The organism is Trichocoleus sp. DQ-U1 (assembly GCF_039961925.1).
Classification (GTDB): domain Bacteria; phylum Cyanobacteriota; class Cyanobacteriia; order Cyanobacteriales; family FACHB-T130; genus FACHB-T130.
Map to the genome: position 1 here is coordinate 1 of NZ_JAMPKB010000011.1, position 115,343 is coordinate 115,343.

Annotated in this window: 81 protein-coding genes, 1 tRNA gene and 1 pseudogene (1 of these 83 running past the window's edge); 33 read left to right on the plus strand and 50 right to left on the minus strand. The window is 47.6% G+C overall.

The window, feature by feature from the left end; genetic code table 11:
* Positions 1-182: 182 nt before the first annotated feature.
* The 4 genes from NDI34_RS06780 to recQ all read right to left on the minus strand — a co-directional run bounded on the left by NDI34_RS06780 (position 183) and on the right by recQ (position 5,184).
* Positions 183-1,280: a DUF6602 domain-containing protein gene (locus tag NDI34_RS06780; RefSeq protein ID WP_348232233.1), complete on the minus strand. Its 1,098-nt coding sequence runs from the start codon at positions 1,278-1,280 to the stop codon at positions 183-185.
* A 360-nt stretch (positions 1,281-1,640) separates the two neighbouring features.
* Complete coding sequence (locus tag NDI34_RS06785) at positions 1,641-2,453, minus strand: hypothetical protein (protein WP_348232234.1); 813 nt, start codon at positions 2,451-2,453, stop codon at positions 1,641-1,643.
* A 192-nt stretch (positions 2,454-2,645) separates the two neighbouring features.
* On the minus strand, positions 2,646-2,786 hold the full coding sequence (locus NDI34_RS06790) for a hypothetical protein (protein ID WP_348232235.1): 141 nt from the start codon (positions 2,784-2,786) through the stop codon (positions 2,646-2,648).
* A 244-nt stretch (positions 2,787-3,030) separates the two neighbouring features.
* Positions 3,031-5,184, minus strand: a complete 2,154-nt coding sequence (gene recQ / locus NDI34_RS06795) for a DNA helicase RecQ (RefSeq protein ID WP_348232236.1) — start codon at positions 5,182-5,184, stop codon at positions 3,031-3,033.
* A 200-nt stretch (positions 5,185-5,384) separates the two neighbouring features.
* On the opposite strand from recQ, the gene NDI34_RS06800 reads away from it, so the two are divergent.
* The 4 genes from NDI34_RS06800 (at position 5,385) to NDI34_RS06815 (ending at position 9,664) form a co-directional block, all read left to right on the plus strand.
* Positions 5,385-5,669, plus strand: a complete 285-nt coding sequence (locus tag NDI34_RS06800; protein ID WP_190410277.1) for a DUF427 domain-containing protein — start codon at positions 5,385-5,387, stop codon at positions 5,667-5,669.
* 153 nt (positions 5,670-5,822) lie between these two features.
* On the plus strand, positions 5,823-6,605 hold the full coding sequence (locus NDI34_RS06805; protein ID WP_348232237.1) for an SDR family NAD(P)-dependent oxidoreductase: 783 nt from the start codon (positions 5,823-5,825) through the stop codon (positions 6,603-6,605).
* A 93-nt stretch (positions 6,606-6,698) separates the two neighbouring features.
* Positions 6,699-6,780: transfer RNA gene (locus NDI34_RS06810), tRNA-Leu, on the plus strand.
* Positions 6,781-6,979: 199 nt separating this feature from the next.
* A complete protein-coding gene (locus NDI34_RS06815; RefSeq protein WP_348232238.1) occupies positions 6,980-9,664 on the plus strand; it encodes a DNA methyltransferase in 2,685 nt (894 codons plus the stop codon).
* Between the two features lie 120 nt (positions 9,665-9,784).
* Here NDI34_RS06815 and NDI34_RS06820 read toward each other — a convergent pair whose 3' ends face one another.
* The 3 genes from NDI34_RS06820 to hetZ all read right to left on the minus strand — a co-directional run bounded on the left by NDI34_RS06820 (position 9,785) and on the right by hetZ (position 14,353).
* Positions 9,785-12,085, minus strand: a complete 2,301-nt coding sequence (locus NDI34_RS06820) for a DUF3488 and DUF4129 domain-containing transglutaminase family protein (protein WP_348232239.1) — start codon at positions 12,083-12,085, stop codon at positions 9,785-9,787.
* 80 nt (positions 12,086-12,165) lie between these two features.
* The gene (locus tag NDI34_RS06825; RefSeq protein WP_348232240.1) at positions 12,166-13,185 is read right to left on the minus strand and encodes a hypothetical protein; all 1,020 of its coding nucleotides are present in this window, start codon (positions 13,183-13,185) and stop codon (positions 12,166-12,168) included.
* Complete coding sequence (gene hetZ, locus NDI34_RS06830; protein ID WP_348232280.1) at positions 13,178-14,353, minus strand: heterocyst differentiation protein HetZ; 1,176 nt, start codon at positions 14,351-14,353, stop codon at positions 13,178-13,180. Before hetZ ends, NDI34_RS06825 begins: the two co-directional genes overlap by 8 nt.
* 65 nt (positions 14,354-14,418) lie before the next feature.
* Here hetZ and NDI34_RS06835 point away from each other — a divergent pair, with 65 nt between their 5' ends.
* Positions 14,419-14,904 (plus strand): hypothetical protein, encoded by a 486-nt coding sequence (locus tag NDI34_RS06835; RefSeq protein WP_348232241.1) that lies wholly within the window; start codon positions 14,419-14,421, stop codon positions 14,902-14,904.
* Positions 14,905-15,036: 132 nt separating this feature from the next.
* Here NDI34_RS06835 and NDI34_RS06840 read toward each other — a convergent pair whose 3' ends face one another.
* The 4 genes from NDI34_RS06840 to NDI34_RS06855 form a co-directional block, all read right to left on the minus strand.
* Complete coding sequence (locus NDI34_RS06840) at positions 15,037-15,462, minus strand: hypothetical protein (RefSeq protein WP_348232242.1); 426 nt, start codon at positions 15,460-15,462, stop codon at positions 15,037-15,039.
* Positions 15,463-15,488: 26 nt separating this feature from the next.
* A complete protein-coding gene (locus NDI34_RS06845; protein ID WP_348232243.1) occupies positions 15,489-15,797 on the minus strand; it encodes a hypothetical protein in 309 nt (102 codons plus the stop codon).
* Between the two features lie 199 nt (positions 15,798-15,996).
* Positions 15,997-18,009, minus strand: coding sequence for an FHA domain-containing protein (locus NDI34_RS06850; protein WP_348232244.1), 2,013 nt, complete (start codon positions 18,007-18,009; stop codon positions 15,997-15,999).
* Between the two features lie 6 nt (positions 18,010-18,015).
* Positions 18,016-18,567, minus strand: a complete 552-nt coding sequence (locus NDI34_RS06855; RefSeq protein WP_190429610.1) for an FHA domain-containing protein — start codon at positions 18,565-18,567, stop codon at positions 18,016-18,018.
* 586 nt (positions 18,568-19,153) lie between these two features.
* On the opposite strand from NDI34_RS06855, the gene NDI34_RS06860 reads away from it, so the two are divergent.
* Complete coding sequence (locus tag NDI34_RS06860) at positions 19,154-19,774, plus strand: serine acetyltransferase (RefSeq protein WP_348232245.1); 621 nt, start codon at positions 19,154-19,156, stop codon at positions 19,772-19,774.
* Between the two features lie 98 nt (positions 19,775-19,872).
* Here NDI34_RS06860 and nfi read toward each other — a convergent pair whose 3' ends face one another.
* Positions 19,873-20,535 (minus strand): deoxyribonuclease V, encoded by a 663-nt coding sequence (gene nfi / locus NDI34_RS06865; protein WP_190410292.1) that lies wholly within the window; start codon positions 20,533-20,535, stop codon positions 19,873-19,875.
* Positions 20,532-21,512: a glycosyltransferase gene (locus NDI34_RS06870; RefSeq protein ID WP_348232246.1), complete on the minus strand. Its 981-nt coding sequence runs from the start codon at positions 21,510-21,512 to the stop codon at positions 20,532-20,534. The genes nfi and NDI34_RS06870 overlap by 4 nt, the downstream gene beginning before the upstream one ends.
* Positions 21,513-22,002: 490 nt before the next feature.
* Here NDI34_RS06870 and NDI34_RS06875 point away from each other — a divergent pair, with 490 nt between their 5' ends.
* Together NDI34_RS06875 and NDI34_RS06880 are read left to right on the plus strand one after the other, a co-directional pair.
* Positions 22,003-22,797, plus strand: a complete 795-nt coding sequence (locus NDI34_RS06875) for a glycoside hydrolase family 16 protein (protein WP_190410294.1) — start codon at positions 22,003-22,005, stop codon at positions 22,795-22,797.
* 314 nt (positions 22,798-23,111) lie between these two features.
* Positions 23,112-23,555: a hypothetical protein gene (locus NDI34_RS06880; protein WP_348232247.1), complete on the plus strand. Its 444-nt coding sequence runs from the start codon at positions 23,112-23,114 to the stop codon at positions 23,553-23,555.
* Between the two features lie 2 nt (positions 23,556-23,557).
* On the opposite strand, the gene ispD is transcribed toward NDI34_RS06880, so the two are convergent.
* Positions 23,558-24,244, minus strand: a complete 687-nt coding sequence (ispD, locus tag NDI34_RS06885) for a 2-C-methyl-D-erythritol 4-phosphate cytidylyltransferase (protein WP_190435307.1) — start codon at positions 24,242-24,244, stop codon at positions 23,558-23,560.
* A 95-nt stretch (positions 24,245-24,339) separates the two neighbouring features.
* On the opposite strand from ispD, the gene NDI34_RS06890 reads away from it, so the two are divergent.
* Both NDI34_RS06890 and NDI34_RS06895 read left to right on the plus strand, forming a co-directional pair.
* Positions 24,340-25,299: a glycosyltransferase family 9 protein gene (locus tag NDI34_RS06890; protein WP_190410297.1), complete on the plus strand. Its 960-nt coding sequence runs from the start codon at positions 24,340-24,342 to the stop codon at positions 25,297-25,299.
* Between the two features lie 94 nt (positions 25,300-25,393).
* The gene (locus tag NDI34_RS06895) at positions 25,394-25,987 is read left to right on the plus strand and encodes an HAD family hydrolase (RefSeq protein ID WP_348232248.1); all 594 of its coding nucleotides are present in this window, start codon (positions 25,394-25,396) and stop codon (positions 25,985-25,987) included.
* Positions 25,988-26,008: 21 nt separating this feature from the next.
* Here the strand turns inward: NDI34_RS06895 and NDI34_RS06900 are convergent, their stop codons facing one another.
* Positions 26,009-26,914, minus strand: coding sequence for a sugar ABC transporter permease (locus NDI34_RS06900; RefSeq protein WP_348232249.1), 906 nt, complete (start codon positions 26,912-26,914; stop codon positions 26,009-26,011).
* Positions 26,915-27,109: 195 nt separating this feature from the next.
* On the opposite strand from NDI34_RS06900, the gene NDI34_RS06905 reads away from it, so the two are divergent.
* Both NDI34_RS06905 and NDI34_RS06910 read left to right on the plus strand, forming a co-directional pair.
* Positions 27,110-29,644 (plus strand): PAS domain-containing protein, encoded by a 2,535-nt coding sequence (locus tag NDI34_RS06905; RefSeq protein WP_348232250.1) that lies wholly within the window; start codon positions 27,110-27,112, stop codon positions 29,642-29,644.
* A gap of 389 nt (positions 29,645-30,033) precedes the next feature.
* Positions 30,034-32,697: an EAL domain-containing protein gene (locus NDI34_RS06910; RefSeq protein ID WP_348232251.1), complete on the plus strand. Its 2,664-nt coding sequence runs from the start codon at positions 30,034-30,036 to the stop codon at positions 32,695-32,697.
* A 102-nt stretch (positions 32,698-32,799) separates the two neighbouring features.
* Here the strand turns inward: NDI34_RS06910 and murQ are convergent, their stop codons facing one another.
* The 9 genes from murQ to yidD all read right to left on the minus strand — a co-directional run bounded on the left by murQ (position 32,800) and on the right by yidD (position 40,900).
* The gene (murQ, locus tag NDI34_RS06915; protein WP_190984690.1) at positions 32,800-33,729 is read right to left on the minus strand and encodes an N-acetylmuramic acid 6-phosphate etherase; all 930 of its coding nucleotides are present in this window, start codon (positions 33,727-33,729) and stop codon (positions 32,800-32,802) included.
* Positions 33,730-33,813: 84 nt separating this feature from the next.
* Positions 33,814-34,206 carry a DUF3110 domain-containing protein gene (locus tag NDI34_RS06920; protein WP_190410303.1) on the minus strand — a complete coding sequence of 131 codons (393 nt, stop codon included), beginning with the start codon at positions 34,204-34,206 and terminating at the stop codon, positions 33,814-33,816.
* Positions 34,207-34,434: 228 nt separating this feature from the next.
* Positions 34,435-35,142 carry a M15 family metallopeptidase gene (locus tag NDI34_RS06925; RefSeq protein WP_348232252.1) on the minus strand — a complete coding sequence of 236 codons (708 nt, stop codon included), beginning with the start codon at positions 35,140-35,142 and terminating at the stop codon, positions 34,435-34,437.
* 344 nt (positions 35,143-35,486) lie between these two features.
* Positions 35,487-35,822, minus strand: a complete 336-nt coding sequence (locus tag NDI34_RS06930) for a DUF6176 family protein (RefSeq protein ID WP_190687455.1) — start codon at positions 35,820-35,822, stop codon at positions 35,487-35,489.
* A gap of 35 nt (positions 35,823-35,857) precedes the next feature.
* A complete protein-coding gene (locus tag NDI34_RS06935) occupies positions 35,858-36,103 on the minus strand; it encodes a hypothetical protein (protein ID WP_190435322.1) in 246 nt (81 codons plus the stop codon).
* A gap of 360 nt (positions 36,104-36,463) precedes the next feature.
* The gene (locus NDI34_RS06940; protein WP_348232253.1) at positions 36,464-36,976 is read right to left on the minus strand and encodes a GNAT family N-acetyltransferase; all 513 of its coding nucleotides are present in this window, start codon (positions 36,974-36,976) and stop codon (positions 36,464-36,466) included.
* A 147-nt stretch (positions 36,977-37,123) separates the two neighbouring features.
* The gene (locus NDI34_RS06945; RefSeq protein WP_348232254.1) at positions 37,124-38,359 is read right to left on the minus strand and encodes a serine hydrolase domain-containing protein; all 1,236 of its coding nucleotides are present in this window, start codon (positions 38,357-38,359) and stop codon (positions 37,124-37,126) included.
* Between the two features lie 171 nt (positions 38,360-38,530).
* Positions 38,531-40,654, minus strand: coding sequence for an AAA family ATPase (locus tag NDI34_RS06950; protein WP_348232255.1), 2,124 nt, complete (start codon positions 40,652-40,654; stop codon positions 38,531-38,533).
* A complete protein-coding gene (gene yidD, locus NDI34_RS06955) occupies positions 40,655-40,900 on the minus strand; it encodes a membrane protein insertion efficiency factor YidD (RefSeq protein ID WP_190410310.1) in 246 nt (81 codons plus the stop codon).
* 57 nt (positions 40,901-40,957) lie between these two features.
* Between yidD and NDI34_RS06960 the strand changes: the two genes are divergently transcribed.
* Positions 40,958-41,665, plus strand: a complete 708-nt coding sequence (locus tag NDI34_RS06960; protein ID WP_348232256.1) for a diacylglycerol/polyprenol kinase family protein — start codon at positions 40,958-40,960, stop codon at positions 41,663-41,665.
* Between the two features lie 149 nt (positions 41,666-41,814).
* Positions 41,815-42,507 (plus strand): hypothetical protein, encoded by a 693-nt coding sequence (locus tag NDI34_RS06965; protein ID WP_190410312.1) that lies wholly within the window; start codon positions 41,815-41,817, stop codon positions 42,505-42,507.
* A gap of 61 nt (positions 42,508-42,568) precedes the next feature.
* On the opposite strand, the gene NDI34_RS06970 is transcribed toward NDI34_RS06965, so the two are convergent.
* Both NDI34_RS06970 and NDI34_RS06975 read right to left on the minus strand, forming a co-directional pair.
* Complete coding sequence (locus NDI34_RS06970; protein WP_277877453.1) at positions 42,569-42,703, minus strand: hypothetical protein; 135 nt, start codon at positions 42,701-42,703, stop codon at positions 42,569-42,571.
* 298 nt (positions 42,704-43,001) lie between these two features.
* The gene (locus NDI34_RS06975; RefSeq protein WP_190536052.1) at positions 43,002-43,154 is read right to left on the minus strand and encodes a hypothetical protein; all 153 of its coding nucleotides are present in this window, start codon (positions 43,152-43,154) and stop codon (positions 43,002-43,004) included.
* A 474-nt stretch (positions 43,155-43,628) separates the two neighbouring features.
* Between NDI34_RS06975 and NDI34_RS06980 the strand changes: the two genes are divergently transcribed.
* The 5 genes from NDI34_RS06980 to NDI34_RS07000 all read left to right on the plus strand — a co-directional run bounded on the left by NDI34_RS06980 (position 43,629) and on the right by NDI34_RS07000 (position 48,649).
* Positions 43,629-45,038 carry a nicotinate phosphoribosyltransferase gene (locus NDI34_RS06980; protein WP_348232257.1) on the plus strand — a complete coding sequence of 470 codons (1,410 nt, stop codon included), beginning with the start codon at positions 43,629-43,631 and terminating at the stop codon, positions 45,036-45,038.
* Between the two features lie 95 nt (positions 45,039-45,133).
* Entirely contained in the window at positions 45,134-45,721 is a 588-nt protein-coding gene (locus NDI34_RS06985; protein ID WP_348232258.1) for a nicotinate-nucleotide adenylyltransferase, read from the plus strand.
* Complete coding sequence (locus NDI34_RS06990; protein WP_190437823.1) at positions 45,694-46,440, plus strand: NUDIX domain-containing protein; 747 nt, start codon at positions 45,694-45,696, stop codon at positions 46,438-46,440. Before NDI34_RS06985 ends, NDI34_RS06990 begins: the two co-directional genes overlap by 28 nt.
* A gap of 163 nt (positions 46,441-46,603) precedes the next feature.
* Positions 46,604-46,900, plus strand: a complete 297-nt coding sequence (locus NDI34_RS06995; protein ID WP_190536051.1) for an isochorismate lyase — start codon at positions 46,604-46,606, stop codon at positions 46,898-46,900.
* 57 nt (positions 46,901-46,957) lie between these two features.
* The gene (locus NDI34_RS07000) at positions 46,958-48,649 is read left to right on the plus strand and encodes an NAD+ synthase (RefSeq protein WP_348232259.1); all 1,692 of its coding nucleotides are present in this window, start codon (positions 46,958-46,960) and stop codon (positions 48,647-48,649) included.
* Positions 48,650-48,688: 39 nt separating this feature from the next.
* Here the strand turns inward: NDI34_RS07000 and NDI34_RS07005 are convergent, their stop codons facing one another.
* Entirely contained in the window at positions 48,689-49,915 is a 1,227-nt protein-coding gene (locus NDI34_RS07005; RefSeq protein ID WP_348232260.1) for a WG repeat-containing protein, read from the minus strand.
* Positions 49,916-50,174: 259 nt separating this feature from the next.
* Between NDI34_RS07005 and NDI34_RS07010 the strand changes: the two genes are divergently transcribed.
* Positions 50,175-51,701, plus strand: coding sequence for a site-2 protease family protein (locus NDI34_RS07010; RefSeq protein ID WP_348232281.1), 1,527 nt, complete (start codon positions 50,175-50,177; stop codon positions 51,699-51,701).
* A 237-nt stretch (positions 51,702-51,938) separates the two neighbouring features.
* Positions 51,939-52,151, plus strand: coding sequence for a hypothetical protein (locus tag NDI34_RS07015; protein WP_190410320.1), 213 nt, complete (start codon positions 51,939-51,941; stop codon positions 52,149-52,151).
* Positions 52,152-52,369: 218 nt separating this feature from the next.
* Here NDI34_RS07015 and NDI34_RS07020 read toward each other — a convergent pair whose 3' ends face one another.
* The 3 genes from NDI34_RS07020 to NDI34_RS07030 all read right to left on the minus strand — a co-directional run bounded on the left by NDI34_RS07020 (position 52,370) and on the right by NDI34_RS07030 (position 56,367).
* Positions 52,370-53,509 (minus strand): GDSL-type esterase/lipase family protein, encoded by a 1,140-nt coding sequence (locus tag NDI34_RS07020; protein ID WP_348232261.1) that lies wholly within the window; start codon positions 53,507-53,509, stop codon positions 52,370-52,372.
* Positions 53,510-53,789: 280 nt separating this feature from the next.
* Positions 53,790-54,977 (minus strand): acyl-CoA dehydrogenase family protein, encoded by a 1,188-nt coding sequence (locus NDI34_RS07025; protein WP_348232262.1) that lies wholly within the window; start codon positions 54,975-54,977, stop codon positions 53,790-53,792.
* A 316-nt stretch (positions 54,978-55,293) separates the two neighbouring features.
* A complete protein-coding gene (locus NDI34_RS07030) occupies positions 55,294-56,367 on the minus strand; it encodes a class I SAM-dependent methyltransferase (RefSeq protein WP_190536046.1) in 1,074 nt (357 codons plus the stop codon).
* A 710-nt stretch (positions 56,368-57,077) separates the two neighbouring features.
* On the opposite strand from NDI34_RS07030, the gene NDI34_RS07035 reads away from it, so the two are divergent.
* Together NDI34_RS07035 and NDI34_RS07040 are read left to right on the plus strand one after the other, a co-directional pair.
* Positions 57,078-57,599 carry a hypothetical protein gene (locus NDI34_RS07035; RefSeq protein ID WP_348232263.1) on the plus strand — a complete coding sequence of 174 codons (522 nt, stop codon included), beginning with the start codon at positions 57,078-57,080 and terminating at the stop codon, positions 57,597-57,599.
* Between the two features lie 567 nt (positions 57,600-58,166).
* A complete protein-coding gene (locus NDI34_RS07040) occupies positions 58,167-58,490 on the plus strand; it encodes an FxLYD domain-containing protein (RefSeq protein ID WP_348232264.1) in 324 nt (107 codons plus the stop codon).
* A 608-nt stretch (positions 58,491-59,098) separates the two neighbouring features.
* Here the strand turns inward: NDI34_RS07040 and NDI34_RS07045 are convergent.
* Entirely contained in the window at positions 59,099-59,332 is a 234-nt protein-coding gene (locus NDI34_RS07045; RefSeq protein WP_348232265.1) for a hypothetical protein, read from the minus strand.
* Here NDI34_RS07045 and NDI34_RS07050 point away from each other — a divergent pair.
* Positions 59,331-66,815, plus strand: coding sequence for an AAA family ATPase (locus NDI34_RS07050; RefSeq protein WP_348232266.1), 7,485 nt, complete (start codon positions 59,331-59,333; stop codon positions 66,813-66,815). The two genes, NDI34_RS07045 and NDI34_RS07050, sit on opposite strands and share 2 nt — an antisense overlap.
* Here NDI34_RS07050 and NDI34_RS07055 read toward each other — a convergent pair whose 3' ends face one another.
* The 4 genes and pseudogenes from NDI34_RS07055 to NDI34_RS07070 all read right to left on the minus strand — a co-directional run bounded on the left by NDI34_RS07055 (position 66,816) and on the right by NDI34_RS07070 (position 76,205).
* On the minus strand, positions 66,816-67,106 hold the full coding sequence (locus tag NDI34_RS07055; protein WP_348232267.1) for a DUF4242 domain-containing protein: 291 nt from the start codon (positions 67,104-67,106) through the stop codon (positions 66,816-66,818). It lies immediately after the preceding gene.
* Between the two features lie 79 nt (positions 67,107-67,185).
* On the minus strand, positions 67,186-73,650 hold the full coding sequence (locus tag NDI34_RS07060; protein WP_348232268.1) for an AAA family ATPase: 6,465 nt from the start codon (positions 73,648-73,650) through the stop codon (positions 67,186-67,188).
* Positions 73,651-74,081: 431 nt separating this feature from the next.
* Positions 74,082-74,921: pseudogene (locus NDI34_RS07065) on the minus strand (2-isopropylmalate synthase).
* A gap of 33 nt (positions 74,922-74,954) precedes the next feature.
* Positions 74,955-76,205, minus strand: coding sequence for a GNAT family N-acetyltransferase (locus tag NDI34_RS07070; protein ID WP_348232269.1), 1,251 nt, complete (start codon positions 76,203-76,205; stop codon positions 74,955-74,957).
* Positions 76,206-76,354: 149 nt separating this feature from the next.
* Here NDI34_RS07070 and NDI34_RS07075 point away from each other — a divergent pair, with 149 nt between their 5' ends.
* Positions 76,355-77,950 (plus strand): BamA/TamA family outer membrane protein, encoded by a 1,596-nt coding sequence (locus tag NDI34_RS07075; protein ID WP_348232270.1) that lies wholly within the window; start codon positions 76,355-76,357, stop codon positions 77,948-77,950.
* An 85-nt stretch (positions 77,951-78,035) separates the two neighbouring features.
* Here the strand turns inward: NDI34_RS07075 and NDI34_RS07080 are convergent, their stop codons facing one another.
* The 3 genes from NDI34_RS07080 to psaA form a co-directional block, all read right to left on the minus strand.
* Positions 78,036-78,830 carry a class I SAM-dependent methyltransferase gene (locus NDI34_RS07080; RefSeq protein ID WP_348232271.1) on the minus strand — a complete coding sequence of 265 codons (795 nt, stop codon included), beginning with the start codon at positions 78,828-78,830 and terminating at the stop codon, positions 78,036-78,038.
* Positions 78,831-78,974: 144 nt separating this feature from the next.
* The gene (gene psaB, locus NDI34_RS07085) at positions 78,975-81,188 is read right to left on the minus strand and encodes a photosystem I core protein PsaB (RefSeq protein WP_190410332.1); all 2,214 of its coding nucleotides are present in this window, start codon (positions 81,186-81,188) and stop codon (positions 78,975-78,977) included.
* Between the two features lie 81 nt (positions 81,189-81,269).
* Positions 81,270-83,528: a photosystem I core protein PsaA gene (psaA, locus tag NDI34_RS07090; protein WP_190410333.1), complete on the minus strand. Its 2,259-nt coding sequence runs from the start codon at positions 83,526-83,528 to the stop codon at positions 81,270-81,272.
* Between the two features lie 471 nt (positions 83,529-83,999).
* Between psaA and NDI34_RS07095 the strand changes: the two genes are divergently transcribed.
* Together NDI34_RS07095 and NDI34_RS07100 are read left to right on the plus strand one after the other, a co-directional pair.
* Positions 84,000-85,790 (plus strand): hypothetical protein, encoded by a 1,791-nt coding sequence (locus NDI34_RS07095; protein ID WP_348232272.1) that lies wholly within the window; start codon positions 84,000-84,002, stop codon positions 85,788-85,790.
* Positions 85,791-86,038: 248 nt separating this feature from the next.
* The gene (locus NDI34_RS07100; protein WP_348232282.1) at positions 86,039-87,562 is read left to right on the plus strand and encodes a thioredoxin-like domain-containing protein; all 1,524 of its coding nucleotides are present in this window, start codon (positions 86,039-86,041) and stop codon (positions 87,560-87,562) included.
* A gap of 143 nt (positions 87,563-87,705) precedes the next feature.
* Here NDI34_RS07100 and NDI34_RS07105 read toward each other — a convergent pair whose 3' ends face one another.
* Both NDI34_RS07105 and NDI34_RS07110 read right to left on the minus strand, forming a co-directional pair.
* A complete protein-coding gene (locus tag NDI34_RS07105; protein ID WP_190437783.1) occupies positions 87,706-88,488 on the minus strand; it encodes a circadian clock KaiB family protein in 783 nt (260 codons plus the stop codon).
* A 30-nt stretch (positions 88,489-88,518) separates the two neighbouring features.
* Positions 88,519-89,910, minus strand: coding sequence for a type IV pilus twitching motility protein PilT (locus tag NDI34_RS07110; RefSeq protein ID WP_348232273.1), 1,392 nt, complete (start codon positions 89,908-89,910; stop codon positions 88,519-88,521).
* A 635-nt stretch (positions 89,911-90,545) separates the two neighbouring features.
* Here NDI34_RS07110 and NDI34_RS07115 point away from each other — a divergent pair.
* A complete protein-coding gene (locus NDI34_RS07115) occupies positions 90,546-90,920 on the plus strand; it encodes a hypothetical protein (RefSeq protein WP_190410337.1) in 375 nt (124 codons plus the stop codon).
* A 159-nt stretch (positions 90,921-91,079) separates the two neighbouring features.
* The gene (gene wecB / locus NDI34_RS07120) at positions 91,080-92,198 is read left to right on the plus strand and encodes a UDP-N-acetylglucosamine 2-epimerase (non-hydrolyzing) (RefSeq protein WP_190687408.1); all 1,119 of its coding nucleotides are present in this window, start codon (positions 91,080-91,082) and stop codon (positions 92,196-92,198) included.
* 14 nt (positions 92,199-92,212) lie between these two features.
* On the opposite strand, the gene NDI34_RS07125 is transcribed toward wecB, so the two are convergent.
* The 3 genes from NDI34_RS07125 to ilvN all read right to left on the minus strand — a co-directional run bounded on the left by NDI34_RS07125 (position 92,213) and on the right by ilvN (position 100,153).
* A complete protein-coding gene (locus tag NDI34_RS07125; RefSeq protein WP_190410340.1) occupies positions 92,213-93,358 on the minus strand; it encodes an ABC transporter ATP-binding protein in 1,146 nt (381 codons plus the stop codon).
* A gap of 229 nt (positions 93,359-93,587) precedes the next feature.
* Positions 93,588-98,702 carry a hypothetical protein gene (locus NDI34_RS07130; protein ID WP_348232274.1) on the minus strand — a complete coding sequence of 1,705 codons (5,115 nt, stop codon included), beginning with the start codon at positions 98,700-98,702 and terminating at the stop codon, positions 93,588-93,590.
* A gap of 932 nt (positions 98,703-99,634) precedes the next feature.
* The gene (gene ilvN, locus NDI34_RS07135; RefSeq protein WP_190410342.1) at positions 99,635-100,153 is read right to left on the minus strand and encodes an acetolactate synthase small subunit; all 519 of its coding nucleotides are present in this window, start codon (positions 100,151-100,153) and stop codon (positions 99,635-99,637) included.
* Between the two features lie 333 nt (positions 100,154-100,486).
* On the opposite strand from ilvN, the gene NDI34_RS07140 reads away from it, so the two are divergent.
* Positions 100,487-100,855 carry a BON domain-containing protein gene (locus tag NDI34_RS07140; protein ID WP_190410343.1) on the plus strand — a complete coding sequence of 123 codons (369 nt, stop codon included), beginning with the start codon at positions 100,487-100,489 and terminating at the stop codon, positions 100,853-100,855.
* Positions 100,856-100,932: 77 nt separating this feature from the next.
* On the opposite strand, the gene NDI34_RS07145 is transcribed toward NDI34_RS07140, so the two are convergent.
* Entirely contained in the window at positions 100,933-101,883 is a 951-nt protein-coding gene (locus tag NDI34_RS07145) for an alpha/beta fold hydrolase (RefSeq protein WP_348232275.1), read from the minus strand.
* A 450-nt stretch (positions 101,884-102,333) separates the two neighbouring features.
* On the opposite strand from NDI34_RS07145, the gene infC reads away from it, so the two are divergent.
* The 3 genes from infC to NDI34_RS07160 all read left to right on the plus strand — a co-directional run bounded on the left by infC (position 102,334) and on the right by NDI34_RS07160 (position 106,579).
* Complete coding sequence (gene infC, locus NDI34_RS07150; RefSeq protein ID WP_190410345.1) at positions 102,334-102,867, plus strand: translation initiation factor IF-3; 534 nt, start codon at positions 102,334-102,336, stop codon at positions 102,865-102,867.
* 124 nt (positions 102,868-102,991) lie between these two features.
* Positions 102,992-105,964: a HEAT repeat domain-containing protein gene (locus NDI34_RS07155; RefSeq protein ID WP_348232276.1), complete on the plus strand. Its 2,973-nt coding sequence runs from the start codon at positions 102,992-102,994 to the stop codon at positions 105,962-105,964.
* A gap of 135 nt (positions 105,965-106,099) precedes the next feature.
* Positions 106,100-106,579, plus strand: coding sequence for a Crp/Fnr family transcriptional regulator (locus NDI34_RS07160; RefSeq protein ID WP_190429295.1), 480 nt, complete (start codon positions 106,100-106,102; stop codon positions 106,577-106,579).
* Positions 106,580-106,647: 68 nt separating this feature from the next.
* Here NDI34_RS07160 and NDI34_RS07165 read toward each other — a convergent pair whose 3' ends face one another.
* From NDI34_RS07165 to fbp, 6 genes are all read right to left on the minus strand, one after another.
* A complete protein-coding gene (locus tag NDI34_RS07165) occupies positions 106,648-108,063 on the minus strand; it encodes a dynamin family protein (protein ID WP_348232277.1) in 1,416 nt (471 codons plus the stop codon).
* A 223-nt stretch (positions 108,064-108,286) separates the two neighbouring features.
* Positions 108,287-109,732 (minus strand): cobyrinate a,c-diamide synthase, encoded by a 1,446-nt coding sequence (locus tag NDI34_RS07170; RefSeq protein WP_348232278.1) that lies wholly within the window; start codon positions 109,730-109,732, stop codon positions 108,287-108,289.
* Between the two features lie 76 nt (positions 109,733-109,808).
* Positions 109,809-111,185 (minus strand): glucose-6-phosphate dehydrogenase assembly protein OpcA, encoded by a 1,377-nt coding sequence (gene opcA, locus NDI34_RS07175; protein WP_348232279.1) that lies wholly within the window; start codon positions 111,183-111,185, stop codon positions 109,809-109,811.
* Positions 111,186-111,374: 189 nt separating this feature from the next.
* A complete protein-coding gene (gene zwf, locus NDI34_RS07180; protein ID WP_190526116.1) occupies positions 111,375-112,904 on the minus strand; it encodes a glucose-6-phosphate dehydrogenase in 1,530 nt (509 codons plus the stop codon).
* 145 nt (positions 112,905-113,049) lie between these two features.
* Positions 113,050-114,195, minus strand: coding sequence for a transaldolase (gene tal, locus NDI34_RS07185; RefSeq protein WP_190410432.1), 1,146 nt, complete (start codon positions 114,193-114,195; stop codon positions 113,050-113,052).
* Between the two features lie 109 nt (positions 114,196-114,304).
* Positions 114,305-115,343 carry the 3' portion of a class 1 fructose-bisphosphatase gene (fbp, locus tag NDI34_RS07190; RefSeq protein WP_190410352.1) on the minus strand. 41 nt of this gene lie beyond the right edge of the window, so the window shows 1,039 of its 1,080 coding nt (coding positions 42-1,080); its start codon lies off the right edge, out of view; the stop codon is at positions 114,305-114,307.

Below are 115,343 nucleotides of genomic sequence, written 5' to 3' on the forward strand. Positions count from 1 at the left end.
TTTCTTGTTCGTATGCTTTGACTACTTTTTCTCGAAAGTCGATGGAGTAAGGTTTCATTCTACCTGTTCATGCACTGACCTCAATGTACTCTATATACCTGCAATCTGCTGTAAAGAGTGCGCTCGCTCAATCTTTGACGTGTTTCGCTACATTCCTATTTGGTTTAAAGGACATTGAATTACTAGCCGAAACCTCGTTTGCGCTTGTGGTTTTTAGGCTTTCTCTCAATAGAGGCGATACTTCCATTTTCATTTTTCACCCATTGTAGTTTTTCCATCCATTCAATGTCGGGTTCTAATGCTATCTCAGATGAAGTTGGGAACATCCCGGTCAATTCTTTGGAACCATAAGTTACTGCTATCTCTTCTGCGGCTAGCACAGACTGGTACAAGTGTAAAAGAAGATTTGATAATAAAGCATAGAGAGCGGACGGCGTTTTAGGAACCTTATGGTATGCAGGAAATATAGGAGCAAATATATCTTCCCTCATAAATAGAGCTGGTTTTATACAACCATCAGAATTTACAAACTGCCAAGTCACTGCACCATGCCCTAAAATACACAAACATCTAACAACTTCGAGTCTTTTTAATTTTTTATTGATATCGAAGAACCTCTCGACAATTTTGTTCATTTCAATTTCTTCTTTAAGAGATGTTGCAATAATCGCTGAGTAGAGAGGATTTTTTAATCCGTGAAAGCAGCCGTCAAGGTCATAATTTTCTACTAAACGATTAGCATTTGTCTTTGGTCGATCAAGTCTATTACAGACTACAAGCTTCTCCATCGCTTCATCAAGCACTTTATAGTCAATAGACTGTTTGACTTCGCAAATAGCGTAAACGCCCTCGATAGGAAAATGAACTCTTCTTGACTCTGGTGTTGCCCCTGCTTTAATTGCAGGAAACCATAGGTCATTGAATATGATGATGTCACAGTCTCCCGCGGTTCTACCCTGCCCGTCATTAATTACTCCTGACTGCACAGAGTATCGATTAGGAAGAAGGTAGCGCAACTCTTCACGCAAAATATCCTCTACACCTGGTCCAGAGTCGTAATTGTCGATGTTCATCTCCTTCTCTAACTGAACTCTAAGACGAATGGCTTTTTCTAGACCAATACAACGCTTGAGGAAAGATTTTTGAAGTGTTTCAACCCTATCTTCTCTCGGTTGCCATTTTGTTGTATCAGGCAGTTCTGGCATCTTATCATCTGCATTTTTGGGGCTTCTTGCTGGTGGAACTGCTTTTGCTCGTTGACTTTTATTATTTTTTGACATAATGTAATTTACTGGTGGTTCGTGTGTCGTCTATGCATAGAAATCAAAAGCTAAAAGGATTTTGATTTTCGGCTCCTGACTCCTTCAGCTAAAGCTTGCAATTTAAATCTCAGACGCTCGACGGCTACACCGCCTCAACCTATGCTTGAGTCTCTGTTGATTGATGCACGCGCTCCTGTAATCGTTCAGCTTTGGAGAAGTTGTTCTTTTGCACGTGTTTCATGGCTCGCTTGTGTGTAAATTTCCACTCCAAACATCGCTCGTGAAGCGCTTTTCTTGCTTCATCTTGTCGAAGAAACTGACGGCTTTGCGGTGTGACAGATTACTTTCTGTTAGGGCGATCGCGTTGTCATTACCTTTTTAATTTTGCGCCTGCTGAAACGCTTCTATCTTTTCCTTGCCCGCAGGAAGATCAGAGCCGACGACATAAAAATCTTGTGGATAAATCCAGTGGGTGCCTAGAGGCCCATGAATTTGAATTCCGGTCATGACGGCGTAGTTAAACACAGAGCGATCGAGACTATTTAAGAGGGCTTCGACATCGTCGGAAATAATTTTAGATGCCAACTTTGTAATCTCTATCAAATCGGGTTTGTCCCCATAGGTAAGGGCTGAAAGAATTTTCTGCCGGATAATTGTTTGTTCAATATCCTGCATATCCATTTCTAGTTTCAGATGACCAGATGCCAATTCTTTGACGACTGTTTCTAATGCTCCACAAGCATGGGAAACTTTTTGAACGCCATCTCGATAAACCTTACCAATATCACCATGTCTAGAAATAGCGATATGGGGCATCGCATAGAAGGTAAAACGACGGATACCATCAACGATAGGGGTATGGTCAGTCGCAGCGGCTAACCCCGTTTTCCCCATCATGACGAACCCGGCTAAGCTGCAACAATTAAAAGTTTTCCCCCAGTATCGAATTACTTCAATGAATAGGGGTTCGGCCACTTCATCCCGACAAATTGCTATCATTCCCATCGTGTTTTCGTCACAAAAACCGTAGGAACTCAAGCTTTGGAAAGTCTTTCTCATGTACTTGCTCATGGGAAGTGCCCCTGGAAAGTGAGTTTGCAGCGTTTCATGAAATGCTGGAAACACGTTAGGGTCATATCCATTGAGCGTTTGGGGGATAGTTTCGCCAAGCTGATTGACGTGATGGGTCATCTCTTAACTTCTCCTAAAGAGCTTGCAAAATCCGTCATTGCGTAGCTTAAACTTAACTTCACACCCGTCCTTGAGGATTCGGGCAATATTATTGGTTTTAACACTAGATGAGTGAGAAAGCTCTTGCCCTTGCCATTTCAAAGGTTGGCAAAGCCTCCGAACTCCCTCAGCTAAAGCGTTTAACCACAAATTTTAGACGCTCAACGGTTGCGTCGCCTTTTTAACCGATGCTTGACTATCAGACGAATGCTGCACCCGATTGAGCCAGCGTTCAGCTTGATAGTAGTTGCCTTTTTGTACCTGTTTGATAGCTTGATTGAAGTGCAACTGCACGCCCTAAACATTCTTAGGGAAGCGCTTTTCTTGCTTCATCTTGTCGAAGAACCCAACGGGCTTCAGGGAGGAACAGACTACCTTGTGTTATGGCGACACCAACATCCCTTTATACAGATTATTTACTATTGCACCATACGCCAAAAGTAGTATTTTTTGCTTGCTAACCACTTCAGGAAACGAGAGGTAAGCCCTTACCTTGCGTACCTTTGCGCTAACCTTTGCGTACCTTTGCGTTAAAAAATTAACCTTTGTTCTCTCGTTTCCACAGCCCTCGTACCAGTCGAATCTCATCAAAAGTATAGATTTCCCCTAGAGAATCTCGAATCTTTGAGAGTGAAGTAGCACCCACCTCTTGAATTGCTTTTAAAATGGGTTCTTGACGTTCTAGGGGCACTAATGAGTTTAAATCCACAGGCTGATTCATCGAAATCAGTTCCGCTAGATGATCTAAAATAGTGCCTATCCGCAAGTTACGTTTTAGAGCAATTTCCTCAATGCTCAAACCTTGCATATACAAATCCAGCGTCGCTAACTGGGTGTAGCTAGGGTGATTTTTTTGAGGAATTGCCGCAACAGAAGTGGACTTCAAAATTCCTTGTTCTTTACAATAAGTTTGGATTTCAGCAACAAATCGCTCACCGTATTGAGCTAATTTATAATCTCCAACACCGGAAATTTTGCCAAATTCCGGCAAGCTCTTAGGTTGCATTTGAGCCATCAGCTTTAGGGTAGAATCTGCAAAGACGACGTAGGGAGGCACGGATTGCTCATCAGCGAGTTGTTTGCGAAGCTGGCGCAATTGTTCATAGAGCATTTCTACTTCTACTGCCATTTGCGGTGATTCATCTATTGCGGTAACAATTGGAACGGCAATCTGCACCTGACGCTGACGCCGCAAGATTTCCCAGCTTAAAGTATTGAGCCTCAAGACGGAATAACCGTCAGTGGTTTGATCGACAAGTCCTTGATGTAAAAGCGATCGCCCTAACATCTTCCAATCTTCTACACTTTTATCAGTGCCGATGCCGTAGGTAGAAAGTTCCTGATGTCCATTCTGATAAATCTTCTGATTTTTTGAGCCGCGCAGCACATCGATAATGTAATTCATCCCGTATCTTTCTTTGCATCTAGCGACACAAGAAAGAAATTTCTGCGCTTCAATTGTCCAATCTTGCACGGGTTTAGGAAAACGGCAGTTGTCGCAGTTGCCGCAATTTCCCGCAAAACGTTCGCCAAAATAACCCAATTGTATTGTGCGGCGACAGTCTGTACCTTCCGCATAATCAATTACCTGCCGCAATTGTTGACGAGCAATTCTTTGCTCTTGCGGGTCAGTTTTTTGGTCAATAATATACTCAATCGTCTTCAAATCGCCGTAGCCAAAAAAGACCGTACAACGCGCAGGTTCTCCATCTCTTCCTGCCCTTCCAGCTTCTTGATAGTAACTTTCTAAATTGCGCGGTAAGTCGTAATGAATGACAAAGCGCACATCTGGCTTATTAATTCCCATGCCAAAGGCAATCGTTGCTACCATTATTCGCACGTCATCTCGAATAAAGCGAGTTTGATTGGAAGTCCGTTCTTCATCATCTAGTCCTGCATGATAAGGTAGCGCTGAGATGCCATCTTTTTGTAATCGAAAGGCAATTTCATCCACACGGCGACGACTGAGGCAATAAATAATCCCGGAACCTTCAGTTGTGCGAATTTGCTTTAAGAGTTGGGAGTAAGCTTGTTTTTCTTTTGGCTGAACTTCGTAGTAAAGATTGGGTCGATTAAAACTGGCAATGTGAATACTGGGTTGCCTGAGCGCCAGCTGTTGGATAATATCTTGACGGACGCGATCGGTAGCGGTGGCGGTAAGGGCTAAAAAGGGCACATTCGGATAGCGTTGGCGTAATTGTCGCAATTGCCGATATTCTGGGCGAAAATCATGTCCCCACTCAGAAACGCAGTGCGCTTCATCAATGGCAATCGAGTGAATTCCAATTTGGTGTTGCACCAAATCTAAAAAGGGCAAAAATTTTTCTCCCAAAAGTCTTTCTGGGGCAACGTAGAGTAGTTTGATGCGGCGATTGAGGATATCTTGTTCGCGCGATCGCACTTGTCCCCAACTGAGACTACTATTGAGAAACGTCGCGCCAATGCCGTTATCCCGTAACGCTTCCACTTGATCTTGCATCAAGGCAATCAACGGCGACACTACCACGGTTAAACCAGATTTCAGTAGGGCTGGTAGCTGAAAGCACAAAGATTTTCCTCCGCCTGTAGGCATCACAACCAGCAAATCCTGGTTTTGTAGCGCTTCTTCAATAATCTGACGTTGCCCTAGGCGAAAGCTGTCGTAACCAAAGAAATGTTTGAGTGCCTGTTCGAGAGAATGAAACTGGGGCATCTTCCGAAGGATGAAGGATGTTAGCAAAGCGGCGCATCCGCGCAGGATCAAAAGGATGAATGAAGAAATTCCGAATTCTCCGCAAGGGAGTTTCAGAGTGCTGTGGGCATCCAAAACTGCTGCCCGAAATTGGTTGCGCTAACGAGAGCCTGCTTTACGAATCATAATGATACTTGGAAAGTCTATTAGTAAATTAACCCATGCCGAAAGCAATCTGGAATGGTACGGTTTTAGCCCAAAGCGATCGCACCGAAGTCGTGGAAGGAAACCACTACTTCCCCGCTGATGCTATCAACCAGCAATATTTCAAAGATAGCGATACCCATACCAGCTGTCCTTGGAAGGGTAAAGCCAGTTATTATTCCATCGAAGTCGATGGGCAAGTCAACAAAGATGCGGCTTGGTACTATCCCCAAGCCAAGGACGCCGCCAAGAACATTGAAGGATACATTGCCTTCTGGAAAGGCGTCAAAGTCGAAGCATAAGCCAGTAGAGGCACGGCAATGCCGTGCCCTTCGCCTGGAAGGAATGACCTATCACCTGGCACGATTCCAAACTACGTCTTCCAGAAGACGGATGTAGTGTCCCTTCCTTTGTTCAACCATCAATAGTAAACGGGTCAAAGTAGAGGAGGGGCGATGCAACTTGGTGACAAAGTAGCACTGATTACAGGTGCGGGTTCGGGCATCGGAAAAGCAGCAGCAGTGCTGTTGGCGAAAGAAGGTGCAAAAATCGCAGCCCTAGGGCGGACTGAAGACGAACTCAACGAAGTCGTTGCCCAAATCCAACAAGCCGGTGGAGAAGCCATGCCGGTACTCGCCGATATCTCCGAAACAGAGGAGATGCAACAAGCGGTACAACAAGTAATCAATCAATGGGGACGCCTTGACATTGTATTTGCGAATGCTGGAATTAATGGCGTCTGGGCACCGATAGAAGAGCTAGAGCCTGAAGAGTGGGACAAAACGATTAAAGTCAATTTAAAAGGCACGTTCCTCACCGTTAAATACGCCGTGCCTCATCTCAAGAAACAAGGCGGTTCTGTCATCATCACCTCCTCCGTCAATGGCACGCGGATGTTCAGCAACAGCGGTGCGACAGCTTATTCCTGCACCAAAGCGGCTCAAGTCGCATTCACCAAAATGGTGGCGCTAGAACTAGCCAAACACCGCATCCGCGTCAATGTGATTTGTCCGGGTGCGATAGAAACCAATATTAATGAAAGCACCGAACGACGGGACTTGGAACAAGCTCGTGAACCCGTGGAGTATCCGGCAGGAAAAATCCCGCTAACGGATGGTAAACCTGGCTCCTCTGAGCAAGTTGCCAACCTGGTGCTATTTTTAGCTTCAGACGCCTCCAACCTGATTAGCGGGACGGAAATGTGGATTGATGGTGCCGAATCCTTACTTGCTGGCTAAAACATCCCAGCCCCCTTGATCGGGAGGGCAAGAACAAATCTCAGAAAATGCTGGTATTTGCGATAGTTTCTGCTATGATAGTAAACGCCATGAGCGGATGTGGCGGAATTGGCAGACGCGCTAGATTTAGGTTCTAGTTTCGCAAGAAGTGAAGGTTCAAGTCCTTTCATCCGCATGAGTGACGATCGATAACTCCGTAACTAACCGAGGCTAAAAGCCTCGGTTTTGTTTTGAGTGGGTTGCGATCGCTGTGATTCTATCGAACCACTCCAGGATGCTGAGGGGAAGAGGAAGACAGAGGAGCGATCGCTTGACGTGCATCTAGACGAAAAAATGGGCATCCTAAGATTACGAGTATCTAGGATTGTGACATTATGGCAGCTACGCCTGAGAGTCTCCAGACGTTTGTTAGTTTCTGCAAGCAGCACATCAAAGGACATGAGAAGAAGGAAGCTCAAACGTTTCTAGATCGCTTTTTCCGAGCGTTTGGGCATGAGGGGGCAATGGAAGCGGGGGCGACTTACGAGGAAGCGATTAAACAAGGCAGCAAGAAGGGTAAAACAGGCTTTGCTGACTTGGTATGGAAACCTCGCGTGTTGATTGAGATGAAAAAGCGCGGGGAAGACTTGAGTAAACATTATGCTCAAGCGTTTGATTATTGGACTCGCTTAGTGCCAGATCGTCCTCGGTATGTGTTGCTGTGCAATTTTGATGAGTTTTGGATTTTTGATTTTGATACGCAACTGGATACACCTGTAGACAAAATCTCGCTAGAGCAACTGCCAGAACGGGCAGGAGCTTTTGCATTTATGGAGTTTGGCAACAAAACTCCTGTTTTTAGAAATAACCAGGTACAGGTGACGGAACGCGCTGCCCGTCGCCTAGGAGAATTGTTACTAGAACTAGAAAAACGCGGCATTGAAAAGTTAGTGGCTCAGCGGTTTATCCTTCAGTGCGTGCTGGCGATGTTTGCCGAAGATCGCCAATTGTTACCCCGAGATATGTTCATTTCTTGCGTTCAAGATTGCATGAATGGGGCAAGTTCTTATGATGTACTGGGGGGGTTATTTCAGCAAATGAATTTGAAGGGAATTACCCCAGCGGGACGTTATCAGGGTGTGGACTATTTTAATGGAGGATTATTTGCCACTATTCATCCGATTGAGTTGACGCGGGAAGAACTAAATTTTCTCGATGTGTGCGCTAGAGAAGATTGGAGTAAGGTTCGTCCAGCTATTTTTGGCAGCTTATTTGAAGGGACGGTTGATAAAAAAGAGCGTCACGCCAAAGGAATTCACTACACCTCAGAAGCGGACATTATGAAGATTGTTCGCCCAACTATTAGCCGCTATTGGGAGGAGAAAATCGAAGCGGCAAATACAATTGGGGAACTTTCAGCATTGCAATTGGAATTACAAAGTTATCGCGTACTCGATCCGGCTTGCGGTTCGGGTAATTTCCTCTATATGGCGTATCAAGAACTGAAAAGGATTGAGTTGTTGTTGCTAGATAAAATTGCCGAACGTCGCAAATCTCCCCGCGAACAGTTGCAAATGGGTTTTGTGACGCCACAGCAATTTTACGGCATCGATACGAATCCTTTTGCAGTGGAATTAGCGCGGGTGACGCTGATGATTGCCCGTAAAATTGCGATTGATAATTTTGGTTTGTTTGAGCCTGCTTTACCTTTGGATAGTCTGGATAATAATATTGTTTGTCAGGATGCGCTATTTACACAATGGCCTAAAGCTGATGCAATTATTGGAAATCCTCCGTTTTTGGGTGGCAAACACATGAGGATAGTATTAGGGGATGAATATATAGATAAAGTTTTTAATCGATTTCCAGACGTTAAAGATTCAGTAGATTTTTGTTCTTATTGGTTTCGTTTAGCTCACAACCACATTGGGCAAAAAGGTAGGGCGGGTTTAGTTGCTACTAATTCAATTAGTCAAGGAAAGAGTAGAATTGCTGCTTTAGACTATATTGCTCAAAATGGTGGCTATATTCATGAGGCAATTTCTACTCAAGTTTGGTCAGGAGAAGCGAAAGTTCACGTTAGTCTGGTTAATTGGAGTAAGGAAAAACCGCAAATTTATTATATAGATAATCAGGTTGTTTCAATATTAAATTCTTCCCTGACCGCGACTATTGATGTTTCACAAGCTGTTCGATTAAAAGCCAATCTCGATAAATGCTTTCAAGGTGTCATTCCTGTTGGCACGGGCTTTATTATTACGGAACAGCAGGTAAAAGACTGGATTAAAGCTGATCCCAAGAATCAAGAAGTCTTGAAGCTTTTCTCAATGGGTGCAAATCTAGCTCAAAATCCAAATGGCAAGCCTGAACGTTGGATTATTGACTTCAGTAATAAGTCTATTGAAGAAGCCAGTAATTATGAATTACCTTTTCAACACGTTCGGCTTAATGTTAAGCCTGAACGAGAACAAAACCGCGAACTTGTTATGAGGGAGAAATGGTGGAGGTTCAAGCGTACTAATGAGGGAATGAGAAACGCGATCGCTTTTCTCTCTCACTACTTCACTGTTCCCAGAGTTTCCAAGTGGGCTGTATTCATTCCTGCACCTCTAAACTGGCTACCAGGGGATTTAAACACTGTGGTTGCTTCAGAAGATTTTTATATCCTTGGCATTTTATCATCTAAAGCTCATCGTTTCTGGGTTAAAGCTCAAAGCTCAACTCTAAAAGGTGATACTCGCTACACTCACAATACTTGCTTTGAAACCTTCCCGTTCCCCCAAAAGCCTGATGCTAAATTAGTTAATAAAATTCGCGCCAAAGTTACGGAACTCCATCAATATCGCACGCAACAGATGGAGGCGAAACAGTGGGGAATCACCACACTTTATAATAAATTTTTTGATGAGCCAAGCAGCCAACTTTATCAACTTCACGCACAACTCGATCAACTGGTGATGCAAGCTTACGGATTTAATCCCAGCGACGACATCTTAGAGAAATTGCTGCAATTAAACTTAGAACTAGCAGAAAAAGAAAAACAAGGTGAAACGATTATAGGGCCGTGGGCACCGAATTGAAAATAGGCGCAATATGCAGGAAAGTATATGCTACGTGATCGCGATTTCCCCAAGCAGCACCAAAATGCGATCGCGATTTCCCCAAGCAGCAGCAAAGCGCGATCGCAACCAGAAATAAAATTATTGAGTCTTCAGCTTTAAATCTTGGCGCTGCTGCCAACGCTTCTTCAACTGAGATTTTTTCAACTCTCGCAGCCGCAGCCGCAACTGATTGACATTGGGATTCTGTTTACCATAGCGCCAACTGACATAAGCTTGGGTAATCTCGTCAATTGCCTTAGCAGATTCCGGTGGCTGGTGTTGATACGCCAGATAAGCATACTCCAGCGGCGTCTGGGCTGGATGCTTCGCGTATCCCTGAGTGCGTAAATTTGCCAACATTTCCTGGTAAAGACTTTCCATCGGGGGCAGCTTCGCTAACCATCGACGGTACAGCCATACACGTACACCATTCCAAGCCAGCCAGCCCAAGAAACCTAGGCAAATGGCTAAGATGAGACCGGCGAATAAGCCCACCCAACCCCTGGATAACAGTGCCCACAGCCAGATGATTCCCCCAATCAGCCAGGTAGCGATCGCACCGAACACGTTATTCAGCCAACTGGTGAGTGGCGAAGGCAACCAACCAGCAACCCACTTCCAGAATTGGCGCAACACGCTAAAAGTTTGGTCTTCTTCAATTGAAGGGGGAATGAGTGGATGCGTGGGAATCGGATCGAAAGCAAACCAACCGTTACTCGGAAAATACACCTCCGTCATCATATAGGCATCAGTGTTGCGGACGATGTATAAGCCAGTGAAGGGGTTGAACTCGCCAGGGGAAAAACCCCCCACCAGTCGCGCTGGGATACCAATCGAACGCAACATGATCGTGAGGACGCTGGAAAAGTGGTCTGGATAGCCGCCTTTGTACTTGAAAAGAAACGCCTCGACTAAGTCTTCATTTTCACCCAAAAATGGCAAGCTATTGGGATCGGATGGAATTGTGTAGTTTTGTTTGAGATATTGAGCCAAGTAGAGGGCTTTTTCGTAAGGCGAGGTGATGGGTTTTCTCGACTTCGCTAAGATTTCTTCCGTTAGCTGCCGCACTTTGTCCGCAATTTGCGGGGGAACTTGCAGATAGTAATTTCGGATAGGTTTGGAATAGTCCGTGGACGCCTGCCCCAAGCGAGTGCGATCGCGGTAAGGGACTTCTGAAACTACCGTGTAGGTGAGTCCCTCCTGCAACAGTGCAGGCGATCGCACGCTGCCTTCTGTATCCAGTGCCACTCTCGGCGTGGGGTAGTAGAGTTCCTTGGGAAACGCCAGGGCTGGCAGCAGATTCGCCATCTCAGACACCACTGTATAGGTCTGAATCACCTCCCTGGTTTTCCCAGTAATGAACTGTCTGGGGATAAAAAATCGGTATGACCAAGGTGGACGCTCTACCGTCTGCGTTTGATTGTCGCGGGAAATCTCCCACCCTTGACCCGTGTAGCGGTCGAACCCCAGCACCCGCCAAAATCCCTCTGACTGGGAGCGTACCCGCATTAACACCTTGGGCTTCATCCCTCCCCGTAGGTTCTGGTTAATCTTGCTGTTAAAGCCGTAGTAAAAGGTATCATCTACTTTGCCAGGGCCAGTGTCTTGGTTTGACCCACCACCAGAACCTTCCTTGCCCTGTTTACCAGGGTTAACAATGCCACGGTTATTGTCGGGAAAATCCTTTTGGGCGAGATTGCTGGGGGCACTGACGGGAAATGTCTGTAGCTGATAGCTAGGAAACCGAGGCATCAGGGCAAAAATGGTCAGCCCCAGTCCTACAATCGCTAAAAAGTTGATACTGAAAAATTTCCAATTAAAAATTGGGGAATTCCCCTTTTTTAATTTTTCATTTTTCATTTTTAAGTGTTCCAAACCGAGCCGCGAACGGTAATCTAGCACCAACACCGGCAGCCCGATGCCTAAGAATAAGAGCAATATGGGTGCAAAAGCAAACGTCTGGCTCACCGTCCCAGCAACACCCAACAAAATCAGCCCGATCACCATCGAATAGCCCAAGTCCTTGCGACGAGGTAGATCGAAGCTGTGCAGCACTTGCAGATGAATTAACAACTCTGCCAGCACCAGCCGGGTATCGTTCAGTTGCCCAAACAGATTTTTCAAGAAAACTGCCAGTGCCACCAACATTCCAATCGCCAGTAAGAACTTCACTGGCACATTGCGATCGCGTCGTCGATACCAACTCCACGTCGCTCCGGCAATGCTGAGCGGCACAGCCCACAAGCTAATCTGCGTCTCGGCTGCCACATCTGTCGCAATGATTCCTACCACCACGAGCGCCTGCACCAGCACCCGCAACAGAATGGATTCTTCCGTTTCGGGCATCGGCATCGCCGCTAGCCGCTGCCTAAACTGATTAAAAACTGGTAGACGCCGCATACTGGTGATTAGTCAATCGCTAATTGCTCATTGCTAATTGTTCTATCACAGTTAGCCATTCGCCATTCGCCATTCGCCATTTAGTTACCGACCGCGATCGCAAAAATCAGCGGTTGCCGATCGAGTTCCTGAAACTGAATCTCCAGAGGATAAGTCTGGTTGGCTTCCAAATCAAAGGATTCTACACTCAAATAGCCCGGATAAGTGCGCTGTGCCGTTGCCGAGCCTTGCGGGGTTCGTAAGGTTAACCTACCGCCGCGAGGCAAGCGCGTCTCAATCCGGCATCTGGGAACCCGCCCCTCTAACTGATATTCCGCCCTGAGAGTCATCAGTCCAACTGTCGTCTGCCACTGCCGCTCTACCGGCTGCCGATCCGGCGATACAGGCAGCGTCAGCGCATTGATGATTTCTCTAGCCGCCAATAAGGACAGCGCCATTTGTTGGCTGTCTGTCGCCTCTTCATAACGATTTGTAAACAGTTGCTGCTCTTGAGGAGAACGGGTCGGATAGAGCAGCACCAATCCTGCTAACTGGTTCAGTGCCTGGGGTTGCCCTGGAAATAAGGCACTGGCAGCACGCACCATTTTTGCCCCCTGTTGCAGCGGCGACTGCATCGCCTCCTGGCAAGAGTTTAGCAGTTGTGTTAAAACCGTTTCGGGTAGGGTGACTGGCAGACTAAAGTTAGAAAGCTGCGGTGTCCATAGGGGAACCCAGCTGTTTGCTTGGCTGTCTGAATAGTCAGGTTCATAATTACGAATTTCCGTCTCCCAGGGAAACAGGGGCGGATTCCGTTCAATTTCTGTTTGTAGTTTGCGCTTCAAAAGCGCATGGAAACGATTTTGCACAGTCGGTATTTCTCCTCCCAAGTTGAGTGGTTGACAGCCTTGGGTCGCTTCACCGAAGTGGTCGGTCACTACGCTCAAGTCTTCTGAATCCAGTGGGTCTAACGCATCCAATTCCAGCTCTGCCGCCACCAAGTCGTCTGTAGGAGCAGGCGGCTGTTGGGGTGGTGGCGTTGCTAAAGGATCGCCATCCTCTAGCAGACTTGCCAGAAAGCGGTTTTCTATCGCTTCGGAATTGTTGTCTAGGTCACTATTCATCTTGAGATGCACTTGCTCCGGATACTGAACGATTGCGAATTTCCCAGGCAATCTCTAGCAGCTTGAACCACCGCTTCTCAACCTGGGAAACCGTACAACCCATAGTTTGAGCGATCGCTGCATTTGGGAATCCCTGTTGCTTTAATCGTAGTAATTCCGCCTGCTCTTGGCTCAGCATTCCTTGAAATGTTTGCCACTGTTGCGGCGTCAAACCCAAATTCCGTTCTAAATCCGCTTCCAACCACTGATGCACCAGTTCCCAGCGCTGGGAAAGAGCAAATCGAATCAAATGATATTTGAAGCGTTGCTGCAAATAATCCCTTTGGCGCGGCGTCAAACCTAAAATTGCTTCAATTTCCCCGGCGGATAAATCTTTCAGACGCAAAGTAAAATAATCGGCGCATTCAGTTTGCTGGCGCTCTTTCAGATAAGCCAGCAACTCCTTAATCACCGTCTGGCGCAGGCTTTTTTCCAGGGGTTCGGATTCGTGAGCGACCATCGCCTCCCGCACCTGCTGCACCGTCGCTTCATTCCAAACCGAGTCGGAATCAGTGGCAGATCCCTCTGCCGCTTGCTCCATATCTACGGAAGTTTCCGGGGGTTGTTGTTGCGAAAAAGTTTGCGCCCGCAGGATGATTAATTGCTGAGTGCGATGACCGGGCAAAGGAATGCGCCGCTTGCCGTAGCGCTCAGCAAAAGCCATATACTCTGCCAGTTCTAACAAAGTATGAGGACGATACGCCGGACCCATTCCGCTTTCTCGTCGAAATGCATTTAAGGACTCAGCATAAAATCCCTGTAAGAAATCTTCTATCAGAGTCAGCCGCGCCTGGTAGCTCGTAGGCACCTGCGACGGTGTAATGTAGCGATAGATAATAGCACTGAGGGTGCTGTGTAATTCTACTCGTCCCCGGTGTGCCCCCATTTGGTAATAATGAAGACATTGTTTCAGGCGAAGACGAGCCAGTGTTGTTGCCCAGGTTTCGATGTCTCCTGAGTCCTGGATGCGCTTACTCTCAGTGCAAATCCGGGCGACTTCGCTAGAGATGCGCGCCGCAACCTCACGACAGTTCTGCTCCGACGCCTTGGATGACTCTCGGAGTTCGTTAAATAGTAGTTGAAAGATTGCATCCACCACTCTCTGGTAGATTTCCCCACAATGGCTGATTGTTGTCAAAACCCTAGCATACCCAACTACGACACGTTAACGGCAGAAGACCCCAAATAGTCCTTATGAACTTAGACCAACAAATTCAAGCTTTGATTGATAAAGCGCCCCTCTATCGCATCCCACCTAAGTGGATTACGGAAATTGCACCCGTTCTCGTAGACTATGCGACTGAGCTGCAACATTCCGAGTATTACATTCTCCAGAGTCAGGAAGATGGTTGGCTGTTGACGACCCTTAGCAATCGCGCCCAAGTCAATCTCGAAAAAAATGTGATACACGCCTTTTCAACTTTAGAAGACGCCAACCTTTTCTCTTCCGTGCCAGATCCGGAAATTATTGCCTTGCCAGAACCTGTAACTCACATTTTGTTTGAAATGGTTGGCAGAGATATTGTTGATAGCACGATTTTCTTTGAAACTCCCGGTAATCGTACCACCGGGGCTGAAATTTTTCGGGAAAATTTGCTGAACCGGATTAAAGAACACCGGCAACAACACTGGCCTTCCTTCAACTCTAATCCCAGAAATTTGCCCCCCGATATCGCTTGAGTCATGGGCTTTTTGTAGGGTGGTGTTGTCCGCCCTACGAATCATTATGATTCTTTGAGCGTGTAACGCCGAATAAACCCTACTAATTTTTAGATTTTTTAATAAACCGGATTCGATACGCTGCAACGTCCGTTAGATTAACTGACCTCCGTGGAAACGCCAACGCGGAAACAAAATTCGCATGATGGTATGCGACGCCAGATAGACGCTCAGCCACACGAGACTGTAGTGCAGCACAAACCCTTGCAATGGCAGATCCCGTCCTACACCCGGTAAGCTAAATATTTTTACCAGCAACCCGATAAATACTGCTTCCCAAATACCGGCAAGCAACTGTAAAGCTCCAGGCCAATCTCGATCCCAACGGAATTTCTGGATATAGTCATATAGGAGATCCCAGCCGAGTCCAAAAACCGCAACATACCCTAGTATCCAGAAAAAAAGCAAGTCGGCACCGGGACCAATAACGCCCAAAGCAAAGGGCAACGTTACCAACGTGCCCACTGTTGCGAGTAGAAATAATCGGGTTTGCCAACGACCAAAGAGCGTCGGAGTCATGGTAAATTTTTAATCCACTTACCGCATCAGTTTTCAAGCTTCAGTTCGGGCAGTCCGGACGTTTCTTTTTTGCGTAAATGACCTTCATAGACTGTTCCGACTTCTAGCTTAGATGGGCATTTCACCCACACAGAATTTCCAACAATTGGCAGCCCTGTCGTTTCAGACATGACATTGGCTTCTTCGGGGTCGGAGATACAGCCAAAACCCATGTAGTCAGCGATTTCCTTCATTGTCAAATCTTCTAGAAGGTAGCTGCTGCTCATCTCGACTTCCTTACACTTGAACAGCCTGACTTCAGGTAAAACTTCGTTAAAAATTTTGAGTTTTCGCACTTTATGGCCTCCATTCCGATAAGTGCAATGGACTCTCATATTTTTGGCTCGCTCAGGGCTATGACAGCAGTTATTGATGGAGTCAACTTTCTTTCAGTATCTATCTATATTTTCTGCTTGCCCGCTTCTAGATGAATCAGCAATATTGCTGAAATATACTCTGACAATCCGTTGAGTGCCCAGAGCAAATTTAGTAAATTTACGGTGCTTGGTTCGCGACCCATTTCAGCCATTGCCCAAAAGAACTCAAAAAGTTCAATCGATGGATTCCGGGGGCACGAGCTGCTGCCAGACTATCAACTACTGCACAAAGTGCTGCATATTGCAACCCTAAGAAGCTATCAACAGCGGCGTAAGGCCCACCGAGGGTCATGGCACCAGCAGCATACATCCGACCCTGCGGCGATCGCATTTCGACAAGTTCAAAATTGTTGGCAACAGCTATCCGCCCATTTTCATGGAGGGGGAGTTTGTAATGGGTGACAAGGTCGTTCAGGAGGGGATTCGCTTTGACTTTGGCATCGAGTCCGGTGGCGTCAATGATAAAGTCAGCTTCGAGGCGAATTTGTCCTTTTAATCCCTTTTCTTGAATATAGGTAACGGTGCGCTCAATTCCTGACGAGTGAGGGTTTCGTTCGACTCGTTCCACTTCCCCAAAGGTAATTTGATACCAGCCTTGACGGATGCCTTCTTCAACCATGCGTCGCCAATCCTGACGGTCAGCTGTGGTGGTGCCGCCCCAATCTGCGAGTAGGCGCTTTCGCTGTTCGGGTGCTGCTTTTTCAAGCATGATTCGCAATTCACCGCCCCAAGTGGCTTTAGGCCAGTTAAAGGGTTGAAATTCGTAATGATTTTCGACAGCCCGCTGCGATCGCCCAAATTTGTTACCTTGGGGTTTAGGCGATCGCATCAAGTGTAGCAGGGAGATATTTGGGTTTTTTGCCCTCGCTTCATAAATTCGCTGTACGATCCGCGAAGCGACAATCCCCCGCCCCCGAATCATCACGGTACCGCCAAATTTCTCTAAATGCTCGTAGACGTGGTTATGTTCTTCGTAGGCATTGACGACGGACTTAAAATCATTGGTTTTTTCCCGGTAGGCTTGCAAATCCGGGAGAAACTGAATCGCCGCGTAGCCGGTGGCGAGTTGGACATTGCGGGCAATTAAGAAAGCATGGTCGCGCTGGTTGGCACTGGTACGAGAATAAGCGATCGCATATCGTCCATCCTCAGTTTTCCGAATCGAACGGACGCTGGCGTAACGAAACATCTGTTCCCAACCAATCCGTTTTGCTTCCCTATCAATGGCGTCAAAGACATTACCCGCACGAGGGGTATAAGTTTGGGCAAAAGCCGGTTCGGCAAATACCTGCCACAAATACCCAAATGCTGTTCCTAAACTTCCCTTGAGCAAATCATGCCCAGCTTCCCGCAGGGCATAACTAGGCCAACCCCAAATATTATCGGGACAAGAATCTGAATTTGACCGCAAGCGTTCGTGCAGAGGTATTTGCGAATTCATGCACAACCGCTTGTAACGGGCATACGGTTGGGGTTCCATTCCCAAAGCTGCAATCTGGCTGCTTTTTACCCCGTAAATTCTTAATAAATCTACCCAGACAAAGCTGCCCAAACCGCCCCCAACGGCGGCATAGTCCACTTCATCGACTCGCAATCCAGTGGCATGAAGGTCTTGCACAACGACTTGCTGCGCCTGAAAAGCCGGTGGAGGAAACGCTGCCGTTCCCCCTGGTTGCGCGGGGGAAGCAAGCGGAGGCAGGGGTGCCGGATGACTAATCCTGGGGTCAGGGAGATCCGTGTCTGGGTGGAAGAAAATCTGGGAATTTCCAGACGGGGGCGATGCAGGTGGATTGGCAGCGAAGGTAACGCTGATGTAATAAGGGCCAATTTGCAACGAGTCGCCATTTCCTAGAACACTGCGCGTCTGACGTTGCCCATTAATCAAGGTGCCGTTGCTGCTGTTTTGGTCAATAACCACCAACCCGCCAGCGTCCATATCAATCAGGGCGTGGAAGCGGGAAACCTCTAGACTATTGAGGGTTAATCGGGAGACGCGATGCCCATTCATTTCCCCTGGCATCTGATTAAATTCCCGTCCCAGTGCGATTGGAACTGCCAGCGTCGGTTCTTTGCGTTCTCCCGTTCCTGGATCGTCCCAGCTGAGGCGAAGGCGCATGGGTGCTGGATTCATGGTTGATTAGTTGCTGCTAGGAGTGACTAAAACGCTCAATGCTGCTGCTAGGGATGTGCCACACCACGGACACCCCAAATTCATTAAGTTATACGGTGAAACGCGATGGCAACTGGAACATTCCAAACCATAGGTTACAGCCGCTGGGTTAGGTGCGGTGGGGGCGGGTTTGCCTGCTACAGGTGATGGCGGTGACAACAAAACGGTCGGAGGAACGCCCACCACTGCCAAGGAAACCTTTGTCACCTGGATTTCTATCTGTCCTAAACAGATCGTGCTACCCTGACTCAGAGGCACTTCACCTTGGATGAGGGTGTGACCATCCACTAGCGGCGGATTACTTTCTCGCAGGTTCCGCAAGTAAAAGCTTTGCTGCTGTGGGTTAAAAAATATTTCGACGTGCAGCCCAGATACCGTGGGATCTGTCAAAACGATATCGCATCGAGCTGGGTCACGACCGATCCGGATAGTACCGGGATGTTTAGCGATTTGTCGATCGTGAATTGTTTGGGTTTGTCCCCGACCGGCTTCTTGCCACTCTAAAGTTAATTCATTCATATTGCTTAGCCTTTATATATTGTTTCTTTCTTTAAACTGCTTCAAGTCTTAATGTCCTGATTTCTAACATGACCTGGAAGAAAAATCTGAAATTGTGTAGGAAGTTTAAAAAAACGAAAATCTACGGGAAATGACGATGAGCCGCTATCTTTGCTCAACTTTACTTCAGGAGAAGGCGTTACTTATGGGCAAACTTTGTCTATGTTCCCGATGTCGTTCTCGTATAATTCGTTTAACTTTGGGCATTCATGGTGGCACCAACCACCTCGCTTGCACAGTTTAATAATTTTGTCAACGGAAACAAAATATAAAATTATAGCTGGCGTTGATACCAATTAGCGCTCGCTTGCTCTTTTAGTTGCAAGATTGGAAAACTGAAAACGGCAACTCCTGCCCTGTTGATGATTTCTGACTCCTCACCGCCTAGATTAAACCTAAAAAAAGTAGTTGCATTGTTGATAATATGACTGCAATCTAGTTGGAGTCAGCATTATCCCCGGATTGGAAACACCTCTTAATAAACTATGGTATGTCGTAAAAACCTTTGCTATGATTTACGCTAACTAAGATTTCCTCTCTAACACCCATGAAAGATTTTTTTAGAAAAACTTTATACAACCTAGGAATAATTTTGGTTTCTCCTTTGTTAATTCCTTTCTTTTTAACCAGTGAAAAAGAAATTATTGATGCCGATGTAAAGCGTTGGGTGAACGTATTTGGCTGGAAAGGCGAATCAAATTTAGGAAATTTACTTTCTTTGCTGGATCGTCAAAAAGAATTTAGGAACTTGTATTATCATCGATTATTTAAAGGAAACTTATCTGCCAGGATATTTATGTATTTATTCAGTTATTTTTATAAATCTTGTCCTTACCTTTTTATCGATACATCTTCTAATTTTGGACCTGGGCTGTTTATCCAGCATGGCTTCAGCACAATCATTATGGCAGACATGGGCGAAAATTGCTGGATTAATCAACAGGTGACAATTGGTTATAGAGATAAAACCAGTCGTCCGAAAATCGGGGATAATGTCCGCATTACTGCCGGTGCTAAAGTAATTGGCGGAGTAACGATAGGGAACAATGTTACGGTTGGAGCTAACGCAGTTGTCGTTAAAAATGTTCCTGATAATTGTGTGGTTGTCGGCGTTCCCGCTTATATTGTGAAAAAGAATGGCATCAAGGTAAAAGAAGAATTGGTTTAAGTTAGGAATTGAATTCAAGGCTTATATTGAGACGCTCTATGAAGCGATCGCCCTTGGCAACCAATCTGTACGACGATCGCATCCCTCTCAAGCTTGCATTATCGATTTGACGCCAATTTATCAGCAATGCGAGTTGTCTCTGGTAAGCGATATTTCGTAGTGCAACGCATCACATAATCAATCGCTGTTTCTAGACTTACCCGATGTCCGCTAGAAACATAAACGGGTTTTACACCCGTGCGCGTCCGCAATACTGCACCAATGATTTCGCGGCGATACCGCAACGGTTGCCATGCGCCTTTTTCAACTGGCAACTCATCATGCTTACCAACGAGCAAAGATTTGGCAACGCCAATCGTGGGAAGGTCGATTAGAACTCCGAGATGGGAGGCGATGCCAAATCGGCGGGGATGGGCGATCCCCTGACCATCACAGAGGATTAAGTCAGGCGTGATGCTGACTTTTTCTAAGGCGTCTAGCACGGCTGGAATTTCTCGGAAGGAGAGGAATCCGGGAATGTAGGGAAACGTAGTGGGACGGAAGGCGATCGCTTGCTCTTGTAACTGTAAATCTGGAAAACTCAGAACAGCAACGGCTGCTCTGCTAATGGTACCTGACTCCTCAAAACCCATATCGACCCCGGCGACATACTGCACCGATTCCAACTGGTCTGAAGTAATCACTTCTTTGCTCAGTTGTTGCTGGATAGCGATCGCTTCCTCAGCGGTATCAGGCCATGCGTGACGTTGGTGGATTTTCATGGATTTACTTCCACATCCTGGGGTTTTTCCAGCCACTCAATTACTTTGGCTGCTTCTGGAAGCCTAGCTTCATTTTGCCCTGCGGCTCTCGCGCGGACATTGATCAAATTAATCGGGGTCCTTAACAAGTCTACAAGCGCGGCTTTCCCCGCGATCGCTTTCACACCTGTCACCGGTACTTCCTTGACCAACCACCGGCTGAATCGATATAGATATTCCTTTGCACTCAAGTTTGCTGTCAGCTTAACACCATGCAGTTCGTGCAAGTATCGATTTGAGCGACCATAGCGACGCAATTGACTTTGAAGTTCCTGGAACGTGGAGCGGTGACGGTGGCGGACAATAGCAGTTGGGGCAAAATGCAATTGCCAGTCACTTTCGCGTTGGATGCGCCAACAGATGTCAGCATCGCCGCCAGTGGTTAGATAAGGGCGAAACAAACCTACCTGTTCTAAAGCTTTCCGACGAATTGCTAAGTTAGCCGTTTGACCATAAGGACAGAACGGATTTGCTAAAGAATGTTTTTGAGACAAAACATTTTCTCGGTCAGCGTACTGTTCTAACAGGGTGTTCCCTGGCAATGCCATAATTTCACCGACGACGATGCCAATCGTTGGATTGGCAAACGGCTCAATCAAGTCTGCCAACCAGTGCGGTTGAGGACGACAATCGGCGTCGGTAAAGGCAAAAATTTCAGCCGTTGATGCCCGAATTCCGGCGTTTCGAGCCGCGTAAGAGCTTTGGATTTGGTTTTCCGCAATCGGGCGAATGGTTAAGCCGTCAGCGGCGGCTGAGGCGGCGGCTGACTGGAGAAGGGTGGCAGTGCGATCGCTACTATTATTATCGACCAGCAAATATTCGACAGACTCAGCAGAGTAAGTTTGCGATCGCAAGCAGTCGATTAAGTCTGGCAAGTCCCCCTCACCATTGTAGATGGGGACAATTACGGAAACCCTGGGCAGAAAGGGCTGTGTCATAGGGTGGGAGTTCATATTTACCTGAAATCACCATAGCAAGCCTGCGAACGCCAAAGCAGGGTGCTGTATAACCGCTTCTGAGTCGTGTTTAGTTATCAACATGGCTTTGTTGCCATTAAAAAGAACGTCATTTCAACTGAAATTTAGCAGCTATGAAATTTAATTTGGGTCTTTATCTTGCTGATTTTCTTAGCTAGATACTCTAGCTGCTCTCTGGGGCTGCTTCAACCAACAAATTATTGAGCGATTAATCGAAGTATTTCTACTTAATTTGTTTAAATATTACTACATTTCTATCAAGTATTTACGGAAGCTTCCTGAGAGTGAAATCTAGTTACTACTCGTAAACAACAATATATTCCTTGACAGTTAGCATTACCCAGACAAGCAGGCGGTTCCTGATAGTGTCCGGTGCGATCGCAACAAGTCAGAAGAGTAAATAGGCTGATCCCCTGCAAGGAACAGCCATGAACAATTCGTTACGATCGAAATGAAAAGAATTCTTGTGTTTTTGTTCCTGTTTGTGCTACCGCTCGTGCCAATATTGAGCCTGAGCCAAACAGGTTCTGCAATCACTGCCACGACCGGAAGCGCTCCGAATATTCCGGGTTGGACTCTTACCTTCGCAGATGAGTTCAACTCAACTTCTCTCGATAAAGCGAATTACGTTCGATACTGGGGTAAACCGAGTACAGCAGGAGCAGTTTCCTGGTGGAATGGAAACTCAGCACTGATTGTACAAAACGGACTCTTGCGCCTCAAAATTGCCAAGGAAACCATCACTAAGGATGGAGTCACGTTTCCTTATACCGCAGGCGGGTTTACCCAACTTACGGCTCAAACTTACGGGCGTTGGGTAGTTCGGGCGCGTTTTCAAAAGGGAGAAGGTACCCAAGGTTACATTTCGCTGTGGCGACAGGACTTTAAATGGCCTCCAGAAATCGACTTTGCTGAACTTAGGGGAAACATCCCTAACGAAAATATTTTTACGCAGCACTATTTGCTGGATGGTAAAAAGAAGTCAGAAGTTTCCAAACTGTACGAAACTAACTACACCGACGACTTTCACGAATACACTGTAATTTGGGAACCCGGACGCTTGACATGGCTTGTCGATGGCGTGCAAAAGTTTACCACTACGCAAAAGTTTGATGCTTTTCCAATGGTTCTGGCGGTGGGCAATCTCGTGGGTAGCTGCAACAGCTTTGCGGGATGTCCTCTCACCACCACCCCATTTCCGACTTACTTGGATGTTGACTATATCCGCATCTATAAAAAGGCTTAATAGATGTTTTCTCGTCAATCCAATTCACTTTTTGGGTTCAATAAAAACGCCTGACAACTAAAGTCGCGACTACACAAACGAATACCATTTGGGTTGTGAGGCGCTACATTATTGATTCCCCCAACCCCCCAATAAATTGGGGGGTTAAGAAGTCCATCGATTGCAAACAAGAAACAACAACGATCTTAAGCTCTCGTGAAAAACTAATCCAAATCGTGGATGTGTAGGCTGGGGAGCCACCTCTGGGCGCGGGGTGCATGGCGATTGAGTTGCGCGTTACCCAGCACTAGGGCAGTTTACCCTGCTACTCTCCCTTGAAAGCTCAAGCCTTACGGCACGAACACACCTACGTTTACGCTCTACCCGACCTCCGATTGTGCAAGGGTTTCAGAGTTTTAGACGTGGTTGAAACCGCCGACTTAAAAATGGTACAAGATACGGAGATATTTACTTTGGCTTCCTCCGCAAGACGGAGTGGACTGTTCCGTATCACAAGTTACATTAATTTACAAGACAGGTTAAAAAAAATTTGTGAAGGGGGGCGAATGCAAGCTGTGGCTGACAGAGAACAGAAAAAAGTAAAAAATACGATTATTCATTGGCGCAATATTGACTTTCAGACGGTTAAGCAAAGAATTAATCAAATTACTAAGCAGCTGGAAGAAGTTCAAAAGAAATATGAACCCAGCAGTCAATTGAACTCCGATCCGCAAGAGAGCGCTCACAGCGATCGCGCACCAGAGTCACGCCGTTATTAATATCATCCTGTTGGTAAGCGATCGCGCAGGATAAACTCTGCTACGCTCAAATCCACCGGCGTAGTCACCTTCAGATTCGTCTCTTCTCCCTGGACAATCCGGACTTTCAAATTGCACTTTTCAAATAAAGCCGCATCGTCGGTAACTTCCCAATTTTGGCGTCGGGCTTCCGTATGACACTGTTGCAACAAATCAACTTTAAAACCTTGGGGCGTTTGAGCCGCCCATAGATGCTGTCGATCGGGTGTACTTTCAATGAACCCAGCCGCATCCACGACTTTAATCGTATCTTTCACCGGCACCGCTGCAATTAAGCCGGGACAATTCATCAGTTCCTCAGCACACCGATCCAGTAATTGCGGTGTCGCCAGACACCGAGCACCATCATGAATTAAGACGTGGTGGGCGGATGGGAGCGCCTGCAAGCCGTTGTAGACCGACTCTTGACGGGTTGACCCACCAACGATCAATTGCACGGGCTTAGTGAGGGAGAGGTCAGCGAGAATCTCCTTGAAGTCAGAAAAGTCATCTGGATGAGCAATTAACCCGATCCAACTGATGTGACGGGAAGCTTCAACCGCCTGGAGAGTCCAGTGAATCAAGGGTTTACCGAGCAACGTCAAAAGGAGTTTATTTCGCTCGCTCCCCATCCGACGCCCCATCCCTGCTGCTGGAATCAATAAATGCACACGCTTCCTCTTTTGCTGACCGCTTTGTTAATCCTTGTTGCGCTCAGTATATCTTCCCCTAAAATGAAGCTGATAAGTAACCTCAATCAACAGTAATGCGAATACTTGCCCTTGTCCCCGGCGGGATTGGCGACCAAATTCTGTTCTTCCCTACCCTGGATGACCTGAAGCGGTATTACCCGGAAGCTCAGATTGATGTCATTGTAGAACCCAGGGCAAAGGGTGCCTACCGGGTTTGCAAGTCGGTTAATGAAATCCTCACCTATGACTTCAAAGACCGTACCGGACCAGCAGACTGGGGAAATTTACTGGGTATAATCCGCGATCGCGAGTATGATATCGCCCTATCTCTGGGGCGCAGGTGGAGTGTAGGGCTGCTGCTGTGGCTGACCGGCATTCCCACTCGAATTAGCTATAACGGGCCAGGAAACTGGTTTCTCACCAACCCAGTTCCGCTAAAAACCGAGCAGTATGCCGCTGATATGTATCACGATTTGCTGCAAGGTTTAGGAATAAATTCTCCTTGTCCACCGCTGGCGGTCAATGTACCTAAACCAGATATTGAGTGGGCAGAAAAAGAACAAAAACAACTGGGTGTTCAGGAAACTGGCTACATTCTGATTCATGGCGGTTCTAGCGCCTTGGCTCAGGCGAAAGGGATTGATAAAATCTATCCGGTCAAGAAATGGCAGCAGATTATTCAAGAAACTCAACAGCGACAGCCTGATTTACCGATTGTCCTCCTCAAAGGGCCTGAGGATAAGGCGTTTGTTAGCGAATTGATGCAGTCCTCGCCTAACTTAAAGGTGACTTCGCCTGGAGATATCGGGAAGTTGGCGGCAATGATTGCTGGTGCCAACTTGATGCTGTGTACGGATAGTGCGCCCATGCACTTAGCCGTCGCCGTTGGGACTTACACGATTGCACTGTTTGGCCCGACAGAAGCGAAAAAATTGCTACCGAGTAGCGATCGCGTTCGCGGTTTGCAATCCCCCTCTCGTTCGATAGCCGACATTCCCCCAGCAGACGTTCTCCAGCAAATCTGGGGCGGTTAAATCCTGAAAAATTAAAAATTAAAAATGCAAAATTGCCAAATTTTTAATTTTTAATTTTCCCGCCCCTCTAAACTATTCTCTGTTGATTCAATCCATGCCTAAAACTGCCAAACCAGCAGTATTTCTTGACCGGGATGGCGTCCTCAATGTCGAAGCCGGTTATATCCATCAAGTTGAGGATTTACACCTGATACCGGGGGTGGCTCAGGCGGTACGGCTGCTCAACGACCAGCAGATGTTTTGCTGTCTCGTTTCCAATCAATCTGGCCCCGCACGAGGCTACTATCCGGCTAGCCATGTGGATGCTCTGCATCTGCGCCTCTGCCACCTCTTGCAAGCTGAAGCAGGGGCGCGTTTAGATGCTTTGTATTACTGCCCTTATCTCAGTCCCCCGGAAGGAGGGACAAATCCAGAATTCAGCCGCTGGAGTACCTGGCGCAAGCCGAATACGGGAATGCTGGTGGCGGCTGCTTGGGAACACGATCTGGATCTGTCGCGCAGTTTTATGGTGGGGGACAAAGCCACCGATATCGACATGGCACACAATGCCGGTTGTACCGGGATTTTAGTGCAGACTGGATTTGGCGATCGCGTCTTGGGTGGCGAGTATCAGCACCACACTCGCCCGGATTTCATCGCGGCGGATTTAGTCGCTGCGGTTGAGTGGATTTGCCAGCAGAATAATTAAAAATTATTTTTAATTTTATTTCTAATTTTTAATTGAGTTTGATAGCTTTAAATTCAAGATTGATAGCCCTAGGATTGCCAAAAACAACACCAATCCAATTGTGCAAGCATAACTCATCTCTAAATTTTGGAAAGCTTGCTCATAGAGATAATAAACAATCGTTTTAGAACTGTTTCGCGGCCCTCCTTGGGTCATAATATAAACCTCTTCAAATACTTTCGTGGCAGAAATCGCAGAAATCACCGCCACTAGCACTAAATACGGTTTCATCAATGGGATCGTAATGTCCCAATGCTTAGCAATCCCATCCGATCCATCAATTGCCGCCGCTTCATAGACATCAGCTGGGATTGATTGCAAGCCAGCTAAATAAATCACCATGTAGTAGCCTAATCCCTTCCAAACCGTCACCACCATCACGCTAAAAAGTGCAAAGCGCGGGCTAGTCAGCCAGGGGACGCCATTTTGGAGAAATGGGATAATTTTTGTATTTACTAACACCTGATTCAACAGACCGTTTTCTGCATAAAGCCAGTTCCACGCAATCCCAGCCACCACCATTGAAATGACTACAGGTGTGTAATAAGCTGCCCGAAGCCAGCTAATTCCACGTAGCTTTTGGTTGACCAGAATCGCTAGTCCTAGCGATGCCACAACCAAAATCGGCACGACACAAATCAGGTAAAGCAGAGTATTCCACAGCGTCTGCCAAAACACCGTATCGGTCCACAAACGCCGAAAATTCTTAAAACCCACCCATTCTGGCGCTTGACCAATCAGAGTATATTCCGTAAAAGAAAGGTAAAACGCTTGTAAGGCAGGCCAAAAAACGGTTAATCCCAAAAGGAACAAAGCAGGCAGCAAAAACAGATAAGGCGTTAATCTTTGCTTAGCGAAAATTCTATCTTTCGGCATCCAATGCTGCATATTAAAAACTATTAGCAATTAGTAATTAGAAATGTTTCAATTAGCGATTCGAGTGTAGTCTATTTTACTGTTGTTGGAAACTTCAGGGTAGTTTAATATACACTAACCATCCTGAAAGGAGCAGCGAATCGCTGCCTCGCCGCAGCTGACGAGCTTTCTCCCAGCTTTACATTATTTCTGTAGGAGACGCCGAGAGTGGAGCGGTTAGAACCAGTTGATCTCGTTGATCTCAAGGAAAACATCAGGGGACTGGGAACACCGTTTGAAATGACTTATACGTTGCAGACAGAAGATGCATTACAAGAGTGCCCTGTTTCAACGGGACAATCTCTATCCGGAGTTCGTCCCCTTTCAACCCTGATGAGTAACTTACCTGGCATGGCCTACCGTTGCCGCAACGACCAGAGCTGGACAATGGAAGCGGTCAGCGAGGGCTGCTATCAGCTCACTGGTTACTCTCCGTTTGAACTCATTGGCAACCGAGAAATCTGCTATGCCCAACTGATTCATCCCGACGACCGAGAGCAGGTGTGGAACGCCATACAAGCCGCCGTGCAAGAATATAGACCCTTCCAGCTTGTCTACCGCATCATCACAGCGGCGGGAGAAGAGAAATTTGTCTGGGAACAGGGTTGTGGAGTTTTCTCCCAATCGGGAGAACTGCTGGCGCTGGAGGGCTTGATCATGATTTCAATCCCTAATCGGGATTTAGACCCCCGCCCCGCTAACACTCTACACCCCTTTGCGAATACGTCTATTGACGTATCCGAGCGCCAGCGGGCTGAAGAAGAAATTAAACTGTTGCAAATCCTAACCCAGGCAATTAGTGCTGCGCCTGATTTTCATACGGCACTTTCAGTCGCGCTACGTCAAGTGTGTGAAACGACCGGCTGGAATTTTGGTGAAGCTTGGATACCCAGCTCAGACGGTACGGTTTTAGAATGCACTCCCGCATGGTACAGCAGCACTTTAGAGCTACAGGTTGAAAGTTTACAAGCGTTAGAGGTTGAAAGGTTGATGAAAGGTTTAAATCAACTTCAAGCGACTAACCTGCCATCAGAACTGCCCCTAACCCTGAGCGAGTTCCGGCGGCAGAGCGAAATGTTGAAGTTTTCACCGGGAATTGGGCTACCGGGACGAGTTTGGTTATCCAAGCAGCCAGAGTGGATTCCTGATGCTTCGATTGAGCCGCCCCCATTTTTTATCCGGACTCAGTTCGCAAGAAATTGTGGACTCAAAGCGGGATTTGCCGTGCCGATTCTCTCTAAAGATCGGGTAGTGGCAATTCTCACTTTCTTCCTGTTTGAATCTCGCCCTAAGGACAAGCGACTGGTTGAGCTGGTGTCAGCAGTGGCAGCGCATCTAGGAACCGTGATGCAGCAAAAACAAGCGGAAGCTGCCCTGAGGGAAAGCCAGCGCCGTCTGGCAAGTTTGATTGACTCCTTGCCAGGGATTGTGTTTTCTTGTGGAAATGACCCAGCGTGGTCGATGACTTACATTAGTGAAGGTTGCTTTAAGCTGACTGGGTATCACAGTGAAGAATTGATTGGCGATCGCGCGGTGTCTTATGATTCCATTACTCATCCTGAGGATTTACCCAAGGTTTTAGAGGCGATCGCTACGGGCATCACGCTTCTAAAACCCTATGTTGTGGAATATCGTATTCTGACCAAATCAGGTGTGGAAAAATGGGTTTGGGAAAAAGGCGCGGCGGTTTGTGACAACACTGGTAAAGTCCTGGGACTTGAAGGCTTCATCACCGATATTACCGAGCGCAAGCGGACAGAAGAGGCTCTACAGCAAGCGGAAGCAAAGTATCGCAGTATCTTTGAGAATGCAATTGAAGGGATTTTCCAGACAACGCCCGACGGACAGTATATTAGTGCCAATCCCGCTCTCGCACGCATCTATGGATATGAGTCTCCGACAGAACTGATGGCGCGTCTGACGGATATTAAGCAGCAACTATACGTTGATCCGAACCGGCGTGCTGAGTTTACGCGCCTGTTGCAAGAACACGATGCAGTTTCAGAGTTTGAATCCGCAGTCTCCCGTCAAGATGGCAGCATCATTTGGATTTCGGAAAATGCCCGTGCGGTGCGCGATTGTGAAGGTAAGCTGCTTTACTACGAAGGCACGGTGGAAGATATTACCGAGCGCAAACGGGCAAAGGAGCATCTGCGGGAGCGGGCGTTTTATGATATCTTAACCGGCTTGCCCAACCGAGCTTTGTTCATGGAGCGCCTCAGTCAAGCGGTGGAGCGAGCCAAACAGTGTCAAGATTTTCAGTTTGCGCTGCTGTTTGTAGATTTGGATGGCTTCAAAAAAGTGAACGACAGTTTGGGGCATCTGGTTGGGGATAAATTATTGGTGGCGTTAGCGGAGCGGCTGCTTCGCTGCGTCGCTCGCCGTCTCGAAACCTGCGTGCGTGCTGAAGACATCGTCGCTCGTTTGGGGGGAGATGAATTTACCCTGCTTTTGGAAGCTATTGACGACCTGAGTCACGCCACCAGCATCGCCGAACGAATCAACCGAGAACTGATACCGCCTTTCTATCTCGACGGACACGAAGTTTTTACTGCCGCAAGTATTGGCATTGTTCTCAGCACCGGATACGATCGACCTGAAGACCTCCTGCGCGATGCCGATACAGCCTTGTATCGTGCCAAAGCGCTAGGAAAGGGACGGTATGAGGTGTTTGACCAAACGATGCACTCAAGTGCCCGGTGAAAGGAAATGATTCCCGGTCTTCCCGTCCCCAGCGGAGGGGGGTGGGGGGATAGAAGTGGTTCCCGAGAAATTTTTATAATTGAGGCGCTGCTGTTGCAGTTGAGCGCAATTACAAATTGGGGTATCCATTTAACAAAACCTTTTAGAAAATTTGGGATGGTAGATTTCGGATTGAGGTTGAATTCGCAAGGGAATAGCTAAAGGCGATCGCGTACAGCCCTTTGGGCATGAAAACAGCGAAGCGAGGCGTTAGCCTAGCGCTGAAAGAGTCAGTTCGCGTCTCTACCAAATTGAGAGTTGGAAAAAATTAAACCTAGCAGCATTAAGCAAAATTGTTATAAACGGTCGCATCAACGCTGTTGCGACTCCTTTGGGAAAACAGCAGATGTATGAACTGGCAATTCCCTGAAAAGTCCAAAATTCAAAGTTTAAAAGTAGAAGAAAAAGAAAAAAAATCCTTTATTGCTAATTTTGCTTTTTTCTTTTTTCCTTCTTTAATCGTTGCAAGTGGTTTGGTGCTAGGGATTTGGCAACCACTGGAACAGCTTGCTTATCGGGGTTTATTCCGCCTCCGGGGAACGATGCCTTGGGATGAGCGGGTGGTGTTGATTGACATTGATGATGCCAGTTTAAAGGAACTGGGTCGTTTTCCTTGGCCTCGCAAGCAATACACCCAGTTGCTGAATCAACTATCCGCAGCAGAGCCTAGTGTGGTGGTATTGGACGTGCTGATGCCCGAAAGTAGTCCGGAAGACGGACAGATGGCGGCGGCGATGGAAAAAGTGGGTCAGGTGGTGTTGGCGCAGGGGTGGGATCGGACAAATAACCCTTTGCGTCCTACTCCAGAATTGAGCAAAAGCGCGATCGCAATCGGACATATTGCCAACCACGAGGATAGCGATGGTTTAACTCGCCAAGTTGTACCGCAACTTGAAGGCGTGCCTCTTTTAAGCATCGCGGCTTCCCAGGTTTATTCACTGGTGAAAGAGCCGGTAAAACTCCCACCGATGAATCAACCGCTGCTCGTGAACTGGCCCGGTGAGGTGCTTCAGGCACCGCACTATTCCTTTGTTTCAGTCCTTCAGGGGAAAGTGCCTGCCTCGGCATTCAAGGGAAAAATTGTGATGGTGGGCGTCACAGCCGCCGCTCTCGATCCTCTAAACACTCCGTTTGAAGGTCATCCACCCGCGAGTGGAATTCACCTGCACGCTACCGTTCTGAATAATCTCTTACAACAAAACTTTCTGAAAACCCCAGACCCCAAGTGGCTGCTAGTTTTCCTGTTGTTGGGCGGGCCAATTCTTGGCTTCACGCTCAACCGCTATCGGGCCAGACACCAGCTGATTGCAGTCGTTAGTCTTTGTAGCGGCTGGGTCATTGTCAGTGTAGTGCTTTTGCGGGTGGGTTACTTGATGCCGGTCGTGTCACCCGTGGGATTATTTTGTTTAACGGCAGCGAGCTTGAGCATCCAAGAGCGTCTGCGAATGAAAGCGCAGCTTCAACACATTGAGCAACAGCAGCAACAAAGGCAACTTTATGACTCGCTGACGGGTTTGCCTAATCGAACCTTATTTATGGAGCGGTTGGAGGTTGCCCTAGAACGTACCTATCAGTTTGAAAATTATCTATTTGCGGTACTATTTGTGGATCTCGACCGATTTAAGGTGATTAACGACAGCTTGGGGCATACGGTCGGAGATAAACTACTCGTCGCGATCGCGCATCGGCTTTGTACCCTGATGCGCCCCAGAGATACGGTGGCACGTCTTGGCGGAGACGAGTTCACGATCCTGCTGGAGGAGATTCAGCAACTGGGTGACGCGACCCGCGTTGCCGAGTCAATCCACGAAGCCCTCGCATCCCCTTTTTACCTTGATGGACATGAAGTATTCGCCGCCGCCAGTATTGGCATTGCCCTGAGCCGGAGAGCCGGAGAGCCGGAGACTCGGAGAGTGGGACAGGATGGTAAGACAATTCCTTTCCTCACACCTTCAACTCTTCCTTCACCCAACACTCAAAAGGGGCAAGAACCCGTACTTAACCCGGAGTGGGACTTGCTGCGCGATGCCGACATTGCCCTATCTCAGGCAAAAATAATGGGAAAAGGGCGTTATGCAGTCTTCCACACGACTTTACATGCACGCGCGATCGCACTTTTACAATTAGAAACCGACCTGCGTCTGGCAATTGGAGCTTTATCTAAGGAAGGTTTTGAGTTCTCCGTTTTGAGTTCTCCTTTACAAGATGAAAATTCAAAACTCAAAACTCCAAACTTCAAACTTTTACCTAACTCTGAGTTTCGGGTTTACTACCAGCCTATTATCTCCCTCTCAACCGGCAAAATTACTGCCTTTGAGGCACTCGTGCGCTGGCAGCACCCTAAGAGAGGGTTAGTTTCTCCGCTTGAGTTTATTCCCGTTGCAGAAGAAACTGGGCTGATGGCGCAACTGGATTGGTGGGTATTGCGCGAAGCCTGCTGCCAGATGCGGGCTTGGCAAGAAAGATTCGTTCAGAATAGTGAACCCTCAACATCCAACTATGAACAATTAACAATTGGCGTAAATCTTTCTGCGATGCAGTTTGCCCAATCTGACATGGTTCAGCAGATCGATCGAATTGTTCGGGAGACTGGTTTGGAAACTCGCAGTTTAAAGCTAGAGATTACTGAAACTTGCTTGCTAGAAGATGCCGATGCCGTAACCGCTATGCTTGAGCAGCTCAGAGCCTTGGGAGTGAAAGTGGGAATTGACGACTTTGGCACCGGCTATTCTTCCTTGGGGCGTCTGCATTGCCTACCAATTGATACCTTGAAAATTGACCGCTCCTTTATTAGCGGCATGGGGGATGAGGAAAATCGCTGGGAAATTGTCCAGACAATTATGACGCTGGCTCACAATTTGGGGATGGATGTGGTTGCCGAAGGTATCGAAACCGCAGAGCAGATGCTTCAGCTCAAGCGGCTGCAATGTGAATACGGACAGGGATACTTTTTTTCTAAGCCCGTAGATGCACCGGCAGCTGAGGCGTTATTGGCAGCACAGCCCCAGTGGTGATAAAAATCAAAAATTGCCTCAAATCGGCAAGGCAATATCAGCCGTTGAAACTGGGAAAAATTTGAGAGTTGAAATAGAATTCCAACATCTCAAATCTCAAATTTAGGGTGAGTCGCTGGGGTGGTTGTAGCTGGAAACAGCTGCTCTGAGATTACCTTTGTGTTCTGCAAGGAGGCGATCGCCTTCTTGCTTCTCCAAACCCGTCCAATGCATCAACAACGCTAACTTGACAGAACGCCCACTTTGCTCCAGCAAATATCCAGCGTCTTCTCGATTTAAATCCGTGAGGTCTTGCAGCATTCGCAGGGCGCGATCGTGCAATTTTTTATTAGTAACGGCGACATCTACCATGCGATTGCCGTAGACTTTGCCCAGCTTCACCATCACGCCGGTGGAGAGGATATTTAAAGCCATTTTGGTAACGGTTCCGGATTTCAGTCGCGTTGAACCTGCCACCACTTCTGGCCCTACGATTAGGCGAATATCTAAATCTGCATCGATGGTGACTTGTTCGGCTGGGACACAAGCAATCAAAATTGTGGTTGCACCCCGCTGACGTGCCGCTTGGATTGCACCGTGGACAAACGGTGTTGTTCCCCCAGCAGTGATACCGACAACAACATCGAGATGGGTAATCTGCCGAGTTGCGATCGCAGATGCCCCGTCTTCATGTTTGTCTTCCAAATCTTCTGAGCTGCGGATTAACGCTCCCGCACCCCCGGCGATAATCCCTTGTACCAGTTCTGGCGGCGTACAAAAGGTGGGCGGACACTCCGCTGCATCCAACACGCCCAAACGCCCGCTCGTGCCAGCTCCCACATAAAACAGGCGTCCCCCATGACGTAACGCCTCAGCCGTCTTATCGATTGCTTCAGCGAGCTGAGTTCTGGCGATTGCGATCGCTGCTAGCGTCTGAGCATCTTCCTGATTGAACAAATCTACCAATTCCAGAGAACTCATCTGGTCTAGATTCTGGCTATTGGGATTAACCTGTTCTGTTAAAAGATGTCCCCGCTCCTCCAGATTCTTCATCCTCGATCCTTCATTTTTTTTATCGTTCATCCTGCCAAGAAAGCGCCGCTATGGGTTACGCGATCGCTAACATCCTCGATCCTTTCATAACAGTCCTTCTAATTGACGGCGAATTCTGTCTAGATCGGAAACTTCCGCTTGCGGAGCATCTGGTTTCCAGTCTGTTTCCTCCAGATTCGTTTCTGGCGGAACCAGAAAAAGACGTTCCGCATCTCCTTCGGGAACAAATCCCTCCGGAATTAGCTTGCACTCGTAACCTGCACCCTCGCAAAATGCCTCGACTTCCTCTGCATCGATGGCTTCAACACTGGGACTGAGAAAATCTTGTGCTTCTAGCAGCATTGCATAGCGAGTCGCATCGTCTTCTGATTCAAACATGAGTATCCAGTTGCGATCGCCAATCTGAATCGAGTGAATCCCCTCGTTGTCAGTCCGAGGATTAAATATTAAAACGAATACGCGCCTAGATGTAGTCATCGTTTTTTATCCATTCTTAACTTAGGATATCTAACTGGCTTCCCTGATATCACGTCTAGTTGCTCTTCCTTTGCTAGCTAGCGATGCGGAGCAATAAAGACAGAGGGAAAGAGAAATTCAAGAGAGAAGATTCAAATGAAATTGCGAGGAAATCAGCAAAAAAGCTAAATTACCCCCAACCAATAGATGTTAAGACATTTCAGATCGCCATAGATATCCTTTCCTAGCTCAAGCAACTCTACCGTAACGGGCAGTCACAGGATGATGGGGATTTTCTTGATTGCATAACCACGCCCACATCTGATCGCCCAAGCAGAAATGCCACCACTCGTTGGGATGACGGCGAAACCCAGCTTGGAGCATGACATCATTTAATAGCTGCCGGTGAAAATGATACTGCTGTTCGACTGCCTGGGTGCTATTGGCATAATAATCGGGATGCGATCGCGCTGATATTTCATCAATTTCTCCCCCCATATCTATCGTCTTGCCAGTATTGTCTACTAAGGTGATATCCACCGCAGCCCCCGTACTGTGAGGCGGTGGCGTTGCTGGATCGAGGTTGGGGGGTGCCCAAAATTGATAAACTATCTCCCAAATTGCTTGACGCTGAGCTTCTGTTAACTCAATCAAGTTTAAACCTTGAGCCTGAACCACTTCAGCAAAGGTGTAATCTACCATGAATTGCTGGACTTCCACGGGTCGAAAGGCATCAAAGAGATCGATCCGCCAATCTGGATTCGTGACAGCTAACTGGTGTTGGGCGGCAATTAGGGATTCGAGGACACCCTGACGGAGATAATAAGGTGAGCGATCGCCATAAGTCGCACCCAATTTTTCATAAGGATGGGGAGAGACAACCGCAAATTGTTCCAAAGGAATGGCAGTGAGCGGCTCACCACACTCTACAATTACAATCTGCTGATAAGGTTTCATATTCCGTTCTTTCAGACTGACCCTATTTTGCCGTCTGGCGTGAAATATTCAAAATATGCAGTATTTTTATCAGTAGTTTTAGACAAGTTTAATCGACGCTTCAAAATAACGAGATAAAAAGATTTAAAAGCTAAATATCTATATCAAACTTAGAAAATAATTATTAATAAAAAATTAACAGTGCTAGAATCCACAATAACAATCTTAATTCATCCCTTAAAATCTTCTTTCTTTTCTTTCTTCGCGCCCTAAGCGCTAACGCGCAGGCTACGCCAACGCGACTTCGCGGTTCATCAAAAAATTGCTGTATCTAGCGTAATCTTGATAGTTGATTTCCGCAATACCTAAACTTCTGTCATCCCCTCTAAGTCGATGACTAATTCTAGGGGCTGGATGTCTCCCCATGTTTCGCTAATGAATTTCTGAGTAGCCAAGGCGAGTGGAGAGCTAGATTCATGGAATGTTTCGCTAGCTTTGCTTAAATCTTTTGCCTTTTGATACAAAATTAAATAGTCCCCATCTTGGCTGCGTTCGAGAAAGATGGATTCTATAATAACTCCTTCGTTCCTCAGCAATTCCCGCACTTCATCCAATTGATTGTTCAAGTTCTTGAGCCAACCAATTACAGGGAGGGTCAATCCTGGCTTAATCCGAATTTTTAAGCATTGGGTGTCCGCCATTAACTTGCCCTTTATGGATGGATAAAATTGAAAAATTACCGAATTGCGTATTGCGTGTTAGGTTGCTTATTCGTTTTACAGAAAGTTTGCTGTAAACCTCTTAATTCCCGCGATTCTTGCTTCACCTGACCAGACATTGCAGCTGTCTGTAAAGCCATGAAAGCGTTGAAGTCTTCCAGACCATACTTAGTTCTTAAAAGCTGTCGCAGTTGATTTTCTGCTGCAATGGTTAAATAACCTGTTGCCAGAGCCTGTTGTACAAGGTCGCGGATCAGAGACATATTCACCCCTCAAAAATTTTTATATTAACAATATGACCCGGAAAACTAAGTAGTTATCAGTTCGCGCCAGCCAGAAAAATTCAGTGTTTTCAACCGTTCTTTTAATAAACTTGGGCGATCGCAGCTTTATGTATTTCTGGTTTTGCGAATGCTAATAGCAATGAATTATTAGCCGTTAGCGATTCAGAAATGGCTGGCTGTTCAACCGGCTTTTAGATGGGTCATCCTGTTAATCTGCCACACTAGGTAGGAAACTTTTACTCCCCGAAGGGCTATAGAAGTTTCCTACCTAGTGTAAAAGAAGCGGTTCTAGTAAACCTCATCCTATGGACTCACCCGATCGGGTGATTTTCTCAATCGCTAGCATGGTTCGTGCGTTTTGGTCAGCGGTAGCACGTAACGCCAATACCGAAGACCAAACATAGGTGGGAGTTCGATGTCCTGCTGAAATCCCATTTGCTCATACATTTTTCTGGCAACCGTCATCAACTCGCTCGTATGCACTCCAATTTCGCAGGCACCGTCTGCTTTTGCACGCTGAATACACTCCTGGGTGAGCAGTCGTCCGGCTCCCTTTCCGCGATGGGAAGGGGATACTGCCAGCAAGCGAATGGATGCCCACTGGGGCGGAAACAGCCTGCCGTCTGATTTACCAGGAGCAAAGTACGCCACTGTCCCGACGAGGTGACAATCCTCCTGTGCCACGATTAACTGAGCTACCTCGGCTCTCTTTGCGACTTGGGACAAATTCCCCTGAATCACCTCCCAGCCACCGGGCGCTAGGGCGCGTGCGTACTCCTGGTAGGCTGCAACCGAGATTTGCTCGATTTGGGTGAAATCCTGTGACAGGGCGTTCCGAATCGCGATCGCCATATTTTATGTTTGCCTGTCTGATTTGAACTCTACGAAGTTTTCTTGGTTTCACTGATTCGGCGCTGGCGCGGAGCTAAGAACCCAGCACTGAGTATCATCAATCCTGCTAGGATGCTGGGTTTAGGTACGAAAGTGCGATCGCCTTGCTTACGGTTTCCCCAGCACTAACTCTAAAGTGGCATTGCGGATAGAGGTAAAATACTGTCCGACTTCTTGGTTTGACAAAGACACTACAGTAAGCCCTCGATTAGGCAAGTACCACAGCGCAGCAGCAGTCCCGATGCCACTCCCGCTGATTCGCCATGCTTTTCCCCAAGGGGTATCGTTAGACCAAATCCCCAGCCCATATCCGAAACCGCTTCCCAAGTCGATAAAGGTAAGCATTTCCTTGAGGGTGCGAGGCTTCAACAATTTACCCCGGAAAAGTTTATCGCCAAAGCGAATCAGGTCTTGCGTATTGGAAACCATTGTGCCAGCAGCCCATGCTACTGACATATTTACAAATGTAAGATCCTCATCAATTCCATCCTGAGGGTAGATATCCCAATATGCATGAACGATTCCCCCCGGAACGCTATCGGTTCTAGCAGTAAAAAAGGTATTTTTCAGCCCTAAGGGTTTAATAATTCGATTTTCTATTTGACTAGCTAGGCTGGAATTTGTCGCCTTTTCAACGATCATCCCTAGCAAGATAAAACCAGTGTTGGGATAGACCCACTTCCCAATCGTTGGTTGTCGTCCGTAAATGTAGGAAACAAGCTCCTCTGGCTTCCAGTCTCTGTATGGATTCTGAAGGATATCCTGCCAAATCGCGCTGTCGTCGGCTAAGTAATCGTAGATGCCGCTGGTGCCGTTCAAGAGTTGGCGAATTGTAATTTTGTTACTGTTCGGAATATTTTTGGCAATTGAAGGAAGCCATTTGTCTAAAGTATCGTCTAATTTGAGCTTTCCTTCATCCACCAGTTGCAGCACAACGGTTGCCGTAAATGTCTTAGTGGCGCTCCCGATGCGGAATTGATCCTGTGGAGCCACAGAGGTTCCCGTTGCCAGGTCAGCTACACCACTAGACCCAAACCATTGTCCCTCGTCGCGGCTGGCGATCGCTAAAGTTGCACCAGCTACTCCTCCTTTACCTGGAACTCCCGCTGCCAAGCGGGTTTTGTCCAGTGTTACTTGGAGTTGGCGAGCGAGTTTGTCAGATACAGTGTTTGTCGGTGAGTTGCTGTGTTTTTGAGCCGTTAGCAATGAAATAAGATTCGAGCTGCCTGCCTTTGGTGCTGTCGTGCTTGACACTGCTTTACTAGCAATAGCGGTGCTGCCTGAGATACCAAGAACCACGGTTGCGGCAACAGCGACTGATGCAGCTATTTGAGAAAAGTACATATTCGCCATTCCTTGTCAAGTACAATTTTTGCTTGGGTTAGTTTTAGTTTGGCGAAAGAAAGCTATACAATTCCAGATCGAAACTCGATCGAAAAGCGATCAATTTCTAATGGCTAATAGTCACTCTTGTATTAGCCATTGGCTTGTCTTCAAAAAGCGACACGCTTGATATTAGTTTTCCAGTCGGTCGATTTCTTGATGCCACAAAATCTCTGTGACTCGCACAATTCCTGCTTTCAAATGACGGCGAAAGGTGCCGATAGATATATCTAATATTTCTGCGGCTCGTTCCTGGGATGGAGCGGGGTGCAGGTAGGCGCGATCCAAAGCGCGATAAAATTTGGCTTCGCGGGGCGATCGCTGTAACGATTCAACCGCTTCTTGCAACAGCGCTTGTAAGGCGGCAATTCGTTCTGCTGCACGAGTATTGGTGCCTGCACGTTCGATAACCAGATGCGATCGCGCTAAAGGATTATGTAATAGTGCCTCCGGTCGCACGAAATCCCGCAAAGCTTGATGCACCGCAGAGGCAAATTCAGATTGGCTTAAAGGGGAATTGGGAAGTGGTAATGAGGAATGGGGGATTGGTATTCCCTTCCCTTGCCTGATCTCCCCCTCTCCTGGTGGAGCGATCGCGATCGCCCAAGCTGGCAGTTCCAACAAATCATTGAATACGGGAGAAACTCGATAATTGTGCGCGGATACACCATAACGCCGTCCACCCACTTCAAAAGATGTTTCTGGCAGCAACGGCATATTGGCTGCCGTACAAAACAATTCCCAGAAATCCGGTTGAGCGATCGCTGTAAAAATAAAAGCTAAGCCGGGAGTCGTGACGCAGTGCCGAAAAATTTTGATAAAGATGAGGCTTTGAATTTGGGAAACAGCTTGATAAGTATCAGCAGCCATCCAAAAGCGGCAGAACGTAGCCTTCTCACCAAGTTGTAATGCTCCCTGCTGCTGGATATAATTCCACACCGCCTGAGTAGCGGGGTCAACTTGTAAATCTTCTAAACTAGCTTCATCCAAAGTCAGCATCATCATAAAGCCTAGAGGAGTTCCCTCCTCCGACTGGCGAAACACCAACACTCCTTGAGGCTGTCGCGCCAACCAATGTGCTAAAAGCTGGGCAGAAGCTTCCCCCTCGTGAGTCGCCACCATCTCCATCAGCACCGAGCGATCGCTCTCACGCAGCGTGTCGGTCAGCAAGTTGTTGTCTTGCCATATCAAAAATTGTCGTACTTGCGGACTTTTGAAAACATAATCAAATAGGGCGCGTTCTAGTTCCAAACCCTGAGTTTGCAGGATACGTTTGCAGTAATAACCACGGGCACGACCGAACAGTTCGGCATAGCGTTCGGGATTTCGCCAGCGCAAGTCAGCGGAAATTGCTTCCCGTGCTAAGTCGTGGGGAAAGATACCTTGTAATCTCGATTCTATAAACGAAAGTCCTCGCAGCCAGTTGAACAACTCATAAGCATCGGGAATCGCGAGAGTTTCACACAGCAGTGCTTCGGTAGTTAAACGCACTAAAGCACAAACTTCTAATGCTGCCCGATGCAACGGGCTGGGGACTTCTTGCACAAATTGTTCTAATAAAGTTTTCACCACATCCGGCGCAGCTTCTGGTCGAAAATCAATATTGCCGTGCTGGGCAAAAACATCCGCAACTAGGGACATTGCCAGAGGATGACCGCGAGTAAAGTTCAAAACAGAGGAATGCTGTTCGACAGGAATCTGACGTTTTGTCAGATACGTCCGACTTTCTTCTGGATTCAGGTTATCTAAGGATATTAAACGCATCAACGCCTGCCACCCCGGATCGGCACGCCAAGCAGATGACGGGGGTTGACGACCCGCGAGAACGACGAGGGCATTTTCCGGCAACTGGGGTAAGAAAAATTCCCGCAGCCAGTCTTCTAGTGGCGTTAAGGTTTGGTAGGTATCGATCAGAAGGACACAGTGACCAGGTTGGGAAGCAAACCACTCCCAAGGCTGGTTTTGATGCCCCAGACCGATAACCATCTGGAGGGCGCTGAAAAAAGAGTCGGGTGAAGGTTCGACATTACGGGTATCCAGGTAGACGACTGGTGTTTTCGCTTGTTCGCAGATGTAGGCAAACTCGCGCAGCAAAGTCGTCTTGCCAACACCACCCGAACCATGAATATAGAGGAGATGCCAAGGTAATTGCGCCTCGTCCAGCGCCGACTGAAATAGAGTTTGTTCGCGATCGCGTCCTACAAACCGACTACGACGCAACTCCTCTAGACGATCTGATACCCGCGATGACTTCATTTACTCTTTTGTTTGTTTAACCGCCCCAGAAGCGGCGGGTGGCACCGGATCGTAACCGCCAGGATGGAAGGGATGGCAGCGCAAGATGCGCCGAATCGCCATCCAGCCGCCGCGCCAAGGGCCAAATCTCTCTACCGCCTCTAAAGCATATTTGGAACAAGTCGGCTGAAACCGACACGCTGGGGGAAAAAGGGGAGAAATTAGCACTCGGTATCCCCGAATTAGCCAAATTAGTAATATTTTCATTACTGTGCCCTGGATCTAATAGATTGGTAAGGAGAGCTTTTTTTTATAATTCAATCTTTGCGTAAATCCGTGTTGTGGTTAGAATCAATTCCGGATCTATGGCTCCACATTGGGTTAGTTGGGGCTTGCCTGGGCATTCTTGTGTTACTGGCAGAAGGGCTGCATCGCTACACTTCTACCGAACCGGAAAAGGTGCGGAAGGTGGTTCACATTGGCACGGGCAATGTGATTTTGCTTGCCTGGTGGCTGAACCTTCCCGCTTGGGTGGGGATTACGGCTTCAATTTTCGCGAGTGCAGTGGCTCTTTTGTCATACAAATTTCCGATCCTCCCAGGCATTAACAGCGTTGGGCGCAAGAGCTGGGGGACATTTTGCTATGCCCTCAGTATTGGCATTTTAATCGGTTGGTTCTGGCCTCTAAACCAACCCCAATATGCAGCACTGGGAATTTTGGTGATGACTTGGGGGGATGGCTTAGCTGCTCTCATTGGTCAACGATTTGGTAAGCATCGCTATGAATTTTGGGACATCCGTAAAAGTTGGGAAGGCTCGCTGACGATGTTCCTGGTTAGCTATGGGGTTAGTAGCTTAATTTTCCTAGGAGTCCAGGGCAATATCTGGCAAACGTGGGTAGTGCCGATTTTCGTTGCTTTCTTCGCGACTGTCTTAGAAGCGTTCTCCTGGTTCGGCATCGACAATCTGACGGTTCCTGTAGGCAGTGCCGCGATCGCTTTTTTCTTGACTCAGCTGCTTTTACTCACTTAACACTTTTGATAACTAGCAAACAGTTAGTTTGGTTGTAATATCCGTAGAATCCCAGATTACAAATTTTCTGCTTCCATTAAGATAGTTGAAGAAGCCTACCTAGGGACATACTCCCGCTTTATTCAATTTATCTCCAAAGATGGATGTCAATGACTTTTTTTAATCCTGCCGAACCGCTTGTCCGTAGCAAACAGGAAGCCCTTGATTTTCAGGATCGTCAGGGGCTTTTACGTATTCACTTGCAAGTTGGAAATAAAACGCTGATTTCGAGCTTTTATTCTCGAATCGATCAGGCGTTTATTGTTTGGGGTTGGATTACCGCTGCAATTTTTATCAATGCTCAGTTTTTACCTGTTAGCTGGTACGTGCAAGCGATGTTTTGGTCAGCACTTACCTTAGTCGGTACGGTGGGGATGGTGGTGTTGACTCACTTTTGGGTGAAAGTAGAACGCCTGCGCTGGCTGCTTTATAGCTGGGTTGCACTGATGTTATTCGGGATGGTGCTAACTGACTTGGGTATTTTTCTGGGTTGGGGGTTGGTGCTGATGAACCTGTGTCAGTTTTGGCTGGGTCTAAGTACCATTGGCTACTTTTTTACGGGGATGGGAATGCGATCGCGTACTTTCCTGATTAACGGGTTCGTTCATCTATTGGGCATTGGGATCTTGCCTTATGTCGGAGGCTGGCAATTTCTCACCACGGGTCTTGTAATGGCGGGGACTTTACTGCTATTGGCAGGAGTGCAGTGGGATATGCGATCGCCCATTGATTATGACGTATTAACCCCCGAACAAAAGCAGTTTAACCAGGAACAACATCAGCTACGTCAAATGAGTATTTAGAACTTTAAATAAGCTCTAACTTTTGTATTAAATTCCGTACAATTTTATAGAACGCTTGTCACTATAGAACTAGGCAATATTCGGTGCGTGAATTTTCCTCATCCACCGAATATTGCCCGACCATAGCAGGCGTTTTGCTGTTTGTCCTGCGAATTGCCCCACTTAGGAGAACGGCGTCTAGGCGGCGAGTGGTCATTCATTGCCCATTCTCAGGATATGGGCTAACCAAGCCAGTTGAGCGCCAGTTGAGCGTTAAGTAGTGGTACAGGGTTTTTGTCGTTTCCCCTGCTTTGCAGCCACCAAAGGGATGTTAAACCATCCAACAGAGCAGTCTGAGGTGACTGACACATTAAAAGGCGTTCTGGTGGGACTTTTTAGCCATATCAGAATAATTTTTAAAATCATTTCATAAAATTTGGTGGAGAAAGAGCCTCTTTCTCCACCAAATTTCTTATTTTTGACTCCAACAATATAGAAAAAAGCATTCAGGCTGACTACCAATCTTCTTTGCGACGTGCGCTAAACGGTTCCCCTGTAAAGGGCTGCACGCCAGTCACAGGATACGCATCGTCACTTAGTCCAAAGATGCGAGCGATCGCGCCAGAAAAATATTGGATGATATTGTCAAACGTTCGGGTAAGACTCATATCTTTACTCTCCAGATTCCTTTGGGGATTCGATGAAATGTATATTAGTCTTTGATACTTTTATTATGAATATGGCTGGATAGTTTGAGGTAATTTGCAATACTTGTTTGATTAGGTTTGCAATACTTTGCTTAGACTTAAGTCGGCGGTTAGTTTACTTAAGATTTCTACATACTTTTAAATTCATTTAGATTTTGCACAATTAACGCTAGAAACTGATGGTTGGTGGTTAATGGCGAATGGGCAACGCCGCCACGCTCTCTCCTGTGTCTTTTTGGCATCAACTGCCCTTTTCTGTAGCTTTTGAGTCAAAATACTATTAAGAATAATGTATATAACCTAAGAATGACCTGAAGAGGGCAATAAAGCTCTCTTCAGAAACCCTCTTCTTGAAGAACTCATCAAAATGCCTTGACACTATTATGGTGAATATCACTATAATTAGAGAGCCCACACTTGCTAGGAAGCAAGACTATGAGAACTTCCGTGGACGGACTTGTAAAGCATCCTGCTAACCTGCTTCAGGAGCCGGTTAGGGTAGAAGATCGGGAACTCGCGATCGCTTCTGAAGATTACAGCCTCTTAACCGACCTGTATCAGCTGACAATGGCAGCTTGCTACACCGGCGAAGGTTTAGATCAATCACGGGCAAGCTTTGAGCTATTTGCGCGGCGTTTACCCGCTGGCTTTGGCTATTTGATTGCGATGGGGTTGGAACAGGCGCTGGACTATCTGGAGAAATTCCGCTTCAGCCCCAGCCAGATAGCGGCTTTGCAGGCGACCGGAATTTTCGATCGGGCACCAGAGCGTTTTTGGTCGCTTTTAGCAGATGCTCGGTTCACCGGCGACGTTTGGGCAGTTCCAGAAGGAACCGCCGTATTCGCTAACGAACCGCTGCTACGGGTGGAAGCGCCGCTTTGGCAAGCTCAACTGGTGGAAACCTACCTGCTGAATACGATTAATTATCAAACTTTGGTTGCCACGCGGGCGGCGCGGATACGGGATGTCGCGGGGCCAGAAGCGACGCTGCTGGAATTTGGCACCCGACGCGCTTTTAGCCCCCAAGCGTCTCTGTGGGCAGCCAGGGCGGCATTGGCGGCTGGATTGGACGCGACTTCTAATGTACTGGCAGCGATCAAGTTGGGTCAAAAGCCCAGCGGGACGATGGCTCATGCTTTGGTGATGGCGCTGACAGCAACTCCTGGGAGTGAGGGAGAGGCTTTTACCGCCTTCCATCGATATTTTCCGGGTGCGCCGTTGTTGATTGATACCTACGATACAGTTGCCGCTGCCCAAATGCTGGCAGAAAAGATCGATGCAGGAGAAATGCAATTGTCTGGGGTGCGGCTAGATTCTGGCGATTTGGTAGGGTTATCCAAACAAGTGCGATCGCTCTTACCGGATGTTCCCATCTTTGCGAGTGGCGATTTGGATGAATGGGAAATTGCCCGATTGCAAGCAGAGGGTGCTTGCCTTGACGGTTATGGATTGGGAACTCGATTGGTTACGGGAACTCCAGTCAATGGAGTGTATAAACTGGTTGAAATTGATGGCATTCCTGTAATGAAACAGTCGAGTGGCAAGGTAACTTATCCCGGTCGCAAGCAGATTTTTCGCTGCTTTGATGGCAATTTGATGAAAGCTGATCGATTGGGATTGGTGACGGAAAGTCCGCAGTTTGAGCAACCGTTGTTGCAGCCGATGTTTAAGCAAGGCGAACGGGTGTTTCTACCAGAATCTTTAACCCAAATTCGAGAACGGACTGCGATTTCGGTCGCGAGTTTACCAGCGGAGACTCGTCAATTGGATTCGCCTGTTTCGCCGTCGGTGGAGGTTTCAGATGCACTGCTGGAGTTGACGCAAAAAACTTGTCGCGCTGCTTAGGGGAGTTGAGAACGAACCGCGTTGGCGGAGCCTGCGCCTTAGCGCTTAGACGCAAAGGACACGAAGAAAGAGGAAGAAGAGGAATTAGGAAGATAATGAGAATTGCTTTGTTTGGTACGAGTGCTGACCCGCCAACTTCTGGGCATCAAGCGATTTTGAAATGGCTGTCGCAACACTATGATTGGGTGGCGGTTTGGGCTTCCAATAATCCGTTTAAATCGCATCAAACGCCGCTAGAACATCGCTCAACAATGCTACGGTTGCTGATTGAGGAAATTCATCCGAGTTGCCACAATATCGGGCTGTATCCGGAATTCAGTAGCCCTCGAACTCTGGAGACGGTGCAGAAGGCTAGGCAATGCTGGGGGATATCGGCAGATTTTACCGTCGTCATTGGTTCGGATTTAGTAAACCAGATGCCGCGTTGGTATAGAGTTGAAGATTTATTGCAGCAAGTGCATCTACTTGTGGTGCCTAGACCAGGATATGCGATAGATGACTCTGATTTGGAAGCGCTGAGACAACTAGGGGCGCAGATTGCGATCGCTGACATCAAACCACCGGCGGTTTCTTCCACAGCTTATCGTGAGAATGGCAACAGACAAGCCTTGACGACGACCGTTGAGGATTATATTCACAGAGAACGTTTATACGAATGCGAGGACGCAGCTCGAAAAAGATAGGAGATTCGGTAAAAAAACCGGCATTAGCGGATTTTAAAGTCGGAGTCGATAACGTGATTTTCTCAGTCGATACGGCGCAAAACCGACTATTAGTTTTGTTAGTAATGCGGCAGGACGAACCTTTTTCCGATCGGTGGAGTTTGCCCGGTACTTTAGTGCGGCAAGGGGAATCTTTAGAAGATGCCGCCTATCGGATTTTGGCTGAAAAGATTCGCGTGAAAAATCTGTATTTAGAGCAGTTATACACCTTTGGCGGGCCTGGACGAGATCCGAGGGAATGCGAAGAAAGCTACGCAGTTCGTTATCTGTCGGTCAGTTATTTTGCTTTAGTGCGATTTGAAGAAGCTGAATTAATTGCCGATGGGGTTAGTGGAATTGCCTGGTATCCTTTAGAGCAAGTGCCACAATTAGCCTTTGACCATCATAAAATCTTAGAGTATGGTCATCGGCGTCTGCGAAATAAATTGGAATATAGCCCAGTCGCCTTTGAAGTGTTGCCGGAGTTGTTTACTTTGAGTGACTTGTATCAGCTTTACACGACCGTTTTAGGTGAAAATTTCTCGGATTATTCCAATTTTCGCGCCCGACTCTTGAAGCTGGGTTTTCTTTACGATACCAAAGTCAAAGTCTCGCGGGGGGCAGGGCGTCCGGCGAGTTTGTATCGATTTGATGCTGAAGCGTTTGCTCCGTTTAAGGATAAACCGTTGGTATTTATTTAAACGCAAAGGTAGCGCTGTCGCGCTGCTTCGCTAACGCAAAGGTTCGCGCAAAAGTTCGCTAAGTTAAAAAAACAATTTAATTTTATCTTCCTTTGCGTTACTCTGCGTTACCCTTTGCGAACCTTTGCGTTAATCATAAAAAATCAGATAAGGAAAGCCAATTATGAAACAAACCAAAGATTGTTCAAATATTGAAGAAATTCGTCAGGAGATTGATGAAATTGACCGCCAAATTATCGCAGCTTTTGGTAAACGATTTGAATATGTAAAAGCGGCAGCAAAGTTTAAAACAAACGAAACCAGTGTAAAAGCTCCGGAAAGGGTTCAGTCGATGTTGCAGCAAAGACGTCTTTGGGCTGAAGAACAAGGTTTAAATCCAGATGTAATTGAAAAGCTATATCAAGATTTGATTAATTATTTTATGAATGAAGAATTAAAACATTGGCAATCTAAATCCTAATTGCTGCGATTGAAAAATTAGTTTAAATAATCAGAACGACGCAGGTGATAACTGAATATGAAAATTGCGATCGCTCAACTCAACCCCACAATTGGCAACCTCACCAGCAATGCCCAACACATTCTGGAGGCGGCAAGACAGGCAACTCAGCAAGGTGCCCGTTTGTTGCTGACGCCGGAACTCTCTTTGTGCGGCTATCCGCCACGAGATTTGCTGCTGAATCCCGGCTTCGTCGAGTCTATGGCAACGGTGTTGCAGCAGCTAGCAGAGGATTTGCCACCCAATTTAGCGGTGTTGGTGGGTACGGTAGACCCAAATCCGGAGGCGCACGCCGCTGGAGGTAAACCGTTATTTAATAGTATTGCCTGCTTAGAACAGGGCAAAATACAGCAAATTTTTCACAAGCGACTGTTGCCCAGCTACGATGTTTTTGACGAATATCGATATTTTGAACCGGGACTTCAGCCAAATTCTTTTACGCTCGATAATCTCCGCATTGGCGTCACAATCTGCGAAGATTTGTGGAACGATGAGGAATTTTGGGGAAAGCGTAGCTATGCAGTGAATCCGATTGCTGACTTAGCTCAATTGGGTGTAGATTTGGTGGTGAATTTGTCAGCTTCTCCCTATAGTGTTGGCAAGCATCACTTGCGAGAAGCAATGTTGCGTCATAGTACTGTCCGTTACCGCCAACCAAGCATTTACATCAATCAGGTTGGAGGAAATGATGACTTAATTTTTGATGGTAGCAGTTTCGCTTTGAATCACGCCGGGGAAGTGGTGTGTCGTGCCCTTCGTTTTGAGACGGATTTGGTACTGCTGGAATTTGATGAGGAAAAGCGGGATTTGATCTCCCCTTCACTAACCAAGGATAACGGGGAAGTCGCACCGCTTGCGGCAAGTGAAGACGAGGAAATTTGGGCAGCATTGGTGTTGGGAGTGCGAGACTATGCCCGCAAGTGTGGCTTTTCCAAAGTTACGCTTGGCTTGAGTGGTGGAGTAGATTCGGCGTTGGTAGCAGCGATCGCATCCGCCGCTTTAGGGGCAGAAAATGTATTCGGCGTCCTGATGCCTTCGCCCTACAGTTCCGATCATTCTGTCGAAGATGCGCTGAAATTAGCCCAAAAACTGGGTATTGCTACTCAAACTTTAGCGATTGGGCAACTGATGCAGGGTTACGACCAAACGTTAGAACCTCTGTTTGCTGGAACCGCTTTTGGACTTGCGGAAGAGAATATTCAATCGCGGATTCGAGGCAATTTATTAATGGCGATCGCGAACAAGTTTGGCTATCTCCTCCTTTCTACGGGTAACAAGTCAGAAATGGCGGTTGGTTACTGTACGCTTTATGGCGATATGAATGGGGGATTAGCGGTGATTGCTGATGTACCGAAAACTCGCGTTTATTCTCTATGCAATTGGCTGAATCGTAACGGTGAAATTATTCCGACGAATATCCTCACGAAACCGCCAAGTGCCGAACTAAAACCCGGTCAAGTCGATCAAGATTCTCTACCCTCTTATGACATTCTGGATGATATTTTGCAGCGATTAATTCACGAACATCAATCAACTGCTCAAATTATCGAAGCTGGTCACGATCCAGTCGTTGTCAATAAAGTGATGCAATTAGTGGCGCGTGCCGAATTTAAGCGGCGACAAGCACCGCCTGGACTGAAAATTACCGATCGGGCTTTTGGCACCGGCTGGCGAATGCCGATTGCGAGTCGTTGGAGTGCGATCGCATGACGTGGAGTGGATTTTTAGAAACGGCAATGTTGGCTCGTTTTAGCGGCTGATATAGCCCCACTGACTGCCAATTCTTACGGGTGCCAGCCCCTCTTGAAAGGAACCAGCCGCATCAAATTGTGGCTGAATAACTGTTTTGCCAGTCTTGTCCATATATCCATACTTCCCACCAATTTCTACCGCGATTAGCCCTTCGGAAAAACCACCGCGATCGCGTACTTCATTAAACTGCGGCGGAATCACAATTTTTCCGGTTTTGTCCATATAGCCATATTTACCGCCCCTTGAGATGAGTGCCACTCCATCCTCGAAACTGCCTGCATAATGAGACTGCGGCGGGAGAACTAACTTCCCAGTTTTATCGATATAGCCAGTCTTTTTGTCAATCGTTACCGCTGCTAGGTCTTCGTTTGGGTAAAAGGGAGAAGCATACTCAAATTGCGGTTGGATAACCACCTTCCCAGTTTTGTCAATATAACCCCAACGCTGAGGAATTTTACTGCCGATGGCGATGGGTGCTAGCCCTTGGGAAAAACCATCATTTGTCCCATCAAATTGGGGTTTGATGACTAGATTTCCAGTTGTGTCAATAAAGCCTATCTTTAAATTATTATCAAATACCACTGCCCGCCCTTCTTTAAAGGGATAAGCTTGTTTATACTGCGGTTTAATAACTATCTTGCCCGTCTTGTCAATATAGCCTTCTTGATTGCCAATTCTGACGGATGCCAACCCTTCTGAAAACTTATGAGCAGCGGCAAACTGCGGTTTAATAACCAGATTGCGGTTCGTGTCGATATAGCCCCACTTGCCGCCAATACTGGTTGGCGCAAGTCCTTCTGAAAATTGTAAAACTTGCTCAAATGGTGGATTGATAATGACCATTTTTCCAGTCTTATCAATATAGCCGAACTGATTGCCGATTTTTGCGGCTGCCATCCCTTGTTCAAATTTTTCAGCAAAATCAAACTGCGGCTTAATGACAATATTGCCAGTCTTATCGATATAACCTTTTTTTCCGTTACTCGTGACGACTGCTAGACCTTCTGAGAAGTTTTCAGCAGCCTCAAATTGCGGCTTAATAACGCGATCGCCTGTTTTGTCATTTTGGGGCGCTAAAGACGGTGAAGAAGCTTGAGAGGATTGCTGGGTGGATTTTAGGGAACTGACACAGGCGGTAAGAGGAACGATGCCCAAGGCGATCGCGATTAATCCCAGTCTAATTAACTGACTAAAATTCTTATCTTCTAACTTTTTAAATAGCATAGGGTTTCTAGTAGGTAAATATTGGCGTTAATCTCAACCAAGTTTATTTGGTATTTATTTGGTACTCAAGAAATTTAAGCTGAGTACGGCTCGCTCGAATATGGCGCTGGATTTAGGGGAGTGTGGAGATGGCTGGATGAATCTCTCGCAGAGATTGAAATCATTTCCCGACCGAGAGCCAAGAGTAACCTTGAATCCTTATCAGAAATTGAAATACAGTAGACTGGTTGGCTATAGCTGCTACGGCTCCTCATCAAAAATGTTTACTGGATCGGAAACTACGGCGACAGTTTTAATTGTGCTGGTGGCTTTAGGCATCCTGGGTTGGGGCTTCTACCGTGCCAAGTCATTCGGCAAACTCGGCATCTTAGCTTGGTTGCAGTCAGTGGTGTTGATGTCTCCCTGGCTGTTGTTTTTTGGATTGTTCGCAGCGGGGATTTATCTCAACCTGGTGAGCATCTTGTTTATGTTGATAGCCTCCGCTGGGTTGTACATCTTCATCGGAAATAAACTGCGAGCAGCCGGTCAGGATGCCATACTGCGGGAGCGGGTCTTGAAAATGGTGCAAGAATCCAAGCCGATAGAAGATACTGCTGAGGAAAATGGGGGAGAGACAGCGGCGGCGACGCCAAAAGAGGCGAAAAATGCCGTTACCCAAGAAGTGGTTCCCATTCCGGATGAAGACTTGAAAAACATCCAAGGAATTTTTGGCATCGATACCTTCTTTGCCACCGAAAGCATTCCTTATCAGGAAGGAGCCATCTTCAAGGGCAATCTGCGGGGAGAACCTGCGGCGGTTCATTCCCGCTTGTCTGCGAGTTTGCACGAGAGATTGGGCGATCGCTATCGGCTATTTTTAGTAGAAAATCCGGAAGAGAAGCCGGTGGTGATTGTTCTCCCCAGCACCAACGATCCGAAACCAGCAACCTTACCGCAGAACATCTTGGCAGGCGTTCTCGTCGTGGCGACCATTGCCGCTAGCTTAGAGACGGCGGGAATTTTCCTCGGTTTTGATTTCTTCAGCAACCCAAGCCGCTTTGGAGAAGTTCTGCCCATCAGTGCCGGAATCTGGGTGATTTTAGTGACTCACGAACTCGGTCACTGGTTCCTCGCTCGTCGTCACAATATTCGCCTAAGTTTTCCTTTTTTCATCCCATCCGCACAGATTGGCTCGTTTGGGGCGATTACTCGATTTGAATCGCTATTACCCAATCGCACAGTGCTGTTTGATATCGCTTTAGCTGGTCCTGCTGCCGGTGGTATTGTTTCCCTATTGATGCTAATCGTCGGTTTAATTCTTTCCCACGAAGGCAGTCTATTTAAGGTGCCATCGGAGTTCTTCCAAGGGTCAATTTTGGTAGGTACTCTGGCACGGGTTGTCCTTGGTTCTAGTCTCCAGGCAACCCTGGTTGATGTCCACCCGCTGACGATTATCGGTTGGCTGGGTTTGGTGGTAACAGCGTTCAATTTGATGCCAGCGGGAATGCTCGATGGGGGTCGAATCGTCCAGGCAATCTACGGACGCCAAATCGCTCGACGCGCTACCGTTGCCACGTTAGTTTTGCTAGGAATTGTCTCTCTAGTAAATCCGACGAATCCTTTGCTGCTGTACTGGGCGATTGTAATTCTGTTCTTGCAACGGGGTCTAGAACGCCCTAGCTTGAATGAGATTTCCGAACCCGATGATGCGAGAGCTGCTTTGGGGTTGTTGGCTCTGTTTTTAACCGTGGCAACTCTCCTCCCTCTCACTCCAGGCTTAGCAGGACGCTTGGGCATTGGGGGATAGGCATTGGGAATGAGCGAATGGGGAATTGGGAATGGGGGAATATTCTCTCCTCACCTATTCCCTGTCTCCCACTCAGTCCTATCTGGAGGAATGCAAAGAAGTTTAAACAGTCCTAGAGGGGATTTAACATTTCTTAAAGAATTTCCCTAAAAACGATTAAACTTCATTGCAAAATTAGAAGAGACTAGGAACGGTGTGATAACTTCGTTAAGGTTGACAAACGGCTGAGAGATAACGATGGAGAACACAATAAACGTGCCTTTACAGCAATCCTCAACTCCTTCATTTCGTGAAGATTTTAGTGAGTACGTGGCGCATCTACAGCTTCACATGGCGTTACAAGCGCGCAACCTAGTTCCCACTCTCACCAAGGCTGTTGATAGCCGCGAGCAGCTATTGCAGCAAACTCAGGCGGATATTGAAAAGCTGATTTCTCGTCAAGGCATCTAATTCGGCTAATTTTGATTGATTGGCTGATAAATTGATAGCCGCGCAATTATTTCTAACAATTTTTTGAAACTCCACTGAACTTAGTTTGACAATCAGAGCTTTATCGCTCTGATTTTTTTATGGATTGAATTGCTAAGTAGAGGCATGGCAGGCATGATAGGTATGCCTTTAGGGGCGTGTTTGTGCCATACCCCTACAAAACGTAAATTTTTTACCAGTTAATTTAATCCAGATAAATCAGAGAGACGCGATCGCTTTACTGAGTTGTCAGCACGCACATTATTCCGATTGAGTGCAATTACCGATTCTGCCTGTTGGAGTGCCGATTGCCAAACTTCATATCCTCGACCGCTCAAATGTAGCCCATCCGTCGTTAAGTCCAGACGCAAATTTCCTTCAACATCGCTAAAGCGAGAGTGAATATCTAGATAGCCTGCACCCTGTTGTTGAGCAAGGATAGCAAGTTGTTGGTTAAGGTTACGAATTCGACGGTTTGGGATGGTGTTGATCCGGGTGGGAAGAATGGATTGCACAATGACTGAGCTGCGAGGATGCTCTTGTCGTAAGCGGCGAACAATTTGGCGAAGATTATCGAGAATTGTTTCATCCGTTGCACCTTGGCGCAAATCGTTGATGCCAGCTAAAACGTAAATAACATCGGGACGAGTTTGGGAAAAAGCAGACAATCTTTTCAAGATGCCACGGGAATTATCCCCAGAAATTCCCTGATTCAGCCACAAACTCCCCCCAGGAAGACGTTCTTGGGGAAACCACAATGAGAGAGAATCTCCCACTAATACGGAAAGACGGTTGGAACCTTGACCTTGAGAAACTGCTCTCGCTTCCTTTGCCAGTAGGCGTTTCCACTGTTCATAGCTAGGTTTTTGTAAAGCCAGTGCTTTCGTGCCTGCTTGGTTCGCCCAGTATGACTGAAAGCTATCAACAGGTAGACGAGTATAAATCTTGCCTGCTTTCAGAGCAGCTAATCTTTGGTAAAAAAGTTGACTGCCAGATGCCGGTTTTGTCGTTGCTGTATCCGGTTTCAGCTTCGCTTGTAGGGAGGGTTTCAGTTCTATCGCGGCTTGAGCTGCTGTTGGTGCTAAGGCTGTAGTAATGGTTAGTGTGTCAGTCTCCTGGAAAGGATTCGTCTGCGAACTCAACTGCTGGCTGAATTCAGGAGAGGTGATTTCAATTGTCGGGACGATTTTCTGCGCCACCAGTGGTCCAAAGTCACTCGACTCACTGGAATGCCATAACGCTAACAGGTTGTCAGGCTGTGGGGGCAGTACGGGCGGGGGCGGAGCTGAGATTTGCCCGCCGCTTAACAAACTTACCGCCAACAGATAAGGATCGCCCATTGTGTCTCTACTCCTATCACTCTTTCCTTCCTTTCCCTTTGACAAGGATTATTGGTTGGAGTCAGGAATTTTTAGGAGAAGCGATCGCTTTCTGTTGGCAAGACGCAGGAGCGATCGCGTTTAAACTCCTCTAAAGTGACGGCATACACGAGTCATTTGTCAAGCGCATTCAAAAATAAGCCAAAAAAATAAGTCAAAAGTCGATTTGTGCGCCCTAGGAATCGACTTTTGACTATCTACTTGCAAGCAAGCCAGACTAGGGAATGCGATCGCATTCTGGTTAGGAATACTGCGATATCATTGGCAGTTCCTGATTGAGAACCCAATTGCCAATATCCCGTAGCTTGTAGTCCACTGGGTCGTGCAGGGTAAACGTCCGCAGATCGCGCCAGTAGCGGTCGAAGCCGTATTTCGCAGCAGTGGAACGAGCGCCCATGACTTCAAAGATGCGGGTGGTGATATCCAAGCCAACTTTAGTGGTAAAAGCTTTAGCAGTATAAACAGCGATCGCAACTTCACCCCGTTCCTCATGAGTGAGCGCCAGTCCCTTTTCCCACGCTTTCTGTACCTGCTGCGCTGTCTGACGGCACAGCGCGATCGCTGCCTTTAGCTCAGCCCATAGCTCACCATAGTGCTGCAAAATGTAGGGATCTTTCGATGCCCGATCGACGCCTGAGGTCATCCAGGGTCGAGTCATCGTCGTCGTGTAATCCCTTGCCGCTTCCAAGGCACCCTCGGCAATTCCTAGATAGACATGGGTTTTCGCCAACTGATTCACCACGAATAGCAAGGTGGAAAAGGCACCCTCTGGAGATGGCGACGGGCCGAGAATTTCATCCGGGTTCACCAGGACATTGTGGAAGGTGAAACTACCGCTAGCAGTGCAGCGTTGTCCCATATTGTCCCAGTCGTTGTTGTAGACAATACCTTCTCGATCCTTGGGAAGGATGAAGACAATTGGATGATCGACCCCGTCTTGCACCGCGGCGAATACACGGATATCCGCTGCTGCCACTCCGGTGCCAAAAGTCTTAGTTCCATTTACCCGGAAGCGATCGCCTTCTGGCTCAATTTTGAGGCGAGTGTCCCGCGTGTTAAATGCATTTCCCCAAAACAAGTGATGTTGGGCAGTAGCTCGATAGTAGCGTTCTGCTTGAGCGGGGGTGCCGCTCACCTGACCCACCACTGATAAGATTAGCTGATTGCAGTAGAGTTGCCCCGTAGAACCATCTGCTTTAGCAATTTCCTGAAGAACCTTGTAAGCTTCTACCCAGGTTGCGCCAATACCGCCATATTCTCGCGGTACAACCAGAGGTAACAGTCCTGCTTCTCGGAGTCGTCGTACTTCTTCATGGGGGATACCTGCTTGGCGATCGCGCTCAACGGCACTCGCTGCCAATTCTTGGGAGAGAGCAGACGCGATCGCTGCATAATCTTTCAATTCGATGCGGTTTAGTAATGTAGTCATGGTTTTTTCTCCTTTTTACTTGTCTTTTGTAGTAGATAATTTCTGAACTGGTTGCGAGGCTTGATTTAAAACAACCAGTGAAGAGAACTGTTTCGTAGTTAGCAATAGCGAGTCACTGCTACCGGGTTTTTGGTAACGCCAAGCAAATGCACAGAGTTTGCACATAGGATTTTCTAGCTTTCAATGGTTTTCAGAATTGAAGGTTGGTGTTACATATTTTTTTAGCGATTCACTTTCTTGCCGCTACATTTGTGATTTTTTCTGTATCCCCCCAATTGATGGCAGGGATTTAATCCAGACAATTCGTAAAACGGGTTTAATTCTTCCGCACAATGTAGTAATTGTTTTGAAAATCATGAGCGAGTTGCTTGATTTCCACGCTAGTGAAACCGGCATCTTCCAGCATTTCCAATGCTTTCTCCTGACCCCACATGGCACCAAGCCCCATGCCTCCTGCGGCAAGCGATACAGTCATACAGTGCATACAAGAAATGGTGTAAAGTAACGGCCCTGCCGGATGATCGAGATTGCCATCAACATAACCGGAGGCACGAATATCCTGCATCAAATAAATGCCATCCGGACGCAGTGCTTGGGCAATTCCTCGCAACACTAGATCGGGCTGAGCTTGGTCGTGAATGGCGTCAAAGGTAGCAATGAAATCGTAGTTTTCAACTTCATCCAGGGTGGCAGCATCTTTTACTTGAAAGCGGATATTTGCAAGATTGAGGCGTTGGACTTCGGTTTGCGCGATCGCGATCGCTTCTTCTGAGAAGTCGTAGCCTGTAAACCGACTATTCGGAAATTCCTTCGCCATTTTGGTGATAGCACGACCGCTACCACACCCCACATCCAGCACCTTAATTCCCGCCTTAAGTGCCTCAATCAGTCCGGGAATTAAGGGCAAAATGTGGTCATTCAGCGCCGCAACGACCGTTTGACCGCTATCTTCCGCCATCACTTGATGAAAACGCTTGAAAGCAGAATAGGGAACCCCACCACCCTTGTAAAAGCAGTCGATGATTTGCTCCTCAACACTTCCTAACAAAGGGATGTATTGGGAAAATGCCGCAATGTTGTCAGGACTGGAAGCCCGCGTTAAGAATGCGGCGTGTTCTAGAGGCAAATCGTAGGTATTCTTAGCTGGATTGTATTCCACAAAGCCACCCGTAACCATTGCTCCCAACCATTCGCGCACGTACCGCTCATTCAACCCCGCTGCGTCTGCAATCTGTTGGCTTGTAGAAGGCGGTAGTTCAGCCATCCTGTCAAATAGCCCAGTTCTGTGACCGATAGACGTTATCAGAGCGATCGCGCCACTGTTGAGAATGTTAAGCATCCGTTCGGCAAATGCTTCTGCTTTGGTTTGGTCTAGGGTAAGTGTTGTCATAAAATCCTCGTCATGATTTTCAAGTTTGAATGTGTTATTCAGAGTGCGATCGCAAAAACTTAGATTTCTGTTGCACTCTTAAGCGGAGTTAGAGGAGCTGATAGGTAGCATTCTGAAGAGAAATAGATATCAGAAAAACGGAGGGTATTCGCAGGAATTCAACCCAAGCTGTGTGTCCCTTCAGGATTTATTCGGTATCCTCTATGAATGTTTTTTGATATATGAACAAGCTATCAAGGCAAGCGTTCCGATAGCGTTCTGGAAGCGTTCGCTCCCCCAAAACCTTACCCTAGGCTATGTATGCATATAACCACTGTGAAATTGATGCGATCGCGTACAGCCCTTTGGGTATGAAAACAGCGTCAGCGTAGCGAAGGCTAACACTACTAGGTAGTTGTTCGTTCGTCGTTCCTGATAACTGATTGCGGCTCGTATACACTGCTTGAGACGGTTAATACAAGACCGGAAAAATAGACTTATGCTGTTGCTTGCTGCACAATCCTAGAAAAATTTATATAGAATTTGCGAGTTACCAAAAAGATTGTTATCGGGTATCTTCTCTTTAACACGAGCGCCAGTGATTTGAGTCACAAAAATGTAAGTTTCCGATCGCATTTAATTGAACGCTTCGCGAACGCTGCTTTGAATAACTTGGTATTTAGGTGAAGCAATTCACTAATTAACAACGCAAATACCAAGGAGCAACTTCTATGATGTCCAACATAAAACGTGTAAAAGTAGCGATCGCATTTTCTGCCACTTTAATATCCACTGCTGCCATTCCCACCGCAGCATTAGCTGGAGATAATAAAGTCTACGCTGGAAGTATGTGTCAGCCTGAGACTTCCGCTTCTAATCAGCAATTTAGTCGTGCAGCTGGACAGTTTTCAGTTCAAGGTACCACATCCATTAACCTACATTGTCCTGTTGTTCGGGACATTACATCAGGGACTGAAAATGGCAGCGCAGGGCCTCTTGCTTTTGTGCATGTATTCAGCAGAAACGCTCAGTCTACAACCCTACAGTGCGAGCTGCGGGCTAACCAGCCGAACTCTCTAAGTTTTCAATTCCAGAAATTAACAATCGCACTTAGCGGTGGTGCTACAGGTACTCCGAAGAAGCATGTGTTCAACTTCACGGGACCTGTAGCTCAAACTGCTAACGGAGCTTATGAGGTTGTTTGCTCACTACCACCAGGTACGGGAGTTGCAAGTTACTCCATTGCTGAGTAACTGGGTACATTTGCGAGTCGATTTCCAATGCTCTAATACCATTCTGTTTTTTGCTTGCAACATATAGACTTCTTAGCCCCCCAATTTATTGAGGGGCTGGGGAGATCCTTAATGTATCGCCACACAATCTAAATGGTATGGCTAGCAAACTGGTTGATTAAGGTATTGGAATTTTCTCAGCTACTCTAGCCTAGAGATTACTTTTTATTCCCTCTTTATGGCTACGGTTTAAACGCCGGACGATCCAATACTTGGTATTTGTAAAAAATGCCCAATACTCAAACTAAAAAGTTAGAACTTTGCCTTAAATACTGCCTTAAATTAAATTCGTGTTCATAGCTTAAATCTCTTGAATTTGAAACGAGTTGAAATTTGGTTGGTTATTTCAGCCTTTTCAGGCTAATAAATTTTCATTACTTATTGCCAGCTATTATCACCATGCAAAAACCAATTTATCTAACAACCTTCCTTTGGATTGCTTCAATTTTGTTCGGCAACTATCACCCCTCAAGCAATTCATGGATTCCAATTTTTCAAGCTGTGAGGGCGTCAGCTTCTGAGATTGATATGCCCTTTTGCTATATGCAGACATCGGATGGCAGAACTTTAGACCTCACCCAACTATGCGGTGAGAAACCTCAAGTCATCATCGCAGACCAAACATCTGATGGGGATATTCTGACGGGTCGCATCATCAACGAAACCCAAAAAACAGTTCATTCGATTGAAGTCACCTATAACGTTGTTGGATTAGATGGCAAGGTGATTAAAAGTAGTTCTGTCAATGCAGAACCCTCCACGCTAAATCCAGGACAAAGCGGCTCTTTCAAAGTTCACACGATTATCGGTGATGGCAAATTGAGAGCGACATCTGTTAATTGGAAAGAGTAACAAGAATGGTGGTGGGCAAATGAAACCACGCAGTTATTTAGCCTCAGCGATTGATTGGGTTGAAAACAACAATGCAGGCAAAACTCAGAAATCAGAAAATTTCTGATAGGTTGGCTCTAAAAGTAGTCAATAAGCAAGGGATAGTAAAACTAAATGGTCTGGACGCAGATATCAGCGATCGCTTTTTCGGGTATTCTCTGAATCCAAGACTTTACTTCTACTGATTCCGTTGTTGCTGTGGTGCAACTGTTACTAAGAGGGCAGTCCAGTTGCACTTTCTTCCCTAAGCCATCAAAGAGTTAAGCGATCGCATAAGCACCACCAATATCAGAAGACTCTCTAGGAGGTAGGGTAAACCTACGGAATGGAGGGTCTTATCGTTATCTCCTAGTGGTTGTCTAAATGGGGATGACTGTTATTGTGCATTCTGTAGCTCAGAACTAGGAAAATCTCTCGTAGTCAGTACTTAAGCTTGTCGCAGATAGCGTCAGGAGGCTGGTCTTGTCAAGAGAGCCGAAATGATGACTAAATACTTACAGGAGAATGGTCAGTAGTTTGTCAGCTTTCAAGCATCGAATTTTTCAATTTTTTATGCCATCTTGGGGTAATTACAGATGAGCTAACCGATAGGTCGGCGCTAGGCTAACGCCTCGCTTCGCTGTTTTCATGCCCAAAGGGCTGTACGCGATCGCAGCAGGATTCCATCTGCATATTGCCAAGCCTGGAGAATCGGAAAAACTGGTTGAAGCGATTGCTACTCTAGTTAAATCTAGCAGATAAGTCTGAAGCACCATTGGCCTCTGACTATTCTGACGAAGCACGGCTATAGGATCTGTTGACATGACCTTGAAGTTACCCGGATTTACGATTGTCACTTTGCTCAAAGAAGGGATAAAAGCCGTCCTATACCGTGGAATCAGAGTCGAAGATCGGCGTCCGGTGATTATTAAAGGGCTACGTCCAGAGTGCTGTACGCCCAACAATATTGAGCAACTCAGACATGAGTATGCGATCGCCCAACGGTTGAACACCCCCGGAGCAGTTAAAACCTACGCCTTAGAGGTGCATCGGGGCATTCCTTATCTGATTTTGGAGGATTTTGGCGGGCGATCGCTCGATCGGCTTTTAGAAGACTTTCGGGAGCCGATTCCGTTTTTAAAAATTGCCATTCAAATCAGCAATGCGATCGCCCAAATTCATAACCATAGCATTGTCCATAAAAATATTAAGCCGCAGAACATTCTCATTAATCTGGAAACGCATCAGGTCAAAATCGCTGACTTCGGGATTGCTGCTTTTATCCCCTACGAACAGCAAATGGTCAGCAGTTCCAGCCAGATTGCAGGCAGTTTGGCTTATCTGTCGCCAGAGCAAACTGGGCGAATGAATCGCGGGATTGACCATCGCAGCGATTTATATTCCTTGGGAGTCACCTTCTATGAAATGCTGACCCGTCAGCTACCGTTTCAGGGCAAAGACCCTTTAGAGTGGGTGCATTGTCATATTGCCCAATCGCCGCCACCACTCACAAAGGTAAGACCGGAGATTGGGCGATCGCTATCTGACATCATCATGAAACTGCTCTCAAAGGTTGCAGAAGATCGCTACCAGAGTGCTTTGGGTTTGCAGTTCGATCTGGAACGATGCCTAAAACAGTTGGAGACAATTGGACAAATTCAATCTTTCCCTTTAGGCGAACAAGATATCTCAGAGCGGTTTCAAATTCCCCAAAAATTGTATGGGCGAGAGCGAGAAATTACACAGCTTTTACAAGCATTTGAGCGAGTTGTTAGCCAAGGTACGCCAGAACTTATATTCGTCGCTGGATATGCTGGGATTGGTAAATCTTCTCTCGTGAACGAGATCCAAAAACCCATCGTAAGAGAACGTGGGATTTTTATCTCTGGTAAGTTCGATCAGTACAAACGAGATATTCCTTATTCCACCCTTGTTCAAGCTTTTCAGACGCTCGTTCGGCAAATTTTGACGGAACCTGAAGATAAACTTGCCACTTGGAGAAAGCGAATCCAAGCCGCATTCGGGAATAATGGCAGACTGATTACCGATGTGATTCCAGAAGTTGAACTCATCGTCGGCGAACAACCTCCTGTACCAGACTTGGGACCCGCTGAATCCCAAAATCGATTCAATCTGGTGTTTCAAAACTTTATCAGTATCTTTGCTCAAAAAGAGCATCCACTGGCTGTCTTTTTGGATGATATGCAGTGGGCAGATAGCGCCACTTTGAATTTGATTCAAACCATCGTCACGAGATCAAGTCTCCAGCATCTTTGCTTTATTCTGGCTTTTCGAGATAACGAGGTCGATCTCCTCCATCCCTTCAGTTTGATGATGGAGCAGATTCGTCAAGGTGGGGCAAAAATAACCGAAATTGTTCTCACTCCTCTCAACCTTACTTATGTGAATCAGCTCATTGCTGAAACCCTACATTGTGAGCCGGGACGGTCAGAATCTCTTGCAAAATTAATCATTCAGAAAACTGATGGCAATCCTTTTTTTGTCAACGAGTTTCTCAAAACGCTGTACCAAGAAAATCTGCTGACGTTCGATCGCAACCATCGCGTCTGGCAATGGGATCAAGCCCAGATTGAAGCCCAAGGCATTACGGATAATATTGTCAATCTGATGATTGGGCGGATGCAAAAACTGCCGCCCGAAACTCAACAGTTGCTCAAGTTAGCTTCCTGTATCGGGAATCGTTTTGATTTAGAAGTTTTAGCAATCGTCGGTGAAATATCTCCTCAGCAAACAGCCAACACACTTTTGGAAGCGGTTCTGAGAGGATTCATCATCCCAACAGAGGCAACTGAAAGCATTGAGAAAAGCTATCGCTTTTACCACGATCGCATTCAACAAGCTGCCTATGCCTTGATTGATGATGAACAAAAGCAAGCAGTTCACCTTACGATTGGGCGACTTTTACTTAAAAGTTTCAATTCTGCTCAACTGGAAGAACAGATTTTTGATTTAGTGAATCAACTTAATCTAGCTGTTGGTTTGATTACTGAGCGGACAGAAAAAGACGAATTAATTCGCCTAAATCTAATTGCTGCTAAGAAGGCAAAAGCCTCCACTGCGTACACACCTGCGAAAAGAATGCTTGCTGTCGCTGCAAATCTTTTAAATGAAGATTCTTGGCTTGACCATTATGAACAAACATTTACTATAGTTAAAGAACGAGCTGAATGCGAATTTTTAACGGGTAATTTAGAGGAGGCGGAAGCTCTATTTAAGCTTCTATTTATCAAAGCCAAATCTTATATAGACAAAGCGAATATTTATATACTTCAGCTCAGACTTTATCAAGTTGCAGGTAGGTATGAGGAGGCACTAGCACTCGGATTAGAAGCTTTAAAAATTTTTGGGGTGACTTTCCCGGATTCAGAGGAGCAAGTGCAGGTTGCGATCGCTATCGAAAAAAGCCAGGTATTGGCAAATTTAGGTGACAGACAAGTCTCCGATCTACTCAACGCCCCAACGCTCCAAGATCCAAATCTTAAGACACTCATCGGTCTGCTGACAACTGTAGGGCCGCCTGCTTATCTCGGCAGACCAAGTATTTTTCCTCTAGTTGTACTCAAAGCAGTCAATTATTCGCTGACGTATGGCAATACGGAAGACTCCTGTTTTGCTTATAGTATGTATGCGATGTTGTTGGTTTCTATATTCCGTGATATTCCGACAGGCTACGCATTTTCCGAGATGACGATTCAACTAAATGAGAAGTTGAATGACCCGAAACTCAGAGGAACAGTTCTACACATTCATGGCAGTCATATCAACGTTTGGCGGAACCATATTGCTACCGATATTCCATTTTTAGAGCGAGGATTTATCGGCTGTGTGGAAGCAGGCGATGTGACGATGGCTAACTACAACGGCTATCAAGGCTCTTGGCAGATTATTCAGGTAGGAAGTCCACTTCCCGAAACGTACAATTTAATTCAAAAGTACGTTAACTTTGCCCAGCAATCTAAGCATGAGGCGGCCTATCAGACGATTAGATTGCAGCAGCAGTTTCTCATAAATTTACGCGGATTTACCTACCACAAGCTGACCCTAAGTGATGATAGTTTAGATGAATCGCACGCCTTTTCCATCCTTACGGATGCAGGCTTCGTCAGTGGAATTATCTTTTATCACATCATCAAATTAATTGTGTTTTTCACCTACGAACAGTATGAGGAGGCGCTGAATTCTGCCTTACAAGTGTCCGTGTTTCCAGTTACAACCCTGGCATTACCAATCGAAACCGATTATGTTCTGTATCACTCGCTGACCTTGGCGGCTCTTTATCCAACTGCATCTTGTGAAGAGCAGGAAGGGTTTTTAGAAACCTTAGAAATCCATCAGCGACAATTACAGGATTGGGCGAGCCACTGCCCTGCTAACTTCTTACATAAGTCTCAATTAGTGGGGGCGGAGATAGCTCGAATTGAGGGTCGGGACATGGAAGCAATGCGCCTGTATGAGCAATCAATTCGCTGTGCCCGCGAGCAGAAATTTGTGCATTATGAAGCCTTGGCGTATGAGTTAGCAGCTAAGTTTTACTTAGATCGGGAGTTTGAAGCGATCGCTAAAACCTATCTGCAAGAAGCCAGGAATGCCTATCGGCGCTGGGAGGCGCTCGGCAAGGTCAAGCAGCTTGAGCAGCTCTATCCGACCTTATTGCCGCAACCGTTGCCGCAACAGCCCCCTGCCTCCAACGAAACGTTTTTAAGCACGGGGGAGCAACTTGACTTTCTATCGGTTGTTAAGGCGTCTCAAACTATTTCTAGCGAAATTGTCTTCTCTCGACTTTTGAAGACATTGATGCAGATTGCGCTTGAGCAAGCAGGAGCCGAACTGGGTTATTTGCTGCTTTTTCACGAGCAGAATCTAGTGATAGAAGTCGAAGCGAAAATAAATTCCCAAGCAGAAAAATTTAATGTTTTTCGACCTGAATTGGCGGGTGAAATTGCATTGCCTCAGTCAGTGCTGAATTATGTGCAGCGAACTCAATCAACTGTGATTTTGCCCGATGCCACAGAGCAGAATCTATTTTCGGAAGACGAGTATGTGATTCAAAAGCAACCGAAGTCTGTACTTTGCTTACCGCTTGCCCGTCAGTCAAACTTGCTGGGAATTTTATATTTAGAAAACAACTTTATCCCAGGCGCTTTTACACACGACAAGCTTTCCGTGCTGGAAATTTTAGCAGCTCAAATTGCCATTTCCCTGGAGAATGCTCGTCTCTATCAAGGGTTAGCACAAAGTCAAGAACAACTTAACCTAGCGTTGAAATCCGCCCAAATCGGTGTTTGGAGTTGGGACATTCTCAACGATCGGTTTGACTGGGATGAGCAGGTTTATCAACTATTTGGAGTCACTCCTGCAACGTTTGTTGCCACCTCAGAAGCCGTGTTGGCTCGCCTGCACCCAGAGGATCGGGAATCGCTCGCCCAATCTTTGAGCCGAGCGATTCACGAAGGCGTGGAACACGATCTGGAATATCGAATTATCCGGGATGACGGCAGCATTCGCTACGCTGCTTGCCGGGGAAGAGCCTTTTTCAACGAAGCGGGCACAGCGACTCGCATGAGTGGTGTTGTAATTGACATCACGGAGCGCAAACAAGCTGAAGAATCTCTGCTGATTTCTAAGGCTGCTTTGGAGCAAATGCCCGATGCTGTTGTGTTAACCGATCTGGAGGGAAATATTCAACGCTGGCTGGGCAACGCGGAGCAGATTTTCGGCTATACGGCGTCCGAAGCGATCGCTAAACCCCTGAATTTCTTACATCACCCTGACATTGCAGCAACGATGACCGCCCAAATCATCCAGTCGATTCAGGAAACAGGAGGATTTTGTGGTGAAGTTCCCTGTGTGAGAAAAGATGGGTCGAAAGTGTTGATTGAAACAACATCAAAGCTTGTTTACGACAAGGCTGGCAAGCCGCTCTTTTTTGTGGGCATCAACAAAGATATTAGCGATCGCAAACAGGCTGAAGCGGAACGTGCCCAATTGTATGAAGAGCAAACCGCCCGCCAGGAAGCAGAAGCCGACCGGCAGCGAGCCGCGTTTTTAGCTCAAGTCAGTGCCACCCTCGCCTCTTCCCTCGATTATGAAAGCACGCTTGCCAGCGTGGCAAGCTTGGTTGTGCCCTACTTCGCCGACTGGTGCGGCGTAGACCTTCTGCAAGACAACCAATCGATTCATCGAGTCGCCGTTGCCCACCGAGATCCGGAGAAAGTGAAACTCGGCTGGGAACTCCACCAGCGTTATCCCAGACCGTTGGATGCACCGACAGGTGTGCCAAAGGTGTTGCGTACCGGACAAACAGAAATGGTGGCTGAAATTTCCGATGCAGCCTTGGCAGAAGCGGTCAAAGATGCAGAGTATCTGCGAATTCTGCGCGAACTGGGTTTAAAGTCCGGTATTATCTCGCCGTTGATAGCACGGGGACGGATTCTCGGTGCCATTACATTTATCACCGCTGAATCCGTTCGTCGTTTTAGCACCGCCGATATCTTATTGGCGGAAGATATTGCTCATCGGGCAGCGATCGCCATCGACAATGCCCGCCTCTATCGGGAAGCGCAGCAGGCGCAACAAACGGCGGAGCGAGCAGCAGAGCGAATTGCCGGCCTTCAGTCCATCACCGCTGCCCTTTCAGAATCGCTCACACCCGCCCAAGTGTCTGAAGTGATCGTCGATCGGGGCATGGCGGCTTTGGGTGCTAACTATGCTCTGGTGGCATTGCTCAATGAAAGGGGTACGGAACTAGAAATTGTGCAAGCGGTTGGCTATGAAGTGAATCAAATCAATGGCTGGCAACGTTTTTCCATCGACGCAGCAGCCCCTCTGGCAGAGGCGGTACGGACTGGGCAACCTGTTTGGGGTGAAACGTCACAAAAACGAGCAGCCCGTTACCCTCATTTGGCTGAAGCCTATACTCAACTTAACTTTGGGACTTGGGTTTCGATTCCGCTGATGGTAGAGGGTCGGGCAGTGGGAGGGCTGTCTCTGGGCTTTACTGAGCCGCAAGAACTTAACGAGGATGACCAAGCTTTTATCTTGGCACTTGCCCAACAATGCGCCCAAGCGATCGCTCGTTCCCATCTCTACGAAGCAGAACGAACCGCGCGAAGTGCGGCGGAAGCGGCAAACCGGATCAAAGATGAATTTTTAGCCGTTCTCTCTCACGAACTGAGAACGCCGCTTAACCCGATTCTGGGTTGGGCAAAACTCCTGCGGAGCCGCAAGTTCGATCCGGCAACCAGCGATCGCGCCTTAGAAACTATTGAGCGCAACGCTAAGTTACAAACCCAATTAATTGAAGATTTGCTCGATGTCTCCCGCATCCTGCAAGGGAAGCTGAGCCTCAACGTCTACCCGGTTGACTTGGTATCGACGATTGAAGCCGCAATCGAGACGGTGCGTTTAGCAGCCGAAGCCAAATCTATCCAGATTCAGACCATCCTCGAACCGGGCGTCGGGCAGGTTTCCGGCGATGCCAATCGATTGCAGCAAGTCGTTTGGAATCTCCTTGCCAATGCGGTTAAGTTTACTCCGGCTGGGGGACAGGTCGCGATCGCATTAGAGCAGGTCGAAGCGCAGGCTCAAATCCGCGTAACTGACACAGGCAAGGGGATTGCACCTGAGTTCTTACCCTATGTCTTTGATTATTTCCGTCAGGAAGATGGTACCACCACCCGAACCTTTGGGGGATTGGGTCTAGGGCTGGCAATCGTCCGCCATCTCGTAGAACTTCACGGCGGCACTGTAAGTGTATCAAGTCCGGGTGAAGGACAAGGTGCAACTTTCCTAATTAAGCTTCCCTGTTTGCAGAATGATAGAGAAAGGCAGTCGGATGAAAAAGACAACTTCTCAGTTCTGACTTTTGACTCCTTACCTTTGTCTGGCTTACAAATTCTCGTGGTGGATGATGATGCAGATATGCGAGAGTTTTTGTGCTTCCTGTTGGAGCAATATGGTGCAACTGTGACCTCCGTAGCCTCAGCCGTTGCAGCGCTGACAACACTAAGCCAATCCCAGCCAAATGTCATCATCAGCGATATTGGAATGCCAGAAATAAATGGCTATATGTTGATGCGACAGGTGAGGAGTCTGAAACCAGATCAAGGAGGAAACATTCCAGCGATCGCTCTGACTGCCTATGCTGCCGAGATGGATTACCAACAAGCGATCGCCGCAGGATTTCAACAGCACATTTCTAAGCCTGTGGAACCAGAGGCATTGGTGAAGGCGATCGCATCATTACTGTTTCTTCAACCTGACAGTGAGACTACAAAGGTTTTTTGATTAAGAGCAATTAGACAGGTTTGATACATTTGATCCAACAGATGGTTCCAAAATATCAACTGTCCAGATCCGGGCGAAGGGTAAGCCAGCTTTCCGAAAGGACTTCCGCACAGTCTCAGCATCAGGTGCCTCAAATTCGCAAATTACTTTAGCGCGATCGCGTGCCATCATTGAGCGAATCCAATGAACATTGTGTGCCCGGTGACAAGGTATTCCGATTTCAAGATCGTGGTTCCACTTCTGTTCGGTGATCGGTGGCTCAAATATCTTTTCTACAAGGACACGAACCATATTTTCCTCCTGATTGATTGAGCAATTTAGGTTTTTAAATACAGGACTTACGCACTGAAAACTTGAAGCCTAGATTCCCCTAACCCCCCGATAAATTGGGAGGAACTGGAAAAGTCTCCTTTTTTAAGGGGGACGCAAGGGGGATCTCTGCGTTAGTCCTCAGCTCCTGCGGTAAGCGATTGATGGCAGTTTGGGCACGAACGCTCAAGACGCGAGGGTCAATTTGGTGCTGTAAGCTTTGAAATAGCTCTGCTGCACGCTTATGTTCGCCTAAAGCTAACTTTCCCCGAATGAGTGCAGCCCAAGCTAGGGCAATTTCACTGGGATGATCTACAATTTGCGCGGCATGAAGTGCTTCTTGAGCGCGGGAGATCGCTAATTCAACGCGACCCCTTTCCAAATCCCTTGCCGCTGCAAAGCTCAGGATATAAGCTAGCATTCGGTTCGCATCGATCCGACGCAGGGTGGATAATGCTGGCTCAAGTGCTTCTTCAGCGCCCATTTCTCCGATAACATAACGGGCGAGCGAACTCAGGGCAACGGCGAATGGGCCTTCGCTGCCTTCACCACTAATTTTTGTGGCAACTGCTGCCAGTTCCTCGGAGTAAGCGATCGCCTCTGTCGGATTGCCCGCTTCCAACTCGGTCATCGCCAGATAAGTCAAACAAGCACACTCTCGCCAGCGATCCTGTTCCGCTTGCGCCATTCGCCATGCTTGTTCCAAAAGAGAACGCGCCGCCGGGAAATCCGCTGCATGACGGCGCACGCATCCCAGACCACAGGGAATATCGATAATTTCTAGCCCCACTCTCGCTGCAAGCGGCTGTGCTTCTAGCAACAGCGCCTCAGCACGGGGCATCTCGCGTTCGGTTTCGGCGAGGCACCAACCACTGTGAGCCAGCATCCGGGCGGTAGTTGCCGGACTTGCCAATCGTCCTCGTTCCACGGCTTGGAGCGAGTGTTCGCGGACGCCCATGAGATTTCCGCGATCGTAGTTCAGCACGATTAAGGCTTCTAGAGCGATCGCTTCTTCATCCTTCAAACCAAGGGCGCTGGCTTCGGTAATCAGTTGATGCAGGTTATTTTCGAGTTGGGGGATTTGATTTCTGGTAACTCCTGCCAGAACGTAGACTTTTAGCAGCCCGATGTGAAGTCGAACCCGTAAAGTCTTTTCAAGGTTCCGGCAATGCTGAATTCCCCGTTGAGCCAGTTCCGATGCTTCTGAGTAGGCGAACTGGCGCAAGCAACGTTCGGCAGCTGCCTGGAAAGCTGAGGCGGCTAAGGAATCATGACCGCCCAATGATGCATGATGCGCGACATCGCTGGCTAGGGCGTTGTCAGGAACCGAGAGACGATTCAAAGCCTGGGCAATCTGCAAATGCACTAATTTACGGCGGGGTTCTGACAACTGGTGATAAGCGACTTTCCGCACAACATCATGAGCAAAGTCATAGCCAGTTTCGTTATTTAATAAAGCTCCTGGACGGATAATCCCCTGCCGCTCCAGTTCTTCCACGGCTAAAAGTAATTTAGAGAGCGGATAGTCGGCAACCCGTGCCACGATTGTCGGATTGAAACTTCGTCCCAATGCAGCTGCCCAAGGTAAAAGTTCTCGCGCCGGTTCGTCGAGTTGCCGCAATCGGTCTTGAATCAAGGCTTCCAGATTGTCGGAGTAAGCCGTGTCATGCTGGGCTAGGGCACGAGCCACTTCTAGAGCGAATAGGGGATTCCCGCCACTATCTACAAAGACGCGGTTTCCATCCACATCGGTATTAATCGAGCGAGTCAGCTGAACCACTTGCGCTTGATTCAATAGTGGCAGTGAGATGGTTTGCACCCGCTCCTCCCGCCGCAGCGCTTGCACCAGCTTACACACAGGCACATTATCTGATAACTCGCGTTGACGAGCAGAGAGGGCAAACCAAACGGAGGAATGACCCAGCAGGCGGATTGCATAATGCAGGAGTGCCGTAGATGCCTCGTCCAGCCACTGAATATCATCTAGGATAATGACGGTTCGTTTGCCATTACTCGAAAGTTGGGACAGTAGGTTGACTACTGCATCGAATAGCTGAGAGCGATCGCCCGGATCTCTTCTTCCCTCCATTTCTGGAAATAGGGAACTCAGTTCTGCTGGCAATTGCGATCCTGAATCACGAGCGATCGCCCGCAGTGCATCAATCCAAACTCCATAAGGTCGCAGCATTTCCGCCTCAAACCCGCGTCCCCAGAGTACGCGACCGTTGCTCGTGACAACGGAAGCAAGTTCTTCCAGCAGGCGCGTCTTCCCAATTCCCGATTCGCCAACCAGTAAAAGGATTTCTGAAACGACCATCCGGGTATCGGATGCCATCCAATTACAGATTGTCGCCCATTCCCGCTCTCGCCCGATTAGGGGAGCCAAGAATCGGGGCTGATTCTCTCCTTGGCTCCCCTTTTCCACTGCTCCCAGCGCCTTCAAAGCAGCCTTTTGGGCTTCTGTTAATCCGGTCACTCCGGTGATGTTCATTCCCTCATAAGGTCGATCCGCCCTTAAGGTTTTTACACACTCACCCGTCTGCACATCCCAAAGCTTAATCGTTTCATCCTGGCTGCCACTCGCGACCCTGCGGCTATCCTGGCTGAAGATAACTGACCAGACTAAATTGGTGTGTCCCTGCAAGGTATGAAGACAAGAACCGTTTTGGACATCCCAAAGCTTTACTGTCTGGTCGCTACTGGCACTAGCAAGGATTTGACCATCTGGACTAAAGGCAACTGACCACACTCGGCTGGTATGTCCTGCCAAGGTGCGTCGGCACTCTCCTGTCCGCACGTTCCATAACTTAATACTGTGGTCGCCACTCCCACTCGCTAAGGTTTGTCCATTGGGGCTGAACGCGACTGACCAAACCCAATTGGTATGTCCTTGGAATGTCTGACCGCATTGCCCTGTTTGTACATCCCAAAGCTTTACCGTCTGGTCGTAACTTCCACTTGCCAGAGTATAACCATCCGGGCTAAAAGCGATCGCGCAAACCCAACTGGCGTGTCCCTGCAAGGTACGTTGGCAAAGCCCTGTGTCAATATTCCAAAGCTTCACCGTCTGGTCATCACTACCACTGGCAAGGGTTCGACCATCGGGGCTGAAGGCAACTGACCAAATCCCGCAAGTATGCTCTTGCAACGTGCGTTGGCATTGTCCCGTTTCAATATCCCAAAGCTTCACCATTTGGTCGCCACTCCCACTGGCGAGAGTGCGACCGTCTGGGCTAAAGGCAACCGCCGAGACTGAGCTAGTGTGACCTTGCAAAGTTTGAACGCATTTCCCCGTGCGGAGATCCCACAATTTAACGGTGCGATCGTCGTTCCCGCTGGCTAAGATGCGACCATCTGGACTCAACGCCAGCGATCGCACTCGGTTCGCATAACCCTGTAGCGTTCTGCGACATTTACCTGTAGGGGCGTGCCACAACTTAACGGTATGATCGCCGCTACCGCTTGCGAGGATTTCTCCATTCGGGCTGAACGCCACCGACCGCACCCAATTTTGGTGCCCCCATAATGTTTGGTAGCATTCCCCAGTCCGAACTCGCCACAGCTTCACACTGCGGTCTTCGCTGCCACTGGCTACCGTTTGACCATCCGGACTGAAAGAAAGCGATCGCACCCAGTTTCCATGCCCTTTGAGAGTTCGGCTGCATTCACCCGTCTTAAAATTCCAAAGTTTAATGGTGCGATCGCTACTACTGCTGGCTAAGGTTTGACCATCCGGGATAAAGACGACCGACCAAACTCGCTCGGCGTGTCCTTGCAGGGTTTGGCAGCATTGACTGGTTTTGAGATCCCACAGTTTAATCGTGCGATCGTCGCTGCCAGTTGCCAGGGTTTTTCCGTCAGGGCTGAATGCTACCGATCGCACCCAATTTTCGTGACCCTGAAGCGTTTGGCAGCACTGTCCTGACTGGACATCCCACAACTTGACCGTTCGATCCTCACTCCCACTGGCTAAGGTTTGACCATCCGGACTAAAGGCGACCGACCAGACCTGATGGGCGTGTTCTTGCAAAGTCTGGAGACATTGTCCTGTCTTGAGATCCCACAATTTAATAGTCTTATCATCGCTACCACTCGCCAGGATATTCCCTTGAGGACTAAAAGCGACCGACCAAACCCAATTGGTATGTCCTTGGCAGGTCAGTAAATTTTTCCCATCTGCTACTCTCCACACCCGCACCTCGCGGTTAGTATCCCCAGTCGCCAGAAGTTCTCCGTCTGGACTAAAAGCAACGGCAAGGGCAAAGCTCAAGGGTTCTGTAAACACTGTTTTAGAGAGGTCGGCATCAGCAAGATTCACCTGATGTAAATTCACTTCTCGTAAATCAGCCTGCCAGAGGGTGAGATGGGAGAAGTCATAACCTGTTAAGTCTTTTTGCAATTGAACGAGCAGATTGAGGATATTGCCACCTGCATATCCGGGTTGTCGTGACCATTCATTTCGCAGTTTTGAAAGCAGTTGAGTCAGCTGCCGCTCAACGTTGTACTGCCCATACAATCGGGTAATTAAAGTGTTTAAAACGGGTTTAACAATTTGTTGGCGCTGAATCTCTCTGATGTAATCTTTGCCCTGAGGCTTGAGCAAGGCGTGGCTGTGCAGGATGGAAATTAGGGGTGTCTGGTTTTCGGCTAGCAATTCCCCATTTCCGACTTCTAAATGTTGAATTTCTTCACAGACTTGGGCAATCAATCGCTCAGTGATGTACTCCATCACCACAGGTTGCTGGGTATAGCTGCCTGACTGCTTTTCGATCAGCGATCGCCAACTGAGAGAACCCAATGCTTCTAGTAGGTCTGCACGAGAAACGGTGGGAACGATATCCTCTGCCAATTCCGAGAAGTTTGTCCATTCTCGATTAATGGCAAGCCAAAACATAATTGTTTTTTCTAAGGGAGAGCAACGCTGACACTGCTGGTCTAGCAGTCTGTGAATCCCATTAAAAATCGTGGTATTTTGAGCGAGAAAATCTTGGATCTTGCCATCAAAAACATCTTGAATGGAAGTGGCAACAATCTTCAATGCCAAAGGATTACAGCCGTAGAACTGACACAAATGCTGTTGCTGTGCCTCAGAACCGATTAATCCTTTTGCTTGAATGAGTGCTTGCGCTGCCTCTGGCGATCCGCTCAGTTGCAAGGTTCGCACAGGTAAAGCTGAATTCCCATCAACTACACCTTCTAAGATGCCCACCTCAGCAGGCTTCTCCCGACTGGTCAGCACCAGGCAACTTTGATGAGCGGTTTCTGCGATCGCTCGCAGCAGTTCCCCGTAGCCTTCATATCCCGGACGATACTGCCCCGGACAACTGACCTGAAAAAGGGTTTCTGCATTGTCTAGAACGATTAGGCAGCGAGAATTTCGCAGCCAATATATCAGTCGTTCAAGCTCACTGCCTGTCTCTTGTTGTTCCGACAGAAAAGAGATCGAGTCGTGCAAAAGAGTTTCTAGGGTGGGAGCATTTCGTAGCGATCTCCAAATTACAAAATCAAATTCTCCCTGGATTTCCTGCGATAGTTTGGCGGACAAGGCAGTTTTTCCAATTCCACCCATGCCTAATAAGACAACTAGCCGACAGCGATACTGTAAAATGCACTGCTTGAGCGTGTTTAGCTCTTCTGTCCGTCCGTAAAATAGGCTTACATCGATGATTTCGCCCCAATCGCAACGAGGTTGCCTGTCGTTTTGAGGGGGTGTATTTAATTCAGAATTTGTATTGAGTAATTCAAAGCTTTTTTCTCGACTGCTTATCCCTTCAGAATCTTCATTCAGCAGGCGATCGTAGAGGTCGCGGGTAATCGGGCTAGGATCGATTCCTAACTCTTCCCGTAAAAGCGTCATGCAGCGGTGGTAGATTCGTAAGGCACTCGCGCGATCGCCATTAAGCGCGTGCAGTTGCATCAAGTCACCATAAGTTGCTTCGTTGAGCGAGTCAACTTCTAACAACTGCTGGGCATAGCGCATCGCCGTCCGGATATCCCGTTGCTCCTTTAACAGGCGAACCAACCATTCCAATCCTTGGATAAAAATTTGTCGCAGTCGTTCCTGTTCTGGAAAAATCCATTCGTCGTAACAGTTAGGCAGTAAATCCCCCTGATAGAGGGCTACCGCCTGTTCTAACAAGGTTCGGACGGTTTTCCGGTCAGCCGCTTGTTCTGCCTCCTCCGCTTGAGCCACTTTCCGCTCGAACTCTGCAACATCTAACGTAAAAGGTGCATCTGAGCGCCACTGTAGCGTTTTTGTATCTACTTCAATGAATCGATCCGCGTCCGGCAAAACCCGCCGTAAGTGGTGCAGTTCTCTTCTTAGGTTCGTTCGGGCTTGCTCGTCTGTTGAGTCAGCCCAAAACAGGGAAGCCAGCCGCTGACGAGGCTGAGGCGTGCCCCTGTGCAGCACCAGATATGCCAGCAACGATTGCGATCGCTCCCCGCTCACGTCTGTCACCGGCTTTTCGTCATAAGTTAGGCGAAAGCCACCTAGCAATACGATCTCTAAAGTAGGCAGCATCATATTTTTACTCTGCCCGTCCATTTGGTACTCAGTCTATAACTTTTCGCAGTTTACTGACAGCCGCTTGCGATCGCAGTTAATACTCATCAACTTATAACTGCTCTTTGTCAGTATTGTTAGAAATAAATTATTAAATTCCGATAAAAAGCCGTTTGGGGCATTCTTGCCTTAAACCTCAACTTTCCAGTAAGTAAGGGTTGCTATTTTTATAAAAATATTTTCCCGCCCCCTTCATTCATTATTGTTGCCATATCCTCTTCTGATAGTTTTTTGTTTATACATAATATAATACTTAAAAAAATAACTTATATTTTAGCTAGGTTTATTTTTTCTGCATTAAAATAGTTAGCTTACGCTGATTATCTATAGAATGTTTATCGGTAAATATTTTTAGATATTGAAACTAAAATAATTAACGAATAACTTTATTTTCACTTTACAGATTCGGAGATTTTAGCAACTAACTCCGAGGCTCGATCTATTAAAGATTTCTCAATACCAACGCTATAATTTGGATGATTAATAATTGCATTTACGACTTCTCCCAAATCAGCATTCCCTTTCCTTGCTCCCAGTCCATTAATCGAGCATTCAATTTGCCTGACACCCCAACTGAGAGCTGCGATTGAGTTCTCTACTGCTAATCCCATATCATCATGACAGTGGACAGAAATCGTAGCCCGATCGATATTTGACACCCGATTAAAGAGCATATTCAGCAACCCTGAGAATTCTATTGGCGACGATAAACCAAGGCTGTCAGGGATACTGATTGTTCTGGCACCGTTTTTGATGGCTGTTTCAATTGCTTTGCAAAGAAAATCCGGTTGGCTTCGAGGAGCATCAAAAGCACTCCACTCCACATCCGCGCAGTAGTTTCTGGCAAGTCCAATAGAATCGTGTATCGCTTCTAACGTTTGTTCTTCAGCCTAGGTTGATTGATGTTTCAAATTAACTTGGGTGTAAATATGAATTCTGCCTCGTGCTGCTGGTTTAATTGCTAAAGCAACGTCCATCACTTCATTCGGTTTAGAATTTGCTAATCCACAAATGGTAGACTGTTTGATTTGTTTGGAAACAAGAAAAATTTCATCAAAATCTTTCTGGATAGCTCCTGGATATCCCACTTCAATGACATCAACCCGCATCTCCTCTAGAAGCTTGGCAAGCTGGACTTTTTGAGGAATATCCATTTTGATACCGGGCGCAAGTTCTCCATCCCGCATTGTAGTGTCGAAGATGATAATTTTTGGTAAAGATGGTTGTGGCATAGCCGGTTTTTTTCTGCATTTTTAGGTAAGCAGTTAGTAATTTTGACCAATCATTTGCTGCCAATCACTTTTCAAGATGCCGTATTGTTCGATATCTTCAAAGGTTTCTCCTTTCCGTAAATGTTGACGGCGACATCCCTCATACTGCATCCCAAGTTTTTGCATGACTCGTCCCGAACCTGGATTGCGCGAAAAGTGCGCCCCATGAATGCGGTGCAATTTAAGTACCTCGAAGCCATATTGCAGTAGAGCTTTTGCTGCTTCAGTACAGTAGCCTTGTCCCCAGTAGGGCTTGCCAATCCAGTAACCGATCTCCGCATTGTTCTGTTTGGCATCAATCATCAGATTAACCGTCCCACAGAGTTCTCCAGTTTCCCGCAACGCGATCGCAAAGTAGACTGCTTTGTTTTCCTTAAATGCTGCCAAATGAGCCTTAATCCACGCTTGAGCCATCCCATCTTCGTAAGGATGAGGAATTAGTGTTGTATCAGCAATTTCGCGAGCGCTGGCGAAGCGTTGCACATCAGGAGCATCTGCCAAGGTGAAAGGACGGAGCGTTAACCGTTGTGTTTGAATTGTGGGTGGTTGTATCTCTGACTCCGACTGAGCAGAACGAGATCCACCAAACACGACAAAGCTGTAATGCTTATACCAGCAGTCCACGTTCTGAAAACCGGCTGCTTCCAGCCATTGCAGTTGAGCGTCGAGAGATGCTAGACGATCGTAGGTCATCCGATGTTGAGCGGCTCGCAGATGCTCGTCTGAGATCCCGCGATCGCGCACGGTATTCAGCCATTGTTGTTGATAAAATTGCTCCAGTTGGGGTGTTCTGCCTAAAACTTGATCGGCGTTGACAAACATCCCTCCAGGTTTGAGCGCATCGTAAATCCGCTGATAAAGATGCTGCTTCTCTGAATCAGACAGATGATGAATCGATAAGCCGGAGATAATCAGGTCATAGGAATCGCTCAAATCTGTCTTAACGTAGTCTTCTATCAAGATTTTGGGAGATTTGCCCATCTGCTGGAATCGAGCCTTTGCTTGCTCTAACATCTCAGTCGCGAGATCCAGCAGTGTAAATTCAGCATTCGGAAACACTGCCTGAACCATGCCTGAGTAAAGTCCCGTCCCTGCACCTAAATCGAGAACGTTTAGGGCTGCTGTGCGGTCAAATGGGATAACCTGAATGGCTGTTTGGTAAAAGTCATCAAAACAGGGAATCAGGGTGCGTCGGAGCTTGTCGTACTCAGTTGCTGCTGTGTTAAATGCCTGTTGAATACTCATATCCTTGACGTTTACTTGGTTGTTACTGATACCATTTCACTTGATATCTGCAATAGATCCGTCTGTTGCCCGCCTCAAAAGCCAGTCCTAGCCAAGGATACAAGCCAATGAGCCAAGCACAATGGTAGCCAGCCGATTAAGCTAATTTTATGGGTCTTAAAACATTTGCAATTTTGATTGTGGCAACGCTGGGAATCTGGGAACCAAAAGGAGCGATCGCATCCTCCCCACCCGCTGCCCAGACGACTTCGGGCGATATGGCGACATCGGCACCCATTGAGGATGCTGCGACTCCAGCCGTAACCCAGGTAACGCCAGGATTGGCTCAGACAGCAAATCCCATTCCTGTTGTTGAATATGATGCCAAATATGGTGATTATCTGCCACAAACGATACCGCCAGCGTCCAGCCGGGAGGGCGTTCAAACTGCTGCTGAGGTTGCCTTCAGAATTGTTAAAGATGTGCAGATTCGCTTTGTTAATAACAAAGGTGAGTCAGTCGATGACCAGAATCGACCGATACCCAGTCGCACCAAAAAAGATTTTATTATTGGCGAACTGAAACTCAAGCCGGGTGAGGTATTTCGTGAAGATTTGCTTCAGGAAGATTTGCAGCGATTGAGGCGATTAGAGTCTTTTAAAGATGTCAATGTTGTTGTGGAGGAAGCCACCGACGGGGTTAACATTATCTACGACATCCAGGAGAATCGCTTTCCTTCTATCACATTGGGGGGTGGCAATAGCGGCGACATCGGGCTTTACGGTTCGGTAAGCTATCGAGACGCCAATATCAACGGTGTCAACGATCGCTTAGCTGCCAAACTTCAAGTGAGTGGTAAGGATGTCCAGTTTAATACCCAGTTTACCAGCCCTTATCGCGCTGGGGAGCCAGACCGCTTGGGGTATAGCGTTAGAGCGTTTCGCAATCGGGATTATTCCCGCACCTTCACTGATGAAATCGAGTTGCCCAATGGCGATAGTACACGGGAAGGACGATTTGGCGGCGGAGTGGCGCTGTTGCGTTCTTTTAATGGCTGGGATGGATCGTTGGGTTTGAACTATACCCGGATTAGTACCCGCGATGCTGATTTCAATATTGCACGGGTGGATGAATTGGGAACTCCGCTATCCGTCAGTAAAACTGGCATTGATGACTTGGTAACGGTGTCGTTCGGCGTAGCGAGAGATCGGCGCGATCGCCGTTCCAATCCGACTCAGGGTTCGCTGCTAACCCTCACCACGGAACAGTCGATTCCGATTGGGTTGGGCAGTATTTTGAGTAACCGAGTGCGAGCGAATTATATTCAATATGTCCCAGTCAGCTGGATTGGCAAGGGTAGGGAAACCGAAAATCCAGAAATGGTGGCTTTAAATTTGCAAACTGGGACGATACTTGGCGAATTTCCTCCGACTGAAGCGTTTAATCTTGGCGGATTCAATTCTGTGCGCGGCTATGGATCTGGTAAAGTCGCTAGCGGTCGCAGTTATGCCTTGGCTTCAATAGAATATCGCTTCCCGATTTTGCAGTGGCTGGGAGGGGTTGTCTTTGCTGACTACGGCTCAGATTTGGGGTCTGGTGACACGGTGCTTGGGCAACCGGGTTTGCTGCGCGGCAAACCGGGGAGTGGTTTTGGTTACGGGTTAGGATTGCGGATCAAGTCCCCGTTTGGTTTAATTCGCAGCGATTTAGGCATTAGCGACCAGGGAGAAGTCCGACTTGAAGTAACCACGGGTCAGCGCTTTTGATGGAAAGGGGATATTTGGGCGATCGCGTTTAAGTCACCCTAAAAGAGCGATCGCTTTGTACGCTGCTACCAAAGGCTTGCGATCATCATTCAGAGGATTTTGCCAAGGGTTTTCTAGCGACAAACAAGTAGTTTTGACAGACTACAGAGAAAGGATATGCCAAAATGTCATCTAAAAAATCCCAACTCCATGCCAGCAGTGGGAAATTTCCGATTGCTTTGGGAAATACGCCCCACATATTTCTGGGTAGAAAACCATAACGCTGGACTTCTAGAACCTCAAATCCGGTTTCTTGGCAAAGCGTTTTGATTGACTGGCGAGTATAACGATATTGATGATGATATTTGTTAGGCAACCGGGAAGCGATCGCTTCAATCAGACTAAACTGATTCGGAAAATGGTAACAGATAAAAACGCCACCTGGTTGGAGCAAACGGAAGATTTCCCGTAAGCTGGTAATTTCATTTCCTCCAGTCTCTCTGACATGCTCTAAAACCCCTACAGATACGATTGCATTGAATTTATTATCTGGATAGGGAATGGCTGTTGGATCTTCAGCACTCCCTTTTCTAAATTCATAAGTTGAGCTGTTTAGAGTTTCCCGAACACAAAAGTCCTCAAAAGCAAATCCAGAGGTTTTATAGCCAGCCTTTACTAAGAAATAAGAAAAATGACCGTTCCCACAACCCCAATCTAATACTTCACTTCCTTTAGGAACATATTTTAAAAAAATTTTATATAGCCGAAGATATTGATTAGCGCTGACTAAGCTTCTAAATTGCCATAAACTACAATTACTATTTTGCTCTTGAATCTTTATTAGCTCATGGGTGATGCCATTAATGTTTAAGTTACTCACAGTTGCTATTTTATTAGACATTTTATATAAAATACTTCGCCATTTTAAGCTACATTTTCCTTGAGAGTTTTAGCCAAAACAACCTTATAAAAAAATCCCCTACCAGAAGGCAGGGGATTTTGTTTTAATTACCTAAAATGCATTGATCCAGCGAACTACAGGAGATCAACCAAATTTACCAGCAGTAGAGGCAATCAGGAACGCGGCGTAGGTCAAGACATAGCCAACTGCAAAGTGAGCTAGACCAACCACGCGACCTTGGACGATGGACATAGCAACCGGCTTGTCCTTCCAACGAACTAAGTTCGCCAGAGGAGTGCGCTCGTGTGCCCAGACAAGGGTTTCAATCAACTCTTGCCAGTAACCACGCCAAGAGATCAGGAACATGAAACCAGTAGCCCAAACTAGGTGTCCGAACAGGAACATCCAGTCCCAAACCGCCAGGTTATTCATGCCGTAGGGGTTATACCCGTTGATCAACTGAGCGGAGTACAGCCAGAGGTAGTCGCGCAGCCAGCCCATGAGGTAAGTAGAAGACTCATTGAACTGAGCCACGTTGCCTTGCCAAATGCCCAGATGCTTCCAGTGCCAGTAGAAGGTTACCCAACCAATGGTGTTCAGCATCCAGAACGCAGCGAGGTAGAAGGAATCCCACGCGGAGAGTTCGCAAGTACCGCCACGACCGGGGCCGTCGCAAGGGAAGGCGTAGCCGAAGTCCTTTTTATCGGGCATCAGCTTGGAGCCACGAGCATCCAACGCACCCTTGACCAAAACCAGGGTGGTGGTGTGGATGGCGAGGGCGAATGCGTGGTGAACCAAGAAATCGCCAGGGCCAATTGTCAAGAACAGAGAGTTCGTACCGTTGTTGATAGCATCGAGCCAACCGGGAAGCCAAGGCCCACCAGCCATTGAGGCAACGCTATCAGGATTAGACAGGAGAGTATCCAAGCCGTATAGGACTTTTCCGTGAGAAGCCTGAATGAACTGGGCAAATACCGGCTCAATCAGAATCTGCTTTTCGGGAGTCCCAAAGGCAACCACAACATCGTTGTGGACGTACAGACCTAGGGTGTGGAAGCCTAGGAATAGGGAGACCCAGCTCAGGTGCGAGATGATCGCTTCTTTGTGCTGGAGTACTCGATCGAGGACGTTACCTCTATTTTGTTCTGGGTCGTAGTCACGTACCCAGAAGATACCTGCGTGGGCAAATGCTCCCAGCATCAGGAAACCAGCAATGTACTGGTGGTGTGTGTAGAGCGCTGCTTGAGTTGTGAAATCTTTCCCGATGAATGCATAGGGAGGCATCGCATACATGTGCTGCGCTACCAGGGAAGTAGCAGTTCCCAGCGCTGCCAGGTGTATAGACAACTGGAAGTGCAAAGAGTTGTTGTAGGTGTCGTACAACCCTTGGTGAGGTAGGTTGAATTGACCTTCAGTCTTGGTGCCAAAGAAGTTTTTGGCGTTCAGCATATCTCTGATGCTGTGACCAATCCCAAAGTTAGTCCGGTACATATGACCGGCGATGATGAAGATGACTGCGATCGCCAAGTGGTGATGAGCCATATCCGTCAGCCACAGCGATTGTGTCTGGGGATGGAAGCCACCCAAGAACGTCAGAATCGCTGTTCCTGCACCTTGAGAGGTACCGAACACATGACCAGCAGCCTCTGGGTTCTCAGCGTAGACGCCCCAGTTGCCGGTGAAGAACGGTCCCAAGCCTGCGGGGTGAGGCAGCGTTGTCAGGAAGTTATCCCAACCTACGTGCTGACCGCGAGATTCGGGAATCGCAACGTGAATCAAGTGACCTGCCCAAGCCAAGGAGCTAACGCCAAACAGACCTGCCAGGTGGTGGTTCAGCCGAGGCTCGGCACTCTTGAACCAAGAAAGGCTAGGACTGAACTTGGGCTGTAGGTGCAGCCAGCCTGCAAACAAGAAGACTGCAGACAGGACAATTAGGAACACTGCACCTTGGTACAGATCATTATTTGACCGCATACCGATGGTGTACCACCAGTGGTAAACACCTGAGTAGGCAATATTCACTGGAAAAGTCGCACCACCTTGAGTAAAGGCATCTACTGCCGGTTGACCAAAGTGGGGGTCCCAAATCGCGTGAGCGATAGGACGCACATTCAACGGATCTTTAATCCACTGTTCAAAATTACCTTGCCAGGCGACGTGGAACAGGAGGCTAGAGGCCCACAGGAAGATAATTGCCACATGACCGAAGTGAGTAGCGAAAATCTTTTGATAAAGATTTTCTTCCGTCATGCCATCATGGCTTTCAAAGTCGTGAGCCGTTGCAATCCCGTACCAGATCCGACGTGTAGTCGGGTCCTGAGCGAGGTCTTGGCTAAATTTGGGGAATTTTGTCGCCATAGTCTCCTCAATTATCAGTGCTGAGTGCTGAGGACTCAGAGCATCATACTCTTTACTCAGCACTCGTTACTCAGGCTTAAATCATCCTATTGAAAGGATTCGCGCCTCGAAGAACGCCCATATCGTGACGATCGCGCCCAGGAGGAAGTGAGCTACCCCAACGGCCCGACCCTGAATAATGCTCAGAGCGCGAGGCTGAATAGAAGGGGCAACCTTCAACTTATTGTGAGCCCAAACAATCGACTCAATCAACTCCTGCCAGTAGCCACGACCGCTGAATAGGAACATCAAGCTGAAGGCCCACACAAAGTGAGCGCCCAGGAACAGCAGACCGTAGGCTGAGAGGGCTGTACCGTAAGACTGAATTACTTGAGCAGCTTGTGCCCATTGAAAATCACGCAACCAGCCATTGATAGTGATGGCACTCATCGCAAAGTTGCCTGCGGTGATATGATCCACCGTTCCATCAGCATTGACTGTGCCCCACACATCGGATTGCATTTTCCAGCTGAAGTGGTAAACCGCGATCGCAATGGTGTTGAACATCCAGAACAGACCCAGGAATACATGGTCCCAACCAGAGACCTGGCAGGTACCACCACGACCGGGACCGTCGCAAGGGAAGCGGAAGCCCAAATTCATCTTGTCTGGAATCAGACGAGAGCTACGGGCAAACAAGAAGCCTTTCAGCAGAATTAGAACAGTGACGTGAATTTGGAAAGCGTGAATATGGTGGATCATGAAGTCCGCCGTACCCAGCGCGATTGGCATCATCGCCACCTTACCGCCTACAGCAACGATCCCGCCGCCGAAGGCATAACTTACTGGTTCTAGCTGGTTAGGAGCTGTGCCACCAGGAGCCAGAGTGTGCAGGTTTTGCACCCACTGAGCAAACACCGGCTGCAACTGAATCGCCGTATCCGAGAACATATCTTGGGGGCGACCCAAAGCACTCATCGTGTCGTTGTGGATGTACAAGCCAAAGCTGTGGAAGCCTAGGAAGATACAAACCCAGTTGAGGTGGGAAATAATTGCATCCCGGTGACGAATCACCCGATCCAGCACGTTGTTCTGGTTCACTACCGGATCGTAATCCCGCACCATAAAGATGGTAGCGTGAGCCGCTCCGCCAACGATCAAGAATGCCCCAATCCACATGTGGTGGGTGAATATGGACAACTGAGTAGCGTAGTCAGTGGCAAGGTACGGATACGGAGGCATCGCGTACATATGGTGAGCCACGATGATGGTCACAGAACCCAGCATGGCAAGGTTGGTTCCCAACTGCGCGTGCCAGGATGTGGTCATGTTTTCATAGAGACCCTTATGACCGTCGCCTGTGAAGGGACCTTTGTGGTTCTCTAGAATTTCCTTAATGCTGTGACCAATCCCCCAGTTCGTCCGATACATATGACCGGCGATCAGGAAGAGTACTGCCAAGGCTAGGTGATGGTGTGCCGTATCTGACAGCCACAATCCACCTGTCTGGGGATTTAAACCGCCTTTGAACGTCAGGAAGTCAGCATACTGGCCCCAGTTCAAAGTCCAGAATGGCGTCAACCCTTGGTTAAAGCTGGGATACAGTTGGGCCATCAAGTCACGGTTCAAGATGAACTCATGAGGCAGCGGAATATCTTTGATGGCAACTCCTGCATCCAGGAGCTTGTTGGTGGGCAGCGCCACGTGAATTTGGTGAGCGGCCCAAGACAAGCACCCCAGACCCAGCAACCCAGCTAGGTGGTGGTTTAGCATTGACTCTACATTCTGGAACCATTCCAGTTTGGGAGCCCGCTTGTGATAGTGGAACCAGCCAGCAAACAGCATCAGAGCTGCTGCTACCAAGCCACCGATGGCAGTGCAGTACAGCTGGAATGTGTTTGTGAAGCCAGCTGCCCGCCAAACCTGGAACAAGCCGGAGGTGATTTGAATCCCGTGGAAGCCACCGCCCACATCGGCATTCAAAATATCTTGACCAACGATAGGCCAAACGACTTGAGCGCTAGGCTTGACGCCTAAAGGATTAGCTAGCCAAGCTTCGTAGTTTGAAAACTTAGCGCCATGAAAATACATACCGCTTAGCCAGATGAAGATCACGGCTAAGTGACCAAAGTGCGCGGCAAAAATTTTCCGAGATACGTCTTCTAAGTCACTGGTATGACTATCGAAATCATGCGAGAGGGCGTGAAGGTTCCAAATCCACGTGGTGGTTTTTGGACCTCTAGCAAGGGTGCGGTCAAAATGACCCGGCTGCGACCACTTCTCAAAGGAAGTAGGCACTGGATCTTTATCGACAACAACCCTTACTTTTTTCTCCTCTCGCTCCGGAGGACTGATTGTCATGAGGACTCTCCTCTCTCTAGACAAGGAACGAGTTCTGTCCCATTAGAAAATTAGATTTTAATGGGTAGGAAAGCAGGCTCTTTGAAGAACTACTTTCCCCAATTTATGGAATACCCGTTTTAAAGGGTTCGCTGAGAGGGAAGGGTTGTAAAACCACACCCTCTATCTTTGTAGATGATAGGACTAGGTTTACTGGGTATTTCGAGCCACTTAACAATAATTCAAATTTGGTCAAGTATTGATGCAACTTAGCTTGCACCTCCATATTTAGTGTTAAAAAGTCAAGAGGGATTAAATTTAGTTAACAAAACGCAACGATTAGCTCATTTAAAATCCGTGTCTTCTGGGTTGTCAGAGCCTGAAATTCACGGCATTGCGAGGGTGTAGTTGATGCTTTTGGGCTATAGTTCCCTATGGACAGGTCTTGATTTTTGATGTTGGTCGCGGAAGGAGTAGGAGTGCGTGTTGGGCATGAATCGCCGGTGGAACCCTCTAAGAACGATAGTTTCGTTACTGATGGCAACTGTTTTGGTAGGAAGTTTAGTCAGTTGTGGCGATCGCGCCCTGACGACCCCATCAGGTACCTCCAAACCCTCATCTTCTCTAAGCTCTGGGCAAATCTCAGAGGTATCTCCCCCCGAGGTCATTCAACAGCTGCGCCCAGCGTTGGAGAGTTATCAGCCTCAAGTCACCATCCTCAGTCCCCAAGCTGATGAAGTTCTTCAAGACACAACAGTGGCAGTGCGGCTCCAAGTTCGGGATCTACCCATCTTCAAAGACCCCCAACTCGGTCTTGGCCCCCATTTACATGTCATCCTGGACAACCAGCCTTACAAAGCCGTTTATGACTTAGAACAGCCTCTAGTCTTTGAAGATTTAGCTCCCGGAACTCACACCCTGCGAGTTTTTGCCTCCCGCCCCTGGCATGAGAGCTTCAAAAACGAAGGTGCTTACGCCCAAACAACCTTTCACCTTTTCACCAAGACAACGGACAACAACCCCGGTCCAGGGCAGCCTCTGTTGACCTATAGCCGCCCCACGGGCAGTTATGGAGCCGAGCCAATCATGCTTGACTTCTACCTGACTAACGCCCCCCTGCACTTGGTCGCCCAGTCCAATCCCGACGACGAAATTGCCGACTGGCGAGTTCGCGTTACCGTAAACGGTCAAAGCTTTGTCATGGACAGATGGCAACCCCTTTATCTCAAAGGCTTTAACTCAGGGAAGAACTGGGTACAACTGGAATTTTTAGATGAACAGGGAAATCCAGTCACAAACGTCTTCAACAACACCGTGCGGCTGATTACCTACGAACCGAAAGGCAAAGATACCCTTGCCAAATTGGTACGCGGGGAACTCTCAGCGACTGCTGCTCGCGGGATTGTAAACCCCAACTACAGTGGTAAGACGCCAGTGCCGACGGCAACCCCTGAGCCATCTGTCACGCCGACACCGGAACCGTTAGCGCTTCCTGCCGTTGAAGAAACACCAGCGCCGCAGCTGAGTAAAGAAGAACCGACGTCCTCTGAAGTTGAGCCAGCAAAGCCAGCCGAGGCACCCCCAGCGACAAAACAGTTAGAAAAACCCCAAGGCGGATTCTTTAATCGTTTTCGGCGTTCAGAGGCTCCAGTTAACCTACCACCTGCACTGCCAGTGCCTGAGGCAATTGAGGAGCCTTCTTCCTTAGCCATACCCCCAGAAAAGATTCCTCAACCAGGGACTTTACCAGAGATAACGCCAAGTCCAGAAGCAAGTCCTGAAGTAGAAACGGTTCCATCTACGCCCCCAGCGTCCCCAGCGCCAAAGCAGGTAGAGAAACCCAAAGGCGGATTCTTCAATCGCTTCCGGCGTCCAGATACAGGTGTTGATACTCCTACGCGCAATTTACCGCCAGCCTTACCGGAAATAGTCCCATCGCCAGCGCCAGAAGAGCCGCTTCAGGTAGTACCTGCTCAACCAGATTTGCTACAACCACCGTCCTCGCCTCAGCCAACAGATTCTGTACAGCAGAAGACTGAAGAGACAACCCAATCAGCTCAATCATCCCCAACCTTCGCTCAAGCAAAACCAAAAGCCGATATCAAGGACGTATTGATTCCTAAACCTGCTGCGGCTCCACCGTTGCGGATTATCCAAGCTCCATCTGAGCCAGATATCCCCAGCCGTTTCTTCCAAAAATCAAAACCGGCAACACCGGAACTAGAAGTCCCAACAGCGGAAAATCCAGAGGATGCTCAGCTAGGGGAAGCTGCAACGCCTTAGAGATTGCTCAGGAATCCATAAATCGGTCTCAACAACAGATGTAGGGGCACGGGCTTTGTCCTTGCCCCTAGGAGCATAGATGGATATTGATTGTCTGAAAGCCCCAGGCTTACCGTGCTGCTTCGCGAATGCGTCTCTAAATATCTAAAATTCCCACCGATTCATCTTTAACCGAACAGTATCGGCTTTACAACATCCTTCTTGAGGAGCGCTCTGTTCCCATCGCGGTTAGTGAAAAAGGAGACATGATGACGCCCCGTGTTAGAGCGCCAGAATTTCCCCAAAACCAAACCTGGTTCAATACAAATCGTCCCCTTTCCCTACGTGAATTAAAAGGGCGAGTGGTAATTCTTGACTTTTGGACGTATTGCTGCATCAACTGTCTGCACGTCCTGCCAAAGTTGAAGTACCTGGAGCAGAAATACAAAGACAGCCTCACGGTGATTGGCGTCCACTCCGCCAAATTTGACAACGAAAAAGAAGTTGAAAACATTCGTCAGGCAGTTCTGCGCTACGACATTGAGCATCCAGTTATCGTCGATAGCAATTTTGCTATTTGGAGTCAGTATGCTGTCCGTGCATGGCCCACTTTGACGATGATTGACCCCCAAGGTTACGTCATCGGCTATGTATCTGGGGAAGGAAATCAGGATGTCGTAGAGAAGCTGATTTTGCAGCTGATTCAACAACACAAAGAGAGAGGAACGATTAATTTTCAAGAACTCAGCCTTACTTTAGAAAAACAGCGGCAACCGTTGGTAACACCCCTGGCTTTTCCCGGTAAAGTGTTAGCGGATGAAACACGCGATCGCCTGTTCATCGCCGACTCCGGACATCACCGGATTGCGATCGCTACCCTTGCCGGTAAACTGCTACAGATCGTTGGTACTGGCAAACAAGGTTTAACCGATGGTTCCTTTACAGATGCTCAATTTTTCGCTCCCCAAGGTATGGCACTCGACGCAGAAAATGACATTCTCTATGTTGCCGATACCGAAAATCATGCCCTGCGACAGATCAATCTAAAGAATCAAAAGGTTGAAACAATTGCCGGTACTGGCGAACAAAGCCATCACCTTCGCTCCTACACGGGTACGGCACGAGAAACTCCGCTCAATTCTCCTTGGGATTTAGAAAAAGTAGGAAATCGCTTATTTATTGCGATGGCAGGAGTCCACCAAATCTGGGAAATGCAGATGGAAAACGGCATCATTGATACCTACGCAGGAATTGGAGCCGAATCATGCGTTGATGGAAATTTAGACGAATCTGCCTTTTCTCAACCCAGCGGGATTACCACCGACGGACAAGAGTTATACGTTGCCGACAGCGAAATTAGCTCAATCCGTGGCATTGGATTGGGTGAAAAGGCTCAGGTGCGAACAATTTGTGGCAGTGGTGAGCTATTTGGGTTTGGGGATATTGATGGTAAAGGCTTTGAGGTTCGACTCCAGCATTGTTTAAGCGTTGAATACGCTCAGAATTACCTCTGGGTCGCTGATAGCTACAACCACAAAATTAAGCGAGTTGACCCGAAGACCGGCATTTGTAACACGGTTTTGGGGGATGGGACGGCAGGAAACCAAGATGGTCAAGGCACCAGCACCCAATTTTTTGAGCCTTCAGGAGTGAGTGCGATTGGCTCTCATTTATACATTGCCGATACTAATAACCATGCTATCCGTCGTGTCGATCTCGCCACGATGGAAGTGACAACCTTGAAGTTTCCGGGGTTGTGTGCGCCAGAGGTCTGTATTCCTACGGCTGATTAAAATAAGAGGCGAGACATGGAGAGTTTAGATTTTGGATTGTAGAAGACTTATAGCGATCGCATTTTGTTAGTAGCCGCTTCCAGAAATGTATTTGTAGCGACCTTCAGGTGAAATAGTATTACACGGCACTCGTGTGCCTCTACTCAGTAATCTACAGCCCCAAGTACCTGTAAGACTCTCTCAATATTGTCTAAATCCCCCACAATTCGTCGGACAGGTTCGGGCCAAACTCTAACAAGGGTGGGTGTAGCAGAGATATGATTTGACTCCGCCTGTTCTGGATGTTTGAAAATGTCAATCACTTTCAAAGTGTAAGGATGACCCAGAGATTGCTCTAACAACTGATGCAGGCTTTGGAGAGTGTGTTCGGTCGAGCCATTATGACCGGAAACAAACAGGCGCAGAACATACCCAGGCGTCGAAACTGGGCGGAATGAAGGCTGGAAACCTGTGCGTTCTAAGCGCACAATCAAATCGTGATTTTCCCAAAGTTGGGGAAATTGGTGACGATAAGTTTCTAATACGATAGGATCGCCTAGTTCTGAAGGCCAAGGAGCAACTTGCCAATTTTGCAAGTTGCTATTCTGGAAAATCCCATTCAGCAATGCCTGATGCCGTCGTACCGGCAAATAAACCTCAGCGGCAATTCGTAACTGCTGGGTGTAAGGATCGAGCCACCGATCGATCGTCGCGGTATAAGCTGGCACTAAAAAATGGGGAGGTTCGGGTAATCCCAGCATTTCTTGAAGTCCAGCACACAGATGTAAGTGCCAGTGGCTCTGCTTATTGGGATCGATGCAATAAATTAAGTCTCCCCCTGGCGTAAACAGGGCAATACCTTTAAAGAGCTGGGGAAGAGAGAGTGGATCTTGAGTCAAGAAAAAGCGCCAAAATAATAAAAATGAAAGAAGAAACCCTTCTTCCATTTTTAATTTTTAATTTTACATTTTTAATTGTTACACCCGACCTCGGAGGAACTGAGCCATCTCGTTTGGAGTGGGCGACATTTCCAGAGCAGTCTCTTCGGTGATTCGACCCTCATGGTAGAGGTCGAGGAGGGCTTTGTTCATTGTCATCATGCCGTCAAAGCTGGAGCCTAGCATGATTCCGGTAATATCTTCGTATTTACCCTCCTTAATGTAGTCCTTGATTGCTTCGGTATTAATCAGGATGTCGTGGAAAGCCGCACGCTTGCCATCGGTCGTTTTGCACAATCCTTGGGAAATGATCGCCACCAGAGATTCAGCGATCGCTATTTTCATCGAATGCTGCTCTTCTGCTGAATACAGATTGAGAATCCGCTCAATCGTTTTCACAGCGCTATTGGTGTGCAGCGTCCCCATCACTAAGTGACCCGTTTGCGCCGCTTTGAGAGCCGTGTTAACCGTTTCTTTATCTCGCATTTCCCCGACCAGAATCAGATCGGGATCTTCCCGCAAAGCGGCTTTCAGCGCGTTGTCGAACTTCAAGGTGTTCAACCCTACTTCCCGGTGCTTAATCAGCGACTTGCGACTCGTATGAACAAACTCAATCGGGTCTTCAATCGTGATGATGTGCTTTGCCATCTCCTTATTGATGTAGTCAATCATGGCAGCCATCGTGGTGGATTTACCCGAACCCGTTGGGCCTGTGACCAAAATCAATCCCTTATGGTAATGGGAAATATCCTTAAACACCTCAGGCAACCGCAGTTGCTCCAAAGTCAGAATATTGTTTGGAATCAATCGCATCACCATCGCTGGACCGCGCATCGAACCAAACACGTTAATCCGGGCGCGAGAGAATTCATACTGGGTAACGCCGTCAAAGTCTAAGCGCTCTTCAAATTCCCGAATCTGAGCATCAGTCATCACCTCTCGCAACCAGCTCATGAATGTCGCTTCATCCGTCTGCGGATAATCGGTCATCTCCATGTCGCCCCGTTTGCGGTAGCGAGGAATTTCACCGACACCTGCATGAATGTCGGAAATTCCGTTTTCATGAGCTTTGACGACGATTTCCTTCAAGGTGGGCTGTCCGGGACTAGGACCTGGACCCCTTGCAGCCGTTCGAGCCACCACCGTTGCTGCTGTTGCTGATGCTGCCGAGGCAGCTGTAGCAGGGGATCGAACTCCTGTCCCCGCTGCTGGAGGAGCCGCTTTCGGTGGAGCAGATACAGAAGCTGCCCCTGCACTTGCCGCTGCATGGGGAGAGGGCGGCGCAGTCATCTGCATCGTTTGCATGGGCTGCTGCTGAGTGGAAACGGTGGCAGCTGTATCCCTAGCCGGAGGTCGCATTCCTGGCGGGGGTGGTGGGGGAACGCGGGGTGGAGGCGGTGGTGACATGGGCGGACGCTGCGGTTCTGTCATCTTTCAACTACCACTGATTGAAAATTTGTAGGAATCGTTACAAAAAAAGCTAAGGATAGCCCGCGAATACGTTCTTTTAAGATGCAAAGCGATTCGGTGGAACACGCCACAGCTTTTATTTGAGGAGCCTTAAAAACTCCTATTCCTAGTTTTCCCAAAACTTTTGGTTCGCTAACATTCAACACCAAAAATTCTCTTACCAGCTCAAAACAGCAGCAGTGGCAACTTAGCCGTCTGGCGGCGGTTTACCCGTTAGCCCTAGATGAGCTGGTTTATGAGAATACCCGTTGAAAGTTATAAGATATGTTAAGCGTACTGAAAGCGGGTTTGGTTGTTTCGCTCTGCCACTGCTTGGGCTACAAAATTGCTCGATTGGTGGAAAAGACTGAAACCTAGAACCTCTTCAAATTTCTATCTTTTGGATGATGGTCGTTTTATAAGGCAGTCTAATATAGAGCATTTGGAAAAGTTTCGCATCCATAAATCTTCTGGATTGACTGTAAATTTTGGTTAAGAACGGCTCATCTAAAGAAAAGGATTAACTATACTGATTTTCACTTAGTCGATACTAGGGGATCGATTAAAAGTCATTTTCCGCATATAAATTTGTTCTTTGACTATCAGGAGAAAAAATCGTGCAATTAAGTCACAATCAAGGTTTGGCAAAAGTGTATTCATTGTCTATGGTCAAGAGCTTTTTGATCTGGACTTTTACTTTAGGGGTTTGCTTGCTGGTGGTGGGTTTCCCCTTAGTTGTTTTGATGGTTACGGTTGGCGCTTTGTTAGCGATCGCTTTACAATCTGTACTGCCAGTTAGCGCAGTTTTGTTGGTCGCTGGAGCTTTAATTGGCGGGAATATTTTGGCAGTTGTCGCTGGTGCCGCATTGCTAACGCTGAAGGGTGTTAATCCTCAAGAAGTTCGTTGGTTGCACTGGCTGCATGGTGAAGCCAATCCGCTACATACCTCTGTCTATGCAGCTTGCCCACTAACCTGCGATCTAGATTCTTGAATGGCCTGTGAACGCTTTTAAAAAGTTAGTCTATTGTCTGCAAGAGTTCTGCGACCCGGCACCTGCCGGGTCTTTTCGTAGGAAAATGGCAAGCGTAGGATGGGAAGAGAAGTGCGATCGCCCTTCTCTCCTCATTATTCCCAATTAAGCTAAATTTCCATGCCGCCATCTCCTATCAAAGTTTGCATCACGCTGGGAACCCGTCCGGAAGCCATTAAGCTAGCACCTGTTATCCAAAAGTTTCAGGAATCGCTAACTTTTCAAACTCACGTAATATTGACGGGTCAACATCGAGAGATGGTCGAGCAAGTCATGCAGCTATTTGGGCTGAATGCCGACCAAAATTTAGAAATTATGCAACATCAACAAACTCTGACAGATATTACTTGTCGTAGTTTGCGGGGATTGGAAACTGTATTTAAACAGTTACAGCCTCATTTGGTAGTAGTTCAAGGAGATACAACCACAGCCTTTGCAGCAGCTTTAGCAGCGTTTTATCAAAAAATTCCGGTCGGTCATGTAGAAGCAGGATTACGCACCGACGAGCTTTTTAATCCTTACCCAGAAGAAGCCAATCGGCGATTAATTTCTCAGCTAACTCAGCTGCATTTTGCCCCCACAACCCTAGCGGTAGAAAATCTGCAACGTTCTGGCGTCACTGGCGAAGTTCACCACACTGGGAATACAGTCATCGATGCTTTATTAACCGTGGCGAAAAGTCAGCCGGATTGCCCGATTCCCGGTTTGGACTGGAGTGGATATCGCACGCTACTGGCAACAGTCCACCGACGCGAGAACTGGGGAGAACCCCTGCGGGGAATTGCGGAGGGATTTCTCCAAATATTAGATAAATTTTCGGATACTGCATTACTGTTGCCGCTCCATCGCAACCCGACTGTGAGAGAACCGCTACAAGAACTTCTCGGTAATCATCCCAGAATCTTCTTAACAGAGCCTTTAGATTATGCCGAACTGGTGGGGGCGATTCAACGCTGTTATTTGGTATTGACTGATTCTGGAGGATTGCAGGAGGAAGCACCGAGTTTGGGGAAGCCGGTACTGGTATTGAGGGAAACCACCGAACGACCAGAGGCGGTAGCCGCGGGAACTGCAAAATTAGTAGGAACAGAACCCAATCAAATTCTTGCAGCGGCAACAGAACTCCTCAGCGATCGCAGTGCTTATCAAGCAATGGCAACGGCAATTAATCCCTTTGGCGATGGTCGTTCTGCTGAGAGAATATTGCAAGTTGTTGAGAAACATTTCCAAAGCTGTTAACAAGTCGCGAATTCTTAAGGAAACAGAGCATCGCCCGTGGTGGGGTCAAAGACAAATAACTGGTTGAGGTCGAGCTGTACAGAAATGCGATCGCCGGAATGACCCCGCCAATCTGAAGCTGCCTGGATATTGATCGGTACCCCAGACGCCGGTAAATTCGCCCGAATCAGTGTCTCCCGTCCCAGCGGTTCTACAACCTTCACCTCAACCATCAGCAGTGAGTGCTGTAGAGGCAAGACCCCGTCCCGACCAAAGGCTTCGGGTTCTTGTTCGTTTTTAATCTTTAATTTTTCATTTTTAGTTGTTATATGCTCTGGGCGAATCCCTAACTCTATGCCCTGTCCCTGTCTGAGTTGCAACTTGTCCTGAAGCGCTGGAGGACAAGATAAAGCCTGATCCCCCACCTGAAAAACTTCACCCGTATAAGTCGCGTGGAGAATATTCATCGGTGGATTGCCTAAGAATGTAGCAACCATCAAATTTGCCGGTCGCGCATAAATTGTTTGCGGGTCGCCAATTTGTTGAATCCGACCGCGATTGAGTACCACAATTCGATCCGCTAGGGTCATCGCCTCTACCTGATCGTGAGTGACGTAGATCGTGGTAATTCCCACTTGTTGGTGTAATTGCTTGAGTTCTGCCCTGGTATCGTCTCGCAGCTGGGCATCTAGGTTAGAGAGGGGTTCATCTAATAAGAATACTTGGGGTTGACGAGCGATCGCTCTCCCCAATGCCACCCGTTGCTGCTGTCCCCCCGATAGCTGCTTGGGTTTGCGGTCGAGGAGATGGGCGATATCGAGCGATCGCGCGACCGTCTCTACTCGTTCCTGCATCGTTTTCGCGTCAGTTCCACGCATCCGTAGACCAAAAGCTAAATTTTTAGCAACGGTCATGTGCGGGTAGAGGGCGTAATTTTGGAACACCATCGCCACATCTCTTGCCCTAGCAGGAATCTCATTCATCAGGACATTCCCAATGTAGAGATTGCCGCTACTTTGCGTGTCCAAACCCGCAATTGTCCGCAAAATCGTGGATTTGCCACAACCGGAAGGTCCCACCATCACCCAGAACTGCCCATCCGGCACCTCGAAGGAAATATCCTCAATCGCAGTAGCATTATTAAATTTTCGGGTAATTCCTTCTAAGCGAACGTTTGCCATTGTTGTTAGAGATGAGTCAATTAGTCATTAGTTTATAGTTCAAAGCCCTAGTTTCTACTGCCCACGTTCCTCTAGCAATCTTCGTTCGCGTGGGGTACACCAAAACTCTTACTCATTAAGCATTTCAGCTTGTTATTTAGCAATTCTCATTTATTTATAAACTTCTTTCATTTTTCTTCCTTGGCGCTCTCTCCGCCAACGCGGTTCATCATAGAATGACCCAAAACCACTAATTATCACAAAGTAGGCGATCGCTTTCTCGGACTTTGGGATTGTTTTCTAAATAGTCCTGCACCCAACTACAACTGCGTGCCAGGAGATTATCGAGATCCAGATTCCACAACATCACGGTTTTGTCCTTACTGGCAGAAGCAAGAATCTTGCCATCTGGACTGAAACTCACACTGGTAACGCGATCGCTATGACCTGGGAGCGTTTTAATTAACGTGTCATCCAGTCGCCACAATTGCACCGTGTTTTCCCAGGTCGTCGTGGCTAGAATTTGACCATCCGGGCTAAAACTAACGTGAGCAACGCTATCCGTATGCCCTTTCAAAGTTCGATATAAAGAACCATCGCGCCGCCAAAGTTTAACCGTATTGTCATAACTCGCGGATGCGATTAGCTGACTATCCGGGCTAAAAGCGACATCCAAAACCCAACCACTATGTCCCGGTAAGGTTTGCAGATATTTTCCCTCGGCAGTCCAGACTTTGACCGTATGATCGTCGCTAGCAGTCGCCAGTAATTCCCCGTCGGGGCTAAAAGCCACTGCATTAACGCGATCGCGATGCCCAGTTAAAGTTTTAATCAAATTGCCCGAAGTATCCCAAAGTTTTACCGTCTTATCACGAGAAGCAGAAGCAATCATTTTGGCATTGGGACTAAACGCCACATCCAAAACCCAATCGCTATGCTTATTTGGCTCATTCAGGGGGTTGAGAAGCGTACCCGATCGATTCCAGAGTTTCAGCGTCTTGTCACGAGAAGCAGAAGCAATTAACTGAGAGTCTGGGCTAAAACTCACGCTATTTACCCGATCTTTATGACCGTTCAACGTAGCAATCAAAGAAGCACTTGTGTCCCATAATTTCACTGAATTATCTTGACTTGCAGAGGCAACCATCTGACCATCGGGACTGAAACTCACATCATATATCTGATCCGTATGCCCTCTTAAAACAGTGCGCGACATATCATTCAGTCGCCAGAATTTGACAGTTTTATCGTAACTACTAGAAGCAATCGTCTGACCATCGGAGCTAAAACTAACACTTGTCACCCCATCACTATGTCCCCGCAGGATTTTCAGCAGCTTCCCGTTGCGATGCCAGAGTCTCATTGTATTGTCATTACTGGCAGAGGCAATCATCTGGCTATTCGGACTAAAACTCGCTCCAAACACCCAGTCACTGTGTCCCTGAAGAACTCGGATCGTTTGTCCAGTTTGGTAGTTCCAAAGCCTGACTGTTTTGTCATCGCTTGCTGAAGCTAACAACTGCTTATCGGGACTGAAATTGAGGTTGGTTACTTTGCCAGTATGTCCCTTGAGGATTTTGTAGGGTTGCTCGACTGTCATGGAAGCCATGTTCCAGATTGTCACTGTTTTGTCGTCACTCGCCGATGCTAAAAATCGACCATCCGGGCTAAAAGTGGCGCTGGTAACTTTTCCGTTGTGTTTCAATGTTTTCAGCAACTTGCCGGTGCGATAGTTCCAAAGCTTTACCGTTTTGTCATCGCTTGCCGAAACTAATATTTGACCGTTTGGGCTAAAGCTGACGTGATTAACCAAACTACCGTGTGCTTTTTCAATCGTTCTTAGTAAAGTACCGTCTGTTTGCCAAAGTTTTATTGTCTTGTCAGAACCAGTCGAAGCTAAGAGGCGACCGTTAGGGCTAAAACTGACGCTGGTGACGCTCTCACGATGACCTGACAAGGTTTTCAGGATCTTGCCATCGCGCCGCCAAAGTTTTACCGTTTTATCGACGCTGGCAGAGGCAATTGTCTGACCATCGGGGCTAAAGCTGACGCTCCAAACGACATCACGATGTCCTTCCAAGCGATTGCGTTCTTGTACTCCGTAGATTGCCTGCTGCATCGCCGTAACGACGCGCATTTGGGTATCGGGTTCTACTCCAACTGCACTTTCGAGGCTTTTCCCTGCCCTCAAGGCTTCAATTAAGGCATCAAATTCTTTGTAGGAGACAAAGAGCGTTTCGGAAGAAGCACTTAGGGCGGTGAGTTGAGCATTTGTTTGCGCGATCGCTGCCAGCTTTCTTTGAGCTTCGGCTCGCAGCGCAAATCCCCCGGCAGAAACTGCCAGGATTGTCATCATAATGCCGACGCCAATCGTTCGCAATTGTTGTTTCCGTGCCTGATACAGCTTTTCCTCACTTTGTGCTAATTGGGCTTTCAAGTTCAGATCGGATTTTTGGCGAATCCGATCGACTAGATAATCATGAACCAATTGGTAACGGGCTTCTGACCCTTCCCAAATCACGAAAACCAAACCAGATCCTACAAGAATTTCTAAAATTAAGTCTAGTAGAGGCATTTCCCCACCCACTGCTCTTTCCGCCTCAAGCTGCAATACGGTTGCCAGCTCTTGCTTCGTCTTCAGGGGTCGCGTTCCTTTCTCGTTCGTCAATAAAAATAAAACGTTCCAAGCCAAAGCTTCATTTTCGATACCACAATCAGCAATGACTTTTTTCAGAAATCGCTCAACCAGTTCGGCTTTCGGATTCGCTCCCAATTGCTGATACTGTTGCATCGTGGTGATTTTGTCTTCTTCTTCCTGCAATTGGGCACCCACTAATTGCAATTCAATGGGGCGCACCTCTCCCAGTTCTTCAGCCAAATCTTCCACTAACCGATTAATTAACTGCGGCTCTAAATAAAAAAATGGAGAGCGTTCGGTTAAGCTTTTAACAATCTGCCGCGCATCCGGCTTAGAAAAATTCCCCAAATAGTAGCGAATATCTTGGTTTAAAATGTCGTTATTTATGACATCTAAATACTGGAGTCGTTCGCACTCTAGTAAATAATGCAGATAGTCTTCTCGCAGAGACAAAATAACTTTTACAAAGGGAATGTTGAGGCAGTCGCGCAAAAATTCATAAAACTGCCGCCGCATCGCTGGATTAGTACAGACGAAAAAGAATTCTTCAAACTGGTCAAAAATCAGAACGGTTAACAGATTGCGATCGCTATTGTGTCGCAACTGTTCTAGGAGGTTGGCAGCAAGTAGTGTCGGCGGAACCGCAGACATTGGCATTTCTTCAGCGCGATCGCTTTCTTCTAAGATTTCCTGTAAAGATAAAGTTTCTCCGCCCGTTCTCTCTTCGCTGCTATCTTCTGACTCCTGTCCGGACGCGATCGGGACGGGAAGGTGTTGGGCGTCTTCCTCCTCTAAAGGGAGTTCTGATTCCTGGTTTCTGACTCTGAGTTCCTTCGATAATTGTCTTGCCAGCGTCCCTACCCAATCTTTATAAACTTCGATAACGACAGGTAAAACATCGCGTGCGCCGATGCTTTTGAGCTGGAGTGCTGGAACTAACCCAGCAGTGATAATTGAGCTTTTACCAACTCCAGAAGGACCGTGAATCACAATCAATTTGTAGTCATTGCGGCCGATCCGGTCAATGAGGCGAGTGACATCCTGCTGCCGACCAGAAGCAGCAATTTCCTGGGGAATCGACCCTCCCAGGCGCATATCTCCTCCAGATGTGACGCCTGGGTTCAGAGCCTGCCGGTAAGGCTGTAGGCGTCCGGCACCTGTAAAAGAACGGAACCCGTATTGATGCTCCAGGGAACGCTGCTCTTGCTTCAGTTGAAAGGCTTGCAGATAATCACCCTGCTGAAAGTAGAGCGATCGCAGTGCTTTGAGAATCCGCAAACATAAATGGGGATCGTACTGATGGTTACACTTGTTGAGCGCCTGTTCCAAGTTTTGAATCGCGGCGGCAGCTTGCCGCTGTCCCAAATGTTTCTGAGACTGTGCCAGCAGCAACAAATATAAACTTTCATACTGAGATTGCGGGATTGAGGCAGAAGTTGTCTGGAACGTTTCTTCCGCCAGCGTTGAAAGTGCCAGAGTCGCTTGCTGATACGCTTCTATCCAATTGGACTGGTTAAGCGCCACCTCCGCCAGAAAGCCAAAATCTTGAGCCTGCTGGAGGTTTGCATCATAAGTTTGATGCAGGATCAAAGCTTTTTCTGCCAGCTCCTGCAAATCCGCCCACGCTTCCAAACGCCGCAGCACTTCACAAAGGAATGAAATAAACTTAGCAACCAGTTCTGGACGTTGAGCTTCCTCAAAAACTTCAATGCACTGCTGAAAATAATCTCTCGTTTGCTTCCAGTGCTGGCGGCTCATTTCCGGTCGCAAGTTAGCCAAACGGGTATAGCATTGCCCCAAATGAAACAGCAGCAAACCCACTTTTAGGACTGAGTGCTGAGGACTAACGACACACAAAGAATCGGAAATCGTGGTGCTTGCCTCTTGACCCTCATTTCTGATGTTTTCCCCAGTCCGTACTTCGTGGCGCTTTGCTAACAGTTCTGAGTCTTCAGTCCTGAAATAAGCCAGACTTCGTTGATAATGGGCGATGCTTGACTGGATTTGATCGGTGGCGTAGTCATTGCGCCCCCGCACAAATTCGAGACTTGCCTGTAGTTGAGGCTCCAATTGTTGCCCGCGACGCCGCAAATCTGTTAAGGCCGACTCCAGTTCTAGGCGATGCTGGGAACCAACAACTAAATCGAGAGCGGAATGGTGCAACAACTCAAAATTGCTAGAATCTAGCTCTCTGGCAAATAGAGAGTCCGCTTTCTGCCGCAATAATTCGATTAACTCATCCCCTGACATCACAAACCGGATCGAAGAAGCTGCCCAGCTTTTGAAATCTGGCGCAAACCGAATCAGCTTTTGTAGCACCGCGTCGGAGAGCCACAACACGAGGGGGAAAGGAAACTGAGCGCGAAACTCATCGCGTACTTGATTGGTTGAGGTTAGCAGCTGATCGAGAGCAACTACCGACTCCAGCCCTAAGATCATCGCGGCGGACAATATTTCTGTTTGTCGAGACGTATTCCCTGGATCTTCCAGCGCTTCCAAGATGGGGTTGTAAAGCGTCTTGACCGAATCTGCTAATATCACCTCGCGCACGGGAAACGGATTTTGTTCCCGTACCTGCTGCACCATCCGCTGTTGCAACAAGCTATAGTTGCAGCGCACCAAAATTAGCGAGAATTGCCCCTGAGAAAGGGCGATCGCTCTCAAGAGCGTCTTTAATGAGCGTTGGTTGTATGCATCTGCCTCTTCTGGTCGGCTCAGATCGGTCATTGCTTCTACGTTTGGCCTGCGCGTTCGATAGACAATATTCCTCTGCCAATGCTTTAGCAGTAGCGGTATTTTAAAAACGAATAGGCACAAATACTATTTTTAATCAGATGAACCGGCTTCGGAGCTGCTTAGGTTTTGCATTTGCAATTGACTGATAATTCGCCAGAATTATCGTCAGGCAGCTTTGTTATACGTGAGTTTTATAATTCCCAGAAATCGTTGATTAAAATGAGTTCCTCCACTCATTTCTGCCAAGATGTCTCTTTTCGTAGTGGCTTAAGCCAAGAGTCTTATAAAGAATCCAGATAGGGAACCATCTGGAACTGCGTACCCAGCAGGAATTTTCGGTATTGCTCCCAGCACTGGCATCCAGGAATGGTTTGCGAACCTGGTTGGTTCGCAACTCCCCCTTTAGCAGAGGTTCTTGACGGCTGTTTCGGCAACTCACATCTTATTATGTAGTTATCAGAGAATAAACGATTTTTCTGATAAAAGAAAATAGTATCTGTCCTGAGCAAGAACTGAACTCTAACCGCTCCTGATATAGTCGAGTTCCTCTAATCCGAGGTAGGCATCAGCTCATCCGGAAACTTTTGCGAATGTTTAGGACAAAGTTGTACTCAAGGGGATTCCTTGCCTACTCCGGGAAGGGAACCTCTAATCTCACGCTTCTATAGCTATGCCAGTCTTTGGCTACACAGGGCAAGTAGGAAGCCAGGGAATAAGAGCGATTGGGTAGATTTCCTGGAAAGTCGTTTGGAGTACCTTACTAAAAAAAGCTCCGAGCCAGACTCAGTAGACTGGAGACTCGGAGAAAATAAGCGCGAATAGAAAAGAAGAACAGATGATAAAAAGCGCGATCGCCGAGCGAGGAAAATTGATGCTTCTCTCTACTTCCCGCATCAGCAAGCTGAAAAATTCCCTTAACTCGATTAAAGCTTAGCTTCCAGAGACTTGAGAAACTCTGTGTTAACACCCGACTCGCGGGTAAGGGCGATTTTGCCGGTACGAGCAATTTCACGCAAACCAAATTTATTCAGCACTTGAACAATCGCCACCAATTTGCCTGGATCTCCCACCACTTCTAACGTGAGCGCATCCTCCGCAATGTCTACTACCCTAGCGCGGAAAACCTGAGCCAGTTCAATCACTTCCGAGCGATTGGAGCTGGTAGCATTCACCTTCAGCAACATCAGCTCTCGTTCTACACACGGAGTATCCGTTATATCTTGGACTTTTAGTACATTCACCAGCTTGTAGAGCTGCTTGGTGAGTTGCTCGATCACCCGGTCATCTCCCGGCACGACCATCGTAATCCGGGAGATTCCGAGCTGTTCAGCTGGTCCAACAGCAAGGCTTTCAATATTAAATCCCCGACGGGCAAACAAACCGGCAATCCGAGTCAGGACTCCAGCTTCATCTTCAACCAAAACTGAAAGGGTATGTTTCATTTTATACAAAACAGGCGGAGGCGCGATGTTGCTTTCAACACGCTAAGCAATATTTTGCTTCCCTAGAAGAAGCTACGTGGGTTGTAAGCAGTACGTTAGCAAAGACTTACTACCTACACGGTATGCGAAGGCAATGTTAACAGAAATTACGTCAACGAAGCTACATCTTAATGTTACTGTATAGCACCCCTTAGCTACAAAAAACGGCTATCTCTGTATATTTAGAGATTTTTAGCCCTCCAGAAAACCTTAAATCTTTTCATTGATAGATGTCTTGATTTAGCAATTTCATAATAATGGTGTAGTTCAGCTTAATTTGGAGCAAAAATACCTATGGGTTGGTTAAAAAGACTTTTTGGCATGGAAAAGCCGCAAAATGCACAAACTAATGCGGTACCAGCACCGACAGCTCAAGCTCCTGCCTCAACCGGCACTGCAAGTAGCAGCGAGACGATTCCGCCAGAGCGAGTGGGATTGACTGGAGAATATGACCAAAGCGGACTTGCCAAGCGGGTTGCTCTAGCTTTCGATCAAGATCCGGATCTGGATGATATTAATACGCTCTATGTAGCCCAAACCGGCGGCACAGTTGTGCTAAAAGGACAAGTTCCCAGCCAGCAAATTCTCAACCAAATGGTCTCTGTCGCCCGGAGTGTGGAGGGTGCCACGGGTGTCCAAACCGATCAAGTCACCATTGGCTAGAAGTTAGACGCCTAGAAATTCGAGGCTAGAAGAAAAAATCGATAGGGTGGGAAGTGCCCACCCTACTTGGCGAAAAGCTAATCACTCACTGCTAACTGTTTTTGGGGTGTAGCAGAGCTATCTACCTGGTCTTCAGGCATCGTTTCAAGCCAGTTGAGGATAATCTGGTTAACTTCATCTGGACATTCGTCATGGGGACAGTGACCTGTATCCAGCTCAACCAACTGAAGCTTAGGGTTGATATCCCTAAATCGAGCCAGTACGCTAAAAGGAATCATTTTATCTTGCCGACCCCAAATCAAGAGCATGGGGGTGTTCAAGGTTGGCAGTAAGGTTTTGACACTGGGGCTAAATTTAGCACTGGTCATCGCTTTGAGAATGGCACCGAATGCTGCTGCCGAACCCCGATCTTGAGCAGGGCCTGCCAGAATATCTACCAGTTCGTCAGTAACAGCATTTGGGTTAGCGTAAGCGATCGCAGCCCACTTGCGGACGAAGGACGGACGCCTGACTAGATAAAAAACATTCTGGAGAATCACGGGTGAAGCCACAACACCTTTGACCCCTGCCACAACGGGTCGCAACCAGGCGGGAATTGCCTCTTCCTCCACGGAGGGATCGGGCAAACTCATCATCACAAAACCTTTCACCATCTCTGGATGCGCGGCTGCCACTGCCAGACACACCAGCGATCCTATCGAATTTCCGACTAATACCACTGGCTGCTGAATAAAAGTCCGCCAGAAATCATAAACTTGCTCTACCCAAAGATCGACTTTGTAGTCTGCCTGCGCCTTCCGGGATGCCCCAAATCCCAGCATATCTAGCGCATAAACCGTGTGAGACTGACCAAGTACCGCTAGATTATGTCGCCAGTGTCCAATGGAAGTCCCAAATCCATGCAGCAGCAATAAGGGAGTCGTCTTTTGTGTCGGTTGAGACGCCCGGATGTATGTATAGCGAGTCTGCCAACCCCGCCAAACCCAGTCTCTTTGACTGCCAATTCGATGCTGCCAATGCTGGGTCACGATCGCTTTTGCCTCAAATTAATAAGTTTTATAAACTTTATCTTTGTCTGTTAATTTCCATTTTAGTGGTTTGCTGCTAGAGCGTGTCTCATCAGGGTTTCTGAGAACTTAAGTTAACAAACCTAGACAAAACCCATGCTGTATGGCTGCACAGAAAAAGTCTCTACCCCGAACACCAGACTTGCATCGTCTGCATAAATTGCCAATCAGCAGTCGTTGAGGGGGAGATGGGAGCGATCGCTTTTTGGAAGTTACGTGAACAACTATAGACAGAAACTCTCCCATACTCAGTAGAATGGCAGATACAAGGAAAGAAAAACTTGGTTTCTTTGGGAATGAAATTGAGAACGCCAGGAAGCAGCCTGTAGCCCTAGTGCGATCGCTCAAACATTCAATAACCCACTGCTATCAAAATTAACCTTATCAACTAACCGAGCAAACATAACCCTAATGCCTGTGATTGAGAAAAGACGCACTCGCGATCTACCCCAAATTAACGAACGTATTCGTTTTCCCCAAATTCGTGTCATTGACACCGATGGCACGCAGCTGGGAATTATGACGCCAAACGAGGCTATCCGCATCGCTGAAGAAAAAGAGCTGGATCTTGTCCTGCTCAGCGATAAGGCAGAACCCCCCGTTTGCCGGATTATGAACTATGGCAAATATAAATTTGAACAAGAGAAAAAAGCGCGGGAAGCTCGGAAAAATCAGCATACCGCTGATGTCAAGGAAGTGAAGATGCGCTACAAGATTGAAGAGCATGACTATCAGGTGCGAGTTAATCAAGCCGAGCGCTTTCTGAAAGCGGGAGATAAGGTTAAAGCCACGATTACGTTCCGAGGTCGCGAAATTCAACACAGCGATTTAGCCGAGGACTTGCTCAAGCGGATGGCGACGGATTTACAGGAACTAGCGGAAGTGCAGCAAGCTCCCAAAAAAGAAGGTCGCAACATGATGATGCTGCTGTCTCCGAAAAAATAGCTCAGTAGTCGGCGGTCAGTAGTCAGTGGTCAGTGGTGTGGGGAAGACCAGGCGTCGCCCGAACAGTGGTCAGTGGCAAAAAAGAAACACTGACCACTGACTACTGACAACGGACAAAATACCAATGAAACTGAACAATCGCGCTTGGTCTTGGTCCGATTGGGGTCGGGGATTACTCCAGTGGGTCAATCTTCGTCCAGAAGAAGGAGAGCGAACACTATTCATGTTCGCTTTCTATACCACAACTTCCATCGGCATCATCTGGGCAGAAGCTAGTACTGTAGCCCTTTTTCTGAAAGAGTATGGCGCAGAGCAATTGCCCCTGTTCTATATCCTCTCAGCGGGTATCGGTTCGAGCCTGGGCTTTGTCTACTCTTGGATGCAAAAGATTTTGCCTTTGCGCTGGGTAGTTGTCCTAGTAGCCTCCCTTGCAGTCATCCCCCTTGTCCTATTCCGCCTGGGATTAGATATTGTCTATTTGGCTGGCGTCACAGTCTTTCTGATGCGGCTGTGGGTGGAAGCGATTAACGTCCTCAATGACCTCAACACTTCCATTACTGCTAATCAACTCTTCAATATCCGGGAAATTAAGCGCACCTACCCCCTCATTAGTAGTGGCATCCTCGTTGCAGATGTTGTCAGTGGTTTTTCCCTCCCCCTAATCCTCGCCACCGTTGGACTGAATAACGTTTCCCTAGTTGCTGTCGTGATGATGGGGTTGGGAGCTTGTAGCCTTTTTTATCTCACCCAGCAGTACAAGCAAGCCTTTCCGGATTCTCCCGTCAGAGCCAACTTAAATCAAGAAAGCGACTTCACATCCAGGCGTCTGAGAGGCCCCTTACAGCGCTACGTCATCCCCTTATTTGGCTTCTTCATCGTTGGGCAGATTCTGTTTTTGTTAATTGATTTTCAGTATCTGAGTCAATTAGAGCTGAACTTTGACAGCAAGGAAATTGCCAGTTTCCTCGGTTTGTTTAGCGGCATCGTGGGTTTATGCGAACTAGCAACCCAGTGGTTTATCTCCAGTCGAGCCATCGAACGGCTGGGAGTATTTGTTGCCGCTATGTTGTTGCCTGTGGCAATTATTATTCTTAGCTTGGTTGCTCTCACCGGGGTTACAGGCTTTTTTCTAGGTCTGATCTTCCTCAAATTTATAGACGAACTGCTGCGCTATACCCTCATGGCTGCCCTTGGGCCGGTTCTATTCCAACCGCTCCCCGATAACATTCGCAGCTCAATCATGGCTCAGGTGCGGGGCATTGCCGAATCCCTCTCAACAGGATTTACTGGAGCGGGGATTTTAGGCATCATCAGCTTGTTAGCCTTTACCTTTCACAACCTGTCGGAGAACTCGCTGCGATCGCTCCAAAGTTGGGTGTTTGTCGCCGTTATTATTATTTTTGCCCTCCTCTGGCTGTTAATTGTTTTCCTGCTCCGATCGAGCTATGTCGGCTTGCTGGTTCAGAGCGCTCAAGGAGAACGGCTGAGCGTTTCAGATGTCGATTTGCGAGTCCTCAAGCGTGCTGTCGTCGAAACACTGGAGAAACCAGGTACGGAAGCAGATAAACGCTCTTGCATCGAACTCCTGTGCCAAATCGACTTGGAGGATGTGGGCGAAATCCTTGCTCCGCTGCTCACTCACCTCACTCCAGCCTTGCAGCGCCAGAGCCTAGAAGCAATGCTGCTGACGCCGAATCCCACTTATTTAGACCAAGTTCAGGGGCTGATTGCTCAAAAACTCAATCCAGAAGTTCTTGCTGTCGCTCTACGCTATATCTGGCTAACTCAGGAAACCCCTGATATTAGCCAGTTACAGCCATACCTCCGCCCAAACGTAGACCCAGTGGTACGGGGAACCGCCGCCGCCTTAATATTGCGCCGGGGCACCCCGACAGAGAAAGCCGAAGCGACCAATACCTTGCGCCGGATGCTAACTCATCAACGGGAACGGGAACGAGTCATGGGTTGTCGAGCGCTGGGAGAAGCAGATTATTTGCAGGCACTGCGACTTTATATTCCTAGTTTGTTACAAGATGAGTCTTTGCGCGTGCGCTGCGCCTTGCTAGAAGTGATTTCTTCAACCCACTTACACGAATACTATCCGGCTCTGGTGCGAGGGCTTTACTACAAATCCACCCGCGAAGCCGCTCTCGGTGCGATTGTGCGTTTAGGAGATGAAGCGATTCCGATGCTGGTTGAGTTAGCACAAGATATCCACAAACCAGATTTGGTAAGGCTACAGGCTTGGAGTGCTATGGGTCAAATTGGCACGCCGGAAGCCCTCAATCAGTTGGTGGCTCATCTAAAAACCGGCTGGGGGACTACGCGACGCAACATCCTGCGGATTCTGCTCAAAATGCCCCACGAAACCGGAATCGAGGGGGTTCTCGACCGCTTAGGTCGCAGCGGCGTTGAAATGTTGATTGAGCAGGAAATGCTGTTTGTCGGACACTTGTATGCGGCTTTAGTAGATTTGTCGGCGGATGAGCCAATTGAGTCTTTTTTCGCCTCAACACGAGAAGCGAACCAGTCAGCGCTTTCATTGCTACAACGGGCACTTCTGGAAGAGCAGTCGGATGTGATTGAGCGGTGTTTTTTGCTGATGAAGTTTCTTTATCCGGCTAGCTCGATTCAAGCAGCAGCGTTTAATCTCCAATCTGATTCGCCATCGAATATCGCGCTGGGGTTGGAAATTTTGGATAATACTCTAGATATCGCTAAGAAGCGATCGCTCGTGGGAATTCTCGACCGGCGACCGGAGAAAGAAAAACTGCAAAACTTGGCAGAGATGTTTCCTTATCAACCGATGATTCAGAGCGATCGCCTGCGTCGGTTGCTGGATTTACGTCATTTTCTGTCAGACTGGCCTTTAGCATGTTGTTTTCATGCAGCACGTCAGGCGAAATGGAGTTTGACGCCGGAACAGACGCTGGTGTGTCTGCGCCATCCCACCGGCTTTGTGCGGGAAGCGGTTTTGGCTTATTTGAGAGCCGCTGCACCCCGTGCTTTGCAGGAAATGTTGCCCGTCCTGAAAAATGACCGCGATCGCCTTGTCGCCGCCCAAGTTCAGCAGATGATGGCAGAACTGGGGCAATAGAGGGACTAGAGACTCTGGACTCTGGATGATTACCCTAATGACGATGGGCTGTTCTCAAGTCTAAAGTCTAAAGTCCAAGGTCTAAAAGTCTAAAGTCTAAAAGTCTAAAGTCCAAAGTCTAGAGTCTAGATTCCGATGTTAACCAGCGTTGAGCGCCTATTATTTGTCAGAGGCGTCCCGATTTTCCAGGAACTGCGGGATGATTTTCTGGTGCGGCTGGCTTCTGTGATGGATGAGCTATCCTTTCCAGCGCATCATACGATTTTTACCGAAGGACAAGAGGGGCGATCGCTCTATATTGTCGTTTCTGGTAGGGTACGGGTTCATTTTGGCGGGCGGGATTTGGCGCACTTAGAGCAGGGAGCCACCTTTGGGGAGATGTCGTTGTTTGATGCTGAGCCGCGTTCGGCTTCGATTACGACTTTGGAATCTTGCGAGTGTCTGATGCTGACGCAGTTGCAACTGTATGATGCGATTGATGAGACGCCAGGAATTGCGGTGAACATCATTCGTTTGCTGTCCCGTCGCATCCGCGAACTGAACAACAAGATCAACGTTTATAAGGCGGAAAGTCAGGAAGCAGATTTAAGTAAGGCGGGGAATTTGGGAGGATGAACTGCGAAGCAAGGAGAAAAAGCCAGGAAGAGACGCGATCGCATCCATTAGCCAAATTCTTTAATAGCTTAGTTAATTATCTGTACTGGCTTCCAACTATCCAACGATTTCCGAATTAAAGTTAATTCATCCATATATTCATTCAGTTGAGCTTTCCGTTCCTTTAAACTTGTCACAATTCGAGGAGGAATTACTTCCTTTTTTTGGGGTTCGGTTGCCAAATGCTCCAGGTCATTCCCTAATGCTTGAATTGGCTCATCAGTTAGCGTCTCTGTATTTTGGGAAGCTGCCTTTTCTTGAATATTTTCAGTTTCTACTTTCCCGCTTACAAGACGGGTATTCAGGGAATCTTCTATTGCTTTAGCAGCTTTATTGAGTTCTGCCAAAACTCCACTCAGGAGATTCCAACCTGAATTTTCAATAATTGTTTGAAGCACTATTTCTTGAATAACAGGAATTCCGCTATCTTTTAGAACTTTTGGCGCAACTTCTATAGGCTGGGGAACTCTAAATTCACCTTCCTCAGTTTCTTCTATATAATTTCCTAAAAATACTTGGACGAACTCTTTTGTATGATTGCTAGTTGCTGTGCTGTTTTGAATCAGTTTTGCTAAAAGTCCTTTTCTAGAATTTGCCGAATAGATAATCGGACTTGGAAAACCTAAGCCGATTAACGTTTGTTTGCAGATTTCAATAACTTCAGAAACGTCTATATGTGTGTTTTTCGGCTCAACCTCATTAATAATAAAGAAAACCTTACCTTGATTGACTGCTAAAATTTGGCGATAGTTCTCTATTATTTTTTTTAAAAAACCGGATACAGAATCATTTTTAAAATTATTCTCATTTAAAATAAATAAGATTACATCGGTATTTTCTAAGGTTTCTAAGATTATCTGTTCTTGCTCTGTTGTCGGGGTGGATTTTATAGATGCTTGCTCATTTTCAACAGACAGATCGCTTAGAGTAAAGCCAGCTAGAGATGAAAGCGTGCTAATTGCTTCAATCGGATGTTCTATTTCAAAGCGGATAGTCCGAGCGGGATTATGTTGATTCCGAATAGATTGAGTATGCTCTAGGAATTTTTGGGCAATTTCGACCGCATCACCAGAAGCGATCGCAACAGGTTGCCAATGTCCTTCCCGATACTCCAGAAATCTATGCACTTGTCCAGAATCAATATGTCGGATATCGGTACGGCAGACAGTAATCGCTTCAGCTTCACTCGGTAAAATATCTGCACCTATTAAGGCATTTAGGAAAGTGTTTTTGCCTGTATTCAGAGGAGCAATAACCGCAACTTGATACTTCTGCTCTTTTAAAGCATATAACGCTTTAGTAATGTCATTTTCGATGCGTTGTAACGCCTTGGTATCGTCTCTCTCCCCTTCGCGTGTTGCTCGAATTTCTTGAAGGGACTGTAAGAGTAGCCTACCTGTGATGTAAATGCTGTCGTGTGCTGCTTGAAACTGTTCAGAAGACATAGCAATCGTCCGCCGAAAGGGGCTAGCGTAAGTTAGCTAAAGCTTACATCAGCTGAACGCAGAAGAAACAAACAAGAGTGACAGTTGCGATCGCAGGCTACTACACGCTCAAGCATTGCAGACACAAGTCGCGATCGCGTACAGCCCTTTGGGCATGAAAACAGCGAAGCGAGGCGTTGGCCTAGCGCCAACCTGTCGGTTCTATCCGTCCACGCATCTTTATTTACGTCTCGCTTGACTCCTTCCCCCCTTGGGAAAAACGAAGACAATGCTTTAGAAATCGAGCCGGAATCTCCGGACAGCCGCCAAAATGAAGATGGACGTAGGAAGCATGAACGTGATGCACTGCCCACCCCTCACTGGTAACGGGACTCTTGGGATCGTACCCCCGAATTTGAAAGAGCGGCGCTTCCGGTTTCTCAGTTAAGTGAGAACGGTGAAACTCATGCCCCCAAGCGGTTCCCCCAGCGGGGAGGAGGGGACTTTCTTGCAGCGCGATCGCTTGCCGATACCCTAAACTCAGGCGCGAACTCATGGCGGCTGTGGTGGGTAAAACTCCTACCATCGGGAAAGAATTTCCCTCAAAATCTACAATTTTTTCGGACAAATACATTAAACCGCCACACTCGGCATAAGTAGGCATTCCCGCCAAAATTGCCTTCCGCACTGCATCACGAGTCGCGGTATTTTCAGCCAAGTTTTGGGCAAAAACTTCCGGGAAACCACCCCCAAAATATAATCCTTGAATGCCTTCTGGTAAGCTGTCGTCCGTCAGCGGACTCCAAAACACCAATTCTGCTCCTAGGGATGCCAGTATATCTAAATTGTCTTGGTAATAGAAGCTGAAAGCGCGATCGCGGGCAACCGCAATTTTTAACGAATCGAGGATATACCCGGATGGCTGGGGTGAGGGATGAATCAATTCTAGCTGTTGCCTTGGTTCCACCTTGAGAAGCGGCAAAAGCTGTTCCCACTCAAAGCAACTGTCTCCCAAATCCGCAAGCCGATCGATTAAAGCATCCATCTGAGACAGCTCTGCGGTGGGCACCAAGCCCAGATGTCGGTCGGGAATAGTGATATTATCTTGTCGCCGCAAAATGCCTAGAACGGGCAAATGCAAGGGTTCTAGAGCATCTTTGAGCAGTTGCAGGTGGCGATCGCTTCCCACCCGATTTAACACCACTCCAGCAATCTTGATTCTAGAGTCAAAAGAACGATAGCCATGAGCGAGCGCTGCCACCGAACCAGATAACCGGCTGCAATCTAACACCAACAGCACGGGTAAATCCAAAAGCCGCGCAATATGAGCCGTACTTCCAAAGTCAGTGCTGAGTGCAAAATTTTCCGTTTCTTGCTCAAGATTTAACTTTTCATTCTGAATTCTCTTGACTCCGTCAAATAGCCCCATGACCCCTTCCACGAGGCCATAGTCGCTTCCGTAACGATGAGCAAGAAAAGACTGCTGCACGTAAGTTTCAGAGGTCAGTACCGGGTCTAAATTCCGGCAAGCACGACCAGTCACGTACGTGTGAAACATCGGGTCGATGTAATCTGGCCCTACTTTAAAAGATTGAATCTGGTAACTCCGACGACATAAAGACGACAGCAGGGCGAGCGTAACTGTCGTTTTGCCCACCCCGCTGCGTTCTCCGGCGATTGCTAATGCCATATTTACTCATTGCTTGTTGTTCATCGTTCATCTATGTTGCGATGAACAGTTGCTATGAACAATGAACAATTCGCGATTAACCATTCGCGCTCGCTAATTTGAGAATTGCCGTCGTGATCGCCATACTTTCTACGTAAAGCATATCTCGACTCCAGCGCCGTAACTGCTGACTTAACAAGAACTCAGCTTTTTGGTCAGACATCGGCGTTACCTGTTGAATCCGGCAAGCTTGGGCACCACCCCCCGCCTCCATCCGCATACAACCCGTTGTTTCGGAACACAAAACCGTACAACAGTCTGCATCCAAATTCGTCGAACTCAGACGTAGCGCAATCAAGTCACCCGGTATATCGCCCCAGTCAGCAGTAGGAATCCCTGCCAACTCCGCTTCTATTGTCCGCTGATCGGGAGCAACAAATTCAATCCGCTTGATGTCATAATCACCGCCTTCTTTGGTATATGAAACGGGGTGCCACTGCAACCGGCTCGCCAGCCAACCAATAAACATCAATGCTTGGTCAGGATTGCCCTTTTCATAATTAATCGTCACCTTATCCACTTCCTTAAGAGCCTCGCGGCGCTCTGGTGGATCGAAAGCTTCGGCGGTTAATTCTTGCCACGGAGCCAGCCGACGCCAATTGAGGTCGGCAACCGGAATGCCTTGTTCCAGAAGGGTTTGTACCCGCAGTAAATCATCCTGTGGTTCGTTGAAAACACAAGAGTCAACGATCACAGAATTGCAGACTGCTGCCAGCCGCTTAAACAGAGCATCATTGGGATCGGGCGTACCCTTCCACCAGAGAAACTTAGGCAGACCGCCGATTAGCAACCCACTCACAATCCCACCGATACGTTCCAAAGCTTCGGCGGTGCCTTGCAGAGTAATGTATTCGCAGCAGATCAGCGTATTATGACTTTGCTTTTGGATGGGGCAATAGGCTGAGACTTGAGCCGTCACGCCTTCATCTTCCCCAGAGACGGGGCATAAAGCAATGATCCGACAGGGGTTCGCGGCAGCGATCGCATCCGCAATTCTAAAGCTATCTGAGGAAGACTGCTGACCATTACTGGCATCTGCCTCTTTTGTATTCCCATCGGAGCGCTTCTTTGCTTGCTCTACTCGCAGTCGGTCGAGGATTCCGGCATCCGTCTTGCCCGTTACTGGCAGTCCATAAGCTTTCTGAGCCGTCTTGATCGCCGCCTCTGTCAGCGGGCCATCAATTCCATCGATCGGGCCTTTGTAAAATCCTAAAGCTGCCAACAGCTGCTGAGTTTCCTCCGGTTCGTAAACCACAAAAGTAAATGTGGTTGCCCGCGTAGCCATCGGAGACTCGCCATTATCATTGTCGCTATTGTAGCTTTGCCAAATTTGATGCAGTTCTGCCTCAATTTCTGTCATTGAGACATCTTTGGGCGGTTGTATTGAAACAATCGGAAGAGATTGTGTTGCCATATTCAGTGATTGAGGAAAAGGTAATTGGTAAAAAGGTAATTGGTAATTGGTAAAAAGGTAATTGGTAAAAAGTTTTAAGTTGTAGAGACGTGATTTATTGCGTCTGAGTTTTGAATGGAAGAGTTTCTTCTAACTTCAAACTCAATACTTACAACTCTGATTACCCATTACCGATTACCCATAACCCAACTACAATCTGCGCCAGCGGCGTCCATCTTGATTAATCAAGAATTCTGCTTCCTCTGGCTCCCAGGTTCCCGCTTCATACTGGGGAACCGATGCTGGGTCAGTGCTTGCTTCCCAAGCGTTTAATGCCGGTGTTACAACACGCCACGCTTCTTCTACTTCATCAGCTCTCGTGAACAAAGTTTGGTCGCCTAGCATACAGTCGATTAACAGCCGGTCATAAGCATCGGACGTTGCCATCCCAAACGAGGAACCATAGCTAAAGTCCATATCTACCGAGCGCGTCCGCAGTTCTGTTCCCGGCATTTTGGCTTCAAAACGCAGAGAAATTCCTTCATTCGGCTGAATCCGCATCGTCAGCACATTCGGACTTGCTTGCTGGGCGGCAGATTGAAAGATTAAGAAAGGAACTTCGCGGAAGTGGATGGAAATCTCGCTGACCTTCTTGGGTAGACGCTTGCCGGTTCGCATATAGAAAGGAACTCCTTGCCAGCGCCAGTTATCAATAAGCAGCTTCATCGCTACATAAGTTGGCGTTGTGGAGTTGGGATTGACCCCCGGTTCTTCTCGATATCCAGGCACCGGCTTACCCTTCATCCATCCAGCAGAGTATTGACCCCTAACCGCTGATAATTCCAGGTTATGCACGTCTGCCAGGTGAGTTGCTTGCAGAACCTTCATTTTTTCGGTGCGGATACTATCGGCATCTAGGGAATTGGGCGGTTCCATTGCCGTGAGGCAGAAAGTCTGCATCAGGTGGTTCTGCATCATATCCCGCAAGGCTCCGGAGCTTTCGTAGTACCCGGCACGGTCTTCGACGCCTACGGTTTCTGCCACCGTAATTTGAACGTGATCGACAAACTGTCGGTTCCAAATCGGCTCAAAAATTGCGTTAGCGAAACGGAAAACCAGGAGATTCTGAACCGTTTCTTTTCCCAGATAGTGGTCGATGCGGTAAACCTGTTTTTCTTGGCAAACCTGCTGCACTACGCGGTTTAGGGCTTGGGCGGAGTTGAGATCCCGCCCAAAAGGTTTTTCAATCACCAGACGGGTTTTCAGTGGGTCATCGAGCATGCCCGCCGTACCCAATTGGCGAAGCGCTTCTGGGAAGAAATTTGGAGAAACGGAGAGGTAAAATACGCGGTTTCCTCGCGTTCCGCGCTGACCATCCAATTCTGCTAAGAAGGCTTTCAGTTTCTGGTAACTTTCGGGCTTGTCAATATCACCAGGGCAGTAGTATAGACCTTGGGCGAAGTCGTGCCAGAGTTCTTCTGAGCCAATCCCATCGCTAAATTCTTCGATCCCCTCGCGCATCTGCTCCCGGAAGTAGTCGTGGCTCCACTCCCGACGCGCCACGCCGACAATGGTCATTTCCGCTGGCAGGCGTCGTTGCAGCTTCATCTGATAGAGAGCTGGCACGAGCTTCCGTTGCGTCAAGTCTCCGGATGCCCCGAAGATTACCAATATCTGCGGCTCTGGTATCCGTTCCTGCCGCAACCCAACACGTAAAGGATTTTCTAGCAGTGTGACCATAGAAGGATAGTTTTGAATTTTGAATCTTGAATTTTGAATTTTGAGTTTTGAGCTTTGAGTTTTAAATTCCTAGCTGAATTGATAACTTTAAATTATCAGACCCCTTTCTTAACTTAAAACTCAGCACTCAAAACTCAAAACTTTCTTACACGGGTTGCAGATGTTTGATTTTCTCTTCCAAGGATGCGGTTAGAGATTCAAAGGGCTTCACAAATTTCTCAATTCCTTCGACTAGCAATTCGTCCATCACTTCGTCTAGATTGATGTCGATGTCGGGGTCTTTGAGACTTTCAATCAGCTGATAGGCTTCTTCCACCCCAGTTTCAATGCGAGAAGCTACGTCGCAGTGGTCGGCGCAGGCTTCAATGGTATTCGGTGGCAAGGTGTTTACTGTGTCTGGGCCAACCAGCTCATCCACATACATGACATCGCTGTAGCTGGGGTCTTTGGTGCTAGTGCTTGCCCACAACAACCGCTGGACATTTGCACCTTTTGCTGATAAGGCTTTCCAGCGATCGCTCTTAACGATCTCTTTGTACTTCTGGTAGGCAATTTTGGCGTTAGCGATCGCGATTTTGCCCTTAATTGCCGTCAGTTCTGCCTTTTTCTCGATTCTATCCACGCCTGCTTTCAGCATGGCATCAATACGAGCATCAATATTAATATCGATGCGGCTAAGGAAGAAACTCGCTACCGAGGAGATTCTGCTGATGTCTTTGCCTTCCGCTGCCCGCTTTTCTAAGCCGCGAATGTAAGCCCAAGCGGTCTCAACATAGCTCTCAACGGAGAATAGCAGCGTCACGTTGACGTTGATCCCCTCTGAGATGACTTGCTCGACGGCTGGCAAACCTGCCGTAGTGCCGGGAATCTTGATCATGACGTTATCTTTACCGATTTCTTGGTAATAACGCCGAGCTTCCTCAATCGTGCCTTGGGTGTCGTGGGCGATGTTTGGCGGTACTTCAATACTGACGTACCCATCCAGACCTTCAGAGGAGTCATAGACAGGGCGGAGGATGTCGCAGGCATTGCGGATATCCTCAAACACCAAGGATTCGTAAATCTTTTCAACGGGCAATCCAGCTTTGATCCCGGCTTCAATGTCGGCGTCGTAGATGGCATTTCCAGCGATCGCTTTTTCAAAGATGGCTGGATTAGAGGTGATCCCGCAGATCCCTTTATTCTCAACCATATCTTTGAGTTCGCCGCTTTGAATCAAATCACGGGTCAAGTTATCCATCCAGATACTCTGACCGTATTGTTTGATCTCTAATAGATGATTGTTTGGCATATCTGTCATTTTTTGGCTCCTAACAATTGTCTTTGTAACGCTAGATCGAGAATGTTCCCGTTGAGCAGCTTGAAAGGTCAATGCGGGAATTTTTCAAGAAAGCAAAACCTTATTGAGGCACGCGCGATCGCGCGATCGCGTTTTTATCCTCATCCCATGCCCGTTTCTGAATAAAAGATTCCACCAAGGTGACATCTTCTTTGCTACCGATCAGCAATGGCGATCGCGCATGAAGGGCATTTGGCACTACGTCCAAAATCTCTTGCGTACCCGTACTTGCTCGACCCCCGGCTTGCTCTATTAAAAAGGCTAAGGGAGCCGATTCATACAGCAACCGCAATTTTCCTTCTGGTTTTTTCACAGTACCGGGGTAAAGGAAAACACCTCCTTGGAAGAGAATCCGGTGAATATCGCCCACCAGCGCCCCGCCGTATCGAGCCGTATAGCCTTCCTGTCGATGAACATAGCGGATATAGTCTCGCAAGGGTTCTTCCCACTGCCAGAAATTTCCCTCATTGACACTATAAATAGAGCCGTGATTGGGAATCTGAATGTTTTCACTTGAAAGGATAAACTCGCCTAAGCTGGGATCGAGGGTGAAAGCATGAACCCCAGTACCAATCGAATAAACCAGCATCGTGCTAGGCCCGTATAGCACATAACCTGCGGCGATTTGTTTGCGCCCGTTTTGTAATAAATCACCGCCGGTTTGATTTTCATCCGTTCCTTCTTGTTGGCGAATTGCGAAGATGGAACCCACGTTGATATTGATATCTACATTCGAGGAGCCATCAATCGGGTCATAGAGCAGGGTATAGCGCCCGATGGGGCAATTTTCGGGAATATAGTAAGGCTTCTCCATTTCCTCGGATGCCAAACGGCAGACTAAACCGCTTTGCTTAAATACCGAGATAAATACGTCATTGGCATAGACATCCATCTTTTTGACGGATTCCCCTTGCACATTCACATCACCCGTAAATCCCAGCACGCCTTCGAGTAATCCTGCCCTGCTGAGTCGTCGCGCAATCAACTTTGCCGCGAGGGCAATGCGATTCATAATCGCGCTCAAGTCCTGGGCATCTGCCGAAAAGCTGTGGAGTTGCTGCAAAACGTGACGAGATAGCGTTGTGCAGTCGCGATCTAGG

Excerpts from the sequence above, each read along its gene's own strand:
- NDI34_RS06780 (WP_348232233.1), bottom strand. The coding sequence starts at position 1,280 with ATGTCAAAAAATAATAAAAGTCAACGAGCAAAAGCAGTTCCACCAGCA.
- NDI34_RS06785 (WP_348232234.1), bottom strand. The coding sequence starts at position 2,453 with ATGACCCATCACGTCAATCAGCTTGGCGAAACTATCCCCCAAACGCTC.
- recQ (WP_348232236.1), bottom strand. The coding sequence starts at position 5,184 with ATGCCCCAGTTTCATTCTCTCGAACAGGCACTCAAACATTTCTTTGGT.
- NDI34_RS06800 (WP_190410277.1), top strand. The coding sequence starts at position 5,385 with ATGCCGAAAGCAATCTGGAATGGTACGGTTTTAGCCCAAAGCGATCGC.
- NDI34_RS06805 (WP_348232237.1), top strand. The coding sequence starts at position 5,823 with ATGCAACTTGGTGACAAAGTAGCACTGATTACAGGTGCGGGTTCGGGC.
- NDI34_RS06815 (WP_348232238.1), top strand. The coding sequence starts at position 6,980 with ATGGCAGCTACGCCTGAGAGTCTCCAGACGTTTGTTAGTTTCTGCAAG.
- NDI34_RS06820 (WP_348232239.1), bottom strand. The coding sequence starts at position 12,085 with ATGCGGCGTCTACCAGTTTTTAATCAGTTTAGGCAGCGGCTAGCGGCG.
- NDI34_RS06825 (WP_348232240.1), bottom strand. The coding sequence starts at position 13,185 with ATGAATAGTGACCTAGACAACAATTCCGAAGCGATAGAAAACCGCTTT.
- NDI34_RS06835 (WP_348232241.1), top strand. The coding sequence starts at position 14,419 with ATGAACTTAGACCAACAAATTCAAGCTTTGATTGATAAAGCGCCCCTC.
- NDI34_RS06840 (WP_348232242.1), bottom strand. The coding sequence starts at position 15,462 with ATGACTCCGACGCTCTTTGGTCGTTGGCAAACCCGATTATTTCTACTC.
- NDI34_RS06850 (WP_348232244.1), bottom strand. The coding sequence starts at position 18,009 with ATGAATCCAGCACCCATGCGCCTTCGCCTCAGCTGGGACGATCCAGGA.
- NDI34_RS06855 (WP_190429610.1), bottom strand. The coding sequence starts at position 18,567 with ATGAATGAATTAACTTTAGAGTGGCAAGAAGCCGGTCGGGGACAAACC.
- NDI34_RS06860 (WP_348232245.1), top strand. The coding sequence starts at position 19,154 with ATGAAAGATTTTTTTAGAAAAACTTTATACAACCTAGGAATAATTTTG.
- nfi (WP_190410292.1), bottom strand. The coding sequence starts at position 20,535 with ATGAAAATCCACCAACGTCACGCATGGCCTGATACCGCTGAGGAAGCG.
- NDI34_RS06870 (WP_348232246.1), bottom strand. The coding sequence starts at position 21,512 with ATGACACAGCCCTTTCTGCCCAGGGTTTCCGTAATTGTCCCCATCTAC.
- NDI34_RS06875 (WP_190410294.1), top strand. The coding sequence starts at position 22,003 with ATGAAAAGAATTCTTGTGTTTTTGTTCCTGTTTGTGCTACCGCTCGTG.
- NDI34_RS06890 (WP_190410297.1), top strand. The coding sequence starts at position 24,340 with ATGCGAATACTTGCCCTTGTCCCCGGCGGGATTGGCGACCAAATTCTG.
- NDI34_RS06895 (WP_348232248.1), top strand. The coding sequence starts at position 25,394 with ATGCCTAAAACTGCCAAACCAGCAGTATTTCTTGACCGGGATGGCGTC.
- NDI34_RS06900 (WP_348232249.1), bottom strand. The coding sequence starts at position 26,914 with ATGCAGCATTGGATGCCGAAAGATAGAATTTTCGCTAAGCAAAGATTA.
- NDI34_RS06910 (WP_348232251.1), top strand. The coding sequence starts at position 30,034 with ATGAACTGGCAATTCCCTGAAAAGTCCAAAATTCAAAGTTTAAAAGTA.
- murQ (WP_190984690.1), bottom strand. The coding sequence starts at position 33,729 with ATGAAGAATCTGGAGGAGCGGGGACATCTTTTAACAGAACAGGTTAAT.
- NDI34_RS06920 (WP_190410303.1), bottom strand. The coding sequence starts at position 34,206 with ATGACTACATCTAGGCGCGTATTCGTTTTAATATTTAATCCTCGGACT.
- NDI34_RS06925 (WP_348232252.1), bottom strand. The coding sequence starts at position 35,142 with ATGAAACCTTATCAGCAGATTGTAATTGTAGAGTGTGGTGAGCCGCTC.
- NDI34_RS06930 (WP_190687455.1), bottom strand. The coding sequence starts at position 35,822 with ATGGCGGACACCCAATGCTTAAAAATTCGGATTAAGCCAGGATTGACC.
- NDI34_RS06935 (WP_190435322.1), bottom strand. The coding sequence starts at position 36,103 with ATGTCTCTGATCCGCGACCTTGTACAACAGGCTCTGGCAACAGGTTAT.
- NDI34_RS06940 (WP_348232253.1), bottom strand. The coding sequence starts at position 36,976 with ATGGCGATCGCGATTCGGAACGCCCTGTCACAGGATTTCACCCAAATC.
- NDI34_RS06945 (WP_348232254.1), bottom strand. The coding sequence starts at position 38,359 with ATGTACTTTTCTCAAATAGCTGCATCAGTCGCTGTTGCCGCAACCGTG.
- NDI34_RS06950 (WP_348232255.1), bottom strand. The coding sequence starts at position 40,654 with ATGAAGTCATCGCGGGTATCAGATCGTCTAGAGGAGTTGCGTCGTAGT.
- yidD (WP_190410310.1), bottom strand. The coding sequence starts at position 40,900 with ATGAAAATATTACTAATTTGGCTAATTCGGGGATACCGAGTGCTAATT.
- NDI34_RS06965 (WP_190410312.1), top strand. The coding sequence starts at position 41,815 with ATGACTTTTTTTAATCCTGCCGAACCGCTTGTCCGTAGCAAACAGGAA.
- NDI34_RS06970 (WP_277877453.1), bottom strand. The coding sequence starts at position 42,703 with ATGACCACTCGCCGCCTAGACGCCGTTCTCCTAAGTGGGGCAATTCGC.
- NDI34_RS06975 (WP_190536052.1), bottom strand. The coding sequence starts at position 43,154 with ATGAGTCTTACCCGAACGTTTGACAATATCATCCAATATTTTTCTGGC.
- NDI34_RS06980 (WP_348232257.1), top strand. The coding sequence starts at position 43,629 with ATGAGAACTTCCGTGGACGGACTTGTAAAGCATCCTGCTAACCTGCTT.
- NDI34_RS06985 (WP_348232258.1), top strand. The coding sequence starts at position 45,134 with ATGAGAATTGCTTTGTTTGGTACGAGTGCTGACCCGCCAACTTCTGGG.
- NDI34_RS06990 (WP_190437823.1), top strand. The coding sequence starts at position 45,694 with ATGCGAGGACGCAGCTCGAAAAAGATAGGAGATTCGGTAAAAAAACCG.
- NDI34_RS06995 (WP_190536051.1), top strand. The coding sequence starts at position 46,604 with ATGAAACAAACCAAAGATTGTTCAAATATTGAAGAAATTCGTCAGGAG.
- NDI34_RS07000 (WP_348232259.1), top strand. The coding sequence starts at position 46,958 with ATGAAAATTGCGATCGCTCAACTCAACCCCACAATTGGCAACCTCACC.
- NDI34_RS07005 (WP_348232260.1), bottom strand. The coding sequence starts at position 49,915 with ATGCTATTTAAAAAGTTAGAAGATAAGAATTTTAGTCAGTTAATTAGA.
- NDI34_RS07010 (WP_348232281.1), top strand. The coding sequence starts at position 50,175 with ATGTTTACTGGATCGGAAACTACGGCGACAGTTTTAATTGTGCTGGTG.
- NDI34_RS07015 (WP_190410320.1), top strand. The coding sequence starts at position 51,939 with ATGGAGAACACAATAAACGTGCCTTTACAGCAATCCTCAACTCCTTCA.
- NDI34_RS07020 (WP_348232261.1), bottom strand. The coding sequence starts at position 53,509 with ATGGGCGATCCTTATCTGTTGGCGGTAAGTTTGTTAAGCGGCGGGCAA.
- NDI34_RS07025 (WP_348232262.1), bottom strand. The coding sequence starts at position 54,977 with ATGACTACATTACTAAACCGCATCGAATTGAAAGATTATGCAGCGATC.
- NDI34_RS07030 (WP_190536046.1), bottom strand. The coding sequence starts at position 56,367 with ATGACAACACTTACCCTAGACCAAACCAAAGCAGAAGCATTTGCCGAA.
- NDI34_RS07035 (WP_348232263.1), top strand. The coding sequence starts at position 57,078 with ATGATGTCCAACATAAAACGTGTAAAAGTAGCGATCGCATTTTCTGCC.
- NDI34_RS07040 (WP_348232264.1), top strand. The coding sequence starts at position 58,167 with ATGCCCTTTTGCTATATGCAGACATCGGATGGCAGAACTTTAGACCTC.
- NDI34_RS07050 (WP_348232266.1), top strand. The coding sequence starts at position 59,331 with ATGACCTTGAAGTTACCCGGATTTACGATTGTCACTTTGCTCAAAGAA.
- NDI34_RS07045 (WP_348232265.1), bottom strand. The coding sequence starts at position 59,332 with ATGTCAACAGATCCTATAGCCGTGCTTCGTCAGAATAGTCAGAGGCCA.
- NDI34_RS07055 (WP_348232267.1), bottom strand. The coding sequence starts at position 67,106 with ATGGTTCGTGTCCTTGTAGAAAAGATATTTGAGCCACCGATCACCGAA.
- NDI34_RS07060 (WP_348232268.1), bottom strand. The coding sequence starts at position 73,650 with ATGATGCTGCCTACTTTAGAGATCGTATTGCTAGGTGGCTTTCGCCTA.
- NDI34_RS07070 (WP_348232269.1), bottom strand. The coding sequence starts at position 76,205 with ATGAGTATTCAACAGGCATTTAACACAGCAGCAACTGAGTACGACAAG.
- NDI34_RS07075 (WP_348232270.1), top strand. The coding sequence starts at position 76,355 with ATGGGTCTTAAAACATTTGCAATTTTGATTGTGGCAACGCTGGGAATC.
- NDI34_RS07080 (WP_348232271.1), bottom strand. The coding sequence starts at position 78,830 with ATGTCTAATAAAATAGCAACTGTGAGTAACTTAAACATTAATGGCATC.
- psaB (WP_190410332.1), bottom strand. The coding sequence starts at position 81,188 with ATGGCGACAAAATTCCCCAAATTTAGCCAAGACCTCGCTCAGGACCCG.
- psaA (WP_190410333.1), bottom strand. The coding sequence starts at position 83,528 with ATGACAATCAGTCCTCCGGAGCGAGAGGAGAAAAAAGTAAGGGTTGTT.
- NDI34_RS07095 (WP_348232272.1), top strand. The coding sequence starts at position 84,000 with ATGAATCGCCGGTGGAACCCTCTAAGAACGATAGTTTCGTTACTGATG.
- NDI34_RS07100 (WP_348232282.1), top strand. The coding sequence starts at position 86,039 with ATGACGCCCCGTGTTAGAGCGCCAGAATTTCCCCAAAACCAAACCTGG.
- NDI34_RS07105 (WP_190437783.1), bottom strand. The coding sequence starts at position 88,488 with ATGGAAGAAGGGTTTCTTCTTTCATTTTTATTATTTTGGCGCTTTTTC.
- NDI34_RS07110 (WP_348232273.1), bottom strand. The coding sequence starts at position 89,910 with ATGACAGAACCGCAGCGTCCGCCCATGTCACCACCGCCTCCACCCCGC.
- wecB (WP_190687408.1), top strand. The coding sequence starts at position 91,080 with ATGCCGCCATCTCCTATCAAAGTTTGCATCACGCTGGGAACCCGTCCG.
- NDI34_RS07125 (WP_190410340.1), bottom strand. The coding sequence starts at position 93,358 with ATGGCAAACGTTCGCTTAGAAGGAATTACCCGAAAATTTAATAATGCT.
- NDI34_RS07130 (WP_348232274.1), bottom strand. The coding sequence starts at position 98,702 with ATGACCGATCTGAGCCGACCAGAAGAGGCAGATGCATACAACCAACGC.
- ilvN (WP_190410342.1), bottom strand. The coding sequence starts at position 100,153 with ATGAAACATACCCTTTCAGTTTTGGTTGAAGATGAAGCTGGAGTCCTG.
- NDI34_RS07140 (WP_190410343.1), top strand. The coding sequence starts at position 100,487 with ATGGGTTGGTTAAAAAGACTTTTTGGCATGGAAAAGCCGCAAAATGCA.
- infC (WP_190410345.1), top strand. The coding sequence starts at position 102,334 with ATGCCTGTGATTGAGAAAAGACGCACTCGCGATCTACCCCAAATTAAC.
- NDI34_RS07155 (WP_348232276.1), top strand. The coding sequence starts at position 102,992 with ATGAAACTGAACAATCGCGCTTGGTCTTGGTCCGATTGGGGTCGGGGA.
- NDI34_RS07160 (WP_190429295.1), top strand. The coding sequence starts at position 106,100 with ATGTTAACCAGCGTTGAGCGCCTATTATTTGTCAGAGGCGTCCCGATT.
- NDI34_RS07165 (WP_348232277.1), bottom strand. The coding sequence starts at position 108,063 with ATGTCTTCTGAACAGTTTCAAGCAGCACACGACAGCATTTACATCACA.
- NDI34_RS07170 (WP_348232278.1), bottom strand. The coding sequence starts at position 109,732 with ATGGCATTAGCAATCGCCGGAGAACGCAGCGGGGTGGGCAAAACGACA.
- opcA (WP_348232279.1), bottom strand. The coding sequence starts at position 111,185 with ATGGCAACACAATCTCTTCCGATTGTTTCAATACAACCGCCCAAAGAT.
- zwf (WP_190526116.1), bottom strand. The coding sequence starts at position 112,904 with ATGGTCACACTGCTAGAAAATCCTTTACGTGTTGGGTTGCGGCAGGAA.
- tal (WP_190410432.1), bottom strand. The coding sequence starts at position 114,195 with ATGCCAAACAATCATCTATTAGAGATCAAACAATACGGTCAGAGTATC.